Origin of the sequence: Nitrospira sp. ND1, from assembly GCF_900170025.1 — a bacterium.
Lineage (GTDB): Bacteria > Nitrospirota > Nitrospiria > Nitrospirales > Nitrospiraceae > Nitrospira_A.
Map to the genome: position 1 here is coordinate 796160 of NZ_FWEX01000006.1, position 114421 is coordinate 910580.

The following is a 114421-nucleotide window of genomic DNA, read 5'->3' on the forward strand; positions in this document are numbered from 1 at the left end:
GAATAGTCATGATGCGCCTCCTCTCAATGACACGATCCCACCCGGATCAGAAGGAGACCGACGATTGGCGGTCCGACTCGCGCGCATTCTCCGCATCGGTGGCGTCCGGCGTCTTCAGCTTATTCGTGTCCATGCTTCCGGATGCGCCGCTCTCCGGAACCATCATGTGACGATCAAACCCCTTCTCCATGTCGTTTACCGACGGCTCGGAGGATGTCGGACTCTCCCCGGAACCGATCTCCGTTTGCGGCGAGGGAACTCCGATCATCTGGTCGGGATGGATCACTTGCGCCTGTCCCCCGGACGCAATGAACAGCCCCAGGCCCAACCCACCGACAATGACGCACACAGACTTGATACGTGATCCCGTTTCCATGATGTATCCCTCCTCCATGAAGGATGACCGCATTGCACAGGCACTCTGCGGCAGCACTTAGAACAGTACTGGAAGCGGGACACGGGGCCTATTGCCTGGAGGGTGGATTTTCCCTCCACCCTTTGAGTGAGGACTTGGAGGGAATGAACGGGGATCTAGCGGCTCTGCAGATAGGTGAGTACGGCTTCAACCCGGCCGCTCACACGGAGCTTCTGATAAATATGGTGCAGATGGGTCTTGACGGTATCCAGGGACACGCACAATTGATCGGCGATTTCTTTGTTGCTCCGTCCGGCAGCCGCGCAGGCGAGAATTTCATGCTCGCGTTCCGTAAGGAGCGACAACCCGCCGCCCTCCGATTCGCCCTGTTTGTTCACCAGGGCCATCGCCTTCTTGGCGAAGCCGTCGGGCATGAAGGGAGATCGCACCACGTCGCCCTCGAACGTGGCGCGAATGATCCGCAGAAACTCCTGGTGGTCGGCGTCTTTGAGGATGTACCCGCAGGCTCCCGCTTGCACGGCGGCCACGATCCGGGCATCGTCGTCATGTACCGACAGCATCAACACCTTGCTGTCCGGCACGCAGCTGCGGATCAATCGCGTGGCGGTGATGCCGTCCAATCTGGGCATGTCCACATCCATGAGGACGATGCCCGGCTTGTGTGCCACCGCGAGATCAAACGCCTGCCGGCCATCCATCGCTTCCCCGACCACAACGAGATCTCGCTCATGTTCCAGCAGCAGGCGCAAGCTCTGCCGGAACAACCGTTGATCTTCGGCAATCACGATGGTGATGGGCATACCTGCTCCTGCCTGACCGGCAACGCGACCGTAAAGACCGCGCCGCCTTCGGGACGATTCGCCGCCTTGATCTGCCCGCCATGGGCGTCCACCACCAACCGGCAGAAGTGCAGCCCCAGGCCGCGTCCGATCCGGTAATCCTGCCCGTCTTTTTTTCTGAAAAACATCTCGAAGAGATGCGGCAGGTCCTCCGGCGCAATTCCAGGCCCCTCATCTTGGATCTGAATCGTCACGGTCGAACACGCATCCGGCCCGGCGACAGTTTCTCCCTGTGAGACCTGTCCCCCGTTCACCTGCACGCTAATCATGATGGCGCCCCGTGCCGGCGAATACTTCAGCGCGTTGTGGATCAAATTGATCAACACCCGTTGCAAGCGTCGGCCGTCCCCCATGATCCACACCGCCTCCGAGGGAACCTGCACATTGAAACGCACCTCTTGCGCCTCGGCCTCGGAGCGAAACAGTCGTAACACTTCGTGCATCAGCAGACTTGGCGACACCGGCGACGTACTCAACGGCAGTCCCGAATAGTTCTCCTGATAGACATCCAGCATGTCGTTGATCATGCCCAGCAGGAGATCAGTGGTGAAGCGCAGGTCCTCCAGACAGCGACGCGGCGGATCCTGCCCCATCTCCGGACAGCCTCCAAGCCACTCCAGCGTCTTCTTGATCCCGGCCAGCGGATTCCTGATGTCGTGGGCAAACATCGAGGCAAACTGGCTCAACGAGGCCAGCCGCTCGGATCGAACGACTTGCCGCTCAAGCGCCTTCTGCTCGGTGAGGTCGCGGAGTTGGATCATGATCGATTCAATGCGGCCCGCTTTCTTGACCGGCACCCAATCAACCTCCATCGTCAGATCACCGGTGGGTATCGGGACGTGCATCGCCCCACCCGACAGGTCCGCCCCGATCCGAATCACTGACTCCAACTGCTCCAGCAGGCGAGGCCGCTCTGACTCAGCGACAAGGTCCGTGAACGGGCGCCGGGCGAGGGTCGAGACCGGCCGCCCGAGTATGACCTCCCCGCGCCGATTGATGTCCAGGATGGAACCGAACGGATCGATCAGAATTTTGGTATCGACCGAATGGTTCCACAGGAGCCGGTAATGCTCCTCCGACGTGGCGAGATCAAGATTCACCTGCTCCAACCGGCGGACGTACTGTGCCTTCACTCGGGATGCCTGTTCCAATCGTTGTGCGAGATCGTCGAAACTCGCGGCCAGCGCATCGATCTCGACAATCCCGCTGGGCCGTGAGGGGGCCTGAGACGGCAGCGGTTCCGACGGCCATGCGCCGCCGAAGACATTGACCCGCTGAATCAAATCGCCGAGGGGACGCACGATGCGCCGGGCCAGCCGCCAGCGCAGCCACACGATGAACACGACGGCTCCGACCCAGAACGCCCCCAGTTTCCCCATGAGGGCCAACAACGGCTCGAACGTCTCCGACGGATCCTGCTGCATCAGGATGAACCAGCCACGGGCTTGCTCGATCTGCGCCGGCAGGACGACCCGGGCCAGACCGATGATGCTCTGGTTCCCGCCATGCGTATCCTGCTCCAACGGAAGCCATCGAGCGGCGGGAGCGTCCGCTGGTGCCTGCATAGATTGTGTCTGGAGGGTCGCGTGAAGATTGGGGGCAAGCATGGAACAGGCGAGCACTACACCGTCCTCGGCCAACAGCATCATGTGTCCTGTGCGGCCGATGCGGCTTCCCACAATCGAGGACAAGATACGGTCCGTCCCGATCACGGCCTTCAGGGCCCCTCGCACCGGCTGCCCCTGTCCGCCGATCGGCACGGCGACTTCCCAAAAACCCCGGCCGCTGCCGTCAACAGTCAGCGGACCGGCCCAGGCGCGTTGAGCCGAGAACACAACCGGCCACCATGGTTGCTGCGCATAAAAAGTCCGCGCGGATTCGCTCTGCCGGCCTCCGACCAATTGGCCATCCCCTCGGACAATCACCAGCGAGTGAAAATAACGATGCTGCTCCTCTCGCCACTGCTCGAACTGCAGCGTAGGTTGCTTCGCAGAGGACGCCCCTTCCACGGATGCTCGAATCTCAGGAAGGGCACTGAGTCGTTGCATCCATTCAAGTTCCTTGGCAAGCAACAGGGCCGCTTTGTCCGCGCTCTGGCGGGCTATTTCCTGGAAGGTAATGCCGACTGTGGTGTGAAGTGACTGCTTGGCATGCCAGTAGGCATACACGAGGCCGACTGTGCCGGAAAAGATCCCTACCGATAGCACAGAGAGGGTAATCAAACTCTGGAGACTGACCCGCTGACGCATGGCGGCAGGCCATTGGAGGGAGCGACTCGACCGGCTCCTTGGACCAGGCAGGGAGTTCTGCCGGGAGTGAATGCCAGCCGGATCGCGCATCGGTTACGTCATGTCACGCTCCACTGCTTTCGGACGTACACTCGCCACCCCTTCAGCATACAAAATTTCGGTTGCCGAACATAGGCCTCACAATTCACGGTCATCGCAACTCGACAATAGTGACACCATCGCCTCCCTCCGCGCGATCACCCGGTCGAAAGGTCACGACGTAGGGAGACGCCTTCAGGTAGTCACGTAGTACAGCCCTCAGTCGGCCGGTCCCGTGTCCATGAATGATGCGCACAAACGGGCTCCCGCCGAAGATGGCCCGATCGAGCCCGGCCACCACGATATCCAGTGCGTCGTCCGCGGCCTGTCCCCGCACATCCAACGTCTCCTGAATATCCTCGGGGGCCAGGGTCTGACTGGTTCGCCTGGACGTCACCGTCGTCGTCTTACGGGGCTCGCTTCGAGCGGGCTGAGGGGGTCGTGCGAGGCCGACCAGACTTCCCACGTTCGCTAGAATTTCGCCTTCCCCGACTTTCAGGCGCACACGTTTTTTCCCCTGCGGGCTTTCGAGCAAGGTTCCCGTCATGCCTAACCCGACCACCTCCACCGCATCTCCCACCGACAGCTGATCCACGGGAATCGGCTCCTGCGCCGCTCCCACTTCACGGCTGACTGCTTGCTCCAGTTCGATGAGCCGAACTTTGGTTTCCTTGGCCTTGAGTAACTTTTGGTCGCGCTTGAGGTCGTCGAGCGTGGCTTGGACCGCGGCCCGGGCACGTTGAAATTCATGGGACAGCTTTTTCTTCAGTCCCTGTCGCTCGTCCCGCTCCGACTCCTGCAGGAAGGCCAGCAGTTCCTGAGACTCGCGCGCCGCCTGCTCGGCACTCTGCTTGGCAGCCGTTGCGGCAGCGAGGTCCTCGCTCATACGCCGCTGTTTGTCCTGCAAATCATTCAGCAGGGTCTCCAGGAGCCGATTATCGCCCTGCAGCCGGGCGCGGGCGTCCTGCAGCAACGACTCATCCATCCCGAGACGCCCGGCAATTTCGATGGCCGCCGACCCTCCCGGCTGCCCCTGGATCAGCCGATAGGTCGGGGAGAGGGTGTCGATGTTGAACTCCACACTCGCATTGGCGAAGCCCGGGGTCTCTTGCGCCAACCCTTTCAACAAGCTGTAGTGCGTGGTGGCGACCACCTTCACGCCCGCTGCCGCCAACCGGCACAGCAGAGCGCTCGCCAATGCCGCGCCTTCAGCCGGATCCGTGGACGTGACCGGCTCATCGAGCAATACCAATGCCCGTCCTGGGTGTATCGGCGAGGGCGAAGTGCCGACGCCGGTCCCTTCGGACACCTCCTTCAGCAATTGCACCATCTGCGTAATATGGGCCGAAAAACTGGACAGATCCCGCGCCAGATCCTGCGCATCGCCGATATCCGCATAGACCGAAGGGAAAATCGCCATCTCCGACTCGGGCGCACAGGGAAGATGCAGACCGCAGCGCACCATCAATGCGAACAATCCCAGCAGTTTCAGCGTGACGGTTTTTCCGCCCGTGTTGGGTCCGGAAATGATCAGGACTCGCACGGTTTCATCGAACACCAGGTCATTCGGCACCACCTGTTCCTTGGTCAGGACCAGGAACGGGTGCCGTGCGCGGTTGAGCAGGATACGCCCCTGCTCATTGAGACGCGGCGGAACGGCCTGCAGCCGCTGGCTCAGCCCGGCCTTCGCGGAAATGGCATCAAGCTCGCCCAGCAACGCCACACTGCCGGCAAGCGCCGGCTGATGAGGCGCCACCATCGCCGACAGTTCCCGCAGAATTCTCCGCACCTCACGTTCAACATCCAAATCCACGACTTTGATGGAGTTATTGAGATCCACCAGCTCGCGAGGCTCCAGAAACACTGTGGCTCCGCTCGACGAGACGTCATGCACAATGCCGGGGATCCGGCCCTGCATCTCGGCCTTGATCGGAACCACGTAGCGCCCTTCCCGTTGCGCAAAATAGTGCTCCTGCAGCACCTCCTCATACCGGCGTGAGTGCAGAATCTGCTCGAGGCGATGCCGCATCTGCCACTTGAGGTCATTGGCGCGCTGCATCAACCTGTGCAGTTCGGGGCTGGCTGATTCCCTCATTGATCCGTCGGGATCGATGGCGGCATTTAAGGCAATGGTCAGCCGGCGATACTCCTCGACCGGTCCAAGCTGCACCACCATCGCACCCACGGCCGGGGCATCGGCCTGATGACGCAGGAGATACCGCTGCACGTCATCGATCAATCCCAAAACCAACGCAATGTCCCTCAACTCGTGCGCCTCAAGACAGGCACCCTTGGCGACCCGGCCTAACCACTCCGCCAAATTGGGAAATCGGAGGACCGGAAAGGGATCGACCCCGGACCTCAATCGAAGCATGTCCGACGTTTCCTGCTGGCGCATTTGAGCTTGCGACAGGTTGATTTCCAGAACCAGCGATCGACACCGCTCTGCCCCGATTGCAGACTGGGCGTAGGAGGCCAGGTGATCCAGCAGCTTGGCCCATTCCAGCACGTTGCACGATTCGGACTGTAAGGTTTCAGATTGCATCGCACCCCGACTGCCGGTTGATGGTTACGAAAAAACAGACTCTACCCGACCGCCCTGGCACAGGCAAGGCAAGCCAGGACCGTGTGAATGACGACCGGCCACTAGCCAACAACCACACTCAATGTCCTCTTTTTGTATGCTTGACACATAGAAAGTCGGTCAGTACTATCGCCCCAGACTCAATCAATTCCACCCGTTTAATTCTTGAGGATTTAGCCCCATGACCACACGCATCGGCATCAATGGATTCGGACGCATCGGTCGCAACGTTCTTCGTGCATCCCTCGGAGACCCCAGCCTGGAATTTGTCGCCATCAATGACCTCACCGATGCGAAAACATTGGCCTATTTGCTCAAGTATGACTCGGTCCATGGCACGCTCGACGCGTCCGTTGAGGCCAAAGACGACCAGCTCATTATTGACGGGAAGGCCATCAAGGTTTTAGCCGTCAGGGATCCGAAGGAGCTTCCCTGGAAGGCCCTCGGCGTTGAGATCGTCGTGGAATCTACGGGGCACTTTACCGACCGTGAAGGAGCGGGAAAACATCTCTCGGCAGGGGCCAAAACCGTGATCATTTCGGCGCCCGCAAAGGACCCCGATGCCACAGTGGTCCTCGGCGTGAACGAGCAGGTGTTCGATGCCAAGGCACACCATATCGTATCCAACGCATCCTGCACCACCAACTGCCTGGCCCCGGTTGCCAAAGTCTTGCTGGAAAACTTCGGCATCAAACACGGCGTCATGACGACGATTCATTCCTACACGAACGACCAGCAACTGCTCGATCTTCCCCACAAGGACCTCCGCCGTGCGCGGGCGGCCGGCATGTCGATGATTCCGACCAGCACCGGTGCGGCCAAGGCGCTTCACCTGGTCATCCCGCAACTGAAGGGGAAATTGGATGGACTGGCCATCCGGGTTCCCACCCCCAATGTTTCCCTGGTCGACCTCACGGTCGAAACCGAAAAAGATTGCGATGTCGCAGCAGTGAACGCCGCTTTCAAGAAAGCCGCCGAAGGTCCGATGAAAAATGTCCTGGCTTATTCGGATGCGCCGATCGTCTCGATCGATCTCAAGGACGATCCACACTCTGCGATTGTCGATGCTCCGTTGACCGCAGTGATCGACAAACGACTCGTCAAGGTCACCGCCTGGTACGACAACGAGTGGGGCTATTCCTGCCGCGTGCGGGACCTGATCAAATACATCGTCGCCAAGGGGGCCTGAGCCGACTCTTGCACAACGGGCGTTTCTGACGTGCAGCGCAAATCGGCGTGAATATCGCTAGGCTGCACACACCAGACGAGGAGTGAAGGTCTGTCATGAATATTCGCAAACGAATCATCGAGGATGTCCAGCTTCGTGGGAAACGCGTGATCATTCGCGCCGACTACAACGTTCCGCTCGACGATTCATTGCAGATCACCGACGACACCAGAATTCGATCCACGCTTCCCACCATCAATCGTGCCGTTGATGAGGGAGCAAAGGTCATCCTCTGCTCCCACCTCGGCCGGCCAAAGGGCAGATTCGATCCGAAATTCAGTCTGGCCCCCGTCGCAAAACGTCTCCAGCGCCTGCTCGGCAAAGAAGTGATTTTTGCCCCGGATTGCATCGGGGCGGCAGTCGAAGGTCTCGTCGCCAAGATGCAGCCCGGCGACGTCATGCTCCTGGAAAATCTCCGTTTCCATCCGGAAGAAGAGAAGAATGACGACGGATTCTCCAAGGCCCTGGCATCCCTCGCCGATGTGTACATCAATGACGCGTTCGGTGCCGCCCACCGGGCCCATGCCTCCACAGTCGGCATCACGAAATATATTCCTGAAGCCGCCGCCGGTTATCTCCTCAAGAAAGAAATTGAATATCTCGAAGGCGCCGTAGAAAATCCGGTGCGACCGTTCGTCGCGATTCTCGGCGGAGCTAAAGTGTCCGGCAAAATCGGCGTGATCGAGAACCTCGGGAAAAAAGTCGACAAAGTCATCATCGGCGGCGGCATGGCTTTTACCTTCCTCAAAGCCATGGGGCTGGAGATCGGCCAATCGCTGGTTGAAAACGACATGCTCGACTTCGCCAAGGGCGTGCAAGACCATGCCTTTTCAAGCGGCGTCAAATTCTATCTCCCGGTGGACTGTGTTGTCGCGGCCAGCCGTGAACCGGGGGCTGAAACAAAGATCGTTCCGGTTCAGGAAATTCCCAAAGGCTGGTACGGACTGGATATCGGCCCCGCCTCGGTCAAACTATTCTCAGAAGCAGTTCAGGATGCCAAGACCATTCTCTGGAACGGTCCCATGGGCATGTTCGAAGTCGATGCCTTTGCCAGAGGGACCCTCGCGATGGCCCATTCCGTCGCCAATGCCTACGCCTTGACCATCGTCGGGGGAGGCGAAACCGCCCTCGCAATCCATCGGGCCGGTGAATCCGAAAGTATCTCGTTCATTTCAACCGGCGGTGGAGCGGCGCTGGAATTACTCGAGGGGAAAACCCTTCCGGGACTCGCAGCCCTTCCCAACCGTGCAGCATGACGACAACGTCTACCGTTTCCTCCCCGCAATAGAGGCTCCGTGAGAACTCGCTTCATCGTCGGCAACTGGAAAATGAATAAGACCGCCTCGGACGCCGGGGCATTCGTTCATCGTCTATCGCAGGAATTGCCCCACCATGCCGGAATCCAGATCGGCCTGACACCGCCATTTACGGCGCTGCACGCCGTACGCGAGGCGCTGGGCCCGGCCTCGGCCGTTCTCCTCGGCGCGCAAAATCTCTATTGGGAAGATAAAGGAGCATTCACCGGCGAAGTGTCCGGGGCGATGCTGAAGGACATCGGTTGCCAGTTTGTCCTCGTCGGCCATTCGGAGCGGCGACAGTATTTCGGCGACCAGGACAGCTGGACGAATAAAAAAGTTCTAGCCGCCCTTCGGCATGGCCTTCAACCGATTCTGTGCGTGGGAGAAACACTCCAGGATCGTGATTCGGGACAGACCGACCTCGTCATTCAAAGACAGCTTCGCGCCGGACTTGCCGGGACCGAGGCACACACGCTTCCAACCCTGACGATCGCCTATGAGCCAGTGTGGGCCATTGGAACTGGGCGGGCTGCGTCACCGGAGCAGGCGGTCCCGGTCCATCGCCTCATCCGCCGAACCATCGGCGAACTGAGCGGAACGGACATAGGAAACCACGTCCGCATTCTATATGGAGGGAGCGTCACACCGCACAATATCGCCGACTTTCTAGCATCCGAAGAAATCGACGGCGCACTTGTCGGCGGGGCTTGTTTAGACCCGGTCTCTTTTGCTACACTCGTCAAAGTCGCAATCGGGTCCAAACCCATCACGGCATAAACACTCAACATGTATACACTACTCATCATCATTCACGTCATCGTCTGCCTGCTCATGATTGGAGCAATCCTGCTGCAGTCCGGGAAAGGCGCTGAAATCGGTGCGGCATTCGGTGGCTCCAGCCAAACCGTATTCGGCAGCCGAGGGCCCGCTAACTTCCTCAGCAAGTTCACCGTCATCACCGCATTTGTCTTCATGTTCACTTCATTGTCTTTGGCCATCATCGCAAAGGACCGGAATTTCGCCTCCACAGTCATCGACCTGAATAAGAAACCAGCCGCCACAACCCCAAGTTCCGCGCCGGCAGAAACCACAACAACCCCTGCCGCTGAATCTCATTCATCCGGCGAGGGTTCGCACTAGCTTCCTCGCCTCACAGCTCCTACTGCATCGCAGGTATCAGCCGAGCACATGACGACAGCTCGCTCGCCACAGCCACGGGCTGTCGCGAATTCGCATGCTATCGAGATGTTCGCGTGGGGAAGATACTGTGATCGATGAGACTGCTAGACGGGAGTCAGCCACTGCCGGTGAGCGGAATCAGTCCCGCCCACCACATCAAAAAATGCTTTTTGTAAGGTTTGCGTGATCGGCCCTGGCTTTCCGCTGCCGATGCGCCGCTGATCGATTTCCGTCACAGGGGTGAGTTCTGCCGCAGTCCCGGTGACAAAGACTTCTTCTGCCACATACATTTCATCGCGCGTGAACCGCTCCTCGACCACGGGAATATTACGCTCCTTCGCCAATTGGATGATGGAGTTGCGCGTAATTCCCTCAAGAATGGAGGTCAATGGAGTCGTTTTTAAGACACCACGTCGCACGATGAACACATTTTCTCCCGTGCCTTCCGCTACATACCCTTCAGGATCCAGCATGATCGCTTCGTCATAGCCATCGGCCTTCACTTCCCGTTTGGCCAGAATGGAGTTGACGTAATAGCCGGAAATTTTCCCGCGCGTCATGGAAACATTCACATGGTGACGCGTAAAGGACGACACTCTGGCTCGAATCCCCTTGGACAGGGCCTCATCGCCCAGATAGGTCCCCCATTGCCAGGCCGCGATGCTCACCTTGATTGGATTCTCAGCAGGGTAGAGCCCCATGGCACCATACCCGATGTACACCAACGGACGAATGTAACAAGCCTCCAACCGATTGACCCGGACGGTTTCGACAATCGCTTCCGAGATTTGCTTCCTGTCGAAAGGCATTTCGATCAACCCGATGTGGGCGGATTCAAAGAGTCGATCCACGTGCTCAGGCAGCCTGAAAATGGCTGACCCGCTCTTCCCCTTGTAGCAGCGAATACCCTCAAACGCTGCCAACCCGTAGTGAAGCGAGTGCGTGAGCACATGAACCTGCGCATCAGCCCAGGCCGCAAACTTCCCATCCATCCATATTTTTTCGCTGGTTTGTAACATGCGCGGGATAATACCAGCGCCTCGCGACGACCGTCAAGACAACCGCACGTAGACATTTCGATGCAGAGTCTTCAGGAATTCCGCCGCTCCCGCCCTCCTTCACGCAGCGGTTCCTGAAGCCAGCTTCGTTCAATGACGCACTAATTCTTGACACCCTCTCTGCGGCTATGATAAACACCCACGTTCTGCTGACGAGGAGAAAGACGCACATGTACGCTATTATCGAGACAGGCGGAAAACAGTATCGAGTGGAAACCGGAACCGTACTCCAAGTGGAGTCACTCCCGGGTGACGTCGGGCATTCTGTGCAGATCGACAAGGTCAAGCTGCTGCATGGCGAGGGCGGACTGGTAGTCGGCCAGCCGGTGGTGGCGGGGGCGACCGTGACAGCGGAAATCATCCGCCAGGGTCGCACCAGATCGATCACGGTCTTCAAGAAGCACCGTCGCAAGAATTATCGCCGTACCAGAGGCCACCGGCAGGGCTTTACGCAGCTGCGGGTCACTGGGATCGAAACGAAGTAACGACTCGAAGGGGAGTTTGCCATGGCAACAAACAAAGGCGGCGGTTCGACAAGGAACGGCCGTGACAGTAACCCACAATACCTCGGTGTCAAAGCCTACGGCGGAGAGACGATCAAGGCAGGCTCCATCATTGTGCGCCAGCGGGGAACGAAGTTTTTCCCAGGCCTCAACGTCGGTTTGGGACGGGATCACACCCTCTATGCCTATGTGTCCGGTGTCGTGAAGTTCGAAGGTGGCCGCGGCCGTCAGAAGGTCAGCGTCTATCCCGTCACAGCGAAGGCCTGATCCCTCCTCAGTCCATACCTTTATTCCTACGGAACAGGTGCCTTCCGTTACAGCATCCCCCATGAGCCGGCGAATACGCTATACTGCTGTTTCTGAATAAACACGCCGGCTCGGGGATCGCTGCCATGTCTACCTTTGTCGATCAAGTCCAAATCCTGGTGAAGGCCGGTCACGGCGGCAACGGCGCCTGCAGCTTTCGGCGGGAAAAGTTCGTCCCTCGCGGCGGCCCTGACGGCGGTGACGGCGGTGACGGCGGCAGCGTCGTGGTTGAAGCCACCACTCGCCTCAGCACCCTGCTGGATCTTCGTTACCAAAAACATTACGAGGCCGAAAAAGGCGAGACCGGAGGAGGCAGCAACTGCCATGGACGCCGGGGCGCCGACGTGCGCATTCCCGTCCCGGTCGGCACCATGGTGTTCGACGAGAACACCCAGGAACTGCTGGCCGATCTCACGAAAGACGGAGAAACCTGCGTCATTGCCAAAGGCGGTCAGGGAGGCCGAGGCAACACCCAATTCGCCACATCGACCAACCGGGTGCCGACACAATTCGAGCCAGGCACTCCCGGCGAAGAGCGATTGCTTCGACTCGATCTCAAGCTCCTGGCCGATGTCGGATTGGTCGGCTATCCGAACGCCGGAAAATCGACACTCATCGCCGCCGTGTCCGCCGCTCGCCCCAAAATTGCCGATTACCCCTTCACCACCCTGACGCCCAACTTGGGCGTGGTACGGTGGACCGGCGAGCAGACCTTTGTCATCGCCGATATTCCAGGATTGATCGAAGGGGCACATGAAGGCAAGGGGCTGGGATTTCAGTTTCTGCGCCACATCGAGCGAACCAGCCTGCTACTCCATGTGATCGACATTTCAGAATGGGCCACCGAGGACCCGGTCGCGAGCCTGGAGATCATGCGCCACGAACTGACCGCCTACGATGACACATTGGCGGCGCGCCCCTTTGCCGTCGTGGGCACAAAACTCGACGTCAAAGGCGAGGGGGAACGGCTCGAACGGCTCCGGAAGTACTGTCAGCGACGCAAGATTCCATTTTTTGCGATTTCGGCAGCCACGCGAGAAGGACTGGACGAGTGCATACGCTACATAGGCCAGCAAGTGGAACTGCTTCGGAAAACCCCGTGCGAGACGAACTCCTAAGACAAGCCAAACGCGTCGTCATCAAGATCGGGAGCAGCCTGATCGCCTCGCGCGAAACCGGCCTGAGCGCCGAGCGGATCGAGCGCCTTGCCGGCGAAATCGCCGAGGTGCGGGCACAGGGGCGCGAGGTACTGGTCGTCTCATCCGGCGCGGTCGTATCCGGCATCAAAAAACTCGGGTTGCGCGAATACCCGAAAAGCCTGCCGCTCAAACAGGCTGCTGCTGCCGTCGGCCAAAGCCTCCTCATGTGGGCCTACGAAAAGGCCTTTGAGCGCCTCACGCTCCGCGTCGCACAGGTGCTTCTCACGCACGAAGACCTCGCCGATCGGCGACGCTTTCTCAACGCCCGGCACACCCTCACCACCTTGATCAAGTTCGGGGTGATTCCGATCATCAACGAAAACGATACCGTCGCGGTCGAGGAAATCCGCGTGGGGGATAACGATACTCTTGCGGCGCAAGTCGCCCACCTCGTCGATGCGGATTTACTGATCATCCTCTCGGACGTCGACGGGCTCTTTACCGTGGACCCCCGCAAGGACCCGACGGCCGCCTTGATTCCACTGATCCCCGAGATTACGGAAGACATCGAACAGCGGGCCGGCATGTCGTCCACCTTCGAAGGCACAGGCGGCATGGCCACCAAAGTACGCGCTGCCAAGAAGGTGGGGGAATACGGCGTCGCCACCCTGATTCTAAATGGCACCCAGACAAGACTCCTTCCGAACGTGCTTTCCGGGCAACCCGGCGGCAGCCTGTTTCTCGCCCGGGAACGACGCATGAACAGTCGCAAACACTGGATTGCGTTTACCCTGCGCCCCCGCGGCCATGTGCAGCTGGACCAGGGGGCCGTCGAGGCACTGGTACGAAACGGCAAAAGCCTCCTGGCATCGGGCATCCTCGATATTACCGGCCATTTCGACGCCGGCGATCCGGTGACCTGCGCCGGTCCTGACGGGAAAGAATGTGCTAAGGGCCTCGTCAATTTCTCCTCAGAGATCCTGACGCGAATCAAGGGGCTCAAGACGGCTGACATCCAAAAAATCCCCGGTCTTCAGGAGTATGAAGAGGTCATTCACCGCGACAACCTGGTGATCCTTTAGCCAGCCGACGACCACCCATACATGGCTCGGGCGCGATGTCACCAACACCCGATCTGAATACCGGTCCGCCGCACACAGACGTTTGCATGGAGCCCGTACAATATGCGCCTGGGACTCTTGGGGGGCAGTTTTAATCCGATCCACCGGTGCCACCTCTCAATTGCCCGATCTGCCCGACAGCTCCTGCAACTGGATCGCGTCCTGTTCATCCCGACCGGTGATCCCCCGCACAAACAACCAGGCACGCTGGCCGCAGCCTCGCACCGGCACCGCATGGTCCAGCTCGCCATCCAGGACACTCCAGAGTTCGCTCTCACGGACATTGAAATCCAACGTTCCGGCAAATCCTATTCCATCGACACGGTCCGCGCGATCCAGCAGGAATACGGCCCCGACACCGTCCTCTTTTTCATTATCGGACTGGATGCGTTTCTGGATCTGCCCTCCTGGAAAGAAGCGGACACCCTCCTGAAGAGCTGTCACTTCGTCGTCATTTCAAGACCGTCCACGAGCTTTCAGGCGATGGCCGCAATCCCGCTCTTCCGGGACGTGCCGCAAACCACCCTAACCGCGCTGGACGAAGTGCGACAAGAACGCGCGGACGTGGCCATCACAAACGGGCAGGCTCTGACATTCCTGCGGTTGCCCCCCTGCGACGTGTCCGCCTCGGAGATCAGGGCACGGCTGCGCAGCGGCGCCTCTCTGGCAAATCTGTTGCCCACCCCTGTCGAATCCTATATACTTCGCGAGGAGTTATACAGGGAGGACAGTGAGCGTCTCTGAATCAAAGGCTAAAGCTCTCGCGGTGGCAAGCGCCATCCTGGACAAAAAAGCCACCGATGTTCTCATCCTGCATATCGCCACACTGACCTCCGTCGCCGACTATCTGGTCATCGGTTCCGGGGAATCGGAGCGTCAAGCGCGGGCAATGGCGGACCACGTGAGCGACGTGCTCACGGCGCAAGGTCACCGGCCGCTCAGCACTGAAGGTGCATCGTCAGCCAAGTGGGTCGTCATGGACTTTGGTGACGTGATCGTCCACATTTTCCAAAAGGATATTCGCGAACACTACGCCCTCGAACGACTGTGGGGCGACGCGGGACAAGTTCGATTGCCGGAAGAGCGGGCCGTGAAAGCCGCTCCCCCGACACGAACCGCCACACGTCCGGCGCGCACCCGGAAACGGGTCTAGCATGTTTCGGCTCCTCTCCACGATCTTCCTCGTCAGCGTCGGCATTTTTCTCTACAGCTATTTTCGCGAACTCAACCCCGGTACGATTACGGTTCGGACCAGCCCGGACGCGCTGTTCGAACTGAGCCCCGTCTCATTAGTCCTGTTCTCGATGGCCCTGGGCGCTACATTGGTGGCTCTCATCGTCACGATCAAAGAAACCTCCCATGTATTCATGAATTGGCGGACCAATCGACTCGTCCGCCGCAAAGAGAAGGTCGATGCCCTGCATCGGGATGGAACCCACGCCTTCATGTCCAAACGGACGGCCGATGCCGTGAACCTGTTTGAACGTGCGCTGGTGATCGATCCGAATCGAACGGATTCGCTGCTCTGGCTGGGGAACATTTACCGCTCCGAGAGCAACTTCACGGAAGCCATCCGCCTCCACCAGCAGGCCCACCGCATCGAAGAACGCAATGTGGAAGTCCTGCTCGAATTGGCCAAGGACCTGGAAGGCGCCCGACGATACGAGGACGCGCTCCAAACGCTTCAGAACATTCTCCGCATCGAGCCGGATAACCTAATGGCGTTGATCCGCAAACGTGATCTGCAAATCCGGCTGGAGAAATGGAGCGATGCGCTCGAAATTCAACACCGGCTGGTCAAAGCGAACCTCCCGGAAAGCGAACGGCGCGCCGAATCGAATCTGCTCCTCGGCTGTATGTATGAAGTCGGACGGCAACTCCTGGAACGCGGACACCCGGACAAAGCCCGTCGCTACTTCCGCGGCGCGATCAAGAAAGATCGGACGTTCCTACCGGCCTACATCGGTATCGGTGAGATTTTAGTCCGTGAAGGAAAAACCAAAAACGCGGTCGAAATTCTCAAGAAGATCTATGCCAAGACTCGCAGCATCATCATCCTGCACCGGCTGGAAGAACTCTTTTTGGAGCTGGGCGAGCCGGACGAGATCATCCGTGTCTACCAGGAGGCGCTCCAGCAGGACCCTCACAATGCCGTGATCCAGTTTTATCTCGGGAAACTCTACTATCGACTCGAAATGGTCGATGAGGCCTATGACGTGCTCGCAACACTCGATGGGACACAGGAACAACTCGTCGACTACCATAAGATCATGGCCAACCTGTACCTGCGTAAGCAGCATATGGACGAGGCCGTAGGAGAGCTCAAGAAGGCCTTGGGCTTCAAGAAACGGGTCGTGGTACCCTACCAATGCACCCAGTGCCACCATGAACTGGCCGAATGGTCAGGCCGTTGCCGGCGATGCGGACGATGGAACACCTACGTCGCCCTTCCCTGGCGGGACGCGAACCAGCCCGATACCGACCAGGACGGCCAGGCTTCGCGCATCCCGAACGTCCCTTATCAAGGCATTGCATCTCCATTTGAAACCGTGTAGGGTTTCTCCGCCCTTTTTTCTTTTCACAGACACGGCCTCCGCCCACGGGTCTCCCGATCGGGAATCAAGGTTCGATCTGTCTTTTCGAGGAGTAGCGTGCATGACTGACTTCACGATCCTGGCCGACAAGGCCTTGCGGGACGAAATACTCACCCACGAGGAATCCCTCGCCGTATTGCAGACACCGGACTCCCGACTGCTGGAACTCTTGCAGGCGGCGTTCACCGTCCGTGAACGCTACTTCGGCAAGACGGTTCGCCTGCAAATGCTCTTGAACGCCAAGAGCGGCGCTTGCCAGGAAGACTGCGGCTACTGTTCGCAATCGGCCATCTCCAAAGCACCGATCGAACGCTACGGACTGCTCACCCAAGACCAGATGGTCACCGGCGCCCGCCGCGCGGCGGCTGCAAAAGCCCAGCGATATTGTATCGTCATCAGCGGACGCAGCCCGATCGATCGGGACATTGCCGATATCGCCTCCGCCGTTCGCTCCATCAAGCAGGAAGTTCCGATTCAGATTTGTTGCTCGCTGGGGCTCCTCAATGAACGCCAGGCGAAAGACCTGAAAGCCGCCGGGGTGGACCGAATCAATCACAACCTGAACACGAGCGAAGCCTATCACCCCGAGATCTGCACGACACACACCTTTCAGGACCGGCTGGCCACCATCCGGCACGCTCGGACGGCCGGACTCGAAATCTGTTCCGGTGGTATCGTTGGAATGGGAGAGAGCGATGAAGACCTGATCGATCTCGCCCTGGCCCTCCGTGAGGTCAAACCGGACTCGATTCCCATCAACACGCTTCACCCGGCATCCGGTACTCCAATGGAGCATTGCGCCCCCCTGACGCCGCAACGATGCCTGAAGGCCCTGTGCCTCTTCCGGCTCCTGCACCCGCGAACGGAGATCCGTATCGCCGGGGGCCGTGAACACAACCTGCGCAGCTTGCAACCGCTCGCGCTCTATCCGGCGGATTCAGTGTTTGTAAACGGATACCTCACCACGCCGGGTCAACCGGCGGCAGAGGTGTGGCGAATGATCGAAGACCTGGGTTTCGAGATCCAGGTGGACGCAGTGCCGACCAAGCAGGGAATTCCTGCGTCAGAGCCAGTCGCGGGCCTTCATTCGTAACGGAGCCCCTCAACCAGCGGTTGCCGGCCGGCCCAACGGGCCGGCCAGAACCCGGCGAGGAGCGAAGCGACCAGAGCCAGCACCGCCACTTCCGCCATCAACCCCAGGGGCCATGACACCTGGATCGTCCAGCCGAACGACTGCCGGTTGATGACCCGGATTAAAATCCAGGCGAGCGCAAGCCCCCCAACGAGTCCCATCGCCGTTCCCAACAGGCCCAGATAGCCGGCTTCCCAGAGAATCAGAGCCGTAATCTGTCCCCGGCTGCTGCCCAGCGCCTGCAACGTGGCCAACTCCCGACGCCGCTCGACCACCGACGTCACCAAGGTGTTGATGATCCCCAGCATGGCGATAATGATCGCGATGGCCTCCAACACATAGGTCAATGTGAAGGTCCGGTCGAAAATTCGAAGGATCTCCCGGCGCAATTCTCCGTTGCTTAACACCGTCGGCAGCAGGTTCCCGCGGGAGCCATCGGCCAAGGTTGCAAGCAGGGCGGCTCTGGCCTGTTCCAGATCGACTTCCGGATCGATATACACAGGAAACACCGTCACGCCGTCATCGTTCCACCAGTGCTGGTACAGAGACCGGTCGATGACGATCTTCCCGCCATCGGTCGCGTAGTCGTAAAAGACCCCCAGAACCGGCAACGATTTTTCCCCCACCGGCGTCGAAATCGACAACTGACTGCCCCTGATCACATGCAGGTGATTGGCCACCACCTCCGAGAGGATAGCCCCTTCTCCTGCTGCGGCACGAGTCAGGATTGCCGCCGAGTCACCCTCGAGAAACAGATATCGGCTTCGTGCCGCATGGAGCGCCAGATCTCTGGATACCAACGCGATCGGCCGCCCCTCCAGTTCGATGCGTACATCGCGGTACGCATCGACCGCCGACACATGCGTGGCCCCGGCCAGACGGGTTCGCCAGGAACCAGGGAGGGCCTGGCTCGACGACCCACCGCGAACCACATGCGGCCACCCGGCCGGAGCCACGATGAAATCGGCCATGACCGTCTGATCGATCCACATCTCGACCGTGTTGCGAAAACTCCGAATCATCACCATGACCCCGACCATAATCGCGACCCCGACGAGAAAGGCAGAGACGGTCACTGCATTCCGGCCGATTCCCCGCGTCGTCTGCTCCCGCGCAATGTGGCGAATGGCGCCCCCCAACGAAGGCGAAGCCGAAGCGGCGCCCAACTCTCGGGTACGGCAAACCCACTGCATGAGGATCGGAACCAGGCAGGAGAGACCGGCAAGCAGACAGAACGTCGCCAGATACCCGAAGACCGGAACCCCGCCGACTGGTCCGGCTAGCGCGCATCCCAGCGCGAAGAGCAGCAGGCCTCCACCCACCACCCCCAGTGAGGCAGCACGAACTCGCTGGGCAACATCATATTCCCCAGGAGCAAGGGCCGCGACCACCATGGTACGTCCGGCATCCAAGCTGGGCCCCAGCGCTCCCAGGATTGACACCCCGCTACCAATCACAATCGCTTCGGTTAACAGCCGGACAGATCCTGGCGGAAAGCCGAAGGTTCTTGGCGCATCAGCCATCGGGACATAGAGGTCCTGGATGGTCCGACCGACCAACCCGACGAGTACATTCCCCAGAACCAGGCCCAGACTACCCCCCAGGACCCCTCCGGCCACACCGAACACTCCCGCCTCCGCGAGGAACAGACCCACGACCATAGGCTCCGACATCCCGATCGCCCGCAGGATTCCCACCTCCCGCCGGCGTTGCGCCACAGTAAAGGACACGGTGTTGTAAATCAGGAACATCCCGATCAGCAGCCCCACCATACTCAGAACGGAAAGGTTCAATTGAAATGCGCCTACCATAGATTCGACTTGCTGGCTGCGTTGGATCGGACGGCGCACCGTGACAGCCGGAGGCAGAATCCTTGTGATCGCCTCGGCCACCTGTTCGACCGACGAGGAGGGCTGCGTCACCACGTCGATTCGATCCAACCGGCCGCTCAAACCGAAGGTCCGTTGAAAAGCCGCAATATCCATCACGGCCAGACGGTCCCATGCCGACGGCCCCTCGGCCCTACGACCCATCACCCCCGTGACCGCAACGGACACTTCTCGTCCACCGGCTTCAAGGTTCAGCAGCGCCTTTGGGCCGACTCCCAATTCAGAGGCCAGACCCTGCCCGAGCAGGAGTCCGCTTGGAGCCAGGAGGCCGTCCATTTCATCTCCCTCACCTGGTCGCCACAGAGTCTCCAACGTCGCAGGGAGGCGCCCTTGCATGGAATTCAACTCATCCAGCAGATCCAGTCCAAGGATGAGGAACGATTGAGAACGGCCGGCCACTCGAACCCCGAGCTCTCCCACCGGTTTAGCTGAATCCACACCGGCGATACCTCTCACGGAAGCAATCAGGCGCTCGTCCATGCCCGCTTCTCCGGCCGATACCTCCAGTGTGACCGGACCGGCCACGGCTAAGACCGAATCCTCGAACGATCGGAGGACGTCCACGTTGGCAGTCTGGACCGCAATCGTCGCCGCAACCCCCAACCCGACGCCGATGATCGTAAGGAGCGTGCGACCGGGATGAGTGGACAAATGTGTCCATCCAAGACGGGCACAGACCTCGAATAGGGCAGAGGAAATCAGCGGCATCGGCAGACCTACCGGAACAACACTCTAGTAATTGTTTTTACAGATTTACCCAGATATGCTAAGATTACGTTCAGTAGAATTTGGGGTACAATATCTATATGGCACTACGCAAACGACCTCAAGCCAGAAAGCCAGCGAAGACCACCAAGGCCGCTTCACCGACCAAGAAGAGAAAACCTGCAAGGGTCGTAAAGCCGGCGCCCGTGCGCGCGAAACGATCCGAGGGACTGACGCCCAGGCAGAAAGAAATTCTGAAACTGGTGTCCCAAGGAAATACCAACCGCGACATCGCCCGCCGCCTGGATATCAGCGTGCGCACCGTTGAGGTGCATCGCTTCAATTTGATGCGGCGCTTGAAAGTCCGCAACGTCGCGCAGCTGCTTCGTCAGGCGTTACAACAAGGATTCCTTCCGAAGAACTTCGCCTTCCGCTAACACTCCATGCGCCGGTTCCTGTACGGAACCGGCGCACCTTTTTTACAGCTCTTTCAGTTTCCCCCGACATTCCTCAAGCGACTGCTTGCCCCGCATGGCCAACTCAGCCGCCAGCTCGCGCTCCAATCGCTCAAACACCCCCGCACCTTCTTCGACCAGCGCCGTCCCCACCTGGACAGCCGACGCACCGCACAGCACATGCTCAAAGGCATCGACTCCCTGCACGACTCCACCGGTCCCGATGATGGGGATACGTCCCTCCAACAACTTCCAAAACGCTCGCACATTAGCCAGCGCAACCGGCTTGATCAACGATCCCCCCAACCCGCCGAACCCGCCCTTCGGCTTGATGACCGGCATTTCGCGCTTCGCGTCCACAACCAGACCGTTCCCCACAGAGTTGATCAAATTGAGGTAATCGACCCCGCAGCGTCGAATCACGTCCGCCATCACCGCGTGGTGCGCCGGATCGAAATAGGGCGGCAATTTCACGCCCATTGGAACGGTGATGAGCGGTCGCACCCGCTTGAGCAACCGTTCCGAATCGACCGGATCATAGGCGATCTGCGGCTTACCGGGAATGTTCGGGCAGGAGAGATTGACCTCGATGAGATCGGGTCGCGCCTGATTGATCACACGCGCCATGGTGAGAAAGTCGTCCTCGCACAGGCCGGCAATGCTGGCAATCACTGGCTTTCCGAACCGGGTGAGTTCGGGGATCATCTCCGCATAGGCTCGATACCCGAGATTCGGCAGCCCCATGGAATTGATGGACCCCCCCGGAAATCCGTAATACCGCGGTTCAGGATTACCGACCCGTGGCTCCAGGGTCATCGATTTAGTCACGATGGCACCGGCCCGGGAACGCCCCAGCGTAATGAGTTCCTCCCGCGTCACACAGAGCGCTCCGGAGGCATTCATGAAGCAGGTCGGGAATTTTACTCCCGCAATAGTGACGCTCAAATCCATGCTGATCCTTTCTCCCGACAGGACATGGAACAACCCCGCCGTTGTTCCTCCCCCATCCTCTTTGAAATTCGCGACGCATTATTCATGACGCCTCTCTCCGAGCGACGAGCCGCCTTCACGAACATAGTACACAACCGTTCGGCCTAGTGCCGGACACAATTCACCAGCCGGCCATCCCGCATATGCCACACATAGTCGGCTGCGTCGGCCGCACTATCGCTGTGCGTCACCAGCAACACCGAGTGACCAAACCGTTGCGGTAACGTACGGAACAGGCTGACGATGTCCGCCCCTTGCTTGGAATCGAGATTCCCGGTCGGTTCATCCGCCAGTACAAGTCGTGGCCGATGCACGATCGCCCGGGCAATCGCGACACGCTGCTGTTCCCCTCCCGACAACTCGCCGGGCCGGTGCGAACGTCGCCTGTCCATCCGCACCGCTTCCAAGACTTCGTTGACCCGCTCGGCCACCGCAGCCCCCCGCTCCCCCTTCAGCAGCAACGGCAAGGCAACATTCTCCGCAACCGTCAGGCCGGGAATAAGGTGGAAGGCCTGAAAGACAATTCCGATCAACTCGCGTCGCAAGCGGGTCCATTCGGTGGCGCTCGCATGGGTCACAGGCCGGTTCTCAATGGCGATGATTCCCGCAGTGGGCTGATCCAACCCTCCGATCAGATTCAGCAACGTGCTCTTCCCGCACCCGCTCGGCCCGACGAAGGCACAGAACTCTCCCGCCTTCACGTCGAGGGTCACGTCCTGCAACGCCGACACAAGCGTCTGCCCGCGGCGATATTCTTTCGAAAGATTCTGCACCCGTACCAGCATGTTGGTGGGATCTTGCATGATAGGAATCGATAGCCCTAACGGAGTGCGGAAGCATCCGGCAGATGCATGCAACCGGCACATTGCCGAGCCTCTGGAATCGCTCCGATGCAGGCGAGTGGTCCTATACCACACCCGGTTTGTACCCCACAACCTTGACGGCTGAGGGGTCTTCCGTACACAATCCCAACGCGCGTCCGTCACGCCTCTTGGACCTAGACAATGAGCTCACACGCACTGTTCGCAGGCATCCTCAGGCAAGCCACACGACTCGTGCTCCCGTCGGACTGCACGACCTGTGAACAGCCCCTCACGGACGATCCCACGCCGTTCTTCTGCCGCCAATGCTGGGAACTGATTCGACCGCTACAAGGGCCCTCCTGCCCGCGATGCCACCGCCCTTTCGCCTCCCCTTTCGCGACAACCCATAGCCCGACTCACGAATGCCATGACTGCCGTACCCGCACACCGCACTATTCGCAGGTGTGGGCGGCCTATGCCTACTGCGCACCGCTCCAGGAGGCCATTGCCCTCTTCAAATATCGCGGAAAGGTGGTGCTGGCGGATGCGCTGGGCGCGTTGCTCGCCCGGGCTCTTCCCGCAGATCTGAATGCGGATCTCCTCATGCCGATCCCGCTCCACCCCGACCGCCTTCGGCAGCGAGAATTTAATCAATCACTCTTGCTCGCCGACCGCGTCGGACCTGTACTGAGGAGACCCGTATCCTATCGAAACCTGGTTCGCATCGTCGATACCGCCCCCCAGACCACGCTCCCCCGCTCCGCACGCCTGCAGAACCTTCACCAGGCGTTCGCCCTGCGCGCCCCAGGGGAAGTGACCGACAAGCGCGTCCTCCTCATCGACGATGTCTTCACCACGGGCACCACAGCCAACGAATGCGCCAAAGTCCTGCTCAAAGCCGGTGCCGAAGACGTTGCAGTGCTCACGCTCGCGCGTTCCGTGGATGCCGGCATGGTGCCGGAGACCTGGCTCCCGCCATCGGCCTTCGATCAACCGCACGCCTTGAGGGTCTAACTATGCCGATCTACGAATATCGCTGTCGCCAATGTGGGAAACGAACTACCCGCCTGATCCTCAGCATCAGCGCTGCGCCCCAACAGACATGCGGCCACTGTCAGAGCCCGGATCTGGAACGACTGCTCTCCCGGTTTGCCTCTCCCAAATCGGAAGAAGCACGCCTTGAGGCCCTGTCCGATCCAAGCCATCTGAGCGGATTTGACGAAAACGACCCGCAGAGTATGGCCCGGCTCATGAAAAAAATGGGGCAGGAAATGGGAGAAGACCTCGGGGATGACGTCGAAGCGGCGATGGAAGGCGGGGGCGCTGCTCCACCCGGAATGGACCAGACCGACTTCGAGTGACTGCCCCGGTCATGAATATTCACTTGACAGGATTAGCCTTGTCTCCTACCATCAGCGAAGAAATGGTTACTCGGCTGATTCCTATGCGCCTACGTACAGCTCCATCGACTCTTCACTGTCGCCGCCATCACGAGCGAGGCTGCCGATAATGTTTGCCGGCGAATACCTCTGTAAAGTCGACGACAAGGGACGCTTCCTGATCCCCTCCCCCCTTCGAGAACGGCTCGAGGCCGAGGGCAATCAGGTCATGTTCGTGAAGAATACCGAGCAGACACTCTGGATGTACTCAGCCAAGGAATGGGAAAAGGTCCTGGAACGGACCAGGATCACCCTGGATGAGGACCAGAGCCGCCTGTTCATGCACCATGTGATGTCGCAAGCCGGCACCTCGGATATCGATAAGGCCGGCCGCGTGCTGATCCCGAGCCGTCTTCGTAAGCTCGTCCCGATGGATGAAGATCAGGAAATCTTCCTCGTGGGAATGTATCACCGCCTGGAAGTCTGGGGTCCGTCGGAGTGGCGACGGTATCTCACCAGGACGGAAGACCGGTACGAGCAGGATATGGCGAAGATCCAAAATCTTCTCTAGTTGATAGGCAGGCCCTTGCGCCGCGTGTCCCGCCATCGACAGTCCTCCATCCCGATTCGGACGACCTCCTTCAGACCCCCGGTTCAGAAGGCATCGTTTTCTGCGCAGGAGCCAGTTCTGCCGCGCCCAGCCATCCACACGCGTACTCCGGCAATGGCCATCACGTCCGCTCCACCGTCCGTTCGAGTGACGGCAGATTCCATCGCACTCACGTTACCCGTCCCACCCAGCGTCAATCACCAATATGCCACGGTCAACGGGCGCCGCCTGCTCTCCGCCAAAGGCCGTGCGTTCAAGGAATTGGTCGGGCAACAAATTCTGGTTGCGCTTGCCCAATCGCCTCATCGTGGTACTCTAAGACGAACCTTGAGCCAGGCGAGCCTCTCGTTATCCATCCAATTTTTCTTCGCCTCGGCCTTGCGTCGGGATACCGACGGGGGACTCAAGATCGCGCAAGACGCATTATGTGAGGGCCTGGGACTGAACGACAATCGGGTGGTCGAAACTCACCTCTACAAGTATCAGGATCGCGACAATCCTCGCATGGAAATACTGTTGTCGGTGGCGACGCCTGCGGCACCTGTCTCCGCTTGTCCCGCCTCGCGTGAGGCCCCGCTTGTGGTGAACCCGGACCATCGATCCGACAGCCGGCGAGAGCGATAGCACAGAGCAGGGAGACCGCCGGAACGCGACAGGCCTGCGACGCTCATACGTTATGCCATACCGACCCATCACCATCGATGCCCTGCAAATCGGGATGCACGTCGCCAAGCTGGACGTGGCCTGGTTCCGTTCGCCCTTCATGCGGCATTCGTTCCTGATCCGGACCGACGAACAGATCGAGAAGTTGCGACACGCCGGGGTGAAACATCTCTCCATCGACCCCGCCAAGGGGCTGGATCTCCCGGGAACGCCCGCTTCGACTCCAAACAAACCCAACGTCGTGGTGCAGCCCTCGTCCACACCTACATCGAGTACGCCGGAGGTGCGCTCCCTCGCCGCGATGACGCAGGAACTGCTGACGGCGAGAGCGGCTCGCGCCCAGCTCGAAGCGTCGGTGCAGACCACCTTCTCGCGGATTGCCAAAATCGGCATCGTCGATCCGGAGGAAGCCACGCACACCGTGCACGCGATCAGCGCCGTCGCTCAAGCGCTCAACAGCCATGCCCTCTTCATGGCCTTCAGCCAGGGGCGCGAGGGCCATGCGCCGCTCAGCCAGCATGCCCTTGCCACCTGCAGCTTTTCGATGATTCTGGCGCATGCGGCAGACTACAACCTCATGGCCATCCAGGAATTAGCCACCGGCGCACTGCTCCACGACATCGGCCTCATGCAGGTCCCGCCGAACATTCTCCAACGGATTCACGACACCTCGACCACCCTCTCCGAACAGAACCGGCGGACCTATGAAGCCCACGCGCGCGGAGGCGCCATTCTGCTCGAACGCCGGGACGGCTTCTCACCGGCGGTGGGACAGATCGTGGCGGAGCATCATGCCTATCTGAACGGAAGCGGATTTCCCGCAGAAACCGGCGGCGCGTTCACTTCAGACATGACACGGATCGTGATGGTCACGGATCGCTACGACGAGTTGCTGACTGGATTCGGCGGCGCTTCGCCGCTCACCCCGCACCAGTCATTGCAGCGGCTCTATCAGGAAGGGCAGGAAGGCAGATACGAAAACCGGCTGATCTCTCTCTTCGTCAAAGTGATGGGGATTTATCCGGTGTATAGCTATGTCTCGCTGACCACCGGCGAGCGGGCCATCGTGTCCGTCATCAACTCAGGAAAACTGCACCAGCCCATCGTCACCATCACCCACGATCCCTCGGGACAACCCTACATCGTCCCGCTTGTCATCGATCTGGCCAACCAGGACGCAGAAGCTCCTCCCCGTGGGATACGTTCCGTGCTGGGGACCATCCCCACGGAATTCGAACGATCCTTTCACTAATCCTCACCGAGCTCCACTCGCACCCAGCCGGAACTATCTCACGGCCCAGGCCAAACGGTTCGGGCTGAAACGTTATTCGTAGCGCAGTGCTTCGATCGGATTGAGTCGAGCGGCTTTGTTGGCGGGATAGAGTCCAAAAAATAGTCCCACGGCCAGCGAGAACACAAAAGCGGTCATGATCGCATCGAACGAGATGATGGTCGGCCATCCCGCAATCACTGTGGTCAGTCGAGCGCCGACAATGCCGACGATTACGCCGATGACACCGCCGAACAGACTCAGCGTCACCGCCTCGATCAGAAACTGCATCAGAATGTGCAGCCGCTTGGCCCCCACCGCCATGCGGACCCCGATTTCCCTCGTCCGCTCCGTCACGGACACCAACAGGATATTCATGATGCCGATCCCGCCGACGAGCAGCGAGACCGACGCGATGGCAAAGAGCATGACTGTCAGCGTCTGGCTCGTGCTCTCCTGCACCTTTCCGATATCGACTTGCGTCCGGATGGTGAAATCGTCCGCCTGCTCGCCCTGGAGACGATGTCGCGCCCGCAAGACCTCCCGAATCTGATCGACCGCCTCGGGCAAATCCGCGCTCTGTTCCGTGGACGCAAACAAGGCCCCGACCGATCCCAGAAACTGACTGCCGAACACCTTCCGCTCCGCAGTCGTGAAGGGGATAAAAATCACATCGTCCTGATCCGAGCCCTGAGCCGACTGGCCCTTGGGAGCCAGCACACCGACAACCTGAAACGGCACATTCTTGATGCGAATCGTCGCACCGATCGCATCCTCGCCGGAATCAAAGAGATTTTCCAGCGTCGTCTGTCCGATCAGCGCCACGCGAGCCGCGCTCTCCAAGTCGGTGTGCGTAAACGGTCCTCCACTGGTGAACGACCAGTCCCGAATCGTGAGATAACTCGGAGAGATCCCGTTGACGGGCCCGTTCCAGTTGCGGTTGCCGTTGACGATTTGCATGACATCCCGCTTGGCCCAGCCGGTGTCCGACAACAGGGGACTTCGCTTTTTCAAGTCGGCTGCGTCTCCGACTGTTAACGTTACGGCACCGCCCTGTCCGCCCCGCACCCCGCCGACGGTGGTGGATCCCGGCATGATGATGATCACGTTGGTCCCCATGCTAGCCACCTGTGCCTGCACTGCCGCGCGGGCGCCCTGCCCGATACTCACCATCGCAATCACCGCGCCCACACCGATGACGATGCCGAGCATGGTCAGGCCGGCGCGAAGCCGGTTCCGACTGAGAATACGCAGCGCGGTCATCACGGTGAGAAGAATAAAAGCCGGCATGGGCCCCCTACGGCACGACGGTCAGATGCGGGGCTCGCCGTACGTCCTGGGTGATCTGGCCGTCCTTCATGACCAGTTCGCGGGAGGCGTAGGCGGCGATATCCGATTCGTGGGTCACCAGGATGATGGTGATGCCATCTTCACGGTTGAGTTCCTCGAGAATATTCATGATTTCCCGGCTCGATGCGGTATCGAGGTTGCCTGTCGGTTCGTCGGCAAAAAGAATCGAGGGGGCCCCGACCAGCGCCCGCGCAATAGCCACACGCTGTTGCTGGCCTCCGGAGAGCTGGGTTGGATAGTGCTGCTCCCGACCGGCCAATCCGACTCGCTGCAGGGCTGCGGCAGCCTGTTTTCGCTGTTCCTTGATCGAGAGGCCCCGATAAAACAGCGGCAATTGAGCGTTCTCCAACGCGCTGGTCCGGGGAATCAGATTGAAGCTTTGGAATACGAAGCCGATCTGCCGGTTGCGAAGCTCGGCCAGGAGATCCGGTTTTGCCGTCGCCACATCCAAACCATCCAGCTGATACAGACCACGCGTGGGTTGGTCGAGACAGCCGAGAATATTCATCAGGGTCGACTTGCCCGATCCTGACGTGCCCATCACCGCCACAAATTCACCGCGATCGATGGTGAGGTTGATGCCCCGTAGCGCCTGCACCTCAACGTCGCCGACACGGTAAATCTTCCAGAGGTCTTCGCAGACGATCAACGGGGCCATGCTGTCCTTAAACGAAGAAACCTGGTTTGCAACTAGGCTTTACTCAGCCTGATCGAATGCAGACAAAAGCGACTTTGCTAATACTGTCGGTTCACTAGTGGAAAGCCGGATTGCTTTGCTCATAACTGGCTCAAAACCTTTCCCTGGTCCAAGATTTGCCAAAGGCGTGAATGTCCAGGCATCATCAAATTCGATTTCAACAGCCCTAGCAGCTTGTGTAAAAGCTCTGTAACTCTTAAATCCTGCAATTCGAAGCATAGGTTCAAAGATGCCTTGCCACTTCTTCGGATGAGCCACGCCCTCAAAAGATTCAGCCGCCGCATGAAGGATCTGTCTACCTAGATCCTCAGTGACATTTTGATCGCAAACAATGGGACTACCGTTGCTGATCCACACACCCGCAGTTGTTCTTGATGAGGAATCGAGATACACCTTCTGATTTATCTGATACGACATGAGTAGCTGCATAATGCATTGATCTAATCTGAATGAACTAGCTACATCCCCCGATCGCGCCGACCGCCGCGCTGTTGTCCGCCTCCGAAGCCCGGTGGAAGTTCTCCGCTCTTGCGATCCCCACGCGGAGAGTCGATCCCGATGATGACCTGGTCCCCCTCATTGATCGAAGCCGAACTGATTTCAGCGTAGGCCCCGTCTGAAATGCCCATCTCGACAGGGACTCGCTCCAAGGCCTCGTCGACCCCCTGCTTCCAAATGGCCAACTGACGGATCGCCGCGTCGGATGTCCCACCTGCGGACATACGGCCGCCGCCCTCACCCTTGGCTGGTCTTCCCGAAGCCTGTTCATCGCGCACCGTCTTGGGCGGGGTAAAGCGCAGGGCCGAATTCGGCACTTTGAGAATGTTCTCTTTCTTCGCCACGACAATGGAGACGTTCGCCGTCATGCCCGGCTTCAGGCGAAACGCCGGGTTCTCGAATTCGACCACAACATCGTAGGTCACCACATTCTGGATGTTGATCGGCGCATTTCTCACCTGCCGCACCCGACCCTGAAACTGTTCCCCGGGATAGGCATCCACTGTGAACGAGGCCGCTTTTCCCTCGGCGATCCCGCCGATGTCGGCTTCGCTGACGTTGGTATCGACCTGCATCTTCGTGACATCTTCGGCGATCAAAAACAGCATGGGGATGGTAAAGCTGGCTGCGATCCGCTGCCCGACCTCGACGAGGCGCGAAATCACCACGCCGTCGACCGGTGAACGGATCACCGTATACTTCAAATCCAACTCGGCCGCCTGCAGCATCGCTTCCGCCTGCTTGACGGCAGCCTCCGTGACTTTGAGCTGCGCCACCGCGCCTTCTGAGGCGGTCAACGCGACGTCCACTTCGTTCTGCGAGATGAATTGCTGGCCGATCAGCGACTTGGCCCGGTCCAGTTCACGGCGCCGTTGGGCCAGATCGATCCGGGCCTTATCGAACGCCGCCTTGGCGTTCGCCAGGCTCGCAACCGCCTGATCGCGTCTGGCCTGGTAAGGGAACGGATCGATACGGGCCACCACCTGATTCGCCGTGACCTTGGAATTGAAATCGGCATGGAGGCTCTCGATCATGCCCGACACCTGACTGCCGACCTGAATCGTGGTGATGGGATTGATCGTTCCCGTCGCCGTGACCAGCGAGACGATGGTGCCCCGTTCGATAGGAACCGTGCGATAGCGCACAACGGCCTTTCGCTCGCCGTTGAAGAACACATAGCCGGCGATGGCAAGGCCCAGCGCAAGGACTCCGACGATGACTCCGATCCGACGCATGGACAGGCCCCTTCTCCCTCGAACAACGCGGTCATTCTAGCAGGAAACGATTTTGCGATGCAGTACCGCGACACTCGGCCTGGCTTGGCAGAACAGCGCCGGCGCAGAAAACACAAAGGCCGTTTGCCTGTGACGGCAAACGGCCTTCCGAACCGATCTGTCCGCTATGAGCGGACGTTCATGACACGACTAGGGACTGACCGTGATGCGGTCCTTGATATCGTCGAAGACGTCCTTCGGAACCACATTCTTGGCCACCAGCTCACCCTTCACGCGGTACGGGCGATTACTCACGATCCGGTCGGCCACATCCTGGCTGACACCCAGCGTCAGAACCAAATCGGTCGACGGCGCCTTATTGATATTCAGCAAGGACACCGGCGGAGCCGCAGCCTCGACAGGTCCGCCGAAAGGAGTGGGAGATGACGCCGACTTCGCTGCTGACGCACCGCGGGACAACGGCGCAGTCAATTCCGCGGGGACCGACGAGCTCAGGGAACGCGAACGCTCCTTCATTTCTTTTTGATACCGCGCGACCAACGACTTCAGTTGCTCATTGTGTCGGCGAGCTTCGTCATACTCCTGCTTGATGTTTCGATTCTGCGCGCTCAGCTGCTTGACCTTGTCTTCCAATTCCTTGGTCCGGACGTCAATGGTATCGCGCTCCTTGTCCCGACCATGCTGGATCCGCTGCAGTTCATCCCGGGCAATCTGGCTTTCCGACCCGAACTTGGCGTTGAGATCCTTCAGCGTCTTGACCTGTTGCTCCAGCGCATTCTTCTGCGCCCGCGCCCGCTCCAGGTCTCCCCGAACGGTGTCGGCATCGGCAAGCGCCTCATGATATTTCTTGTCACTTACGCACCCGCTGACGGCCATCGCACTCATCAGCGCGAGCCCAGCCATCCACACATGCCTCATGCGACCCTCCCTGTTCGATCTGGACCGATCGGACCTCGTCTCTCTTGTTGTGTGTATGCCATCATCTCAACTTTGTCAACAAGTTTGCCGATTGCGAAGCGCCTGCCGGTGAGTCGCTCGCAGTCCGCGGCGACTCCGCAAATGTCGACGACGCTTGACTGGCAGGGAGCAGTCTGGGAATATGCAATCACCGTTCAGCAAAACCCCGTAACCAACCACCAGCACACTCACAGACCATCCTAATCAGACTATTATGATGAACTGGGGCCCGGAGCTCGCGATCATTCTCGGCATCATCGAAGGACTGACGGAGTTTCTTCCCGTCTCCTCGACAGGCCATCTCATTCTCGTCGGGCACGCGCTTGGATTCACCGGAGACATCGCCTCGAACGTCGAGATCTCGATCCAGCTGGGATCGATTCTCGCCATCATCGCCTACGAACGCACCAAGCTGGCCTCGCTGGCCTCGCACGCATTCCGTGAGCAGCGTGACTTCCGGTCGCTCGTGGCCGCCCGAGGGAATGCCTCGTGGGCAACTCTCATTCAACAGTCCATTCAAGCCCAGCCCAATCTCTGGTTCGTCATCGGCCTGGGACTAGCCTTTTTACCCGCGGCACTCGTGGGATTCCTCGCCCATAAGTCGATCAAGACCTATCTTTTCTCGCCGACGACCGTGGCGATTTCGCTGATCGTCGGCGGCATCATCATCCTGGTGGTCGAACGCATGCGGGACCGCGTGCGCGTGAAGGAACTGCTCCAAGTCACCCCCCGCTTGGCGATCTGGGTCGGCATCGCCCAATGCGCCTCCCTGATTCCCGGCATGTCCCGTTCCGGATCCACGATTGTCGGCGGACTGCTGGCCGGCCTCGACCGTCGCGTCGCCACGGAATATTCCTTCTTCCTGGCACTCCCGACGATGATCATCGCGACCATCTATCAGATGCTGAAATCTCAAGCCGCCTTCAGCCAGGACGACTACGTCGCGCTTGGCATCGGCCTAGTGGTCTCGTTCGCCGTGGCCTGGGCCGTCATCGCCGCCTTTCTCACCTATGTGCAACGCCACAGCCTGAGCGTCTTCGCCTACTACCGTATGGTGTTGGGCGTCATCGTGCTGCTGGTCGTCCGCTAATTACACTCATACCAAGGAGCCGAGTGACCATGGCAAACCAAATGGACAGCGTCCACGTCTACGACACCTGGGTCAAAGGAAAGAACGGCAAACTCCACTTCGACGTGATGACCACAAGTCAGGAGAAGGCCCTCGTCCTCGCCAAGCAATATCTGGTGGGAATCGGTGAACCGAACGCGGTCATCACCCTTAAGGAATGCCAGTTCTGCCACAGTGAACCACTGGTCATGTTTTCGGAAGAGCAGCAGCGCCAGTTCCGGGAACAGGGCGGCTTCATCATTACGATGCCGGTCTGATTGGGAAGAATGAAGCGATTAGTTTGAAGCGCTGACTGTGAAGAGTTTCAGGGCGCTCAAAAAGGCCGACCAGCAAGGCCGCAGCGAGGTCCACGGCGCGAAGCATAATGAGCGCCACGCCTGTGGACGCCGGCGGGATGGTGAGCCGGCCGTGTCCTGGGCGAGGCGTCACGTTCTTACCCGCCCACCCCACGCCTGCCGGGACAGGCTCTTTTCCCATGGGGTACGTTGGGCTACTGGGCGACGCGAGAACGCCGCCGGCGGGCTTTTTCAGCGTCCTGTCAGGAGGGAGGATTTTCAGGAATAACCGGCGCCGCCTCGGGCTCCTTTTCCAGCGCAAAGTGCAGAATCAGAAACGCCACTCCGACCGTGATCGCCGAGTCAGCGACGTTAAACGCAGGAAAATGGTAGGCGTTGAAATAAAAGTCCAGAAAGTCGATCACTTCCCCGTAGCGCAAGCGGTCCAGTAAGTTCCCGATCGCCCCGCCGAGAATCGCCGCCACGCTCAGCCGCCCCATCCAATCATCCTTCGGCATGCGGACCAGAATCGTGCCCAGCAAGCCCACGGCAAAGATCGAGGTCACACCGAAAAAGACGAACCGGAACGAGCTGCTGCTGGAGGAGAGAAACCCGAAGGCCGCGCCGGGATTCCGGATGTACGTGATGCTGAAGAAGTTCGACACGACCGGGATGGATTCATGGAGCCGCATGGACTCCATGACGGAGAGCTTAGTGACCTGATCCAGTACGACAATCGCCAGACTCAGCAGACCGAGCAGCAAATAACGGACGGAGTTGCTCAACGGACCGCCTCAACGCAACGGTCGCAGAGGGTCGGATGGTCGGGGAAGCTTCCCACGGCCGCACGATAATTCCAGCAACGTTCGCACTTGGGATGCTTACTTGGTGTAACGGTCACATCAATATCATTAGGCCAGGCCTCCCCTGCTTGTGCCGGGCGGTGTTGTTCCAACTCTACGTGGGACACGATCACAAGAGATGGCAGAAGCCCCTCATAGGTTTTCAAGAATTCATAGGCTTCTGGCGCAGCATTCACGGTTACCTCAGCCTCCAGAGAGGCTCCGATCGACTTATCGCGTCTCAGTTTTTCCAGAAACAATTGTATCCTCTCACGATAAGCCAACAATCGCTCCCACCGCCCGACTAAGGCCGGGTCGCTCCAGCGCGGATCGACTTCCGGAAACATGGCCAGATGCACGCTGTCGGCCTTCGAATCCGTCCGCACCGACTCCGGCAACATCCGCCAGATTTCTTCCGCCGTAAAACTCAGCACCGGCGCCATCAACTTGGTGAGGGCCACCAGAATGTCGAACAAGACGGTCTGAGAGCCGCGCCGCAACGGCGAGTCTTTGCGGAAGGTATAGAGCCGGTCTTTCAGGATATCGAGATAGACCGCGCTCAAATCCACGGAACAGAAGTTGTTCAACGCATGAAAGATCGTATGAAACTCGAATTCGTCGTAGCCCTTGCGCACGCGCGGAACCAGGTCGCCTAACCGCATCAATGCCCAACGATCCAGTTCAGGCAACTGCTCGAACGGCACACGGTGCTGCGCCGGATCGAAGTCGTACAGATTGCTCAGCAGGAATCGGCAGGTATTGCGGATCTTCCGGTAGGCCTCGATGAGATGGTTCAGAATCTCCTGGGAAATCCGCAGATCCTCACGATAGTCCTGGGCCGACACCCAGAGGCGAAGGATCTCCGCGCCCGATTGCTTGATCACATCCTGTGGCGCCACGACATTGCCCGCCGACTTCGACATCTTCCGCCCGGCCCCGTCCAACACGAATCCGTGCGTGAGCACGGCCTTGTACGGCGCTTGATGATCGGTAATGACTCCCGCCAGCAAGGCGCTGTGGAACCAGCCACGATGCTGGTCGGAGCCTTCGAGATACAAATCCGCCGGATACCACTGCCGGGACTTGAGCACAGCGGCATAACTCACACCGGACTCGAACCACACGTCAAGAATGTCGCGTTCCTTTTCAAATTCCGTTCCGCCGCAGCCTTCGCATTGAGTCCCGGCAGGCAGCAACGCGGCAGCCTGGTTGGCAAACCAATAGTCGGTCCCATGTTGGCCGATCAAATCGGCGACATGATCGATCACCCGCGGATGCGCTAACACCTTGCCGCATTTTACGCAGGTAAAACCCGGGATCGGCGTACCCCAGACGCGTTGACGCGAGAGGCACCAATCAGGCCGGTTTTCGATCATTCCGTTGATCCGGTCGCGCCCATAGGCCGGAATCCAGCGCACCCGTTCAATCTCCGCCAACGCTTCCTTCCGCAGTTCATTCGTCTCCATCGAGACAAACCACTGTTCGGTCGCGCGAAAGATGACCGGCTGCTTGCAACGCCAGCAATGGGGATAGGAGTGATTGAGCGATCCGTGACCGAGCAACCGCCCGTTCTCTTTGAGGCGTTCCACGATTTTGGGATTGGCTTTGAAGACATGCTGCCCGACAAACTCAGGAACCGCGGCCGTGAACTTCCCGCCGTTATCGACCGGCGCCAGGATTTCCAGCCGCTCACCGACGCTGGCCTTGGCATTGTGGGCCAGCACCAGCAGGTAGTCTTCCATGCCGTGGCCCGGCGCGATGTGCACGCAGCCCGTTCCCTGTTCCAACGTGACGAAGTCGCCCAGGAGCAGCGGCGAAAGGCCGGTGGTCAGGGGACGCTGGGCCTCCAAGCCTTCAAATCCCTCTGATCCCTTCTTGACGCCCACGACCTTGTAGGCCGGGAGACTGCAGGCCTTCGCCACCGACTCCACCAACTTTTCAGCGATGACGAGCAGCTCGTCGCCGACCTGCACAAACGCATAGTCGATGTCCGCATGCAGACAGACGGCCTGGTTGGCCGGCAGGGTCCAAGGGGTGGTCGTCCAGATCAAGACGGAGGCACTCTTCACATCGGCAGGGAATGCAAGCCCGCCGAACCTCTTGCTCAAGACAGCCGGGGGACTCACCAGCGGAAACTTCACATAGACCGACGGCGACGTGTGATCGTCGTATTCGACTTCCGCTTCGGCCAACGCCGTCTGGTCCTGTGTGCACCACAAGACAGGCTTCAGTCCCTTGTAGACCCCGCCCCGCTCCACGAAGCGCCCGAACTCGCGGATGATCGTGCCTTCATAGGCGGGATTCAGCGTCAGGTAAGGCTGTTGCCAGTCGCCGAGCACACCCAGCCGTTGAAACTCCTCCCGCTGGATCGCGACATATTTCTCCGCATACTCCTTACAGAGCTTGCGGATCGCGAGGGCGTCCAGGTCACGCTTCTTATCGCCCAGTTCCTTCAACACCTGATGTTCGATCGGCAGGCCGTGACAATCCCATCCCGGCACGTAAGGGACCTGAAACCCCGACATCGTTTTCGATTTGACGATGATGTCTTTCAGAATCTTGTTCAGCGCGTGGCCGATGTGGATGCGGCCGTTCGCATAGGGTGGTCCGTCGTGCAGCACGTAACGCGGAAACCCCTGGCGGGACTCCTGGATACGTTCGTACAGCTTTTCCTGCGTCCATCGGGCGAGCATCTCCGGCTCCCGCTGCGGCAGATTCGCCTTCATCGGGAAATCGGTCTTCGGCAAGTTGAGGGTCGCTTTATAGTCCATAGGATGATCTATCTGAGGAACAAAAGAGCCATGAAGTGCGCGTAAAGAGAGGACTATACCGAAACGAGGCGAGAGGAACCAGTGGTTTGTTGGCAGCCGGAACCATTTAGCAAGGTGACTGGTAGGATCTGGCTGTCCTACAAGCTGTTCAGAAAGGTCGTCCGGCAAGGCCGCAGCGAGGGAGCATGTGAGGCGTACCCTTGCGGTACGTTGAACATGCGAGCGACGCGAGAACGCCGCCGGCGGCCTTTCTCAACAGCCTGCTAGCTGAGCGCCATCATGCGGTCAAGCGCCACCTTCGCCCACTGCTTTTCGTCATCCGGGACCACAATCCGGTTCACGACATGGCCGTCGGCAAGGTTTTCCAGCGCCCAGCAGAGATGCGGGGCATCGATCCGGTACATGGTCGCGCATTGGCAGACGGTCGAGGAGAGGAAAAACACCTTCTTGTCGGTCTGCTCGTGCTTCAGGCGATTGACCAGGTTCAGTTCGGTACCAACCGCCCAGGTGGTGCCCGCCGGCGCCGCCGTAATGGTGCGGATGATGTACTCCGTCGAACCGACCAGGTCGGCCTTGTTCACCACATCCTCATGGCATTCGGGATGGACGATGACCTTCACGTCCGGGTACTGCTTGCGGAAATAGTCCACGTGCGACGGCTGAAACATCTGGTGCACGCTGCAATGGCCCTTCCACAGAATCAGCTTCGCCCGCTTGATCGCCTCCACCGAATTGCCGCCTCGCGGCATGAAGGGATCCCAGACAATCATCTGCTCGCGGGGAATGCCCATCTTGTTGGCCGTATTGCGCCCCAGGTGTTCGTCGGGGAAAAACAGGATCTTCTCGCGCCGCGCCCAGCTCCATTCGATGACCTTCCGCGCGTTCGACGAGGTGCAGGTCAGCCCGCCATGTTCGCCACAGAACGCCTTCAAGATCGCGGCTGAATTCACATAGACCGCCGGCATGACCATCTCTTCCACCGGCACCACCCGCCCGAGCGCATCCCAGCACTGTTCGACCTGCTCAATCGCCGCCATATCAGCCATGGAGCAGCCCGCCGCCATGTCGGGAAGAATGACCGTCTGGTTGGAGCGGGTTTCCGCCATAAAGTGCACGCCGCAAAACACGACATAGGGCCGATCGGACCGCTGCTCGGCCACCTGCGCGAGAATCAGGGAGTCGCCGCGAAAATCGGCATGCTGAATCACTTCATCGCGTTGATAATTATGGCCGAGGATCATCACCCGGTCGCCGAGCGTCCGTTTGGCCGCACGGGTCCGTTCGAAGAGTTCTTCGGCAGACAAGGATTGATAGTCGGTAATGGGACGGGGAAGCGTGGCGACCGTTTTCACCTGCAGCCTTTCGGTTGATTGAAAAAACTATACCACGAGGGAACTTACACTGTCTGATTCTACGACACCCCTTCCCGCACAATCAATGAAACCACCGCTGAGAAGAGGGCCTAGGAAGAGGTTAGGGAGATGAGTCGAAGGGGCCGCGAAAGCAGGCTCTCTTCGTTAGCGAAGTTTCCAATATCCTGGCCGGCGGCGGCCATGAGCAAGGGCCACCAGTCATTCACGACCCGGTAGACCAACTGGAAGGGAAACCGATGAAAGAGATAACGGCGAGTTCCGTGTACAAACAGCGGCCAGCGTTCGGGAGCAAGAGAGACGGCTTCGATGCCGCGGTCAAGTTCGGCCAGAAACGAATCCGCAGCAGACTGGCTTCTGGCCTTATACCATTGCCGAGCAGCCTGGGCTTCCTCAACGGCGGCGGGATGAAAAACATAAGATAATCCCGGCATCAGAGGCCGAGTATCTTTCGGCGGGCATCGCTCCAGGAAACGAGATGGGGGTGAGACGAATTGAGCTCCTTGAGGCGGCGGGCGATTTCCTGCTCCCAGTCCGTTTCGGCATCTGCATCAACAGTCGTATCCAGGCTGTCCAGCAAGGAGCCCGCCATCGCCGCACGGACCTCGGGCGGAAGCTTCAGGGCCGCCTCTAACAATTTGGACGCATCAGAGCCCATACGCGAATTCTAGCAGAAGCAGTGGAGCAGGAAAGGCTGTCTTGCACACCTGTGATTGGGCCCGAGCCACGAACATCATCAGCTCATATGGCACAAGGCCTCCGTGGGGGAAAGGAGACAGCGTCTGGCAGGCGATTGGTCCCCCAGAGACACCTGCCTGAGCACCAGACTAAGCCTTGCCGGCTCGAAGCCTGTCAACTCGCCGGCGACCGGCTCACACAGGACAGACTTCGCCGTTGCCTCCGAAGCGCAACGGCCGCCTGCTGCGGCAAGTCTGGTATCCGCTCATGCAGTCTAAAGGCAGACAATCCCCTGCCAGGCACCAATGCGAAGAAACCGCATCCACTCGAAAATTTCCAGTGGAGGGACGAGAGCGGTGGCCAACGATTCCCAATACTCGCGAAACACACGGTCGCGGAGTCCTCTCGTTGTACGTGCGTACGTTGTGAACTACCAGCGCCAACCTCCATTACGTGAACAAGAAAGACAGCGGGAAGTTCACTAGACCCAGCTCGCGCTGAATAGACCAGGAGAGCACTGAGGAAGTAGAATGACATGTTCCCGTAAGACTGGATTTACATTTTTAGTTTGGCAAGTTGCAGACGATGGGAAATGCCGAGGACAAATACGAGAAGATGCTGCCTTTCATGGATGCAGCCTCAAAAGAACTTGGGAAGCTCCTAACAGAAGCTCTAAGCAACCTTGGTGATCCTCACCTTGTGCGTGCCCGAGTGGATTCACGCAGAATAAAAACGCTCGCTTCCCTTAAAAGAAAGGCTGGGGAACACTCCTGGACTGTCGAGAACGCTCTTGATAAAGCAATAGACTTAGTTGGGTTCCGAGTAGTCTGCAACAACCTTCAAGATGTTGAGCGAGCCGCCAGTGTACTGGCCAGCTCGCTTAAGACGAAAGGCATTCCCGTCACCATCCAAGATTTGATCAAGAATCCTACCAGGACTGGGTACCGCGCAAGTCACCTTCGAATACGGTTTTCTGTAGAGATTGCTGGCGAAAAGAGAACCATAGGGTGCGAAGTGCAAATTAGGTCCCTCCTGCAGCACGCCTGGGCTGAGTTGTCTCGCGCTGATGTTTACACTAAGGAGACCGAGCTAGCACCTTCGTTAGTGCGATCAATGGAGCGGCTTGCACAGCAAATCCATGTCGCCGACCAGATTGCCAACGACATCCGGGAAGAAATCGCACGTCCTCATGAAGGGAAGCCACCAAAAGATGGATCTGATCTCACAGGATCGTCTATCGCATTCTTGTATCAACAAGCATTCGGTGCGCAGCCTCCGGATTACGTCATCCAGTCAGCACTTAACGAATTCAAAGGCACACCCGTTCGGGCTGATGGCTTGGCCTTAATTCTTAAGGATAGCGACTTCCTTAGGAAGCTAGGTTCACACTATGAAGGTTCCTTCGGCTGGGAGCCCACGACGGAGCAAATTTTCCGGTGGGCCGTTTACGCCGCAGCTCACGGCATAAATTCAGCATTGCAACTCGTAGCGGAGGAAGGATTGGCGGACCGAGAGGAGATCGACTCCGCTTTTATTGGCGAAGTCGAGTCAGAGCTTCCCCAGACGTGGCAGGATCTCGTCGAGAGAATCGAGCACACAGAGAAAGACGATGACCCGCAGCATGATATCCTCCGATGGGCAGAAACATATGGCGCTCTCGGTGAATGCGCCATATGCGCTACGAAGATCGTGCACACGGACTCGCTCACGGAAGTGCTCGTAGAGCATTACGGTCTGGAAGGCGACGAAGCCGACGAGGCTGCCGAGGATATCGAACATGCGCTATTTGATAGCGGTGTCGAGACTGGAGACCTCCAAGACAGAAGTCTCTGTTTTTACCACGGAGATGTGATGAGACGAGACGACTAGGCACCTTCCTCACGCGGATGAGGAAAGTCTCTAGAAACATCATGCGACGAGTGGCAGGCATCGAAAAGGGAATCCTAGACTGGCAGCGGCTGACCGTCACCGCTGCCAGAAAATAGAAGAGATTTTGGTCTGCATTGAAAATTACGATTTCAAAACTCGCTGCGGCACAATCGCAACTCTTGGAGGCAATCAACCTTTTCTTCGAAGAGCGAGACCCCGTATCGATCCATACTCTAGCTTGCGCAGCACTACAAATACTGCACGATCACTTCGATGACATTGGTCAAGTTTGGGATCATAACTTAATATTTCACTACGACTCTATTTACGTCCAAGATGAGCACAGAAAAGAATATGCAGACAAAGTTCGGGAAGCCAGAAACTTCTTCAAGCACGCTGAACATGACTTGCGAACTAAGAAAAATAACATTGAGTTTAATACGGAGACAAACGCCTTTTATATCCTGGAAGCCACTCGGTGCCTGAGAATTATCCATGGAGACAGCCGTGTATTTCATCCGGAATTTAGCATCTTCGTATGCTGGTACGGGTTGAAATATCCGGACCATCTCACTGATGAAGGGAAAAAGAGCTACGTCAAACTACAAGGCACGAGTCCAGATGATTACAAGGCATTCCGTGACGCAATCACATTCCTGAAAGCGAATCCGTAGATAGAGAGAGATGAAGTCGGGAATGATTTCGTGGCGCGCGGCGGTCAGGCCTCTTCCTCACCTCCCCCCTTCCCCTTGCACACCTCTCCCTCGCCGTCTCTACACTGATGGATACGCCTCCAACTTTGCAGTAAACTTGGCCACAGCAGACTCTGAGCGCGCCTTCCACATGAAAAGGGAACGCCATGGTGGAACTCAGACCAACCTGCGAGCACTGCAACAAACCTCTGCCGCCCGACTCACGTGAAGCACGCATCTGCTCCTATGAATGTACCTTCTGTGCGGCCTGCGTGGAGTCGGTCTTAGGCAATGTCTACCCGAACTGTGGTGGCGGTTTCGTGCCCAGACCCATCAGGCCCTCGAAGAACTGGAAAGGCGACAACTTTCTTGGCCAGGACCCGGCGAGCACAACAACAAAAAACAGGCCGGTCGATCTCGCGGCTCATGAGTCGTTCTCCGCCGCTATTAAAACCATACCGCCTGAAAAACGATAGTACGTGGATGCGGATGGTCAGAAGTTGCCAGGAACCATTTCGCGGCGTCGCGGGCTTTAGTCCAAGACTTGTTGTAAAATATCTCGGTGACGTGTCGCCCATCTCTGGGAGGCTCGCATGACACGGAGCAACCAGTCTCAGCGCGACCACAATCTTCGAGAACGCGCACTCAAGTTATTTCCTTGGATCTGCGCGCACTGCGGGCGTGAATTTGACGGCAAGAAGCTGAGCCAGCTCACCGTCCACCACAAGGACCACAACCACGACAATAATCCACCCGACGGGAGCAACTGGGAGCTACTCTGTCTCTACTGTCACGACAATGAGCACCAGCGGTATCAAGCCACTGATTCGTCGGATGCAACGTCGCCACGTCGGCAAGAAGAGCAACCTTCAACCTTCACGCCCTTCGCCCATCTCTCAGACTTACTCAAACATAAAACCTAGCGAAATAAACACTCGCTCAGGTCCAGTTCGCGGCGGGGACGTTGTTAGGGTGCGCCCGACGATGAACGCGTCTTTGCTCACACCACACGACAAGCCGATCAAACCACCTCCTACCTTCACGATAATTCGATTGCACGCCCCCTCATAATAAAGTAACATATTCGTTACCATTGTCATGACCGAGATACGCATACTCGAATATTTTGACATCAAGTCGCGTTCGCCTTTTGCCGCATGGTTCGAAGGCCTCCCTGCTGTCGCTTCAGCAAAAGTTGCCGCAGCGCTGTATCAGTTAGCTGCTGGGAACTGGTCGAATGTGAAGGGAGTTGGAGCTGGAGTGTTTGAACGGAAGATCGATGCCGGGCCGGGCTATCGCGTCTATTTCGGGAAGGACGGTGACCGGCTTGTGATCTTGCTAGGTGGCAGCACAAAGCAGCGTCAGCAACAGGCGATCGAGACGGCTAGAGACCGGTGGGCAGACTACCGTCGCCGCAAGGGCACCAGGACGTAACAGTGAGCGGGGGAACCTATGGCACTCACACGACAGTTCAAAGACACGGTAACGGCGCGCGCGGAGCGTGATCCGCGTTTTCGTGAGGCGCTGTTTGCGGAGGCGCTGAATGCTTATTTCTCCGGCGATACGACTGTGGGCAAGGCCATCCTCCGCGATCTGGTTAATGCCACCATCGGGTTTGAGGAGCTCGCCCTGACGCTCAAGAAGCCGAGCAAAAGCTTGCATCGGATGTTGGGTCCAGGGGGGAATCCAAGCACCGACAACTTCTTCAGTATCCTGAACGCGCTCCAGAAGAAGGCTCGCGTCACATTGCGCGTGACGGCCAAAGCCAGCTAAGAACGCACGGGCGTAGTACACTGGTCCGCACCATTCATTTCGGAGTTCACATGCCCCACGTGTTGATTATTCACGAAGTCGAAGCCTACCCCGCCTGGAAAGCTGTGTTCGATGGCGCGGCGGATCTGCGGAAACGTGCCGGAGAAATCAGCTACCAGCTCCTGCGCTACGACCAAGATGCGAATAGCATTGTCCACTTCTCGGCCTGGTCTAGCTTGGAGAACGCCCGGCGCTTCTTCGAGTCCCTGGAATTGGTCGAATTGAGGCGAGCTGCCGGAGTGAAAGCGCCGGATTTTCTGTATCTGGAAGAGATCGAGCGAGGGGTGCTCTAGGCCGAACCATTCATGAAAAATCCGGGCTAGCAGGCTGCTCACAATGCCCGCCGGAGATCTATGACACACACCGTCAGACAAGCCACCGTCGATGATGTCGAACAACTCGTTCCACTCTTCGACGCCTATCGTCAGTTTTACGGTCGGACCAGCGATGTGGCTGCCGCGCGGGCGTTCCTACTCGCCCGTTTTGCGAACAGAGAGTCCACGCTGTTCATTGCGCACGAGGGAGATACGGCGATCGGATTTGCACACCTCTATCCGAGCTTCTCGTCCGTGTCGCTGGCCCGGATTTTTATCCTCAACGATCTTTTCGTGCAGGAGCAGGCCCGGAGAACCCGCGTGGCTTCTTCGCTGTTGTCGGCTGCCGCCACCTTTGCAGTTTCACTCGGTGCGGTGCGCCTCTCGCTCTCAACTGCGCTCACAAACGACGCCGCCCACGCGCTCTATCGATCAGCGGGATGGAAGCGCGACCAACAATTCTCCAACTATCATCTGGTGCTCTCAGTTTAGGCCAAGCAACGTTCTATCCGGGCCGCGCCGACCCCTCGTAGACGCTCACAGTCAGCGGGCCAATGCCTCACGGCATCGGCCCGCTCCTCTACCGCCCTTTCAGGCTTAGCGAGACACCGGCTCTTGATCTTTGAGGCTGGAGAGTGTCTCCTTAATCACTCTCATCGTGTGCTCGATATCACCATTCTTTTCGCGCTTGGCATCTCGTTTGACGTCCCGCGGCTCTTTCTTCAACACCGCCCCATGCTCCATCAATGACTCCCTGAACCGGCCCAGATAATATTCATAGTCGGTCCGTCCCAAGGTCGCGATCGCCTGATCTTTCTTCTCAAGCAGAGCGCTCGTATAGAGCTGCCGTGCCTCCTCAATACGGGGGGCGGCGCGACGGAGACGGCCTCCGGCCTCCTTTGCAGACGCCATCTCCCCCATCCGATCGCCCATGTCGAGCACCTTGTAATCCTTTGCCAATGGCGCCGCCAGGGCCACACGCGCATGGTAGGCCACGGCGCGATCGCCGAACCGGTCACTCACCTCCCTGAGCGTATCGTTCCCTCGACGGAGTATGGCGCTGCCGTCGAAATTGAGGATGCGTCCGACGTCATCAGAGAAGAAGTCCTGCGCAATAAATTCTTCGTCGTAGCCCCGTGGAGGAGCGACACGGATGGTCAGGGCCTCAGAGACGACATCCTCCGTCTCCATATGGAGCGCGATCTGGATCGTGTAATATCCCGGCTCGGCGATATCCCAGCCGTTCCGCCCGACAGAGATAAAGAGCGAATCGGTCACAAATTCCCCGGGCATCACCACCTGAGCCTGCATGTCGTGGCAATAGCGCGCAAAGGGCAGGTACTGCCGGGCCGGCTTGTCCCGCTTCTTGACGATGACGGTCATGTGATCCGTCATGGACAGCAACTCCTTTTCCAGCACCAGTGGACGCGAACCGATGTTGGTCAACTTGAGCTCAAGCACAACCGGCTCAAGGAATTGATAGGTGGCTTGGGCCCGATCGACGCGAAGGTTGAGCTTCAACGCGGGCTCCGGCGAAGCACTTGCCTGCTCGAATCCATGGTGATCGAACCAATCGGCATTCCCCATCTGCACAAACCGCTCCGGCGCATGGCGCATGAATACCAACTCGTTGTCGCTGAACCGATAGGCGAAGTCGGAAAAAAACGCCGTCTGTCCGCCGGACACGTTGTACGGATAATTCATGAAGCTGCGGGCTTCCGGTTCGTTCGCCAAAGGAATCCACGGGGTCCCCCAGTCCGGCGGGTGTTGCTTCTGCCACGAATGCGCCAGATTGAAGGCGTGTCCCATTTCATGGCACGCCGTCCAGAACCGCATCCGCTTGGCCCACGCGACCGGATTAGCATCACCGGTCGGCGCCGTAGAGATGAACGACTCGTTGAAAATCGCTGTCCCCTGGCGATGATTCGGCCCGATATCGTCGAACATGATGCCGCCCAGGCTTGTGCCCTGCTCGTGCAACCGGGCAAAGAACACCCACAGGGACCACTGCGCCTTGCCGGCAAATCGCGACCAATACACTTGCATCGCATCATGCATTTCGTTGTCGCTCCAACGCGCGTTCGTCCCCGCGTCGCCGATAGGGACGATGCTGTCGCTACCGGACTTCCGCACATCGAACCCGACCCTTCGGTAGACCTCCTCGATGGTGAGCGTCTCGCCCGGCAATGTGGCCGGACGATTCGGATGGTCATGGGTGCCGATGTGCGTGGTCGCGGTGACGCCGGTGGCGCAGTCGAACTCGAATTCCACCTGTCTGAAGTACGGAGATTTGAACGCCAGCGTTCTCGTCCGAACCGACGTGCCCCCGCCTGAGAACCGGACAACGGCCTTGCGCTGGCTGGAGAGAAAGGTTGCCGTCGTCGTGATCTCGACCATCGTGTAGGGGAAGCTGGCGACATCGCCATCCTTGAACCAGATTGAGCCGGTCCAGGCATTCGGCCCGGATGCGGTGAGACGGGCAATCCAGTGCACACGTTTGGCCAACACGCCATAGAGCGTTCCGCTGGCCATCATCTGCGGATAGCGCCCGTCGACATCGAGGCGCAGCTCTTCGCGAAGAAAGCCCCAGGGGAGCAGTTCCTCAATTTGCCACGGACCGGCTGCTGTCGGCGCGATGCCCGGCATCGGCTGAGCGAGTGGAACGGGCTGAATCGGCAGGGGGCCGGGCGCCGGGATGGGGGGCGTCACGATCCGGGATGCGGCGTACAACCCGCTCACGCGGACACGTGGCGGCCAGGGCAGGATCGGTATGAGGGGCTCTATGCCCGGACGGGCTATTTCGGCGGCTTCGACACGATACTCCTGATCGATTTGGTCTTGCTCTTTCATACGCTACCTCCTGTTGTGATAGACCGCGACCTTCAGGCGTCACGCTGTTTCGGTACGTCTCGTCACAGGTACCCGAAGGGTTCGTACGAGGTTTTCCAGGCCAGGTTCCCTTCAGTGGTGAGTGACACACCGAGATAGGTCGGACGATCCACCGAAACCGATTTGGTTTGAGCCACCCCCCGCTTGCTCAGCACGACCTCCACGACGACCGGGGTATGTGCGACGTCGACTTCCACAGCAGCCGCATATCCGGTTTGTCGACGCGTCGTGAGATCGGCACTGCCCCACACCTCCCGGGCATCCACCGACACACGCACCTCGTCATGATGAAAGCCCTCTTGTAGAGCGATGTGCAGCAACACGAGCCACCTCGTCCGAGCTATGGAGTGATCAAGATTGACTGGGGGAGAGGTCCCCTTACACTGCTGTTCTCCCTGTCAAAAGCAAACGGTATACCGGGTGAGGCGTCTGGTCACGCAGCGGTCAGGAGATAAAAACAAGTATTTGGAACCTCGCGAAATGTTTGCGGCGACCAGCAGGATGGCGGCGGGCACGGAAGCACGACGCAGACTTCACGGGAATCTTGGGAGGAACCAGCGGGCGTTCTCGTATCCGATACGATACGAGGGCGGTATCTGATGCGATACAAACGGTCATCGCAACGCGGCCCCTCTTCGCTCTGGCTTGCAATTGGTACTCTCCGATGATGCGCAAGCGTGCAGCTTCTCACCCTGAATGCACCCGGCGTTCAACCATCCCTTGAGCATGACCCATTGTGCATTGAACATTCCGCGACGAATCTCCCGCCGCATTATTCAGGCCACTTGCCTAGGCACTCCGCATTACTCGCCCGAACTGGAATTCCCTGCCCGAGAAGCCCCTTGACCACTAGGTCCTCCGGAAGATTGACTTCGCTCCGGCAGGTCGGTACGATCATCTTCGACAGCTAGGGGTGCCATCCGGCTGAGAGTCCGACTTGCTCGGGCGACCCTCACAACCTGACCTGGGTAATACCAGCGTAGGGAAGCGACCGGTTGACTGGCTTCGTGATCGCTTTAAGCCGCACCCTCGCTGGATGCGGCTTTTTTTATTTCGGCTGTCAGACGCTCACCTCCGACGAAAGGATGTCCGCTATGAGCGAGGCCCATACACAGAACGGTTCCAGCAACGGTCATGGCTCCAAGCCCTCGACCGCACGCCTCACTACGACGCCTTTTGCGGCTTCGCGCAAGGTGCATGTTGACGGCGCGCTCCCAGGGGTCCGGGTCCCGATGCGCGAAATCAGCCTGACCCCCACGCAGTCAGCCAACGGCCAGGGCCCTACGCCCAACCAGCCGATCACGATTTACGACACCTCCGGTCCTTATACCGATCCGAACGTGACGATTGATGTGCGCGCCGGCCTGCCGCCCTTGCGCCGGGCCTGGATCGAGAGTCGCCGGGATACGGAAGAACTTTCGCAGGTCACATCCCAGTACGGGCGTCAGCGAGCCGCGGACCCGAAATTGGCCGACCTCCGGTTTACGCATATTCGCAAGCCGCTCCGCGCCAAAGCCGGACACAACGTCAGCCAGATGCACTATGCCAAGAAAGGCATCATCACGCCGGAAATGGAATTCATCGCGATCCGGGAGAATCAGTCCCGCGCAAGGGCCAAAGAACTCCTGGCCTCGACCAACGGCCATGGCGGCGGCGTGTTGCAGCATCCCGGCCAAGCCTGGGGCGCGCGTATTCCAAACATCATCACCCCCGAATTCGTGCGCGACGAAGTGGCCCGCGGACGCGCGATTATCCCGAACAACATCAACCACCCGGAAACCGAGCCGATGATCATCGGCCGGAACTTCCTCGTGAAGATCAATTCCAACATCGGCAATTCCGCGGTCGCCTCCTCGATCGAGGAAGAAGTCGAAAAGATGATCTGGTCGATCCGTTGGGGCGCCGACACGGTGATGGATCTCTCGACCGGCAAGAACATTCACGAGACACGCGAGTGGATCATCCGCAACTCGCCCGTACCGATCGGCACGGTGCCGATCTATCAGGCGCTCGAAAAGGTCAACGGCAAGGCCGAGGACCTGACCTGGGAAATTTTCCGGGATACGCTGATCGAGCAGGCCGAACAGGGTGTGGACTACTTCACAATCCACGCCGGTGTCCTGCTGCGTTACGTGCCGATGACGGCGAAACGCATGACCGGCATCGTCTCGCGCGGCGGCTCGATCCATGCCAAATGGTGCCTCTCGCATCACCAGGAAAACTTCGCTTATACGCACTTCGAAGAGATCTGCGAAATCATGAAGGCCTACGATGTGGCCTTCAGCCTGGGCGATGGCTTACGGCCCGGTTCGATTGCCGATGCCAACGACGAGGCGCAATTTGCCGAATTGGAGACCTTGGGCGAACTCACCAAGATCGCGTGGAACCATGATGTCCAGGTGATGATCGAAGGTCCCGGCCATGTGCCGATGCATATGATTCAAGAGAACATGGAGAAGCAGCTGAAGGAGTGCCAGGAGGCGCCGTTCTACACGCTGGGGCCGCTCACGACGGACATTGCTCCCGGTTATGACCACATCACCTCCGGCATCGGTGCCGCGATGATCGGCTGGTATGGTTGCGCAATGCTCTGTTACGTCACGCCGAAAGAACACCTCGGTCTGCCGACCAAGGAAGACGTGAAGGTCGGTGTCGTGACGTACAAGATCGCCGCCCATGCGGCAGACTTGGCCAAAGGCCATCCGGGTGCGCAGGCCCGTGACAATGCCTTATCAAAAGCGCGCTTTGAGTTCCGCTGGGAAGATCAATTCAACCTGTCGCTGGACCCGGACACCGCCCGCTCGTATCACGATGCGACGCTGCCGGACAATGCCGCGAAGGTCGCGCATTTCTGCAGCATGTGCGGACCGCATTTCTGTTCGATGAAGATCACGCAGGACGTCCGCGACTATGCCGCGCAGAAACAGCTGGAAGAGCAGCAGGCTATCCAGATCGGCATGAAGGAAAAATCAGAAGAATTTAAAAAAGCCGGTTCAGAAATCTATCTATAAGGCTGATCAACATGGCTATCCGGCAAGGCCACAGGCGAACTCAAACCGGAGGCGTACCCTCCGGGGTACGTTGAGGATTTGATGGAGCCGAGAACGAAGCCGGGAGTCATGTTCAGCAGCCGCTGAGAGGGAAGGTAGCATGGGAAAGCCGAAGCCGGCGCCATTACGCGAGCGCGATATCACCCGCCAGATTGCGCGGGAGTACTATAAAGAGTTCGATCAGCTTATCGAGAGCGACGTCATCATCGTCGGCGCCGGGCCCTCCGGCCTCATTTGCGCCCACGATCTTGGCCGAATGGGCATCAAGACTCTCATCGTAGAGCAGAGTTTGGCCCTCGGCGGCGGCTTCTGGTCCGGCGGGTATTTGATGAACAAAGCCACCATCTGCGCCCCCGCGCATAAGATTCTCAAAGAAGTGGGGGTGCCTTGCAAGCAGATCAAGGAATGCCCCGGCATGTACATGGTCGATCCTCCGCATGCCACCGGGGCGCTGATTGCCGCCGCCTACAACGCCGGCGCGAAGATCATGAACCTGACGCGGGTCGTCGATCTGATCCTGCGCCGCGAAGGCGTGCTTGAAGGCGTCGTCGTCAACAGCACCACCGCCGAAATGGCGGGCCACGATATTATCCATGTCGATCCGATCGCCTTGGAGAGTAAAATCGTGGTCGATGCCACCGGACATGATGCCGTGGTGGTCAATCTCCTGCATAAGCGGGGGCTCTACCAGCAGGTGCCGGGCAACGGCGCGATGTGGGTGTCGCGGTCGGAAGAAGAAGTGATGGACCGGACCGGGGAAGTCTCTCCCAATTGCTTTGTGATCGGGTTGGCTGTCGCGGCCGTGTTCGGCACACCACGAATGGGCCCGGCCTTCGGATCGATGCTGCTCTCCGGCCGCTATGGCGCGGAGTTAATTCAAAAGAAACTGAAACAAGGCAAGAGCATATAGCTGATAGCGAACGGCTGGTAGCAGGGAACAGACCATCGAACTGCTATGCTCCATAGGCCATTGGCTCTTGTGATCACACATGGATGTTCAGGACTTTCTTATACAAGGCGACGGCAGCGAAGAAGACAAGCGCGAAGCCTGGCAGCTCTTTCAGCAAGCCTACGAGCAGCAGATGAAGGGGCAGCTGGAAGAAGCGGTCAGTCTCTACAAACTGTCGCTCGCGACGCATCAGACTGCCGAAGCCTATACGTTCCTCGGATGGACCTACAGCTTCATGGGTAAGCTGGACGAGGCGATCGACGAATGCCACAAGGCCATCGCCTGCGATCCGCATTTCGGGAATCCCTACAACGACATCGGAGCCTACCTGATCGAAAAGGGTGATCTGGAGGAGGCGATTCCCTGGTTTCAAAAAGCCATGCAGGCCAGACGGTATGAGAGCCCGGCTTTCCCACACCTGAATCTTGGCCGTGTCTACGAACGCCAGGGCAAGTGGAGCGAGGCGATTGACTGCTACAAACAGGCGCTCGCCCTGAACCCGGACTACGCCTTGGCCAAGAAGGCTCTGGGTCGGCTCATCAGCTCACTGAATTAGGGACCATAGGACAGGAACCGGATGAACACCACGATTTTAGTGGCCGTCACTGACATTTTCTTCTACACCAAGGTACGCGATGCCTTGCGGCCGCAGGGCTACACGCTGGAGCGGATCCGCAGCCAGGATGAGGTGGCTGAAAAAACCGCCTCAGCTTCGCCTGCCGCCCTGATTCTCAACATGAACGACCTGGCCATCGATGCCTTCAAGGCGTTGGAAACCCTCCAGGCCGACCCCGCGTTGCGGTCGCTTCCCATCCTGGCTTTTGCCAATCACGAAGAAACGGACACCTGGCGCCGAGCCAAGGAACTGGGCGTGACGAAAATTGTCTCCAGAAATGAGTTCTCCACACGAACCAGAGAACTGGTTGAAGACATCATAGCCAACAGCAGTCAGCAATCACCGGTCCGCTCAGAGCTGAACGCTGAAGGCTGAGAGCAGAGGGCAAGAATCCAATGAAACAATCCCGACTCCACGATCAGCATCAACAACTAGGCGCCATTTTCGAGGACACCGCAGGATGGTCGATGCCGGCCCATTACGGCGATCCCGCCGCGGAATATGCCGCCGTCCGCGGTGCCGTCGGGCTGTCCGACCTGTCGCACCGCGGAAAAATCCGGGTGACCGGCGACGATCGCATCAAGTGGCTCCAGAGCATCATCAGCAACGACATCCTCCCGCTCCAACCCGGCCAGGGGCGCTACTCCAGCTTCCTGACCCATAAGGGGAAAATGCTCGGCTACTTCCGGGTATATGTGCAAGCCGATGCCGTGTGGGTCGAAGATGTGGGCGAGGTGGGCGAGGCCACATTTCAGGCGTTGCGAAAATTCCTGCTCTACGGCACCAAGGCCAAGATGGAGAATTGCGGAGAAAGCTGGGGTTTGTTGCTGGTGAGCGGACCGAAATCAGCAGAGGCCGTTGCTGCGGCATTCGGTATCGAGGTCCGCGCCCTTCAGCTCTTGCATACCCTGCCCGCCACCATCGGCGGGCAGCAGGCGCTGATCCTGCGTACCGAAGAAACCGGCGAACAGGACTTTGAAGTCTTGCTGCCGGCCGATGCGGTCCCCGCCGCCTGGAACCAGCTCATGACATCAGGCGCACCGTTCGGCATCAAGCCCGTCGGCGCACAGGCGCGCGAACTGTTGCGCATCGAAGCCGGTCTGCCCAAGGCCGGTCCGGATCTCAACGAAGAGATTGTCCCGCCGGAAGCCAACCTGGAAGGCAAGGCGTTCAGCCTCTCAAAGGGTTGTTACCCGGGACAGGAAGTCGTGGCCAGGATGGATACCTATGGGAACGTGCGCCGGCATCTGGTCGGATTGATCATCCAGGACAAAACGGTTCCGCCCGCGGGCTCGAAGTTATTCAGCGGAGATCGGGAGGTGGGATGGGTCAGCAGCGCCGTCTTTTCGCCGCAACGCAATGCCGCACTGGCATTCGGTTTTCCATTGCGCGACTTTTCGGCACCTGACACCACACTGACGGTCGAAGTGGCAGGGACGCGCCATCAGGCTACCGTCCATGCCCTACCGTTTCAGAAGCACTCGTAGCAGGATGCTGAAAACGTTCGCCGGCCTCGTTCTCGCGTCATTCAGCGCCTCAACGTACCACTGAGCGCACGCATCAGTGCTTCACCAGCTGCGGCCCTCCTGAACGGCCGTTTTGAACACCCTGCGGGGCTTCAATCACACGAACCGATGACCACCCTTTTTCGAGTGGCAGAGGTGTTCTACTTTTCAGGATTACGCACGGCCGACACGGCTGACGCGAATCCGAGCAGGCTCTTCCGCTCGTCGTCATCCAATGCCAACAACAGATGCGTCTCTTCGGCGTGCATCAGCCGGAGGCTCAAGAAGGGTTCTTCCCGGCGCTTTTCGCGGTTATCCCACATGGCATCGATGACCTGCACCTTATCCAGCTGACCGACGGACACCACATCGTAGCGGAAATAGGAATCCCCGATGACGATGTCGAAAATGACGTTGCCGGCCGTGAGCAGCACTAGATTGAACCGCCCCTGATCTTCGTACCCTTCGGGCAGGAACTTATTGATATGGCACCGCGCCACTTTGCGATCGCCCAAGGCTGCCTGGAACTTGAGTTGCAATGCTTCGTAATCGATTTGGAGCGCCTTTTCATCGGCATTGGTCGCCCCGACCGCCGCGTCCTTCGCCTTTTCAAAGATCTCGTCTGCTGACAACAACCCTGCCATAGTTCCCTACTCCTTCGTTACAAGACTGCCCGATGTTTATTGTGTATGGGCGATTTAGAGGCTACGCGCAGCCCGCCTGGCGCGGATCGCCCGGGCGACCCCGACCAGCGCAATGCCGGCCCACGCGAATTCCAGCAGAACAAAACCCACCCGTCGGTCTTCGATGGCCACAATTCCCAGCAGCAACGAGCCCAGGATGTTCAGCGCCAGATACCCCGCGTCCAATTCACGCCAGGTGCCGGCCTGAATGAGGCCATAGGCCACGAGCACCATCAGAGCTCCGATCACCGATATGACCTGCATCGCCATGGTATGCTCGGGCACTCCTTCCCGGACGCCGCGTGAGAACGGGGTACGGTACCTGGCTGCTGGATGTGATTGCAAGCGGAAACTCCCCATGAAGAAGCGGGCAAGGAGACGCTGATGGGTTGGTGCCGATGTGGTTGAGCATCACTCCGGCGCGGTGCGTCGGCCTGTCTGGCAGGCTGCGCTCGCCGGGCCACCACATTGCATTTCCAGGTCGATCTCCGGCATACTTTGGGGCAATCAGGGGGGATACCGATGAGCGGACAGAGCTGTTTAATCGACGGATGTCAGGCGAGAGTGTATGCGCCGGCAGGCACCCATGCCATCTGCAAGGATCACTTTCTCGGCTTCCTCACGTGGAGGCGGCGACGGGGCCCACAGATGTTTCGTAAATATGCCGGCATGACGATGGACGAACGCGATCTGATCGCGGGTGAGTGGCTCCAGACCCTCGGCACCAAAGACCTGCCCCACCCCATTCCCGGCTTGTAAGTCTCCCCGCTTCACCTGCACCTTCCTGTCCTGCACCGGACGGAAGGTCGGGCAATTCAAACCGGTCTCCTGGCTGTCGGCCCTCAGCGTTGGCCTCCCCGACCGGGACGCCTCAGGCCCGGGTCGGTCTCTAGCAGATTTCCCTCCAGCGCCGCTTTAAGTAATTGGGCAGTATTACACGCGCGCAACTTTTTCATCATGTTCGAGCGATGGGTATCGGCTGTCTTCATGCTGATGTTCAGCTGCTCTGCGAGACTTCGATTGGTATGACCATCCCAGATCAGGCGAAGAATTTCCAACTCACGTGGCGTGAGATCCTCCGGCCTTCGCTTCACGGCGGCCGGTGCAAGAGCGTCAGACGATGGACGATGTGTTGTGAAGCCCCCGTCCTCCGTCGCCTCTTGATTCCCTACCCGGCTGTCTTTTTTTTCAGCCAACATCAAGTCCCTCCTTCGTCACCCTTTCCGCATGCTTCACTTCGCGGAGGATGCCGCTTTCTTTAGTTCCCCCGCGCCAAGGCAGGCTTGGACGTGTCCCAGAGACGTTGCAGGTACCCCAACACAGCGGTAATGGCTTGTGTCCGCGGCTGCCAGGAACCCTGTGCATTCCCATTGAGCTCGACCCAAGACCCATCGATCTTTTGGCGGACAATCAACCGCTCGAATATGCCGTGGGTGGCCGGTTGAATGGCCAGCAGATACTCCTGCTCTTCCCTGTCTTTGAGTAAGAACCCCTTCACCATCATGATCACTCCTCCCTTTTTTTCTGCACACTCAGGACCCTCGAATGCCCGTCTCCATCAAAGTCCCCAAGGTCTTTGCCCTACGAGACATATCCCCGCTATATCAAGGGCTGTGCCAAGTGACGACGGATAGATATTGTTCAAAATAAAACAATATGTTGAGCAAGAATTCTGGATTTATCCCAAACGCCACAAGTTGTGCCACAAGAAACAAGAGTGCGCCAAAATTCAAGCGTGAGACAGTATCGCGAGACACTTTCAGGCGACAGATTGGCCCCGTGCATCTGCCGTATAGGAACGGATACTGGGGAATCTTGAGGAACTAGACGGCGAGAGGGAATTGTGCGTGACCGATGGGGCGACGGTTTACAGAACCAAAGAGAACGGCAGGGAAACTGGAAGCGCAACCGTCAGGCGACGGTCATTCAGCGCAAGCACAACCGTCAAGGGAACGCGTGGAAATATAGGTCAGGTTATTGGTGTACCGGGTAAACCCCTTCTGGCGGCCGAACAAGCGCAGGAGACACCCCTCACCTTTACGCTGCACGAAGAAACTATAGTCGGTGCCGGAGGGCGAAGAGACACCGAAGGGGCGGGGGCCCAAAGAACCGGTCGCCAACACCACGGTGGTATTCACGGCCAGGCGATTCGCGATATCCCCTTGTTCACCCTCATCCGTGAGGATAGATTGAAGCTGGTCTTTGACCTTCTGCCGGCAGGACTCATCCGACCACGTCGTCACCTGAGCGACGGTCGTACAGCCGGAGAGGAAGAAGAGTCCCAACGCCACCCACCCAACACCGAGAGACCTTCGATCTTCGCCGGACATCCGGACCTCCCCAGCGATGGGGCTAGCCCATCACCGGCGAGCCATGGTGATGGATCATCAACCACTCGTCGCCGATACGCTCAAAGAGATTGGTCGCGAGGACACGCGTTTCGACCGGCTGGTCGTCTTGACGGCTGGTGAGATGTTCGGTGCAGATGACCCACCCCAGGTCCCCTGCGACCTGAACCTGCACGTCCGACAGCTCAAATTTCATGGAGAAGGTATTGTTGAAGATCAGCACCCAGGAATCGCGCACCGCCGGCCAGTCGCTGCGGAGGCTCCACCCCGGATGAATGCAGGTGACGTATTCGAGATGCGCCCACACTTTGTCCATCTGGAGCATGTCCAGGCTTTCAAAGGCGGCATAAAAGGCGAGATTGGCACGGGTGATTTCTTCGATACGCTGTTCGACCACGGCTCGCTCCTGCAACGGTGCGGCATTCTACTGCAAACACCCTCGCCGGCGCGAGCCTCATTTCTGCTGTGAGGGGGCGGATTCGCGGGGAGCCGCTGCGCCGCCGGGAGTGGGACTTCCCCCGAGAACGCAGGCCGCCGCGAACCCCATCAGCCCGCATGGGTGGCGAGCAGCCCCTCTTCCAGCGCGGTCTTCAAGAGTTGCGCAATGTTGGACACGCGCAACTTTTTCATCATATTGGCGCGGTGAGCCTCCGCGGTCTTGATGCTGATATGCAGCCGCTCCGCGATCGTACGATTCGTCAGGCCGGCCCAAACCAACTGCAAGATTTCCTGTTCGCGAGGAGTCAAGTCTTCAGGACGCCGTTTGACCGCCAGGCCTCCGCCCAACGCCTGCGCGATCCCCGGTGTCGAGCCCTGCGCATTCGCCTCACGTTCAACCTGCACAACATTCTGCTGTTCACTCCACATGGTGCTCTCCTTGGTTCTAGTTCTGGCCCTTCATTCCTTCACGAATCGCGAGCGGAAATCCCGATGAGATCGGCGCCAACCCTTGCAGATAGGTCAGCACCGCTCCGACTGCCCTCCTTCGATCCGTCCAGGTTCGGTGCGGCACTTGCGACATATCGATCCAAGATCCGTCAATCTGTTCTTTTACATCAGGCTGATCGAAGGGACCCAGGGACGAGGGTTGAATCGTCACCAACACTTCCTGCTCCGCATCGTATGAGAGTAAAAAACCTGCGACATCCATATGCGTCCCCTCTTTGGCCTCTCCCCGTCGTTCGACCCGTTATGGCCTGTAGCACCTCGCTCGCATGCTTCTTCTCATATCAAGGATCGTGCCATCGGCGATGGTGGGCGAAGCATCAAGCAATACTAGGGACTTGTGCCGATCGATGGAGAATCCATCCATTTCGTGCGTCAAGGACATGGCGCAATGCGTTGTGCCAGACCTGTGCCATGTGCCTCGATGCACAGTCTCAACACATGCACCCGCGCGCGAGGCTGAAGCCGAATCTGATGCGCACGGAATGGCGCGTCAGGCGAAGAAAGTAGGAAATGGTGGATTCAGAGGAAAGATCTATCTGACGCGGAGGTACAGGTCCCCGCATTTAGATCGCAATCGAGGCGGATTCACTGAAGCGGAGCATCCCCTCCGTCACCCAGTGCGGACACATCGTATTCAGCCAGGCGGCGATAGAAGGTTCGCCGGCTCATCCCTAACAACCGTGCGGCTTCCGAGCGATTGCCGCCCGTTTGTTGCAGCGCCCCGACCATGCGAGTCCGTTCATCCTGGCGTTTAAAATGCACATAGGTCGCCGCCGGCTCCGGATTCCGGACCTCCGGCGGAAGATCCTCCACCCGTACCACGGTCCCCTTACAATGAATCAGGGCCGACTCCACTGCACTCTTGAGTTCTCGCACATTGCCGGGCCACGAATGGTTGATGAGGACCTGCAGCGCTTCCGGACTCACCTGTAACACAGGCTTCTCCATCACGGAGCGGAACTGTCCGAGGAAGGCATGGACCAGTAACGGAATGTCGGTGAGCCGTTCCCGGAGCGGGGCGAGTTGGAGTCGAGCCACCTTGATGCGATACAACAGGTCCCGTCTGAACGTGCCTTTTTCCACATCTTCGGCGAGATTGTGGTGTGTCGCCACCACCACCCGCACATCCACCTTGCGCGGCTTGGATTCTCCCAACCGGGTCACTTCACGTTCCTGCAGCACACGCAGGAGGCTGGTCTGCACGGCGGGGGAAATATCGCCGATCTCATCCAGAAATATGGTGCCCCCCTGCGCAGCCTCAAACACGCCTTCCTGATTATCGATCGCCCCCGTGAAGGCCCCCTTCTTATGACCGAAGAGCTGGCTGCCCAGAATCGAGTCGGTAAACCCGGCGCAATTGACGGCCAGAAAAGTGTGGGACGCGCGGCGGCTGGAGAGATGAATTGCGCGGGCCACCAATTCTTTTCCCGTACCGGTTTCGCCTTCGATCAACACGGTCGCATCGACGGCGGCGACCTTCTGGATCTCTTCGTAGAGCACCACCATCGCGGGACTCCGGCCGATCAAGTCATGAAACTTGCCGTGATCGGCCAACTGCGACTGCAAGGCCTGCGCTTGATCTTCCGCCGCGAAGCGCCGTCGCACACTCTCCACCCACTGCTCCGCGATCGTCAACCGCAGCTTCAAGAACTCCACACCGACGGGCTTCACCAGATAGTCGTTGACCCCTGCCTGGAGCGCCGTACGCAAGGATTCCGGGGAGTCATGCCCGGTGATCATGACAATGACACAGCGGTCCCCGCCGGGACTCGATCGGATGGTCCGGCACACCTGCAGGCCGTCCATTCCGCCCCCCCGCAACTCCCAATCGAGCAGCACGAGTTCATAGGGTCGCCGACTGTAGGCCTCCCAGGCCGACTCGCCGTCCGCGCAGGCCGTGACGTCATGTCCACGCGCCTCAATGACCTGTTCGAACAGGCGCCGGATATCGATATGATCTTCCACCAGCAAGACACGCATGGCTTGCTTACTCCTTACACATAGACCAGTTGCAGCCGCTCCAGAAAACGGGTGAGCCTGTGGAGCGCCTCGCGAACGCACACGCCGTCCTTCTGACCCGCCGCCGTCTCCAAGGCTCGTCCATAGGCGCTGATTGCTTCGAGGCCATAGGTCCCCCCGGCCCCCTTAAGGCCATGCCCGATCTCGCGAATCGTCTCAAAATCTCCTCGATCCAATGCGTCCGCAATCTGGATGAGTTCCTGCCGTCGATGCTCCAGGAACCCCGGCATCAGGGATTCAAACTCTGCGCTCACCTGCAACACGACGGTGTCGGCTGACGCATCCGCCGACGACGGCACGACCGGAACGGAAGTTTGGAAATACAGTTGTATGGCTTCCAGCAGGCGGGCCTTTCGGATAGGTTTCGTCAAATGCGTCGTACACCCCGCCTCCAGACTCCGCTGGACTTCACTCTGCAACGCATTGGCCGTCAGCGCCAGAATCGGTACCGGACTCCGGCCCTGCGCCTGCTCCCACGACCGAATCGCCCTCGTCGCGGCATACCCATCCAGCACGGGCATCTGAATATCCATCAGAACCAGGTCGTACGAGCCCCGCTGGAACATCTCGACGGCAAGTTGGCCGTTGGCCGCGGTCTCAACCCGATGAGGCGTCGATTTAAAATAGAACTCCATCATGCGGCGGTTGTCGACAAAGTCTTCGGCCAACAAGACCTTCAGCCCCGGCATGTCCCCGGTCGAATCCGGCGGCTGAGACAGCAGCGCATTGCCCTCAGCCAACGCCACCTTGCCGATCACCGCCATCATACCGTTGAACAAATCCGATCGTCGAAACGGTTTCGTGAGATAGCGCACCACCCCGCACTCACGGGCTCGCGCCTGGTCACCGGCGCGCCGCTCCGAGGTCAACATGATAATGGATACTCCTGCCAGGCCCGGAGTACGTGCAACCGTCTCCGCGACCTGCCACCCGCTGAGTTTCGGCATGCGCACATCCAAGATCACCAACCGATACGGCACTCCGGCCTTCGACGCGCGACGCAGCTCAAACAGGGCCTCCTCGCCACCAGGGACCTCGGCCGCGGGAATGCCCCATCCCGCCAGCGTTTCCCGCACAATCAGGCGGTTGGTCGCATTGTCGTCCACGATCAAGGTCCGCAAGCTCGCCAATTGCTCCCACTGCGCCGGCGGGACCGCCGGCGCCGGCTGAACATGCACAGCAAACTTGGCCGTGAAGCTGAACGTACTCCCTCTGCCCAGTTCGCTGTCCACCCACATCTTGCCGCCCATCCGCTCAACCAGTCGTCGGGAAATCGTCAACCCGAGCCCGGTGCCGCTGTACGGCCGGGTCGTTGAGGAATCCACCTGGGTAAATCGTTCGAAGATGGCAGTCAACTTGTCTGTGGGAATTCCGATGCCGGTATCCCGCACCGTAAACAGGATGGTCCCGGGGCCGTCCGCCTGCGGGTCCCGTTCCACACGCAACACCACTTCGCCTTCATCGGTGAACTTGATGGCATTGCCCAACAGGTTGAGCAACACCTGCCGGAGACGATTCGGATCGCCCACCAGCGACGTCGGCACATCCGGCTGAATCTGGTAGGCTAACTCCAGGTTTTTCTCGCTGGCGCGCACGGCAACCAGTTCAGCCGCCCGTTGCACCAGGTCGTTGAGATCAAAGTCCACCAAATCCAGATCCAAGTGGCCGGCTTCGATTTTTGACAGATCCAGCACATCGTTGATCAGGCTGAGCAGGTTGCTCCCGGCATCGCGAAAAATCTGCACATACTCCCGCTGATCCTCGTTCAAGGGTGTTTCCGACAACAGATCCGCCATGCCGACGATCGCATTCATCGGCGTCCTGATCTCGTGGCTCATGGTCGCCAGGAAGTCGCTCTTGGCCCGGTTCGCGAACTCGGCCGCCTCCTTCGCCGTCATGAGCGCATTTTCAGCCTCCAACCGTTGTTTCGCTTCGTAGGCCAGGGTCACCAGATTCCCGACGGACGTGGCGAACTGCACTTCTTCTCGCGTCCACTCGCGCGGCACACCGACCCGCTCATGGCAGACCACGCCGGCCAATCGACCGCCGAAGAAAATGGGCACGTCCAACAACGAAGCGATTCCGAGAGCCCCGAGATAGGGCTGCACCAATTCGCTCGTGCGCGGATCAGCGGCAACATCATGTGCATCGACCACTTGCTCCTGGAGCAATTCGGCGAAGTAGCGAGGGTACTCGACCACATTCAATCGTTGCCCCCGTGAATGCCGCGCCTGACCTTGCTCATACAGTTCCACACAGTCCATTATGGTTCCGGTTCGATCCAGCAACCAGACACTCGCCCGATCCACGGCCAGCACCAGTGCCGACGTCTGCATCAGTTCTTCCAGCGCCGACTGCCAGTCTCCCGACCCGATATGCTGGCTTTTTGTCAGCCGCATCAACGCATGTTGGTGAGCCTGCAGCACTGCTTGACTGCGACGCAACGCCGCCTCCGCTTCCGTACGTCTCGTGATGTCCAGCACGAGGGTGAGCACGCAGGTCTCTCGGCCGATGCAGACCGGCTCGACATTGAACAGCCCGTGCCGCACCTCGCCGGATTTCGTGCGGAACTCTTTTTCCAGATGTCGCAAAAACCCGTCTCGCCTCAATATCTCGGCCAAGTGCCGGCGATCCTCCGGATTCACCCAGATTCCGATGTCGAGCGAGGACATGCCGATCAGCTCTTCACGGGAAAATCCGGACACCCGCACGAACGCCTCATTCACGTCGAGCACCCGGCCGTCCTCAAGTCGGCTGATCGCCATCCCGGCCGGACTGCTGTGAAACGCCTTGGAAAACCGCTCCTCGCTTTCGCGCAACGCCTGCTCGACACCTTTCCGCTCGGTGATATCCCGGGCCACCACTTGAAAGCCGCTGACGACGCCCCCCTCCAGTAACAGCTGCGTATGTTGCCCCAACCACACTTCTCGACCGTCCTTGGTAGCCACCGGCACCTCATAGACGGTACGGGGCGTTTTACGGATAAACTGGCGGCCATAGAACCGCTCGGCTTGCGGACGGCACTGCGGCAGCACGATCTCTAAGTAATGCCGACCGAGCAACTCCTCCGGAAGATAGCCCAGGACACGAAGCGAGGTCGGGTTACAGTAGGTGAACCTCCCGGCGGCATCGGTCCGATAGATGATATCGCCGGCCTGCTCCACCAACGCGCGGTATCGGTCTTCGCTTTCTCGTCTCGCCTCCTCAGCCTGTGTCCTCGCCGTGACATCCAGGTGAATGCCGGTCATCCGGATCATCCGCCCCTGCTCATCAAATACTCCCGCGCCCAGCGAAGAGATCCAGCGATAGGACCCGTCGTGATGCCGGAGGCGATGGTCCAGACGATACTGTTTGGTATATCCTTCCTGAAACAACGTGACCGTCGCCAGCGCCCGCGTGCGATCGTCAGGGTGAAGACGCGCCTCCCAGTCGGCGACCGTCGCCCCGATTTCCGATTCGGCGCACCCAAGCTGGCTTTTCCAGCGCGGGGAATAGTAGGCGGTGTGTTCCTGCAGATCCCACTCCCACACCCCAACATCCGCACCTTCCGCGGCCAGTTCGAACCGCTCCCGACTCTCGCGCAGCTCGGCCTCTATCTGCCGCTGCTCAGCCAATTGAGCCGTCAGCCGGCCGTTGGCGGAAACCAGATTCTTCGTCTGCTCCGCCACTCGCAGCTCCAGACGACTATTGGCGGAACGAAGTGCGTCCTCGGCTTCACGCCGCTGCGACAGCAGGTAGGCTGCCCCCCAAATCACGACGGTACCCAGGGCACGACTGAACATCACCGTCGTCACATCGACACCGGGAGGCGCCAGCCACAATCCTCCGGCAAGTAAGACCGTGCATACCGAGGCATATCGCAGGGGAGCCGCAGGCGGGGCCAGTCGCGAACTCAGCCAGAGCGGGAACAGGTACAAAAGCCACATCCCATGCCCCAGCGGAATCGCCGCATCCAACACGAAGACTCCCGCAGTGACCAGGGAAATCGCAGCCAGCATCCTTAGAATCGTCTCCTCCGAACTCCGCACGAATAACGGATTCGCAAGTCGGTCTCGCCCAAATCCATCGGTAAGATACGCCCATGACTCACTGAGGTAAACCCCGGCAATCGGCCCTAGTACGGCCCTACTCCCTGGAGCAGTAATCAGAAGAGGTTGAAAGCGAAACCGTCACGTTCACGGCAGACAAGCACGCGATCACATCATGTGAGACCAGGAGAAGGGAAGGGGGTTATGAGTCGGTCGACTCCTGCATGCGGCTCCGGATCACGGAGGGGGCTTGCCTGACGGACCGATGTAACGGGACGGAACTACGATTTGAGGAGGTAGGGCTCCCAGAAGGCGCGATCATACCGCGGCCAGGCATGGCAACCGAAAGGTAGTCGGCGATTGTTGAGCTCAAAGCAATGCCTGGGAACAACCTCGAAAGCGAACCGAAGCCCCATGTCGAACGAGGCGACCTTAAACTGATCGTCATATCGCACCGCCTCGTCGGACCAGAAATGATCTTCATTTTTGGTTCCATCGGGACGTAGATGCCATTGCGCGACCTGTCGCTTCACCCCATTGAACCGTTTGATATATTTGAACCACTTCCTTGGCAGATACACCCCTCGGATGTACCAGGGCGTCCCCGAAACGACTCGCTGCCAATACACATCAGGATGAATCCAATATTGTTCCGACGAGAGCACGCGCAGAAAACTCGAGACTTTTCGGAGAGACAACCCGCCGTTTCCGACACGCGGCGTCCCCACCCAGGGGCTGTCGGCACATTGCACCCACGGTGCGCCGATATAATCGACATCAGTGGCGCACCATTCCAACAACTGATCCGAAAACACCAGGGCATCGAGCTGATAAATGAGAATATAACGATACTTCCGGAACGACTCGTAAAAGGCAGGCGACAGCATCAGTTTCCCATTTGCAATCGCACTCCCGAAATAGCCGTCGTCGAACCGTTGAATCTGGTAGCCCGGCCGCTCAATCTCCAGACTCCGCGGCACCGCCAGAAATTTGTCGTACCGGCCGAGAACATGCTCCAGATGGCGAAACGAGATTTCTTCGTCCGGGGTAAATTGCGCCCTGTTATAGGCGGGCACCACCACCGCGACGCTTCCTCTGTCGAGCACACCGTCCTGCGATATCATCATCCGCCCTCACCTCGCCTACGTGGCAATATCAGCATCAGCCGCTTCGATCATACCGTGCAGTTCCATCGTGGTCGTGGTCTTGCCCCTCTCAGGACCGACGGGCGACTGATGCATGCGCAGTGACAGGCCGCACCCTGTCCGAGCCAGGCCGCGCAACGGCCCGCACCACATGAACAATCGGCCAGGTTATGCCACTCCGTCGAAGGCCCCAGTCCGGACTATTCATGAATGCCGTCGCGAGACGTTCGAGACGGAAGCCCGCCGAGGCTGCTCGCACGTAAGGCCGACGCAGGCGTACTGGCAGTCCGTCGAGGAGGCCGAACGAGAACAGCCTCGCCGAGCGGGAGGATCGGACGCCGGAGCAGGTATTCATGAATAGTCCGGGCTAGGATCGAAAGCGGCCTTCAGGGAGATTGCAGCGGGTTCGGCTGAGGATTGTCGCACCGCATCCATGGCGCGCTGCACGGCGAGTCCGTCATGAAAGGACGCATCGATCTCCCCATTCAAACTTCCGCGAAGACAGGCCTCGACAAAACTGTGCATCATGCGGGAAAGACAATGAGGTTGGCCATCCGAGGCCTGGACCGGCAACGGTACGACTTCCCAGCCGGGTTGCGACGGGCGTGAGATTGTCAAGACATCCACCGACCCACGGCTCAATGAAGCCTTCAGGGCTCCCTGTCGCCCGACCAACTCGATGTACGCTTTGTCGCCGGAATTCGGGGTCGCGCGACTCGCAAACAACTGTCCCTGAATCCCACCTCGACAGGTAAACGCCGCCGATGCGATGTCGTCGGTTTCCACATGAGCGAGCGCGCCGGTTCTCGCATCGATCCGTTTCCGTGGAACCAGAATGGTATTTCCTGAAACGGCCTCGATCGGCCCGAGCACAAATCCGACAAGGTCAAAGAGGTGGGACCCAACGTCGTACAATACCCCGGCTCCGGCGGAATCGAGGTGTTCGCGAAAACCAATCTTCGAACCAGGTCTCAAGCCGTCCCAGGAATCATAGTGCACCGCCACATAATACGGCTCGCCGATCTCCCCGTTCAAAAGCCGGCGCTTCAGCTCCTGCACACCGTACAAGTAGCGATACGTGAACGCGGTCTGGTGAACCTTGCCGCTCGGCTCCGCGGCCCGAAGCATGTCAGCTGCTTCCTCCGTGTTCATCCCGAGGGGTTTTTCACAGAACACGTGCTTGCCGGCAGCAAATGCGGCCTGGGCCTGACGGGCGTGCACTACATTCGGGGTTGCAATCGTGACTGCATCGATGTCAGGCCGTGCGCAAACCTCCTCATAGTCGAGCGATACTTCCGGCACACCCAACCGCTGCGCCGCCGCGCGGGTCCGTGCCGAATCTCGCCCACAGAGGACCACAACCTCCGCTTCCGGATGCGACTGCACGCCGGGCACATGACAGCTTTCGGCAAACGCTCCGGCCCCGATAACGCCCACTCTTAATTTGGTCATTCCGCCACCTTGCAAAAAATGTCACATCTGACGCGACGGAATCAGATCCCCTCGCGACAGGTCGGCGACAACCGTGTACGGTATGCTCACACAGGATGAGAGCCATGGCAGGCATCTGGGCTCACTGGTTCACTCTAGCGGATTACCGGAGGCGTGTCGAGACTGCTGCTTTATGGGAGTGAGAACTGCGTAGATGAACCGATGACACCGCAAACGCATGCTGTACCTGTTTATGCGGCGGGAAGAAGCTATCCGCCGGCGTGTTTGAGTCGGGCCGATTGCCAACCGACCAACCAGACACCGGCCAGGATGAGCGCAATGCCCACGATCTCGCGGACGCCGATCGCCTCACCCAACACCAGCGCAGACAGAAGCAGAGCCGATACCGGGATGAGATTCACGAACACGCCGGCCCGCGAAGGACCCACCCCTTGCACCCCGTACAACCAGGCCTGCTGCCCCAATGCCGTAGCGAACACGATCAGATACCCTAAAGCCACCCACCCGGAGACCGGGACCACACTCGCTCCGGTCAACAGCAACTTCTGATCGGTCCACAGCAGAGGAATCTGCAACAAGAGGGACAGCAGCAGCGTTGTCCAGTTGACGGTGAGCGGAGAGAGCCGCTCCATCACCTGGCGACCACCGATGGAATACAACGCCCAACTCACCAATCCCAACAACACCAGTGTGCCGCCCAGCCAGGGATTGTCCCCGCTCGGCGCCTCCCCTCCGACACCGGACACGAGTGCGACTCCGGCAAAGGAGACCGCACAACCGGCCGCCACCGTGTTGAATGGAATGTCTCGCACGAGAAGAGACGACAGCAACGCCGTAATGGCCGGGCTGGCGCCGATAATGACGCCGGCGGTCGCTGCGCCGATATACCGTAGGCCGAAGAGGGTCAGAAGATGATTGCCCAACACCCCGAGCCCCAGCAGCATCAACAGCCTGAGATCGCGAGCAGTCCATGTCGTACGACCGCCCTCGCTCCACCACCACAGAGGAATCAGGATCACCAGCGCGCCGAAGCCGCGCAGCAAGGACGTTTCTACTGCCGAAAACGCGCCAAGCGCCAGCTTCTGTCCCACAATGGACCCGCCCCAAACCAGCGCCGAGGTGGTCAACGCGGCATAGGCGGCGAATACCGATGGTTTCTGCATGGACGCAATTCCTCAATCGACGACACACGTGGGTTGCCACGGGCCGCGAGCACCGGATGCTAGGCGAATGGTGTCGGGGTGATGATCCAAATACCGTCCCGGATGGTCGCCAACACAGCAGACACCCGCTGGTCTGTCCTGACGACCCGGTTGAGTTCCTGAATTGCAGCAGTACGGTCGTCAGGCGGCGGTTCGAGCAACACGTCGCCGTCCCACAACACATTGTCGATGAGAATGACCCCGCGCGGGGACAACAACTCCATCGCGCGGCGATAGTAATTCACGTAGTTGAGTTTGTCGGCGTCGATAAAAATGAGATCAAAAGGGCCCGTGAGTCCCGCCATCGTCTCCAAAGCCGGCCCCATACGGATCTCGACCTTTCGACCATGGGGGGATTGCGCAAAAAACCGTCGAGCAACCGCCGCGGACGCGTCATCGACTTCGCACGTCGTGACCTGCCCCTGCTCGGGCAGCGCTTCCGCGAAACACAGTGCGCTATAGCCCGTGAACATGCCGATTTCCAGCACTCGCGTGGCCTGCACCAGGCGGGTCATCATATGCAAGAACGCCCCTTCGAGGGGCCCCACCAGCATACGCGCAAACTCCATCGTCCGTTCGGTCTCCTCGCGAAGCGCGCGGCGGACGGGAGTTTCGGGCAATGAATAGGCCGCCGCGTAGGCATCAATTTTCGGCAACACGAGATCGGTCATTGGTTTCACTCCGGCAGAGAGTTGTGCGACAATTCGCACCGGCCGCGGGATCATACCATGGACGTGCCCGGAGAAGGAGCCTGAAGGTGAAGACACTGGCGACATTGGAACCCTTGACGACACGTTTGTTGGAAATCCGTCGCATCCAGAGCGCGGCCGCAGTTCTCTCGTGGGACCAGGAGACGTATATGCCCGCCGGCGGCGGGGCGGCGCGCGCGGAGCAGATCGCGACGCTCGAAGGTCTTGCCCATCAAAGACTCGTGTCCGCTGAGCTCGAAACGCTGCTCACCGAATGGATCGACCCCGCGACCGGACAGGCCGCCGACAGTTGGGATGAACCCTCCCGGTCGCTGTTGCGGGAAACCTGGCGCGACTTCAGCCGGGCCAAGAAACTTCCATCCGACTTTGTGATCCGCCTCAGCCGCGAGTGTTCCTTGGCCCAGCAGGCCTGGGTGACGGCACGGGAAGAAAGTCGGTTTTCAAAATTTCTGCCCTCACTGAAGATTATCCTGGACCTCAAACGTGATGAGGCTCGGTATTTAGGGTATCGAAACTCGCCCTACGATGCGCTCTTGGATACGTATGAGCCGGGTGCCACCATCGCTCAACTCGCGCCGCTGTTCACACAATTACGGGAACGCCTTGTCCCGCTCTTACGGCGCGTTCAGGCCAGTCACGTCACCATCGACGACCGTTGCCTGCACCAGAGTTTCGACCAATCCAAGCAGGTGGAATTCGGTCGGCTTGTGCTGACCGCCATGGGCTATGACTTCGAGCGTGGGCGCCTCGATCTCTCGGCCCATCCCTTCACGACCTCTTTTCATCCGACCGATGTCCGGGTCACGACACGGGTCTTCGAGAAAGATCTGCCGTCGTGCCTGTTTAGTTGCATCCATGAAGGGGGCCATGGCCTGTACGATCAAGGCTTGGATCCTCGCTATTATGGCTCGCCCCTCGGCGAATCCGTGTCACTCGGCTTTCACGAAAGCCAGTCCCGCCTGTGGGAAAATTGTGTCGGCCGGTCCCGTGCGTTCTGGCACTGCTTCTACCCGATGTTGCAGCACACGTTCCCGCAACAGTTGGCGGACGTGCCTCTCGACCGGTTCTATGCGGCCATCAACCGGGCCACCCCCTCGCTGATCCGCGTCGAAGCCGACGAATTGACCTATAACTTGCACATCATGTTACGCGTCGAAATCGAGCAGGCCCTTATTGAGGGACGAGCAGAACCGGATGATCTGCCCGGCCTTTGGAACGAGAAAATGCAGTCGTATTTGGGTATTGTGCCGGAACGGGATGCCGAGGGGGTCTTGCAGGATGTGCATTGGTCGATGGGCGCCTTCGGATATTTCCCGACCTACACCTTGGGCAACCTGTATTCCGTGCAATTCTTCGAACAGGCCACACTCGAACTTCCGCAGCTGGAGGAGGAGATGAGAGCAGGACACCTCTTGCCTCTGCGGCGATGGCTCGAGCAGAAAATCCACCGCTGGGGACGGATGTTCACACCCGACCATCTGGCACGACGGGTGACGGGTAGCGGGGTGAACCCCGAGCCGTTTCTCCGTTATCTCGAAACGAAATACGCGGAGCTATACCGACTCTGATCTGTGAGCCGCTTTTCACTACCCTCCCATAGCCCACTACCCCCTGCGTCTCCCCACGACGCCCTTTCTTTTACTCAAGGATTACGACAGGTCAGGCACACCTCTAGGGCCACAACAGGGCCCTTTAGCTCTATTCGACCAATCGGTCTTCGTGGTACTACTCCGCCCCACATGAAATAGGAAATTTCTCTTAGTTTCTTACCCTGCTCCAGGGGATGAATCGGCTGAGCACGTGGGATTAGGAATCGAAAGACAAGTCCTTGGACTTTCCCGTTGGCCCGAATGGGTTCCGGCAGAACAAGGTCTTCAGCATCGATGTCCGAGTCAGTGGCTGCCACGACTAGACGACATGCAGGAGCCTATCGAGTGTTCTCTCCGCGTACGACCCAGACATTGACCGCCCCCCACGACGACACCGACTTGAGGGCGGATCGGACCATTCTCTGTGCTCGGCCGGAAACGGGCAGAGTGGAATTCCGGGGTGCTCCATGAGCGGAACGCTGGCCGTGGATGCATGCCAAGAGTCGCACCCGGCGAAAGCCGAAGTCCGAATTCTGCTCGCGGATGACCACGCCTTACTCCGTCGCGGCCTGCGAGAGTTCCTACGGGACTTCCTCGTTGAGGACGGACTGACGCCCGACATTGTCGAAACAGCCTCTGCCCGCCATGCAATCGATCACATTCGCACAGGCACCTGGGATCTCGTCATCCTGGACTTGAATCTGCCGGACATGCCGGGACTCGAAATCCTGCGCATTCTCAAATCGTTGCGGCCGGCCCTGCCTGTCCTGGTTGTCAGCATTTATGCCGAAGAACATTACTCGGCTCGTGCCATTCGAGCCGGTGCACTCGGATACCTGACAAAAGAGCGAGGGCCGCAGGAACTTCGGATGGCGGTCTCACGCATCCTTCAGGGTGGACATTACCTGCCGCCTCCCGAAACCGAACACAACCAGGACGAGGGACCGCACCGAAACCTCTCCTCCACCGACACCCTCCCGGCAACACTCTCGGATCGCGAAATTGAAGTACTGCAGTGGATCGCACAGGGACGACGCCTGACGGAGATCGCGGAACATCTCAATTTGAGCATCAAGACGGTGAGCACCTACCGTTCGCGGCTCCTCATCAAATTAGGAATGAGAACCACGGCAGAATTGATTCGCTACGCCCTGGACCAGCAGTTGGTCTGACACTGAAAGATGATCGCGTTGACCGACCCGGCACAACAATTCTCTGCAAGCGGACGGGCACCTGGGATCGGTCGGCATAGACTCCCGCAGCCGCCGGTCAGTACACCCTGCACCCTCTCATCGGAGGACTATGGCCAATATTCTGATCATCAATGCCGACGCGAATCTGAAGCGGCTTATCAAGCTGGCCTTACCGGGCATGGAACATTTTGTTCAACACAGTGCGACCTTGCAGACCGCCGGCGCTCAGTCCACGTCGTCCAAGCTCGACCTGGTGATCAGTCGCTTCGTCGCGGACGACGATCAAGGGCCGGAAGACCTAATGGAACTTCGCAAAACCTTTCCGAGCGCTCGCCTGATCGTCACAGCAGCGCTACACGATCCCGCACTCGAAGGCGAGAAACTTCAGCGCGTCGTCCGCGAACTCCACATCGAGTATTGTTTGCTGGAACCGATTGAGACCGGTGCCATGCTCCATACGATCCAGGCGGCGCTCGCCCTTCCGAAACGACCCTAGATCGACCCATTTTCACCGGTCGCCCGCCACCCAACCGCTGCCACAACACGTCAGCGCCAACGACCTACCGGACCGGGAGCCTCCGGTTCAGTATCCCATGGCCGTGTTGAGCTTCGCCAACTGGCTTGGAGGCAGGAGAAACTCCGCCGACGCTTCGATGCGGGCAGGAACCAGCAGCGTGGTGTGGAACACAATATCGCGGATGGGAATCTTGAAATCGGGTTGCTGCGGGGTACTGAGTTCGACGGATTCGACGGACTGCGTAATGGCAGTGACATCCTGCGGCCCGTAGGTGGTGATCACCGCCTGCATGAGGTCACGAATTTTCTCATTGGTTTCATTTCCGTCGATGCCTTTCATCAGCAGAGGAAGGACCTCGTCGCGAACCTGGTCGGACGGGCTGAAGTTTTCGACCCGTTCCTTGCGTCGAAGGGACGTCAAGTCATTGTCCAGATCGCGGCTGAAGGCGCCATAGGCAAACCGGACGAACTCGAAATGAAACCCCTTCATCCCCTTTCCAAACATCTGCAGTTCGCACAGGAAACAGAGCTGCTGCAGCTTGACGTCACTCAACAAGCCATAGGGCTCGGCCAGCGATAAGGCATACAGCAGTAGCACTCGATCGATCGTCATTTCGTGAGATTTGCGCACCTATTGAATCTCCTCTGAATCGTCCACAACCGGCAGGACTATAAACAGGCAGGTTTCGGTTCGTCAATTGATGATCGTACCGGCCGGATCCCCTCTTGACCCGCCGAGGCACTTTCGTCTTTAATGGGCGTCTTTCATGCCGGTTCACGCGCCATGAGCAAGACTCTCAAAGAAATGGACGTGCTTCGCCAGCACCTGGCCAAGCATCAGTTGAAGCTGACTCGTCAACGCGAACTCATCCTGACGGCGTTCCTGCGACAAGAACACGTCACGGCCGAGACGATGTATCATCAGCTGGCGAAGAAAGATCCCCACCTCGGACTCGCCACGATTTACCGCACGCTGAATCTCTTCTGCGAAGCAGGCATCGCCCAAGCCCGCCACTTCGGCACCCAGACGCAATACGACAATATCTCGCATAAGGGCCATCACGACCATCTCATCTGCACCGGCTGTGGGACTATTGTAGAGTTCGAGAATTGCGAGATTGAACGGCTACAGGAAGAGGTCGCGACCAAGAACGGCTTTGTGATCCAAACCCACCGGCTGGAGCTGTACGGCCTCTGTGCGCGCTGCCGCCATTGACGAATCGCTTCCGCATCCAGTACTATCTTGAGACGGCTTATCAATTTCAACTAGGATGGCCATTACAGGCTGTCCCCACTCTGGAGGCACGCCGCATGGCTTCATCCTGTCGCACATTTTTGGCGCTGACGCTACTCCTCGGGGCGCTGACGTTTTTGCAGTGGGCCACCGGAACCGCGGAGGCCGCCGAGAAACTTGTCGTCTATTCGGGTCGCGCAGAACGGCTCATTAAGCCGGTGCTGGATGAATTTCAGGCCAAGAGTGGCATCCAAATCGAATTGCTGTCGTCGGGCACCACCGAGTTGGTCAACCGCTTACAAGCCGAAGGCGACCATACCCCGGCCGACGTCTTCCTGACGAACGATGCCGGGAGCCTCGAGCATGCCCGGGAACTCAAACTCCTCCGGCCCATGAATATGCGCGAAGTTGAACGAGCCATCCCGTCGCAATTCCGCGCGGCCGACAACAGCTGGATCGGACTCTCAGGCCGCTTCTGGATCGTCGTCTACAACACCAATCTCGTCAAACCCGATCAGATCAAATCACTGTTCGACCTCGCCCAGCCGCAATGGAAAGACAAAATCGCCGTTCCCAATTCCGGTAGCGAATATCTTCAGGCCGGCGTTTCAGTAATCAAAGCCACCTTCGGAGACGAACGGACGAAGCAGTTTCTGCAAGGACTCAAGGCCAATGCGGACACGCAGGTATACCAAAAGAGTTCGCAGATTGTGGACGCCGTCGCGAAGGGGCAGGTCGCGGCAGGCATTGTGAACCACTACTATATCTATCGGCACCTTGCCACGCAGCCCACCGCTCCGATCGCCGCGGTCATGACCGATCAGCAGGAAGGCGGTATGGGCGCCATCATGAACGTGACCGGAATCGGGGTCACCCGCGCGTCCAAACACGTTGAAAGTGCCAAACTCCTGATCGAATTCCTGGTTGCCCAGGCCGGGCAAAAAATGTTCGCGGATCTGGACAAGGAATACCCTCTCCATCCGGACGTGAAAGCCGATCCGACACTCATCGACCGGCGCACGTTCCGTGCGGCGCAAGTCCCCCTGGCTCGACTGGCCGAATTACGCGAGGCCACCCTCACGCTGATCGAACAGGTCGGCCTTCGCTAAGCCCTTGTGTAGCCGCGCATGCTTACCGCCACAAGAGCTCACGCCCCCTCTTCGCTGCAATGGATCAGCCTGATCACTGCCGCATTTCTGGTTCTCCCCACCTGCTACATCATCTATGTGGCGCTCACCGCCGCACCGACCGTGTGGAGCCGTCTCTGGTCGACGCGCATTCCCGAACTTCTCTGGAACACCCTCTCGCTGGCCACCGGCGTCGCTTTGACCACACTGCTGCTGGGCGTCTCCCTCGCCTGGATCACCGTTCGGTACGAATTTCCTGGTCGCCGGGTCTGGGAATGGGCACTCGCCTTACCCCTCGCCATGCCGACCTATGTGCTGGCCTATGTGTATGCCCATCTTCTGGGAATGGGCGGCCCGGTGGAACAAGGGTGGCAGACGCTCATGGGGTCCGACGCGCGACTGCTCTCCCCTCAAAGCTTTGTCGGCGTCACACTGATCATGGCCCTCGACACGTTTCCGTTTGTGTACCTGCTGGTCCGAGGAGCACTGCTGAATCTGAATATCTCCTTCGAGGAAGTGGCACGCGTCTGCGGCGTTTCTCCTTGGAGCACACTCTGGCGCGTCACGCTCCCGCTCATCCGCCCCGCCATTGCCGCAGGACTAGCGCTCGTGATTTTGTATGTGATCTCGGACTTCGGGGCGGTCTCTCTGCTCCGCTACCAGACACTCACGTATGCGGTCTATCAACAGATGACCAGCCGCTACGACCATACGTCCGCCAGCATTCTCAGCCTGCTCCTCGTCGTGATGGCAATCATCTTCCTGGTCACGGAACGATGGTTTCGCCAGCGGAGTCGCTTCTACCAAACATCCGGCCGCTATCGACAAGCGACCCGGCACCACGCCGGCCCCGCTGGAACGGCACTCATCACCGGGTACGTCGTACTCGTGTTCGGAGCCGCATTCGGGATTCCGGCTGTCATGTTGATCCAGTGGAGTATCGAAGCGATTGCACAGGGCGCCCTGGATGCGCGTTTTTTCGGCTTCATCTGGAACAGCAGCTTCCTGTCGGCACTGGCAGCCTGTGGGGCCGTGATCATCGGACTTCCGCTGGCCTACCTCGCCAGCCGCCGTCCTTCGCGACTCAATCTCGCCTGCCTCCAAGCCGCCTATGCCGGCTATGCCTTGCCCGGTCCTGTCGCCGCCCTCGCGGTCCTTGTGCTCTTTACGCACTTCGTGCCGGTCTTGTACGGTACCGTCGCGGTGTTGCTCGTTGCCTACATCCTGCATTTTCTCCCGGTCGGCCTGCAGTCGATGGAGCCGGCTCTCCAACAAGTCACCCCCAATGTGGAAGAGGTGGCACGCACCCTGGGCTGCACGACTCGCCGGACCCTCCGGCGCGTGACCCTTCCGCTCATTCGTAACGGTTTTATTGCGGCCTGGGTCCTGATGTTCCTCCAGACCATGAAGGAACTTCCAGCCACATTGCTGCTGCGGCCGGTAGGATTTGATACACTGGCGATTCGTGTATGGCTCGAAGCCAGCGAGGAGTATTATCAGCTGGCGGCGCCCGCCGCATTGCTGATCGTGCTCCTGAGCCTGCCGGCCTTGCTGCTACTGGTATCCAAGGATTGGCGCGGACGTGACCAAGAGGTCGTTAGTTGAATCCCGTGAACAACTCAGACATCCGCGAGCACCGGGCACAGGGTGCATCTACGATGCCTGACGCCATGGATCTCGCCGCCGAACAGTCTCCCGTCCTTGAACTACGCGGGATCTCCTGCGCCTACGAGCCCAATCGTCCTGCTGTCGAACAGATCACGCTCACGGTCCACCAGGGCGAAATTCTCTGTCTCCTGGGGCCATCCGGGTGCGGAAAAACCACCATTCTCCGCGCGATTGCAGGATTCGAGCGGGTAACCGACGGGAGCATTTCTCTGTCCGGCCGGCTCGTGTCATCGCGCGACGTGATGGTGCCGACTGAACAGCGGCACATCGGCATGGTCTTTCAAGAATACGCGCTGTTTCCACATCTGCGCGTGGAGAAAAATATCGCCTTCGGTCTCAGCCACCTCTCCCGCCCACAGCAGAAGGCCATCGTCGATGACCTCCTCACCCTCACCGGCTTGCGCGGACTGGAACAGCGGTATCCGCATGAGCTCTCAGGGGGACAACAGCAACGCGTCGCGCTCGCCCGCGCCCTCGCCCTGCGCCCGGTGTTGTTGCTGCTCGACGAACCGTTCAGCAATCTCGACCCCGACATGGCGAGCCGTATGCGACAAGATCTCCACGCCCTGCTTCGACAGACCAAGACCACGGCCATCCTTGTCACTCATGACCACGACGAAGCGTTTTCCATGGCCGACCGTGTCGCAGTCCTGAACCGGGGTCGACTGGAGCAATTCGATACCCCTGAAGCGATTTACCACGTCCCCACCACTCCCTTTGTAGCCGACTTCGTCGGACAGGCAGATTTTATCTCCGGGGTCGTGGCCAATGATCTGGTGACCACCGAGATCGGGGAATTCCCCAACACGCAGCATCTCGCGACTGGAACCAGCGTGGTCGTGATGATTCGCCCCGACGACATTCATATCGTCCCGACCAAAGGCGCAGATGCCCATATTCTGGCAAGGCAATTCAAAGGCTCCGAAAATGTGTACACGATTCAGCTCCCCTCCGGACAGATCGTCCACAGCAGCGAATCGTCTCTGAGTATTTATCAGGTTGGCACGGCGATTGCGCTTCGAGTGGTAGCAACCCATACCGTCCTCTTCCCACAACCACCCGAATCGTCAGGAAAAAATGAACCAGGACACGGCAACGCCCCACCCCCGTAAAACCGGACTCAATCCAGGCCTCCATGCCGAGAGCAGGGCGGGGGTGCCCCCTTAGACAACCAACACGAGAGGCGGAGGATCGACGAATGGATCTGCTGAAGAATGCGGTAGAATATGGAATTATTGGCATGCTGATAGCGCTCAGCATCTGGTCGGTGGCAGTGGCGGTCGAGCGGTGGCTCTACTATCGACGCGTGGACCTGTCCCAATTCACGGACATTCAAACATTTGAAATGGCGCTGACCAAACGCCTGGTCATTATAGGCACGGTGGCCGCCAATGCCCCTTACATCGGATTGCTGGGGACCGTCCTCGGTATTATGATGACCTTCCATACGATGGGAACCTCAGGCACGATGGCCGTGAATACCATTATGATCGGCTTAAGCCTGGCCCTGAAGGCAACGGCTGTCGGCCTGCTCGTCGCCATCCCCTGCGTCGTGATGAACAATATTCTCCGGCGGCGGGTCACCGAACTGCTGACGATCTATAAGGTGCAACATGGAACGCGAGGTTAATCAAATCAACGTCATTCCGCTGGTCGACGTGATGCTCGTGCTGCTCGTCATCGTCCTCACCACCGCCACCTTCATCAGCACCGGCCAGATCCCTGTGAATCTCGCCAAGGCCAAAGAGGCCGGAGATCATAAAGATGTCCCCGTCGTGGTGACCTTAACCGCGAACGGCGACCTGTTCCTCAACGACCGCCCCGTCCCACCGGACGGCCTCAAGACTGTCATGCTCGCGCACCCACGCGAATCGCTGGTGGTCGTACGAGCCGACAAAGTCACATTACTGGAACGGTTTGTCTCAGTGGTGGACGAAATACGAGGTCTTGGATTTCAGTCCGTCAGTCTGGAGGTGGTACGGCTGTGACGTCCCGCCAGCCCGGCATATCGGACCCCTTCATCCGCTTCCATGCAAGCGGATGGATCATCTCGCTCTGCCTGCACGGCAGCGCCATTCTCCTGGCCGGACTCCTCGTCGCCAAAATCGGCCTGGCTCCTCCATCTTCATCCTTTCAATGGGATGTCACGGTCGTCGGCTCTCAACCTCCGGCGACGCCTGCCCAGGTCGCACCCGGTACGCAACCACCTGCTACAGCGGTTATCCGACCGGCTCAACGTAACGCTCCAGCGGCGGCCCTGCGTCCCACACCTTCTCAGGCAGCGCTCCCGACCATACCGGCAACTACCTCAAGCTCTTCGGCAACGGTCGAGCGCAACACCATCGAAGCAGCCCTCACCCCGGCTCACCAGGCTCCCGCACAACTGCTTGAACGCGCTCCTGTGGTGTCTCCTCCCGAACCTCACGAAACGAAGGATGAACTTCAAACTTCCCTGCACACGACATCGGCACCGGTCGAGGCCCCCCCTGATCCCCGCTCACTGCCCCAGATGGCGAATCCGCCGCATGCAGACGCTCCTCTCGCCCCAGAAATGTCAGGACCGACATCACAACCGCCCTCTGAGCTCGCCACCTCTCCGGCTCAAACGGCATCGCTCGTTCCCTCGAGCAGTACGACTCAGGCTTTACGAAAACCGGATTATGGCTGGCTCGCAGGGCCTTTGCTCCAGCGGATTGAAGCACTCAAACAATATCCCGCCACGGCGAGGCTGCATCGCCTGGAAGGTCGGGTGATTGTACGGATCGTGATTCAGCAAGACGGACACATTACATCGGCCACCGTCGCAAGAAGCTCAGGGCACGATGTGCTCGATCAAGCCGCACTGGAAACCATTCGGCAGGCCTCACCGCTCACCTTGTCCCAGCCGCTCGAAAAATCCTCGGTCACGATGCAAATACCGCTCGGCTACTACCTGGATCGATAAGCTGCAGAGTTATCCCTGGCAGGGTTGCTGTTCCCAGCCTCGCAAGACCGCCTGCTTGTCGAACGTCAAGACATAGGCCCGGCAGCCGCCTCCCCGCACTTGACCACCGAAGCCTGCCGTTCCGCTGCCGCGTTCGAAATAGGTCCAGATTTCTCCCCCGCCGGTAGCCGCTTGTGTCTTATGCGGTGATCCATATCGCTTCCCGACCATCTCTTGCGTCGCCTCGTTGACCGCATCGTGAAAATATTTGGAACTACCGCTGCATGCGCTCAATACGAGCAGGCCGACTACTATCCCTGCGCGCATACCTTCCCAGCGCCGACCAGGGGCCAAGCCCCATCCGGAACGTCCGCCTTGGATGGAATTACTCGATGCCATCATTCATCCTCACCCTCCCCTTGAGATACGAAGAAACCCAGACTTTGCCGTCGCGATCTACGATCATCGCACCGACCCCCGGCAACCGCTCAACCAAGGCCAGTCCTCGCTCACGTCCCATCACAAAGATGCCGGTATCCAGGCCATCTGCGGTCAGTCCGTCGCGGGCGACCACGGTCACGCTTTGGCAGTCACGAGCCGGTTGCAAAGTGATCGGATCGAGAATGTGGTGATAGCGCACTCCATCCCGCTCGAAGTACCGCTCATAGTCACCGGCCGTCGAAATCGCCTCATCCTGAAGCTCAATAAAAGCCAGCACAGCCTCTTCATGCCTCGGATGCCGGACGCCGAAGGGAAATTTCATGCCGCCCGGCAGTCTGCCGAAGGTCCTGATATCCCCCGAGAGGGCCACGACCCCTGCAGTGGCTCCGGCCGCCTGCATGGCTGCGACAGCCATATCCGCGGCAAAGCCTTTGCCGATCCCGCCCACATCTACCCGCATTCCCGGCTTGGCCAAATAGACCGTCCTCTCTGCGACATTCAGATGTAGCGAACGCAACTCCGTCAGCGGGCGAACCGCCTGCAAGACCGCATCGGATGGAATGTGCTGCCGATCGAGAACACTCCAGGCCTCAACCGCCGGGCCGACGAGAATATTAAACCCTCCTTCCGTCAGCCGAGCCATTTCGAGCGAGGCCTCCAGCACCTTCATCGTGTCGCGGCTGAGCATGACGGCGTCCCTGCCAGCGGCAGCATTCACCTGCGAGAGTTCGCTGGTCGCAATCCAGGTACTGAGCAACTCTTCCAAGCGATGAATCTCCTGAAATCCAGCCGATGCCGCATCCTGCGCCCGCCGACGATCAGACGCCACCGACGTAATGGTCACGAGCGTACCCATCTGCATCTGCGTTCGCTTCACGACGGCAGGAGCGGATTCAGACCTTGTAGTCGCACATCCGGACGAGAACAAGAGCAGGAAGATCCCGCTCATGACTGCAAAACGATATCCCATCTCCACCTCACCACCTCCGACGAATATGACAAACAGGCTGCGCTTAACACTCAATAGATCACACAACTTCATTGGCGCAGCCCGGCGCTGATTTACGCGCACACGCGTCCATCTTCTGCGGGACGCCTGCAAAATGCAAATGTCGCCCGTCGCGCCGACCGGCAGGCAAACACTCCTTTCCCGTACCCCACTCTATCCGACACAATCACCTGTGGCAGGCGCGCAGCGCACACAAAAAAGCGGCCAACTTTTAATTGGTCGCCAGACTTGACATTCCTCCGCTGATCGGGATATTAATAATCGTTCTCAATTTCACAAACGAGACCGACCACCCGCTATGACCACAGGAAAAAGTTTGGCATCCCCTACCTGCCAAGACAGTGAGACGCGCTGCGAGTGCGGACAACTCATTGCCAAAGTCCGTGGGCAAGGCCTTGAGCTCAAATGCAAACGCTGTAAGCGCATCGTCGTCATCCCATTCACCTCAATCGAAGGCTGGGGCACCGTCACAGCATGATTCGATATATGAAAGGAGGCCTCACCACCAGGTACACCCCAGGGCATCGATCATGTACACCTGTTTTCCCTGTAGACCAGAGACCTTTGAGTCCCGAGTCCAACCAAACCCTTACTCGCGGATGGAGGATACCCATGAAAATCAGGGCAATCCTCGGGGCTCTCGTCTTAGCCAGTCTACCGGCAATGCCGGCACTGGCGGAAAACATGACCCCGGAGGACATTAAAAAACTGGTTGATGAAGCAGTCGAGAAGCGGCTTCAGGAACACGAACGACGTGAAGGCGGCATGCAACCAGGCCAGAGCGAAGCGGCCGCGTCCCCGCAATATCCTGTCGCGACCGGTCCCATCACCGATATTCGCGTAGGACGACCGGGTGAGGAAAAGGTTCCATTGGGGTTTGGATCCACCGGATCCGGCAAACTCATTTACGCCAAGCCCTTCTTAAGTGCTCCGAAAGCAACAGTCGGTGGATATGCCGATGTCATGTACAACTCGCTGTCCCGTCAAAACCTGGACAACCCTAGCCGCAATTCATTCGGCCAACAGCGGATGGTGCCTTTTATTTATGCGGATATTACCGACCATATCAAGTTTGCCACCGAAATCGAGATCGAACGGGGCGGCCAGAATGCTCCGCAGAGCGGCGATGGGTCCATGCAGATCGAGTTCGCTCAGCTGGACTATTTGATCGACGAAGCCATCAATCTCCGCGCCGGTATTCTGCTGATGCCGGTCGGCAAGTTTAACTTGCTGCACGACTCACCCTTGAACGATCTCGTCGATCGGCCGATGGTCTCTCGCATCGTCATCCCCAGCACCTGGTTCGAAGCCGGTGCCGGTATTTACGGAACCCTGTATCCCTCGTCACGCTCGAAACTGGACTACGAAGTCTATGCCGTCAATGGAATGAGCCAGACGGCCGGCGGCATTACCGACCTTGGGGTGCGAAGCGCGCGGGGCAGCGTCTCTCGTGATCGCGACGACAACAAAGCCGTCGTCGGCCGCATCGCCTTCAGCCCGATGCTGGGCATTGAAATCGCCGGCTCCGGCTACCATGGAGCGTACAAGCCGGCCGCCGGAGCCGTGGGGGCGGGCTACATCGATATGTTCGCATTGGACTGGACGCTCCAAAGAGGCCCATTCGAAATAATCGGAGAGTCCGCGTGGACGAGAATCAGCAACAACAATGCGACCGGCGTCGCCAACCGGGTCATTGGACCGGCCGGCATGCAGGGCTACTACGTTCAGGGGAATTATCACTTCATGCCGGAATTCCTCAAGAAATGGGCGCCCAGCCATTTCACCGACGCCTCTACGTTTACGGCAGTCGTGCGATGGGAACAGGTCAACACGGATACCGACGATCGCACCAAGCAGAACGCGCTGGGAGGCCAACGGAAGCTTGAGCGCTTGACCCTCGGTCTCAATTTCAGGCCGATTGAAGACACGGTGATCAAATTCGACTGGCAATTCAATACCCAGAGGGACGCAAAGGGCCTTGTAGCCGCCGGGGATCTCGGCACTGCAGGCAGCCCGATGAATGGAAACGGATTCTTAATCCAAGCAGCCACGTACTTCTAACCGGTTCCTCGTCCAGGCCGTCCCGATCGGGACGGCCTGGACGATACCGACAGAATTGATATGACACAGCACTACCGCCGACTCAGCATCCTCCTAATTCCCGCTCTTCTGACCGCCTGTGCATCCCTGGGCGGTATGCAGGAACGATTCGCCGTCTGCAGCTACGACCATGCCTGGGAAGCTGCACTTGACGCAGTCAAAGATCGTGCGATAGCGCAGCAGGATAAGGCCGCAGGCCTGATCGACACCGCGTGGCTTGAAATACCCATGCCGGGACGGACCTTTGGTGCCCTTCAGCGAGACTTGGGGGATAGCAAAGATCGGTCCCGGATTTCCCTGGCAGTCAAACGACTCGACGATGTCACAAAAATCGGCTTCATCGAAGAGCGACAACGGTGGGCATTCCGTGGCGGCTCTCGCCTGTTCGGCTGGACCGACACCGAGTCCTCGGCCCAAGTCATGACCGACGTACAGAACCGCTTAGACACCAAATTGAAGGAGCATGGATGTTCAGTACATTGAGTGCGTACCGCACCTTGACCGCAGTCGTATTGCTTCTGACCTCGTCGCTCCCGGCGCTGGCGACGGAGAAAGTCTGGGACAACGAATTGCGCCGCTTCCTGAAAGACGACGACTTCAAGTACGAAGAGTTCATGACCGAAGAGGAGGCCGTGAAGACCATCCTCCCAAAATCTCAACGTGTGCGCAAGGAACTGATCCGACTCACGCAGGACAGGAAGGAACTCATCGAACAGCGCATCGGTTGGAAGTTTCCGGAAGACTCGTTCGATCTGTATATCGGGGAGACTGGAGACAAAGTCGACGGGTATGCGATGATCCACAACACCATCGGCAAATATAAACCCATGACCTATATGGTAGGAGTGGATCCCAAAGGGAATTGCACCGACGTCGAATTGCTGGTGTTTCGGGATGCAAAGGGCAGCGAGGTCGGGAAGAAGCGATTCAACTCTCAGTATGATGGCAAGACCGTCACGGACCCCATTCGAATCAACAAAGACATTATCAACATCAGTGGAGCCACGATGTCCGTCCGGTCGATGAACGCCGGCGTCAAACGAGTGTTAGTACTGGTAGACGAATTTTACTTGAAGCCGGCCGGCTTAGGCAGCGACACGGTCGCAGTGCAGAAGGCCGAGAGAGGACTGTTGGGGACCCTATTCGGCAACTAAGGCCGTCGGGACACTGCACTGGCATGCGAAATTTTAATGCTCGATTCCGCCTGCGTGATTCGGATCGTCATATCAGGTTGTTGTATACGCAATTCCTCTTTTTGATGCTGGTGGGGTTTCTTTTTTCTTTCTTCTGGGCGCACAGCATGACCAGCTTGAGCCCACAAGGTATCGCCGACCACTACCGTGGCTCTGATGCGACCTTCGGCGAACCGATGTCGTTTCGGGAGCTGGCCGAGGTCACGCACTTTCACCTGTTCACCATGCCGGTCGTGTTTATGATTCTCGTCCATGTCCTCTATCTCACGCAGGCCAGTCATGCCACGCAAGTCTGGTTGACATGGCTTTCGTTCGGAGGCGTGGCGCTGGACCTGCTCTCCCCCTGGCTGATCAGCTACATCTCACCTATTTTTGTGCTCACAATGCTGGCCGGGGACACTCTGATGATGGGCAGCTTTCTCGCGATGATGGCTATCCCTCTCTACGAAATGTGGATTTTGAAGCAACCGCTGATGGCCGGGAAGCGAGGGGAAGAGTCATGAACGCCTAGAAGAAGTCCGTTGACTCCGTTGCGGCCAGAGGTATTCAGCCCAGAGCCCAAGATCGTGTGCAACGATCTTGGGCTCTTTTTTTTCGGAGGATTCCCATGCATCCATCGATATCGCCGATCAATGCCACAACACAGCTCATCCAGAAAATAACCCGACAGCTTGATGCCTTGGATTCACTTCAGCTTTCCAAAGAATCATTGCACGCTGTTCGCCTGTTACAACTTCGACGCCTGACGCGGAGGATCGAAACCCTCATTCCTGGACACTTCGGACATGGCGAGCGCACCGCACACTATGCCCGCTTGCTGGGCAAGGCCATCAGCCTTACGGATGACCAGCACATCGAGCTGCACTATGCAGCCCTGCTGCACGATATCGGACTCCTCACGTTACCCGGCAGACTGCTCGACGAGACAGCAACGCACAGCTTGGATGACTATGCCCTGATCCAAAGCCATCCCCGGGAAGGCGCTGCACTCCTGAGCCCCTATCGATTCCTCTCTGAGGCCGCACGCCTGATCGCTCATCATCACGAACGATGGGACGGCGCCGGATATCCTTATGGACTTCGCGGAGGCTATATCCCCTCGGCCGCCAGAATTTTGGCCATTGCGGACGTCTTCGACAGCATTGCCAATCGATCGACTTCGTTACACATGGCCCTACGAACCCTACAAGCGTCGGCAGGCTCACAATTTGATCCGATACTGACCGCCACATTTTGTGCACGGGTTCGCGATCAAGACCAGCTCCCGCCGCTACCATTCGGTGACGCGAGTGTCACCGCTCTCGCCGTTGAACCGACCCTCGACCAACCGAGTCACCAGCATATGCCCTTTTCAATGTTCTGAGGAGTCGAACGAAAACAGTCCATACCCGGCGTACGGGCTATTGGCCTCACTGATGGAGCTGAATGATGATGAACAACGCGCCTGACATCGAAATTCCAACTGATCGCCTCCGCACCCTCTCGTCCGAGCTTCGCGCACAGTCACCACACTGGGCTGATCGTCTTGAGCAGGCCACGACGGAACAGGAGCTACGCAATCTCGTGTGCGATCTCTTTAACCTGTCCCATGCCCTACCGTCCCACAGAGAGTCCGCTAATGAGACAACCACGCTGGCCGGACGCATCACCCGCTTCATCAACGAAAATCTCCATCGTGGACTGACACTCAAAGTCCTGGCAAATTTCCTTGGCTATTCGGAGAAATATTGCTCTGATCTGTTTTACCGCATCATGGGTGAATCGTTTTCCGGGTACATGAGACGACATCGGGTCGAACGGGCTCAATCACTCCTCACCACAACCGCGCAGACGTTGGCAGAAGTTGCTACAGCGGTGGGGTTCAGCGATCAGTTTGCCTTCAGCCATTTCTTCAAACGCGCGACCGGACATTCTCCCAGGGAGATTCGATCCCGGCAGGCACACTCACGGCATCGGCTGACGGTCCACGCCATGCAGAAAGCACTGTAGCCAGCGGCCAGACCAACCACACGGCTTCACTGCTTGGAGAACGGGAATGCCCCCTGCCCTGAATGGCCATGGAATACAGAACGATCGAGTCGCTTCGCAGCAGTGAGGGGAGAATGAATGCGCGGGTGATTCAAATTACCGGACGGCGGGGTTCAGCGAAGCATGTGCGTGGGGAGAGACGACAACAGAGGAAAGAGCCGGCCAGCGGGACGTTAGGGGATCCCACCGGCCGACCACCCGCGCACGCAAGGGCTACAACTTCTCAGAATGAATCTGCTCGGCCAAGTATCGATCGAGCCCCACTTGCTTGATGGTGCAGAGCTGAGTCTCAAACCAATCGATATGCTCTTCCGTATCGACGATCATCTCTTCGAGCCGACGACGGGTCGTGAAGTCAGCGACCTTTGTGCAATGGGCAATCCCGTCGCGGAGGACGTCCGCGTCGTCACGCTCGAAGGCCAGATCGGCCTCCAGCAGATCCGACACTTTCTTGCCGGCCGCAACCGCATCCAAATGATCCATCTCCGGCGCGCCACCCAGGTACAGAATATGATCGATCAAACCCGAGGAATGACTCACTTCCTCCTGAGCCAGGTGATTGAAATGTTCGTGCAGCCGGCCGTAGCCCCAATGTTTGCACAAGGCCGCATGCAGAAGATATTGGTGCACCGCCGTGAGCTCACTCACCAGCACTTTGTTCAAAATATCGAGAACGCCCTCTTTCGCTTTCATGCATACTCCCATTCCCACGCCGGGCCGGCGCTCACTTAACTCTCTTTGTGAATCTGCTCAGCCAGGTAATTCTCAAGCCCCACTTGCTTGATCGTCTCAATTTGGGTCTCGATCCAGTCGATGTGCTCATCCACATCCTTCGCCATGTCTTCAAACATGTGGCGCGTGGTGAAATCTCCCACCTTCGTACAATGCACCACCCCGTCGCTCAGAAGGGTGAGCATTTCCTGTTCGGCCTTGAGATCAAGCTTCAACTGCTCGGGAACAGTTTCCCCGACATGCACCGTGTTCATACGCTGAACATTCGGCACCCCTTCCAAGTACAGAATGTGACTGATCAGTTCGTCCGCATCTTTCATTTCATCGATGCTACGTTCTCGAACCTTGTGATGCAGCCGCTCATAACCCCAGTTCGAGCACATTTTCGCATGGACGAAATATTGATTGATCGCGGTGAGATCCGCGGTGAGGACTTTATTTAGAATCTCAATGACCCCTTGTTTGGCTTTCATAGGTCCCTCCCTCCAGCCTTGGAGCGCAATGCTTTCCGTCGGCATGTTGGTCCACGCCGACGCTGACGTGCGATCGACCGACTCTTTACTCTACACCTTAATTAGAGATTCTCGAAGCGCTTGTCAACTAGAGAAGTACGTAGAAATGAGGCGAGTTATCAACATCGCCGAGAACGCTTCTCATTCTTCTCATCAGGACAAGATCGGGAACGGCTTGTCCCGCAAGAGCTCGGCGGGGACACGAACTGGAGTCGAGGGGGGAGATGCGGAACAACTGATCGAAACGAGCGAACCGCGACAGAGGAACGGATGCGCCTTGACTATCCTGCTTCCCGATAGCCGCACTCTTCTTCATTGCGGCATTGCACTGAACGGCCGGCCTGCTTGCTGACCTTCTCAATAAGAAACGGCGCCTGACATTTGGGACAGGGCTTATTGATGGGGCGGTCCCAGAGCGCATACTCACATTGCGGGTAACGACTGCACGAATAAAAATTTCGCCCCTTTTTCGTGCGCTTCTGAACCAGATCCCCCCCGCACCCGGGCTGAGGACATTTCACACCCAGAGCAATGGCTTTGGTCGTCTTACATTCCGGATACGCGGAACAGGCCAGGAACTTACCGAAGCGGCCCGATTTCACCACCATCGGGCTGGAGCACTTTTCGCACTTCTCGTCCGTCGTCTCTTCCAGCTTGGGAACAATCTTAATCGTCCCATCCGGCAACTTTTCAAAATTTTGCGTATTTTTGCAGGGAGGATCGTCCTTATAGGCGGGGCACGCTAGGAACTTCCCATTCCGTCCCCATTTGATCTCCAACATGCGGCCGCATTTTTCACAGGGAAGGTTCGTGGGCGGCTCGACTATATCCTTCGGTCCAGGGATACCTTGAGCGAGTTCCATTTCCCTCACAAAGGGTGTGTAAAAATCGCGCACCGCTGAAACCCAGGGCTTTGTGCCCTCTTCGACTTCATCGAGCTGCTCTTCCATGTGGGACGTAAATTCCGTATCCAGCAGATCCGGAAATCCCTTCAACAGAAAGTCATTCACCGTTCTCCCGGTTTCGGTCGGGAGAAACCGCCCTTCGACCTTCTCGACATACTTCCGGTCTTGGATCGTCGAAATGATCGAAGCGTAGGTGGAGGGCCGGCCGATCCCCTTTTCTTCCAGCTCTCGAATCAGCAATGCTTCATTGTACCGGGGAGGCGGCTGGGTGAAATGCTGTTTAGAAACGAGCCCGGGCAAGGTCTGGGCTTCCTGAGCGACCAGATGCAAGGATTCACCTTCGCGCAATGCGGGCAGCTGGCGATCTGATTCGTCCTCCGCCTCCTGCTCATTCTTGGGCTTGCGCGACGGCAATTCCTTGTCGGTTCCCTCTAAGTACACCGCCGTATGGCCGGCGAACTTGACCACGGTGCCGGTCGTGCGAAACACATATCGATCCAGAGTTCCCACCGGAGACGAATCCACACGCGTCACATCCATGATCGCAGGGACCATCTGTGAGGCAATGAAGCGATTCCAAATCAGCTTATACAGGTTGTACTGGTCCTGCTCTAGGTATTGCCTGATGGATTCGGGATCGCGCGCCGCGGACGTCGGTCGAATGGCTTCATGCGCCTCTTGCGCGGCTTTCTGGGTTTTATACACGTTGGGCGTAGCAGGCAGATACTCCACTCCGAACCGCTCCCGAATCACAACTCTGGCGTCTTCGGTCGCTTCTTGCGAAATCCTCGGCGAGTCCGTTCTCATGTAGGTAATGAGACCGGTGGGCCCTTCTGCCCCGATTTCAATGCCTTCATACAACTGCTGCGCCAGCGTCATCGTCTTCTTCGGGCTGAAATGCAGCTTTCTGGCGGCTTCCTGCTGAAGCCGGCTCGTGATGAAGGGTGCGACCGGATTGCGTTTCTTTTCCTTGCGCTCGATCGATTGCACGACGAACGGCTTCCCCTGCACGGCATCCAGGATCTGCTGGGCCCGCTCGCCCGTGCCGATATCGGCATCCTGACCGTTCACGGAATGCAATTTGGCTTCGAACGCTGGTGGATTGTCCCCAGCCAACAACGCAACGATAGACCAGTATTCTTCCGCCCGGAAGGCTTCGCGCTCCTTCTCCCGGTCGCAAATCAACCGCACGGCCACGGATTGCACCCGGCCCATGCTGAGACCCCGGCGCACCTTTTTCCACAGCAACTGACTGCCCTGGTACCCCACGATGCGATCGAGGACTCGTCTCGCCTGCTGAGCCTGGACCAGCTTCATATCGATTTCACCCGGCGACTTCAGTGCCCGCTTGATCGCCGATTCCGTGATCTCATTGAACAGCACACGATAGACTTTGCCGTCTTTCTTCTTTCCCTTGCCGTGCAGTTCCTGCGCAATATGCCAGGCAATCGCCTCGCCCTCGCGATCAGGGTCCGGCGCGAGAAACACGGTGTCGACTTCCTGGGCTTTCTTTTTAATGTCGGCAAGGACTTTCGACTTGCCCTTGATCGTGACGTACTGGGGTTCAAAATCGTTTTCGAGATCAACGCCCAGCTTGCTGGTGGGGAGGTCTTTGACATGGCCGACAGAGGCCATGACGGAGTAGCCACGACCGAGATATTTCGTGATGGTCCGCGCCTTGGTCGGCGACTCAACGATGATCAGCGATTTGGCCATGCGGCTCCACGTTCCTCAGTACCTACGCCCAGACTACCACACCCACTATAACAAATATCGAGCCCTTGTCAGCTCTAATCTCTCAATGCATGCCCGATGTGACACGCACGTACTCGTTGCCGGGTAGCTGACGAATACTATTGTTCAATTCGAGCGATAACAGGATCGCCGCCACTTGAGCGGCAGGCAATCCACTGCGCCGAATCACATCGTCGACCGATTGCGGCAAGACGGACAAGACATCGTATACCAACGTTTCATCCGGGCTGAATTGCACCTTCGGCTGGGCGACGGTCCCTGCTCCCCCGGCCAGCCGCTCACGGAAGGCCGGATCAAGCTGCGGCAACAATTCCTCCAGAATATCCTGCGCCGACTCAACCAAGCGGGCACCATCCTTGATCAAACTGTTCGGGCCACGACTCTGTTCAGCTTTGACAAAACCCGGCACCGCAAACACTTCCCGCCCCTGCTCACCGGCCAATCTCGCCGTAATAAGAGACCCGCTCTCAATGGCCGCTTCCGTCACTACTACGCCCAACGACAATCCGCTGATGATGCGATTGCGCCGCGGGAAGTGATAGCTGTGCGGTGCCGCCCCCAACGGGAGTTCAGACAACACGGCTCCCTCCTGTTCAATCGTCTCCCGCAACTGCCGATGGTCAGCCGGATAGGTCCGATCCAGTCCGCAGCCCATGACGGCAAGCGTTCGCCCCTTACCGGCAAGGGCCCCGCGATGCGCGGCCGCATCGACTCCACGCGCCAAACCACTGACGATCGTAAAACCCATCTTCACCAAGTCGCGCGCCAACTCCTCAGCCACGATGCGCCCGGCGGCACTGACTTTTCTCGTGCCGACAATCGCCACGGCATGCCGATCGGTTTCCAGCAGCGAGCCCTGAACGTACAACAACGGGGGCGGGTCCGGAATCGTCCTGAGCGGCGCGGGGTACTGTGCATCAAGATACGTCAGCACCGTAACCTTCCGGCGCTGCAGCTGCTCTAATTCCTTGTCGAGTTCCCGGATCGCATCCGGAGCCGGCCCTCGACGAATCGCCTCGACTAGAGGCGGCCGGCAGCCAATCTCCTCTAACGCCGACTGCGGCGCCGAGAGCACAGCATCCGGCGCCCCGAATGCATGCACAAGCTTGAGAAGGATGGCGTCGCCCACACCGGGAATCGCGCGCAACACCAACCAGGGACGGAGAGATCGATGACTCACTATCGTCTCAACTCATCACACGTCGTCAGTGCGATGTCATGCCCGTTGTACTGGAGAAAGACCGCGTTCAGCGGCAGGATGCCCACCCGGAACAGGTACACGCCCGGTCGCTCGGCGGATTAGATCACGACCAGATCGAATTGCTCCAGATGCAACCGATCGTCGGGCGTGACCAGAATTTTTGCGCTATATCGCCGTTCGAGTTCCTCGACGCCCGGTTGCTCCTGTTCCTGCAAGAGCAGAGCAACGGCAGGATGCGCGCCGACAACCACGCGCTGCTGCTCGATCTCATGGCCGAGCCGCCGCACTTCACGGAAAATCTCGTAGGCCACCGACATCGGCGACTTGGTGTAGCCGCGACCGTCGCAATAGTGGCAGGGCTCCGACAACGAACGCAGCAAGTCCTCTCGCACACGCTCACGGGAAATTTCGATCAACCCGAGATCGGACACCCTGGAAATTCTGGTGCGGGCTTTATCAGACGACATGGCATCCACCAGCGCATGGTAAACCTTGTCGCGATTTTTCTCCCGCTCCATGTCGATGAAGTCCACGATGATGATGCCGCCGATTCCCCGTAACTTCACCTGATAGGCGATTTCGCGCGCCGCTTCCAGGTTGTTTCTGAGGATCGTTTCTTCCTGATCGCGCTTCCCGACAAACCGGCCGGTATTCACGTCGATCACCGTCATAGCCTCGGTATGGTCGATGACCAAATACCCTCCGGACTTGAGCCACACCTTGCGGCTCATCGCACGGGCAATTTCCTGCTCCACGCCCAGGTAATCGAACAGGCTTTCTTCTTTGTCGTAGAAATGAATCCGCGAGGTTTGCTCCGGCGAAAACCGTTGCACGAACCCCTTGATCGCGTTGTACTCCTCGCGGGAATCGATCAATAACCGGTCCACCCGACGACCGAAGAGATCCCGCACGACGCGGAAGCTCAGACTTAAATCGCTGTGCAACAGACTGGGAGCCGGCTGCTGATCACGCTTCGTCAATACGTCCTGCCATAAGACATGCAGGAACTCGACGTCCGAGCGCAGCTCCTCTTCCTTGACCCCTTCACTGACTGTCCGCACGATGTAGCCGAACCCCGGGCGGCGCGCCCGCTTCATGATTTCTTTCAATCGCGCCCGCTCCTCATCACGAGGGATACGACGGGAGACGCCGATATGCTCGACCGTCGGCATAAACACCAGGTACCGGCCCGGCAAGGACACATAGGTCGTCACGCGCGATCCCTTGGTGCCGATCGGACCTTTGGAGATCTGCACCATGACTTCCTGTCCCTCGGACAGCAACTCTTCAATGGGTTTTGAACTTTGCCGTTTTGGCTTGGGGACCTCCGAGTCCTTGTTATCGTCGTCGTCGCCCTCTACGAGGGTATCCCCGGGTTCGACATCCATCGAGAGGTCGGAGACGTGCATGAATGCCGCTTTTTCCAACCCGATATCGATGAACGCCGCCTGCATGCCGGGCAGCACTTTCGCCACACGGCCCTTATAAATATTCCCGACGAAATCCTGGTCTTTGGCGCGGTCGCCATAGAGGTCGGTGACAACCCCGTTGTCGAGTACCGCCACGCGGGTTTCTTCTCGCGCTATACTGATTGCTATCTCCACACCCATAGAAACTCCTTTACCCTCAGATCGGGCGGATCGGCAGACGAACGCGGACGCACAGCCCGGGTTCTTCCTCGTCTCGCCGTCAGTCCGGCACCAATCTGGTTCACATGGTTATTTCATACCCAGTCGGCCCCTGTCCAGGCATGGCCTAATAGAACAAGGTCAACCGACGTCGTTTGACGTTCAACAATAATCCCAATGAGGCCATGGTCATGATCGTGGCGCTCCCTCCGTAACTGACCAACGGAAGCGGAATGCCGACAATGGGAAACATCCCTGCGGTCATCCCGATGTTCACGACCACACAAAAACAGAGCATCGCCACAATCCCTGCCGCGAGTAACGCCCCCAAGGTGTCCTTCGCACGCGCGGCAATTTCCAATGAGACCCATATCAGCGCAATAAACAGCGCCAAGAGCACCAGCACTCCGACAAAGCCCCATTCTTCCGCGTACACCGCAAAGACGAAGTCGGTATGCCCTTCGGGAAGGAACTTCAGCTGGCTTTGTGTGCCGCCGTACAGCCCTTTTCCCGACAACTCCCCGGAGCCGATGGCAATTCTGGACTGGAGCGCATGATAGCCTTTTCCTCCTGGATCGTACTCTGGATCGACAAAGGCCATGACACGCTCCCGCTGATAGTCGTGCAGGGAAGCCCAGACCATTTCCCATACAAACGGGAAGAGCATGACGGAGAGCAGCAAAATCACCCCCAACGTCTTCGAGCGCACACCGACCATCAACAACATGGCCGCGTAGACGGCCAGAAAACTCAACCCGCTCCCCAGATCAGGCTGCTTGAGGATCAACAGCAGGCCGGGCAACACAATCAACCCCGGCAAAACCACCCGGTGCAGCCACCCCGCGCGAGACACCCGGGAGTAATAGTTCGCCAGCACCAACACCAGGACCAGTTTGGCAAATTCAGACGGTTGGAACGCGAAGGGCCCGATCGGAATCCACCGTTGGGCACCACGGCTGGACTTACCCATGACCAACACGACCGCCAACATAATCAGAATCACCGCATAAGTCGGATAGGCCAGGCGCGCAATCTTGTGATAGTCGGACAGGTACATCACCAGGAACGCGATCGTGCCCAGCAGAATCCACACGAGCTGTTTGAGATAAAAAGGAAAGGCGGTGTCCTGAGAATGCGTGACGCTGTAGATCGACAGCACCCCGACCGACAGGATGACCGCGATCAACCCCATGAAACGGAGGTCGAAACTATCTAACCCTCGACTGTCGATTACCCGATCAATCATCACGTCTTTGGTCGCGCGTCAGCGGATTTCGTCCGCCCACCAGCAGGAACTCCATTGAGGACCTCGGGATAGGCCTTCACGTAGGCTTCAATCACATCCTTCGCCAACGGGGCCGCGGCGGATCCGCCATGCCCCATGTGCTCAGCCAGGACCGCCACGGCAATGCGCGGAGCCTCCACGGGAGCAAAGGCGACGAACCAGGCATGGTCCCGAAGCCTTTTGGGAATATCTTTCTCCGGACCGGTACGGAGGGCCGCCGTTTGAGCCGTCCCGGTTTTCCCTCCGATTGTCACGAGGGACGACTTCGCTCGCGTCGCGGTTCCTTTGGTCACCACATCCGCCAGCGCCGCCTTGATCAACGCGATGGTGGCCGGCTTCACCGCCACCTTGCCCCGGACCGTCGGAGGGAATTCGGCCCGTTCTCCCGTCGCACGATTCATCACCGCCTGCACCAGACGCGGTTTGATCGACAGGCCGTCGTTGGCCACCGTACCGATGACGCTGGCCATCTGCAAGGGTGTCACAGTGACATACCCCTGCCCAATCGCGGCAGAAATCGTTTCACCGGGATACCAGGGCTGGTTGCGGGCTTTCTGCTTCCAGGCTGTGGAAGGCACGATTCCAACACGTTCGGACGGGAGTTCGACTCCGGTCTCCTGCCCGAGCCCGAACTGCTTCGCATACTCGGCGATCGTATCGATCCCCATTCGCTGCCCGACGGTATAGAAATAGACGTCGCACGAGTGGATCAAAGCCTCGTTCATATCGACTGACCCATGACCGCCTTGCTTCCAGTCGTGAAACAGCCGATTCCCGAATTGATATCCGCCGTTACACCGAACCATGGTCGAGGGAGTCACGGTGTTGGATTCAAGCGCCGCCGCCGCCATGACGACCTTGAACGTCGAGCCTGGAGGGTATTGACCTTGCGTGGCCCGATTATTCAGCGGGCGCCGCTCGTTCTGGACGATTTCAACCCACTGTTTGTTCGTGAGTTCTTTCGACAACATGTTCGGATCGAATCCCGGACGGCTGGCCATCGCCAGAATATCCCCGTTGGTCGGATCCAGCGCGACGATGGCACCCGACTCCTCCCCAAGAAGATCTTCGGCGGTTTTCTGAAGCCGGGCATCGATGGTGAGATACAGATCGTCTCCGGCGACCGGCTTGTCCGACACCACGGCGCGTTTTTCGTGGCCGAGTGCATCGACTTCCACGCTCTTCTGCCCCGCGCGCCCGCGCACCTGCCGGTCGAACCACTTCTCTACTCCATACTGCCCGACCACGCTGCCTTGATGGAGATCGGCAAAGTCCGCCTTTTCAAGTTGATCCGCCGACACTTCTCCCACATATCCCAGTAGATGCGCCGCAACCGGCCCGCCGGGGTAGTTCCGTTGCGACTCCACTTGAATCATCACACCGGGCAAATCCAACCGATGAGACTCGATCAATGTCGCCTCGCGCAACGTCAGCCGGTCTTTCACCTTGCGAGGCTGCAGCTTGCTGCCCTTGCCGGTCGACAGCTTCTTTTGAATCACCTCCGGCTCAAGGTTGAGCAACGAGGCCAATTGCGCAACCAAGGCCGGCCGATCCTTCACGTCTTCCAGCGTGACATAGAGGGCAAAGCTCGGCACATTGTTCGCCAGCAACACACCGTTCCGATCGAAGATAAGACCGCGGGCCGGCTCCAACACCACCGAGCGCGTCCGGTTGTTTTCAGACAGGTCCCGGTAATAGGGGCCTTCCCGAATCTGGAGATGCCACAGACGCAAGGCGAGCAACGCGACGACCAGCAGGAGGCCCACACGCAGAATGACCAGCCTCCGCTGGAGATCGAGGAGATCCGAATCGTTAAACCCTATCGAGGCCATGGTCGCCAGACTTTTTCCGATTGTTGCCGGGACACCCGCACGCGATTACAACGCCCCCTCCGTCACCATGCGATCGTCGGACCAACGCTGACGAAACAACAGATACAAGCCAGTCCCGACAAGTGCGTCGAACCCGGCCTGCACGAGCACCGTCGAACGCACGCCCATCCAGACCTCATCGATACCCGCCGGATTCATCGAGTAGAGAAACACGGCACTGGACAGGCAGGAAATGATCGCCAACCCGGCGGTCAACACCGCCGGAGTGATATGGGCCATATGGCGGCCCGCCAACCCGGCCAGAAACCCGCCTCCGCCCTTGGTGACCACATTGATCCAAAGATCTCCCGCAGACAACATATCCTGAAAACACCCCAGCAGGAGCCCGAGAATCAATCCGTCCAACTCGCCGCCGAGAAACCCGACGAGACAGGCGGCCACCAGACCGAGGTCAGGACGCACACCAAAGATGCTGAAGTAGTGCAACAACGTGGTTTGAAAGGGAACGACCACCAGCGCCAGGAGCAGGTACAGCAGAAACTTCATGGCTTTTTTCGATCCCCGCGAATCTCCTGCAGCAGTTTTTGCGCTGAGTCGGCATCCTCATACGGAGCCGTGATAATGAGGACTTCATCCAGCTTTGAAAGGTCCACTTCCGGCTCGATTTCGGCCGACTGAAACAGATCACCCTCCGACTTCTCAACCTGGGTCAGTCCCCCGATCGCCAGACCGCGCGGAAAGGTCCCGGTCAATCCTGAGGTGACGACCCGGTCGCCCGCCTGAACCCGCGACAACAGAGGGATATATTTGAGTCGCGCCCGCCCATGGCTTGTGCCCTCCACGATACCTTCATCGCGAGTCCGTTGCACCACTCCCGCAATCGCGTTGTTGGGATCGGTCACCAGGAGCACCACCGAGGATGTGGAATTGGTCTTCACGATTCGTCCCACCACACCTGCGGGGGTCACCACCCCCATCTCCACACGAACCCCGTCGCTTTCGCCCTTATTGAGAATCATCCCGCCATACCAATTCGTGGCATCTCTGCCGATCACCTGAGCCGCCAGAGTCTGGGACGGCGATTGCTGCTTAAAGTTCAGCAGCGTCTCGTATCGTCGCGTGGCCGCGACGGATTCGCGCAGCTGATTGTTCTGTCCCTTGAGCAACTCGAGGTCGCGATGAAGCTGGCGGTTCTCTTCCTGGACACTCTGCAGGGCAAGATACGCATTCCAGGTTTCTGAAATGCCGTGATCGACAGAAGAAAACGCGGCGAGAGGAACACTGAGGATCTGACCGAGCGGTCCGCCGACGTACTGAAGCAACCTCTGGCTTTGACTAGGAAGAAGAAAAAGGGCGACGAGCAAGCAGGCGAACAGCACTATAGCAAGACGCCTGGTGCCGTATGTTGAGCGCGATATAGCCATCCACACTCGGGATGGAGATCATCGAGAGGTACTGCACTGCGACATAACCGATACCTTACGAAGGAGGTCCAGCTCGTCAAGAATCTTCCCGACCCCCAGAACCACAGAGGTCAACGGGTCATCGACCGTAATGATCGGAAGATTTGTTTCTTCACGGAACCGAGTATCCATTCCCTTCAGCAAGGATCCGCCGCCAGTCAGTACGATACCGCGATCGATGATGTCTCCGGCCAATTCAGGCGGTGTGTTTTCAAGCGCCACCTTGATGGCATTGACGATGGTTCCAATGGGTTCCTGCAACGCTTCTCTGACTTCGGCATCATCCACCACCAGCGTGCGGGGAATACCGGAAATCAGATCGCGTCCTTTGATCATCATAGTCTTGCGCTCCTCGAAGGGGTACGCCGAACCGATCTCGAACTTGATACGCTCGGCCATGTGCTCCCCGATGAGGAGATTATACTTCTTCTTGATGTAGTTCATGATGGCATCGTCCATCCGGTCTCCGGCCACCTTGACCGACTCGCTATACACGATGCCGCCCAGGGAGATGACCGCGATGTCCGTCGTACCACCGCCGATATCCACCACCATGTTCCCGGACGGTTCGGTAATCGGCAACCCTGCACCGATCGCCGCCGCGACCGGCTCCTCGATCAAATACACTTCGCGGGCTCCCGCCAGTTCGGCCGAATCACGGACGGCCCGTTGTTCTACCTGCGTAATCCGCGACGGTACACCGATGATGATGCGGGGCCGCACAAACGCCGTTCGGTTATGCGCCTTCTGAATGAAGTGGCTGAGCATCGCCTCGGCTTTTTCGAAATCGGCGATGACGCCTTCCTTCATCGGACGTACCGCAAGGATATTCCCCGGGGTGCGTCCCAACATGCGCTTCGCATCGGCGCCGACCGCCATCACACGCTCCGTCTTTTTCTCCACGGCGACCACGGAAGGCTCGTTTAAGACGATGCCTTTTCCCTGGACATACACGAGAGTTGTCGCCGTCCCCAAATCGATCGCCAGATCGTTGGAGAACCACCCGAACATGTCACTCATGAAGCCCACTAGGACTCTCCCTTCAAACGATTCCTGCGATCAACCACACCGTCCCGCTTAATCCGACACATCCAGTTGTCCGCTCTCCAGCACCTGGGTTTTGGCGATCTCATCGCCCAATCGCCGGCCCTGCTCATTCCCGATGACCAGCAACCCTTCCAGCGAGAGTACGGCGCCCCATCCGATCCATCCGACATACGGTATTTCAAATGCCAACTGGGCAAGACCGCAAGGCAGATTACGGATGATCGATTCTCGGAACCCTGCCGGGTCCCGGGTACGGGGCACGATGGTCTGGAGCCCGATGAGCCGCTTCCCGACACTGCGACCGCCGCCGAATCCGTCGGCCAGCAAGAGATAGGCAAGTCCGGCCAGGACACCGATCGGAGGAACCAACTTACTCACCGCCGCGACGATCAGGAGATCGATCATTTTGGCAATGAAGCGATTCAGCACCTGGGCCTTGGGATAGACGCCCAGTTCGAGCGGGCTGTGCCCGATTGCCTCCTCCACCACCGGAGATCTCTCCAATTCTTCGACACTATAGCAAATCTCTTTCACCTGCACAAACAAAGTCGCAATCTTGCCGCGCGCGCCGTTCATGCGTCTTCCTCTTGCCTTTGTGATCGTCGCCTGAGTAGAATCCGCGAAACCTTGCCGACAAGAGGCGCGCTCGATGATCAAACTGTTACGCGAAGCTGCTCACGACTATCCATGGTTCCTCAAATCCATCATGGGCCTGCTCGCCCTCGCGTTCGTCATTACGATGGGCTGGTGGGGCTTCGGCCAGGAAGGCGGCAACGTCGTCGCCTCCGTCGGAGACCAGGTCGTCCCCTTGGATGAATATCGCCGGGCCTATGAAAATACGTATCGCTTCTACAAAGACAAGGGACAGAACGACATCAAGGATGAGTTTCTGAAGCAGTTTGTGCTGGAGCAACTCATCGACAATCGCATGTGGCTGCACGTGGCGAAAGAGATGGGCCTGACGGTCTCCGACGAAGACTTGCGCAAAGCGATCATGCAACGCACAGAGTTTCAGAAGAACGGGAACTTCGATCCCGAGGCGTACCGACGATTGCTGTCCGCAAATCGTTTGACCCCCGCTTCATTCGAGGCCATGGAAGCCAAGGATATTCTCACCAACAAAGCGCGGCTGGTCATCATGGATGCTGTGGCGCTCACGCCGGCTGAATATACGGAAGCACAGACACTCGCGGCTCGCGAAGGGGACGCCGATCCGGCCAAGGCTGCTGCGGCCAAGGAGCGGGTTTTCCAAAGCCTCCTGTTTCAGAAGCAGCAACGGGCGTTGATGGCCTACGCGGAGTCGATGAAGAGCAAAGTTCCCGTGAAAATTCACAAAGAGCTTATGTAACGGTCGCCCAGCCACTCCCGATCAGCATCGCATCCCCATAACTATAGAATCGATACCGTTGCGCCACTGCCTCTTCATAGGCGGCGCGGAGCGGTTGCACACCCACGAAGGCGGACACCAGCATCAGCAGGGTCGTCCGCGGCAAATGAAAGTTTGTCACCATCGCGTCGATCACCTGAAATTCAAATCCCGGGGTAATAAACAGTTCGGCCGGTCCCTGAAAGGGCTCAATCCCGCGCCCGCCTCGCGCCGCTGTCTCCAGGGCGCGCACGACCGTAGTGCCCACTGCCACCACACGATTCCCCCGCTCCCGCGTCAGGCGAATCTGCGCCACCGTCTGCGCCGACACCTCGATTCGTTCGGCCAGCATGCGATGGTCTTCGATTCGCTCGGTCTTCACACTGCGAAACGTGCCGGGGCCGACGTGTAACGTCACCTGTGCCAGCTCGATTCCCTTTCGCGCCAGGGCCTGCACCAACTCGCGCGTAAAATGTAGCCCGGCGGTGGGCGCCGCAATAGCCCCTTCATGTTGAGCAAACATGGTCTGGTACCATTCCTGATCGTCCGCTGACGGTTCCCGTTTGATATACGGAGGAAGCGGCATCGTGCCCGTGGCCTGCATGAGTTCGTAGACGCTTGCGACACCCGACACCTGTACGGTCGTTCGAAGCCGGCTGCGCTCGACAATCTCTCCGGTACCGCCGCCCGGAAACTCGATCACCGCGCCTGGCCGAAAGCGTCCCTTGATCAGCACCTCCCAGATCCCCTGCCCGAGATCTTCCACAAACAGCAGGTCGAGGAGTTTTCCGTTCGACCGGACCTGCGCGGGCACACGGGCCGGCATCACCTTGGTGTTATTCACCACCACGAGATCCCCCGGCTTCAGCAATGATGGAAGGTCAGCCACCTGCCGGTGCACGCGTTCGCCTCCCTGCCGATCCAGCACAAGCAAACGCGCGCGATCACGCGGGATCACCGGGTGATCGGCTACAAGTACTGGATCAAAGGGGAAATCGAACTCGCTGAGTAACATCAGGGGGTCGGTATCACCGGCATCATCAACTGCGAGAGCGCCGCGTTGTGCAACTCGGTTCCAGGATAGTAATACTGCAGAATACTGCTGTACGAATAGCCCAGCTCGGCCAACTCTTTCGCGCCCCATTGGCAGAGCCCCACGGCATGGCCTGCTCCATAGCCGGCAAACACCACCTCGGCACCGATCGATTCCACCTCGAACTGGGTGCTGGGAATGACGGTGTACCCCACGGCCTTCCGAAGATCCTCGCCACGCAATACCGTCTCTCCGCCGGAGTGCAAAATCCGCAGGCGCGAGACCCGTCCGGCCCGGCTGTAGGCAATCGGAGTGATCGTGGCAATCGTTCCCACAGAGAAACCCTGATGCCGCAGATTGTGCTCAAGTTGATCGATCTTCACACTGGCCCGCCATTGATAGTAGGGCGATTCGAGATCGAATGGGCATTCGACCCCCTTGAGGTAGGGCAGGTCTTTGTTCGCCCAGACATTCACGGCATCTTCCGTCGGACCGGCCGCGGTGGATGAGAACGCGGCATAGATCGGCGCCTGTTGATGGGTGACGACAATGCCTCGCGTCGATTCAACCGCATCCTCCACTCGGCGGTCTACTCCTGTGCGACCTCGATACACCTGATCCTGAATGGTCGCCACCACATCATAGTCCCGTGCCGCACTGAGCATTTTGTTATACAGCGCATAGGTCCGTGCCGCCACGGCCTGCACCTTCAACATTTCCTGGTGCCAGGCCGAACTGACCTCCGACGGCACGACCCCCTTCACATACTCCTCCAAATCGACCTGGTTGACAACCGAGAGCCCGTGCCCTTTGCGCGACAGACGCACAACCCCGCTGAGCGCCAATGGAGCTCCCGCGGTTGCGCCTCCCTCTTTGCCGATCACCAGCGAGAGGTTGTTCCGCAGCGGACGGATGAGGACCTGCCCGCCCATGCTGCGCCGGCCATCGACATGCACGCCGTCTCCTCGGGCCGTGAGATGGATCGGCGCTTGCAGGATTTTCGTGTCGCCCGTCTCCGTCACAAGAGCGAGAGCGCCCTCTGATCGCACTTCCACCAACGGCGCCTCTTGGGCCAAGAGGACGCGAATGGATTCGGCAAAGACGGCCGGTACGCAGAACAGCGCGAGCAGCAACATGCCCCCCGCTGCGGCCAGGCTGGATGACTGATGTCGAGTCAGCGGCGAAAGAGCCATGAAAGGAAGTAGAACACCAGGCTCAGCAGGATGCTGAACACGAGACTGGTCGCGATCGGGACATACAGACTGAATCGCTCTCGCGTGACCGAGAAGTCGCCCGGCAATTTACCGATCCACGCGAACGCAGAGCCAAGGCCTGGCCATTTTTCCGCCAGCGTGAGCAGCAGCCCGACGGCGACCAACACCAGGCCCGCCACAATCAACGATCGACCGATACCAGTCCACGCTGCCATCGTTCATTGTATCAGACATTCGGCGATCTGCACGGCATTGAGGGCGGCGCCCTTCCGAAGGTTGTCGCTCACGACCCAGAGGTTCAACCCATTGGTGATCGACTCGTCCACACGAACCCGCCCGACATACACGTCGTCCTTACCGGACACGTCGAACGGCATCGGATACAGTTTCTTGACGGGATCGTCGTACACAATCACACCAGGCATCTCCGCCAGCGCAGCCCGCGCATCGTTCGCCTTCAACGGACGTTCCAGCTCAACGTTGATCGCTTCGGAGTGACAGCGCAACACCGGCACCCGCACCGTAGTCGCCGTGACCCGCAACGACGGCATCTCCAGAATCTTCCTGGTCTCTTGAACGATCTTGACCTCTTCCGAACAGTCACCGCCGTCACCGAATGAGCCGACCTGCGGCAAAAGGTTGAACGCGATCTGATAGGGATAGACCTGCACCTTCACATCTTGGAAAGCCATCAAGGCCTTAGTCTGATCGACGAGTTCATCCATGGCCGCCGACCCGGTGCCCGATACCGACTGAAAGGTGGTCACCACCACCCGCTTGATGCCTGCAATATCGCGAAGCGGCTTCAGTGCCATGACCAAGGGGGTTGTGGTGCAGTTCGGAATGGCCACAATCCCGCGCTTCATCGAGCGCAACGCTGCCCCATTGACCTCCGGGACGACCAGCGGGACATCGGGATCCATCCGGAAAACCGCGCTGTCATCGATGACGACGACCCCGGCCGCGCCCAACCGCGCCCCGTAGTCCCGACTGATGGTATCGGTCGCGGACACGAACGCGATGTCGACTCCGGCAAAGGAAGAGGCCTCCGTCAGTTCCTCCACCTTATACTCCTTGCCCTGGCACGACAACACGTCGCCGGCCGACCGCTTGGAGGAGAACAGGCGCAACGTCTCGATCGGAAAGTTGCGTTCTTCCAGAATCTCTAGACTTTCTTTTCCCACGGCCCCGGTCGCACCGAGAATCGCCACCGTATAAGCCTGTTTCTTCTTCAACATGATGCTGTCCTTACGCAGTCGCGGTCAGAACCCTGATGCGGTGATTGAATGTATCCGCAACATAGACGGTCCCGGACGCGTCCACCGCTACACCGAATGGATAACTGAGACTTCCTGCCAAGGCATCGCCGCCATCGCCGCCGAACTGCGCGACACCGGTACCGGACAAGCGAGAGATCGTCTTGCTACGCCCGTTCCACACCCGAATCAAGTGACTGTCTGAATCCGTCATATACACGTTTCCATCAGAACCGACGGCAATCCCAGCAGGCCTGGAGAGGCTCGGCGAACTGGGCTCAGCCGGTCCCTGGTATCGATAGGTCCCGCCGTCTCCCGCTACCGTCGCAATCTGCCCCGTCGCCGGATCGACAGATCGTATCCGGCTGTTAAACGTATCAGCCACATAGACGACGCCGTCTCCGCCTAACGCCACGCCGCTGGGTCCGGCCAGACTCGCTTGAACGGCCGAAACCTGGTCTCCGCTATAGGCCGCCGTTCCATCTCCGGCCACCGTGGTGATGACCCCGGTCGCCAGGTCGACCCGACGCACACGGTTATTGCTTTGATCCGCGATGTACAACGCCTCGTCGCTGACCGCCAACCCGGTCGGTTCATTGATCGCGGCCGACACCGCCGGTCCATCATCGCCGGAATACCGCGCCTGACCTGTGCCGGCCACGTTGGTGATGATCCCGGTCGCCGCATCGACCTTTCTCACCCGGTGGTTCATTGTGTCGGCGATGTAGAGGTTGCCTGCGCGATCGACGGCTACTGCGCTGGGGAAATTGAGTCGCGCTCGCCTGGCAGGGCCGCCGTCGCCTGAATCGTGCTCGACCGTCAAACGCCCTCCGGTCACATACCGAACGGTGCCACTCAGATCGGTCACCTGCGTGTAGGCCTTGGTACTATCACCGGAATGGTCGGCAAAGGGATCCTCGTCTTCCTCAGCCTGCGCCGCCACAGGCGGTTCAGGCACTGCCGGTCCGGTCGCTCCTGACGGACAAACTCCGGCCACGGTCGTAATGATGCCTGTGACCCGATCAACTCGACGCACAACATGGTTTTCGGAATCGGCAATATAGAGGTTACCCTCCCGATCAACGCACAAGCCTTTCGGCTCGTTGAGTGAGGCGGCACCCGCAGGCCCACCGTCACCGGCGTACCCCGGCTCGCCGTTGCCTGCCAGAGTCTCAATGATTCCGGATTGTGTCGTGCGTGTCGTCATAACTTACGAGGGAAGGTTGCGCACAATCGCATCACCCATCTCAACGGTGCCGACCAGCTGCATGCCTTCGGCATGAATATCCTTGGTGCGGAACCCGAGTTCCAGCGTCTTGACGATGGCCTGCTCGATCGCCGCTGCTTCCTTGTCGAGCTGAAACGCATAGGACAACATCATTGCGGCAGAAGCGATCGTTGCAATCGGATTGGCGATGTTTTTGCCGGCAATATCAGGCGCACTGCCATGGATCGGCTCGAACAACCCCACCTTGGCGCCGACACTGGCGGACGGCAACATGCCGATCGACCCGGTGAGCATCGCGGCTTCGTCGCTGAGAATATCCCCGAAGATGTTGTTGCACAGCAACACATCGAACTGCCGCGGATTACGCACCAGCTGCATCGCGCAATTGTCGACATAGATGTGACTCAAGGCCACGTCGGGATACCCTTTGTGAACGTCCGTGACCACCCGCCGCCACAACTCCGAGGACTCCAGCACATTGGCCTTATCCACCGAGGTGACCTTTTTACGGCGCTTGCGAGCCGCGTCGAACGCCACCACGGCAATGCGACGGATTTCCTCGGTCGTGTAGACCTCCGTATTGAAGCCACGCTCTCCGCCGCCCGGCAGCTTTTCAATCCCCTTCGGCTTGCCGAAATAAATCCCCCCGGTCAGCTCCCGGATCACGAGCATATCGATGCCCTCAATCACGTCACGCCGTAACGTGGAGGCGTCGGCAAGCATGGGATAGAGCTTGGCCGGTCGGAGGTTGGCATAGAGTCCGAGTTGCTCCCGCAGCCCCAGCAAGGCCCGCTCAGGACGAAGGCTATATTCCAGACCTTCCCATTTTGGCCCGCCGACGGCGCCGAGCAACACGGCATCGCTGTGCTTTGCGATGGCGAGCGTCTCAGCCGGAAGCGGCACGCCGACTTTATCGATCGCATGGCCGCCGACATCGCCGGATATAAATTCAAACGTATGCCCGTAGCGTTCCGCAACGACCTTCAACACCTTGACCGCTTCCGGAACAATTTCACGGCCGACTCCATCTCCGGCCAGGACTGCGATTTTCGCGTTCACGTGCAGATCTCCTCTCGACTATCCACCAACGGCCTCATCCTCCGCGGTCCAGGCTGGATCGACCAGGCAGAGAAACTCAATCGGGGCTGTTCCATTGTTCACTAACGATTGCTTGGCCCCCGGGGGCACGTAGATCACGGAGCCCGCCTCAACCGCAACCGATTCGTCCTCCACCTTCATCACCCCCCGGCCGGCAATGAAGTAATACACTTCGGAAGATTTTAAGCGATGCCAGAGGCTCTGCTGACCCGGGGCGAGCAGTCCGTGCGCCAGGCTATATCCGAGCGCGAGCGATGCCTTTGCCGGGTGCAGCAATTCCCGCAGCCTGGTGTGATCGCCCGCCAAGAATTCCGGGCATCGTTGAAGATGCGTGTTTAGCATCGTGCACCGAGATCCATAGTAGGAATGACAGACGATGTCGCTCCGTCCAGTCCGATACGAACGCATCGGCCCGGACGGAGGAATCTACCCTGCAGGTTGGGCTCAAATCAAGCTGACCTTCTGAATCCCTTCAGCCTGTTTCGCAGCAAAATAGGCCAATTTATTGAGCGCATTCAGATAGGCCCGCGCAGCCGCCGTAATGATATCGGTATCGGCGCCATGGCCGGAGACCGTTCGACCGTCCTCTTCGACCCGCACCGACACCTCCCCTTGCGCATCCGTCCCGCCGGTAATGGCATTGACCCCGAACATCAGTAACTTGCTCTTCGTCTGGGTCATCGCGGCGATCGTCCGGTAGACCGCATCCACCGGGCCGTCGCCGGTTCCGCTGTGAGAGACCAGTTTCCCATCGATTTCCAATTCCACAGTCGCCGTAGGAGTCTTATTGGTTCCACTTTCGACTTGAAACGATTTCAATACCACCCGTTCCGACATTTTCGCGACTTCTTCGGACACAATGACTTCGAGATCTTCCTCATAAATCTCTTTCTTTTGATCGGCCAGCCGCTTGAATCGTTCAAACGCGTGGTTGACCTCTTCTTCCGTCAACTTATAGCCCAAATCCTCGAGCCGCTGACGAAACGCATGGCGCCCGGACAACTTGCCCATCACCAGCTTGACCTGCTCAAGACCGACAGATTCAGGCCGCATGATCTCGTAGGTCGTCTTATCTTTCAGCAACCCATCCTGGTGAATCCCCGACGTGTGGGCGAAGGCATTGGCACCGACAATGGCCTTGTTCGGTTGGATAACCATACCGGTAATCTTGCTCACCAGGCGGCTGGTTTTGGAAATCTCCTCCGCCACGACCTTGGTGTCAGCCCCGTACCAGTCTCTACGCGTCCGGAGACCCATCACAATCTCCTCCAGCGAGGTGTTGCCGGCCCGCTCGCCAATGCCGTTGATCGTGCACTCGACCTGCCCGGCCCCTGCCACCACCGCCGCCAAGCTGTTAGCGACGGCCAGCCCCAAATCGTTGTGGCAATGGACGGAGATGACGGCTTGCCCGCTATTCGGAACACTGTCTTTGATCCGCTTGATCAGGCCGCCGAACTCTTGAGGCACGGCATACCCCACCGTGTCGGGAATATTGATCGTTCCCGCCCCGGCCGCAATGACCGCCTCGATCACTTCGCACAGATACGCCGGATCGGACCGGCTCGCGTCCATCGGTGAAAATTCGACGTCATCCACATAGGTGCGAGCCAACTGCACCATCTCCACCGCGCGCTTCTTCGCTTCCTCGCGGGTCATCCGGAACTGGTGCTTGAGGTGGATGTCCGACGTCGAGAGAAACGTATGGATCCGCACACGGGGCGCGCCCTTCAACGCTTCCGATGCCTTCGTGATGTCTTCCGGCCTGGCCCGCGCCAGGCTGCACACCACTGGGCCTTCAACCTCCAAGGCGATCCGACGAACCGCTTCGAAATCTCCCGGCGAACTATAGGCGAAACCGGCTTCGATGATATCCACGCCGAGGCGCGCCAGCTGCTTGGCGATCATAAGTTTCTCTTCGACGTTCATGCTCGCCCCCGGTGACTGCTCACCGTCCCGCAACGTCGTATCGAATATTCTGATCATCCTGGTCATGGCTTACCCTCCTCCTGTCCCGCAGCTTGCTCAAACGGATCTTCCAACGCGGCCGCAGGCGAGAAAACACCGGAGGCGTACCCTCTGGGGTACGTTGAGGATGTTTTCGAGCCGAGAACAAAATTGGAAGGCCGTTTCAGCATGCTGCCAATAAAAAAAGCCTCCGCCCCGGGACAGGGACGAAGGCCTTGCGAGCTTCGTGGTACCACCCTGATTCAGCGAGGGATGAAGTATGTCCTTCATCCGAACGCCCTTCATTCAATCCGTGACGCGGATCATTCGGAACCCATTACAACCCCGGGGGGCTTCACAAGTCCAGCTCAGAGGCGAGTTCGGCAGATCACCGGCTGGTTCGCACCATCCACCAGCTCTCTCAGTTCGGTCAGCGCTGCCTACTACTCCTCGTCGTCGCTGTTGTTACTCTCTCGAATCGAGTACCGGCGTGTCCGTTTTCGCCACCGGCTTCCCTGCACTCTTGCTCACCATCGTCCACAGACGCGCCAATGGACCCGACACGGCGTACCCGGTAAACGTCACGAACAACATCGCCTGCGGCCAGGCGACAATCAGCATCAGCGCAAGAATCCCCCACACCAGATAGGTGAAATGATCCCCACGCCGGAACTTCATGTCCTTGAAGCTGCGATACTTGATCGTGCTGACCATCAAGAACGCCAGCGCGAACGTGATCACGAGGATCAACAGCGGCTTCACTTCCGAGCCCATCTGGGTGATGTGCAGATCGAAGATCACCAACGACGCAATGACACCGGCTGCGGCAGGAATAGCCAAGCCCGTGAAGTATTTGCTGTCGGAGGTGCTCACCGTCGCATTGAACCGGGCCAGGCGAACCGCCCCCATGGCCACATAGGCAAACATCACTGCGACCCCGAACATGCCCTGGCCGCTCAGCGCATAGGAATAAATCAGCACGCCAGGTGCGACCCCGAACGACACCACGTCGGAAAGAGAATCATACTCGATGCCGAACTGGCCGGTACTGTTCGTCAGTCGGGCCAACTTCCCGTCCAACATGTCGAAAATCATGCCGACCAGAATGGCGATGGCTGCCACCAGATGCTGCCCGTTAAACACCGACAGGATCGCGAACACGCCGCAGAACAGATTTCCCGTCGTGCAGAGGTTCGGGATCAGATACATGGCCTGTCGCTTTCGATTGCCCTTCGCAAACGGAGCTCGCATGGCCGGTGATTTCATCGGAGTTCCCCCACGATGGTTTCGCCCCCTTTGACGCGGTCACCCAAGGAGACACAAATCTTCGAGCCGAGCGGAAGGAAGGTATCCATCCGCGACCCAAACCGTATCAGCCCAAACCGCTCTCCCCGCTCCACACGATCACCCTGCCCGACCCAGCACACGATCCGCCGGGCAATCAGCCCGGCAACCTGCACACATAGCACTTTCGCCCCTGACTCCGTCTTCAGCATCACGGCGTTCTGTTCGTTTCTGAGCGTCGCCTCCGGCTTGCTCGCCACGAGAAACTGGCCGGGCTGGTAACTCACACCCTCCACCGTCCCAGCGCAGGGCATCCGGTTCACATGCACATCGAAGACGTTCAAGAACACCGTCACACGAAGGCTCTTTTCCTTCAGGTAGCGCGGCTCGAACTCTTCCTCAATCGCAATGACTTTGCCATCCCCCGACGACACCACCACATTCGGCTGCTGCGGAATGGTCCGACTCGGGTTCCGAAAGAACCACGCCGTAAACAGCGTGAACCCGCCAGCAATCACGGCCGGAATGATCCAACCGGCCGCTCCGAACAGCAGCGTCGCGCCCACAAGACCACCGACAAACGGCAAGCCTTCTTTTACGATCGGTATCCCGACGGCTCGATCAGCCATAGACCTCCAGGCCTTCTTAATGATGCTATCACGAAGAGCCCGGTCGCAGGGTTAGTTTTTGTTCTTGTCGACGAGCTGATCTTTTTTCAACCAGGGCATCATCGAGCGAAGTCGGGCGCCGACTTCTTCAATCGGATGGCCCTCGCCCTTTTTTAGCAGGGCGTTGTAGACCGGCCGGTTCGCCTGGTTCTCCAACACCCATTCTTTCGCGAACTGACCGCTCTGGATCTCGCCGAGAATCTTCTTCATTTCCTGCTTGGTCTGATCCGTCACCACGCGCGGTCCGCGGGTGATGTCGCCATACTTTGCCGTGGTGCTGATCGAATAGCGCATGTTGGCGATGCCGCCCTGATAGATCAGGTCCACGATCAATTTCACTTCATGCAGACACTCGAAATAGGCCATCTCAGGCGAATACCCGGCCTCGACGAGCGTCTCGAACCCGGCCTGGATCAGGGAGGTCAACCCTCCGCACAACACCGCCTGCTCGCCGAACAAATCCGTTTCGGTTTCTTCACGGAAGTTCGTTTCAATGATGCCGGCCCGTCCGCCGCCGATGGCGCTGGCGTAGGCCAAACCCACCTGGCGCGTGTTGCCGCTGGGATCCTGATGCAATGCCAGCAAACAAGGAACGCCGCTGCCTTTTGTATATTCCGACCGCACCAGGTGCCCCGGTCCCTTGGGCGCCACCATGAAGACGTTGATGTCCGCGGGCGGCACAATCTGCCCGAAGTGAATATTGAACCCGTGACCGAAGGCCAAATAGGACCCGGGCTTCAGATTCGGAGCGATCTCCTGGCGGTAAATGGCCGCCTGTGCCTCATCCGGAGCCAGAATCATGATGACATCGGAGGCTTTGACGGCATCGGCCACCGGCATGACCTTCAGTCCGCTCGCTTCCGCCTTCTTCCAGGAACTGCCTTCACGCAAACCCACGACGACATTGGCGCCGCTTTCCTTGAGATTGAGCGAATGGGCATGGCCCTGGCTGCCATAGCCGATCACGGCCACTTTCTTTCCGCGAATGAGCTGTAAATCGGCATCTTTGTCGTAATAGATCTTCATACATCACTCCTGAAGGTTCATAGGGCACATGGGTGGAAACGACAGTTGCACACAGGGGATGAGCGAATTATTCCCGGGCGATCTTTTTGGGTTGGCTGAGGGCCGGCCGGATCGCTTCACGCGCAATCGCCACTCGCCCCGTTCGAATCAGTTCCTTGATGCCGAGCGGCTGGAGCAGATTAATGATGGCCTCGAGCTTCTTTGGATCACCCGTCACCTCGATGGTGTAGGTCGAGGGCGTCGAGTCAATCACGTTGGCCCGGAAAATATCTGCGATCCGGAGCGCTTCGGCTCGGTCTTCTGCCTTGGTATGAACCTTGATGAGCGCCGTCTCCCGCGAAACGAATTCACTCTCATTGAGATCCACGACCTTGATGACATCGATCAGCTTATTCAGCTGCTTGACGATTTGTTCCACGATCCGTTCGTCCCCCGACGTGACGATGGTCATCTGCGACATCGAGGGATCCAGCGTGGGGGCGACCGACAAACTTTCGATATTGAAGCCGCGGCCGCTGAACAACCCGGCCACGCGGGATAACACGCCGAACTTATTTTCTACCGTGACCGAAATGATATGTTCCATCGGAAAACTCTATCCTGATAGCTGTCGGCTGACAGCGTGATTTAAGCGGTTAAGATCGTGTCCTTATCTTCGTCGGACCCGGTGCTGGGCGCGCCGGCCATTCTTCGCTTCAGTTCAGGCGGATCTTCGAGAATCATCTCGTGATTGCACCCGCCCGCCGGAATCATCGGATAACAATTCTCATAGGGATAGGTCGGCACATCGACGACGACGGGCTTGTCGGTCGCGATGGCTTCCTTCAACACGGTATCCAGATCCCCGACCTTGCTTGCGCGCAAACCGACCGCCCCATAGGCTTCGGCCAGCTTCACGAAATCCGGCGTGGTGTCGAGGTAGCTCGACGCATACCGTCCTTCGTAAAACAGGTCCTGCCACTGCCGAACCATGCCGTGGAAACGATTGTTCAGAATAATCACCTTGACCGGCAGCTTCGACACCACCGCGGCGGCCATTTCCTGCATATTCATTTGTATGCTGCCGTCGCCGGCCACACAGAGCACCAATCGATCTCTGAACGCGGCCTGCGCCCCCATAGCAGCCGGAAACCCGAACCCCATGGTACCCAAACCGCCCGAGGTCAACCAGCGATTCGGTCGGGCAAGCTTGAAGTACTGCGCCGTCCACATCTGGTGCTGGCCCACATCGGTCGCCACGATCGGATCACGATCCTTCGTCAGTTCATACAACCGCTTGACGACATGTTGCGGTTTAATCGCCCCATCAGGCTCCTGCTGGTAGGCCAACGGATGCGCCTGCTGCCATTCGCGGATTTGATCCCACCAGGGCTTGCGCAGATCCTTTTGGTTCCCGTTCACGGTGGCACGGAGAATTTGATTCAGCTCCCGTAAGACGGCCTTGCAATCGCCCACGATGGGAATATCGACATGGATATTCTTCCGGATAGAGGTCGGATCGATATCGATGTGAATGACCTTCGCGAACGGGCAGAACTCCGACACCTTCCCCGTCACGCGATCATCGAAACGTGCCCCCACGGCAATAACGAGATCGGAGTAATGGACAGCCATGTTGGCACAATAGGTGCCGTGCATGCCCATCATGCCCATGGACTGCGGATGTTCGCCCGGGAACGCCCCCAGGCCCATCAATGTCATATCCACGGGGATCTGAGTCATCTCCGCCAATTCGAGCAACTCTTTGGATGCCTGCGAAAAGACGACGCCCCCACCGACATACAGAATGGGCTTCTTCGCCTTCATGATGGCTTCGGCAGCCTGCTTAATCTGCCACTTATTTCCCTCGTAGGTCGGATTGTAGCCGCGGATTGAGACCGAGCTGGGATAGGTGAACTCTGTTTTGGCCATGGACACGTCTTTAGGAATATCCACCAAGACCGGTCCTGGACGGCCGGTCGTGGCGATATAGAACGCTTCCTTGATGGTCGTCGCCAGGTCGTTCACGTCCTTCACGAGGAAATTGTATTTTGTGCAAGGCCGGCTAAGGCCGATGTTGTCGGCTTCCTGAAAGGCGTCGTTGCCGATCAAACTCGTTGAGACCTGCCCGCTGATACACACCAACGGCACGGAATCCATATAGGCATCGGCCAGAGCCGTAATCACGTTGGTCATACCAGGCCCGGACGTCACCAAACACACACCGGCCTTGCCGGTAGCCTTGGCATAGCCTTCGGCCATATGCCCCGCGCCCTGTTCGTGCCGGGTCAAGACGACTTCGATATCTTTTTGCTGGTGCAGCATGTCGAAAATCTTCAACACCACACCGCCCGGCAAGGCGAAAATTGTTTTCACGCCTTCGGCTTTTAAGCATTCGATCAGGATTTCCGACCCTGTAAGCTTCATATCACCCTCCCCTTCGCACATCGTGACGAAGGACGCGATGCCTTAACTGAGAACACTCGACTGTCTGCGTCACACACGCGACACAGACTGCTACAATCTTTCTGGAAAATCAACGGGTAAGATGGCGGATCGTATCACCAGCTCTCAAGTGAGGTCAAGAGAGCCGATGCACGAATTCTTCGCCGGGGAGACTGGTGCCGGCTCATGCCCCGTGATATAGGGGAGTCAGCCAACCCATTGATCGTGCTGCCTATGAATCCTCTACGCGTCACCATCATGTCCCGCCACGAGTGCCATCTTTGTCGAGTGGTCACACGGGTGGTCGGACAAGTGCAACAAGACCTTCCCTTTGAGCTCATCACAGTCGATATCGACAGTGACGAGCGCCTCCGCAAACAGTACAGCGACCGCGTGCCGGTGCTGTTGATCAATGACCGGGAAACGTTCTCCGGCAAGGTGACCGCCGGAGAGCTGCGTGAAGCGATTAAAAAAGCGCGTTGGAGAAACCCTATAAGCCGGATTCTGTCCCGCGTGAAGCTTGCGCTCACACGGGGGTGATCATTTCTCTGGGACTCGAGTTACCTCGAGCCTCAAGCAACCTACCCGGGAACTTCGGCCGGGCCGGCCTTTCTGCCGAGCTCTCGCGAGCCCACAGGCGTCCCCCTATTTGGTCTTGCTCCGGACGACGCTTACCGTGCCGTTGATGTCGCCATCACCGCGGTGGGCTCTTACCCCACCGTTTCACCCTTACCTGAGCCGGCGCACTCGACCGAAGTCTCCCGCGCCGGCCATCGGCGGTTTGTTCTCTGTGGTGCTGGTGTCGGATCGCTCCGCCTGGACGTTATCCAGCGTCCTTGCCCTTGGAGTCCGGACTTTCCTCCCGTCGAGCAAGCTCGACGAGCGAGCACCCGTGCCCCCCCAACGCGCAACGAAAGTATACGAGCCGCCCGATAGGGATTCAAGCGGCGAGCCCTCCGGCGCTAACGCAACGCTGGAAGCTCGTGGTTGGGCGCCGGTGGCTTCGACTGATAGATCGGCATGGCCTCCGACATCCATTCCTCCAGCTGCTCGATTCTAGTCTCGTGGCTGGGGTGGGTCGACATGAATTCCGACGCCGATTTGCCGCCGGACAGTTCGCCCATTCGCATCCAAAGCTGAATCGATTCCCGTGGATCGTACCCGGCATCCGCTGCGAGTAACACCCCGACATAGTCGGCCTCGGACTCATGTTTCCGGCTGAACGGGAGCAACACCCCGACTTGTGCACCGACACCCAATGCTGCCATCGCTCCTTGCGAAACCACCGGATTGGCGCCACTCACACCGAGCGCAATTCCGATCGCCTGCAAGGTCGTCTGCGCCAAGGTATTCTGACTCATCCGTTCCCCGCCGTGCCGTGCCAACGCGTGCACAACCTCATGGCCCATCACGGCCGCAAGTCCGGCCTCGGTCTTGGCCACCGGAAAAATACCGGTGTAGACGGCGATCTTTCCGCCCGGCAGCGCGAACGCGTTCATCGTCTTGTCGTCCTTGATGACCGTCACTTCCCACTCGAATTGATTCGCCATCTCGCTGTACTTAGAACGCTTGGCTGCTTCGATCACCCGCGCCGCCACCCGTTTCACCGGTTCAATCTCCCGCGGGTCGGTCGACTGTTTCATCTTCGGATCATTCTTCACTTCGGCATAAGCCTGGGCGCCCATCTGCGTTTCCTGAGACATCGGCATCATCATGAGCTGCCAGCGTCCGGTGTAGGGGTTGGTTTGGCAGCCTGTGGTCACCAGCATGGCCACGACAACACCCGCGAGGCACAGCATGTTCGACCGCATCATGGACGTCCGTCTTCTGACCATCTTCTGTTGAGCCTCCATCACACGCCTCCGCAAATTGACCAGTCCGGTGAGCTCTGCTAGATTACCGCGCCGCCCGGCCAGTTGCTACATGGGAGTTTCACCGAGTGCCTGCCGCCACCAGCCTCTCCTCGCTCAATCGCATCGGCATCGATGAGTCCGGCAAGGGGGACTATTTCGGTCCGTTAGTTATCGCCGCTGTGTTCGTCACACCGGCATTGGAGCAGGACTTAGCCCTGATGCAGGTCCGGGACAGCAAGAAAATCTCCGATGGGCGGATCCTCGAACTGGCGCCCGACATCCGCCTGCTCTGCCCCCATAGTCTCGTGGCCATCGGGCCGCAGCGATACAACGAGCTGTATGCCAAGATCAAGAATTTGAATCGCCTCCTGGCTTGGGGACATGCCCGTGCCCTGGAAAATCTGCTCCAGCAAGTCGAGTGCGACCTCGCGATCGCAGACCAGTTCGGGGACGAGCGATTGATCTTGAATGCACTGCAAGTAAAGGGAAAACAGATCCGGCTGGTTCAACGTACGAAAGCGGAATCCGACCTGGCTGTGGCAGCGGCCTCAATCCTGGCTCGGGCGGAGTTTCTTCAGCGCCTCGATCGACTCTCTCAAGAGCTGAACACGACGCTACCCAAGGGCGCATCACCCGCCGTGGAACTGGCCGGGCGAATGGTGGTCAAAAAATACGGACGTGACCGGTTAGGGACCGTCGCCAAGTTGCACTTCAAGACAACGAAGCAGGTCCTGGGAGAAACCTAGAAGGATTCACCGACTTCCAAGTTCTTCGCTTGATCGTGATCCACAGTCCCCTTCGCCTCGGTAGCCGGGTCCCCTTCCCAATACAGCATCCGATAGCAATAGGGGCAGGTATGGACATCTTCCCCGCGTTTGACCTGCGAGACCAGCTGCGGCGGCAATTGAAGACGGCACCCTACGCAAATGCCGTCCTTGATGAGTGCCAGCGCCTGCTCTTTCCTTGTAGTTTTCAGTTTGTTGTATCGGGCCAGGAGTGATTTTTCGACTTGTCCCGACAGGTGCTTTTGCTTGACCTCTAGTTCGGCCAGCTCGGTTGCAAGCAGCCGGTCCTTCTCGTCCAGCTTTGCCTTCTCTTTGATGAAGAGGGCTTCGGATTCCTTCAGCTTTGCCTGCACATCGACGATGGTTCGCTGCGTCTGCTCGATCTGCTCCATCGCCAGCAGAATTTTTTCTTCAATCTCGCCCCTCTTCTTATTGGCAAGTTCCACTTCGAAGAGATGCGCCTGATATTCCTGATTCGTTTTTAACTGGGCGGCGCGGTCCTTCATCTTACCGATACGGTCTTCGTGCGCCTCAAGATCCTTCTCGTGACCCCGGCGATCCTTAACGAGCGATTCGACGGAAGCGGACGCCTCCCGAAACAACCGCTTCGCCTCGCGAAGCGGCGCCTCATTTTCTTCCAGCCGCTCGGGGATTTTTCGCCGCTGCTCCTTGAGATCGGCGATCCGAAGGTCGAGTTTTTGCAATTCAATGAGGGGGGAAAGCTGTAGGTTCAACGGGCTCCTTGTGGGTTATGCGATACCGATGTCGACCGGACACCGTTCGCACGGAATTCATCGTGAGGCACTCAGGTTGGTGGGCCCACTAGGACTTGAACCTAGGACCAGCTGATTATGAGTCAGCCGCTCTAACCACCTGAGCTATGGGCCCAGCCCTGCGAGCCAGTACACTGAACATAGTCCGCCTGATGCGATGGCCTATGCCAACCGGCCCTGGGAGATGCACACGCCACCCACACCTGGTTCGAGCGGGCTCGATTCTAGGCTGCCGCTTAAGCAGAGTCAAACCACCCGTGGCTGGGCGCCTAGAGGCTCTCCACAAAACTGCGCAACTTCTTGCTGCGACTCGGATGTCGGAGCTTGCGCAAGGCTTTCGCTTCGATCTGCCGGATGCGCTCACGTGTCACTTCAAAGTCCTGCCCCACTTCCTCAAGAGTATGATCGGTGGCCTCGCCGATCCCGAACCGCTTGCGCAAGACCTTTTCCTCTCGAGGCGTGAGGGTTTCCAGCGCGCCGTTGATCTGGCGTTGCAAGTCATACCGAATGGCCGCTTCCAACGGCGAGACCGCCTTCTTGTCCTCGATAAAGTCGCCCAAGTGACTGTCTTCTTCCTCGCCGATCGGGGTTTCGAGGGAAATCGGTT

The 114421-nt window shown here is 58.7% G+C and carries 117 protein-coding genes, 1 tRNA gene, 1 other RNA gene, 1 pseudogene and 1 riboswitch (2 of these 121 cut by a window edge); of the genes and pseudogenes, 53 read left to right on the plus strand and 67 right to left on the minus strand.

All coding sequences use genetic code 11. The features are described 5' to 3' along the window. The 5 genes from NSND_RS08460 to NSND_RS08480 form a co-directional block, all read right to left on the minus strand. Window positions 1-10: the 5' end (the start) of a hypothetical protein gene (locus tag NSND_RS08460; RefSeq protein ID WP_080878603.1), read on the minus strand. Its footprint begins 386 nt before the window's first position; 10 of the gene's 396 nt are visible here — the first part of the coding sequence; the start codon lies at window positions 8-10; its stop codon lies off the left edge, out of view. A 36-nt stretch (window positions 11-46) separates the two neighbouring features. Next, window positions 47-376, minus strand: a complete 330-nt coding sequence (locus NSND_RS08465; RefSeq protein ID WP_080878604.1) for a hypothetical protein — start codon at window positions 374-376, stop codon at window positions 47-49. Window positions 377-531: 155 nt separating this feature from the next. After that, the gene (locus NSND_RS08470) at window positions 532-1176 is read right to left on the minus strand and encodes a response regulator (RefSeq protein WP_080878605.1); all 645 of its coding nucleotides are present in this window, start codon (window positions 1174-1176) and stop codon (window positions 532-534) included. Beyond that, window positions 1158-3464: an ATP-binding protein gene (locus NSND_RS08475; protein WP_235000206.1), complete on the minus strand. Its 2307-nt coding sequence runs from the start codon at window positions 3462-3464 to the stop codon at window positions 1158-1160. The genes NSND_RS08470 and NSND_RS08475 overlap by 19 nt, the downstream gene beginning before the upstream one ends. 190 nt (window positions 3465-3654) lie before the next feature. After that, entirely contained in the window at window positions 3655-6087 is a 2433-nt protein-coding gene (locus NSND_RS08480; protein WP_080878607.1) for an endonuclease MutS2, read from the minus strand. Between the two features lie 220 nt (window positions 6088-6307). Between NSND_RS08480 and gap the strand changes: the two genes are divergently transcribed. The 4 genes from gap to secG all read left to right on the plus strand — a co-directional run bounded on the left by gap (window position 6308) and on the right by secG (window position 9792). Beyond that, window positions 6308-7315: a type I glyceraldehyde-3-phosphate dehydrogenase gene (gene gap / locus NSND_RS08485; protein WP_080878608.1), complete on the plus strand. Its 1008-nt coding sequence runs from the start codon at window positions 6308-6310 to the stop codon at window positions 7313-7315. A gap of 95 nt (window positions 7316-7410) precedes the next feature. After that, on the plus strand, window positions 7411-8610 hold the full coding sequence (pgk, locus tag NSND_RS08490; RefSeq protein ID WP_080878609.1) for a phosphoglycerate kinase: 1200 nt from the start codon (window positions 7411-7413) through the stop codon (window positions 8608-8610). Between the two features lie 39 nt (window positions 8611-8649). Further along, window positions 8650-9429, plus strand: coding sequence for a triose-phosphate isomerase (gene tpiA, locus NSND_RS08495; protein WP_080878610.1), 780 nt, complete (start codon window positions 8650-8652; stop codon window positions 9427-9429). 9 nt (window positions 9430-9438) lie between these two features. After that, on the plus strand, window positions 9439-9792 hold the full coding sequence (gene secG, locus NSND_RS08500) for a preprotein translocase subunit SecG (RefSeq protein WP_080878611.1): 354 nt from the start codon (window positions 9439-9441) through the stop codon (window positions 9790-9792). A gap of 143 nt (window positions 9793-9935) precedes the next feature. Here secG and NSND_RS08505 read toward each other — a convergent pair whose 3' ends face one another. Beyond that, window positions 9936-10850: a branched-chain amino acid transaminase gene (locus tag NSND_RS08505; protein WP_080878612.1), complete on the minus strand. Its 915-nt coding sequence runs from the start codon at window positions 10848-10850 to the stop codon at window positions 9936-9938. A 209-nt stretch (window positions 10851-11059) separates the two neighbouring features. Between NSND_RS08505 and rplU the strand changes: the two genes are divergently transcribed. From rplU to bioB, 8 genes are all read left to right on the plus strand, one after another. Further along, complete coding sequence (gene rplU, locus NSND_RS08510) at window positions 11060-11374, plus strand: 50S ribosomal protein L21 (RefSeq protein ID WP_013247687.1); 315 nt, start codon at window positions 11060-11062, stop codon at window positions 11372-11374. Between the two features lie 21 nt (window positions 11375-11395). Further along, window positions 11396-11659, plus strand: coding sequence for a 50S ribosomal protein L27 (rpmA, locus tag NSND_RS08515; RefSeq protein ID WP_013247686.1), 264 nt, complete (start codon window positions 11396-11398; stop codon window positions 11657-11659). 125 nt (window positions 11660-11784) lie between these two features. Next, complete coding sequence (gene obgE / locus NSND_RS08520) at window positions 11785-12816, plus strand: GTPase ObgE (RefSeq protein WP_080878613.1); 1032 nt, start codon at window positions 11785-11787, stop codon at window positions 12814-12816. Further along, on the plus strand, window positions 12798-13919 hold the full coding sequence (proB, locus tag NSND_RS08525; RefSeq protein WP_080878614.1) for a glutamate 5-kinase: 1122 nt from the start codon (window positions 12798-12800) through the stop codon (window positions 13917-13919). Before obgE ends, proB begins: the two co-directional genes overlap by 19 nt. Window positions 13920-14021: 102 nt before the next feature. Next, the gene (gene nadD, locus NSND_RS08530) at window positions 14022-14702 is read left to right on the plus strand and encodes a nicotinate-nucleotide adenylyltransferase (protein ID WP_080878615.1); all 681 of its coding nucleotides are present in this window, start codon (window positions 14022-14024) and stop codon (window positions 14700-14702) included. 22 nt (window positions 14703-14724) lie between these two features. Beyond that, window positions 14725-15111: a ribosome silencing factor gene (rsfS, locus tag NSND_RS08535; protein ID WP_235000207.1), complete on the plus strand. Its 387-nt coding sequence runs from the start codon at window positions 14725-14727 to the stop codon at window positions 15109-15111. A 1-nt stretch (window position 15112) separates the two neighbouring features. Further along, window positions 15113-16513, plus strand: coding sequence for a tetratricopeptide repeat protein (locus tag NSND_RS08540; RefSeq protein ID WP_080878617.1), 1401 nt, complete (start codon window positions 15113-15115; stop codon window positions 16511-16513). A gap of 100 nt (window positions 16514-16613) precedes the next feature. Continuing rightward, window positions 16614-17645, plus strand: coding sequence for a biotin synthase BioB (gene bioB, locus NSND_RS08545; RefSeq protein WP_080878618.1), 1032 nt, complete (start codon window positions 16614-16616; stop codon window positions 17643-17645). On the opposite strand, the gene NSND_RS08550 is transcribed toward bioB, so the two are convergent. Continuing rightward, entirely contained in the window at window positions 17636-20281 is a 2646-nt protein-coding gene (locus NSND_RS08550) for an ABC transporter permease (protein WP_080878619.1), read from the minus strand. The two genes, bioB and NSND_RS08550, sit on opposite strands and share 10 nt — an antisense overlap. Before the next feature lie 203 nt (window positions 20282-20484). On the opposite strand from NSND_RS08550, the gene NSND_RS08555 reads away from it, so the two are divergent. Beyond that, a complete protein-coding gene (locus NSND_RS08555) occupies window positions 20485-20715 on the plus strand; it encodes a response regulator transcription factor (RefSeq protein ID WP_200810514.1) in 231 nt (76 codons plus the stop codon). A 42-nt stretch (window positions 20716-20757) separates the two neighbouring features. Here the strand turns inward: NSND_RS08555 and NSND_RS08560 are convergent, their stop codons facing one another. Both NSND_RS08560 and NSND_RS08565 read right to left on the minus strand, forming a co-directional pair. Continuing rightward, window positions 20758-21684 (minus strand): dihydroorotate oxidase, encoded by a 927-nt coding sequence (locus NSND_RS08560; protein ID WP_080878621.1) that lies wholly within the window; start codon window positions 21682-21684, stop codon window positions 20758-20760. Between the two features lie 143 nt (window positions 21685-21827). Then, window positions 21828-22526 carry an ABC transporter ATP-binding protein gene (locus NSND_RS08565; protein ID WP_080878622.1) on the minus strand — a complete coding sequence of 233 codons (699 nt, stop codon included), beginning with the start codon at window positions 22524-22526 and terminating at the stop codon, window positions 21828-21830. Between the two features lie 201 nt (window positions 22527-22727). On the opposite strand from NSND_RS08565, the gene NSND_RS08570 reads away from it, so the two are divergent. The 5 genes from NSND_RS08570 to NSND_RS08590 all read left to right on the plus strand — a co-directional run bounded on the left by NSND_RS08570 (window position 22728) and on the right by NSND_RS08590 (window position 26430). Next, window positions 22728-23540 carry a ComF family protein gene (locus NSND_RS08570; RefSeq protein ID WP_080878623.1) on the plus strand — a complete coding sequence of 271 codons (813 nt, stop codon included), beginning with the start codon at window positions 22728-22730 and terminating at the stop codon, window positions 23538-23540. Between the two features lie 2 nt (window positions 23541-23542). Continuing rightward, window positions 23543-23887, plus strand: a complete 345-nt coding sequence (locus NSND_RS08575; RefSeq protein ID WP_080878624.1) for an FmdB family zinc ribbon protein — start codon at window positions 23543-23545, stop codon at window positions 23885-23887. A 148-nt stretch (window positions 23888-24035) separates the two neighbouring features. Beyond that, window positions 24036-24476, plus strand: coding sequence for a division/cell wall cluster transcriptional repressor MraZ (locus NSND_RS08580; RefSeq protein WP_013247673.1), 441 nt, complete (start codon window positions 24036-24038; stop codon window positions 24474-24476). 153 nt (window positions 24477-24629) lie between these two features. Beyond that, window positions 24630-25139 carry a RusA family crossover junction endodeoxyribonuclease gene (locus NSND_RS08585; RefSeq protein ID WP_080878626.1) on the plus strand — a complete coding sequence of 170 codons (510 nt, stop codon included), beginning with the start codon at window positions 24630-24632 and terminating at the stop codon, window positions 25137-25139. Between the two features lie 52 nt (window positions 25140-25191). Beyond that, window positions 25192-26430 carry an HD-GYP domain-containing protein gene (locus NSND_RS08590; RefSeq protein WP_080878627.1) on the plus strand — a complete coding sequence of 413 codons (1239 nt, stop codon included), beginning with the start codon at window positions 25192-25194 and terminating at the stop codon, window positions 26428-26430. 72 nt (window positions 26431-26502) lie between these two features. Here NSND_RS08590 and NSND_RS08595 read toward each other — a convergent pair whose 3' ends face one another. From NSND_RS08595 to NSND_RS08615, 5 genes are all read right to left on the minus strand, one after another. Further along, window positions 26503-27738, minus strand: a complete 1236-nt coding sequence (locus NSND_RS08595) for an ABC transporter permease (RefSeq protein WP_080878628.1) — start codon at window positions 27736-27738, stop codon at window positions 26503-26505. Window positions 27739-27745: 7 nt separating this feature from the next. Further along, the gene (locus NSND_RS08600; protein WP_080878629.1) at window positions 27746-28456 is read right to left on the minus strand and encodes an ABC transporter ATP-binding protein; all 711 of its coding nucleotides are present in this window, start codon (window positions 28454-28456) and stop codon (window positions 27746-27748) included. Window positions 28457-28495: 39 nt separating this feature from the next. Then, window positions 28496-28912: a hypothetical protein gene (locus tag NSND_RS08605; protein ID WP_143833474.1), complete on the minus strand. Its 417-nt coding sequence runs from the start codon at window positions 28910-28912 to the stop codon at window positions 28496-28498. A 41-nt stretch (window positions 28913-28953) separates the two neighbouring features. Next, a complete protein-coding gene (locus NSND_RS08610) occupies window positions 28954-30228 on the minus strand; it encodes an efflux RND transporter periplasmic adaptor subunit (protein ID WP_080878631.1) in 1275 nt (424 codons plus the stop codon). Between the two features lie 189 nt (window positions 30229-30417). After that, a complete protein-coding gene (locus NSND_RS08615; protein WP_080878632.1) occupies window positions 30418-31146 on the minus strand; it encodes a hypothetical protein in 729 nt (242 codons plus the stop codon). A 253-nt stretch (window positions 31147-31399) separates the two neighbouring features. Between NSND_RS08615 and NSND_RS08620 the strand changes: the two genes are divergently transcribed. Together NSND_RS08620 and NSND_RS08625 are read left to right on the plus strand one after the other, a co-directional pair. Next, window positions 31400-32275, plus strand: a complete 876-nt coding sequence (locus NSND_RS08620; RefSeq protein ID WP_200810515.1) for an undecaprenyl-diphosphate phosphatase — start codon at window positions 31400-31402, stop codon at window positions 32273-32275. Between the two features lie 29 nt (window positions 32276-32304). Then, window positions 32305-32571: a DUF2024 family protein gene (locus tag NSND_RS08625; protein WP_143833475.1), complete on the plus strand. Its 267-nt coding sequence runs from the start codon at window positions 32305-32307 to the stop codon at window positions 32569-32571. A 281-nt stretch (window positions 32572-32852) separates the two neighbouring features. Here NSND_RS08625 and lspA read toward each other — a convergent pair whose 3' ends face one another. From lspA to NSND_RS08650, 5 genes are all read right to left on the minus strand, one after another. Continuing rightward, entirely contained in the window at window positions 32853-33374 is a 522-nt protein-coding gene (gene lspA / locus NSND_RS08630) for a signal peptidase II (RefSeq protein WP_080878633.1), read from the minus strand. Continuing rightward, window positions 33371-36202 (minus strand): isoleucine--tRNA ligase, encoded by a 2832-nt coding sequence (gene ileS / locus NSND_RS08635; RefSeq protein ID WP_080878634.1) that lies wholly within the window; start codon window positions 36200-36202, stop codon window positions 33371-33373. The genes lspA and ileS overlap by 4 nt, the downstream gene beginning before the upstream one ends. 263 nt (window positions 36203-36465) lie before the next feature. Beyond that, entirely contained in the window at window positions 36466-37554 is a 1089-nt protein-coding gene (gene nadA / locus NSND_RS08640) for a quinolinate synthase NadA (protein ID WP_080878635.1), read from the minus strand. A gap of 110 nt (window positions 37555-37664) precedes the next feature. Next, on the minus strand, window positions 37665-38006 hold the full coding sequence (locus NSND_RS08645; protein WP_080878636.1) for a type II toxin-antitoxin system RelE/ParE family toxin: 342 nt from the start codon (window positions 38004-38006) through the stop codon (window positions 37665-37667). Further along, the gene (locus tag NSND_RS08650; RefSeq protein WP_080878637.1) at window positions 38006-38230 is read right to left on the minus strand and encodes an addiction module protein; all 225 of its coding nucleotides are present in this window, start codon (window positions 38228-38230) and stop codon (window positions 38006-38008) included. Before NSND_RS08650 ends, NSND_RS08645 begins: the two co-directional genes overlap by 1 nt. A 605-nt stretch (window positions 38231-38835) precedes the next feature. Between NSND_RS08650 and NSND_RS08655 the strand changes: the two genes are divergently transcribed. From NSND_RS08655 to NSND_RS08690, 8 genes are all read left to right on the plus strand, one after another. Further along, window positions 38836-40119, plus strand: a complete 1284-nt coding sequence (locus NSND_RS08655; RefSeq protein WP_080878638.1) for a GTP pyrophosphokinase — start codon at window positions 38836-38838, stop codon at window positions 40117-40119. Window positions 40120-40253: 134 nt separating this feature from the next. After that, window positions 40254-40793, plus strand: coding sequence for a hypothetical protein (locus NSND_RS08660; RefSeq protein WP_080878639.1), 540 nt, complete (start codon window positions 40254-40256; stop codon window positions 40791-40793). A gap of 185 nt (window positions 40794-40978) precedes the next feature. Continuing rightward, on the plus strand, window positions 40979-41287 hold the full coding sequence (locus tag NSND_RS08665) for a DUF1272 domain-containing protein (protein ID WP_080878640.1): 309 nt from the start codon (window positions 40979-40981) through the stop codon (window positions 41285-41287). A gap of 117 nt (window positions 41288-41404) precedes the next feature. After that, the gene (locus NSND_RS08670; RefSeq protein WP_080878641.1) at window positions 41405-41734 is read left to right on the plus strand and encodes a YajD family HNH nuclease; all 330 of its coding nucleotides are present in this window, start codon (window positions 41405-41407) and stop codon (window positions 41732-41734) included. 184 nt (window positions 41735-41918) lie between these two features. Further along, window positions 41919-42245, plus strand: coding sequence for a type II toxin-antitoxin system RelE/ParE family toxin (locus NSND_RS08675; protein ID WP_080880845.1), 327 nt, complete (start codon window positions 41919-41921; stop codon window positions 42243-42245). 18 nt (window positions 42246-42263) lie between these two features. Further along, window positions 42264-42584 (plus strand): helix-turn-helix domain-containing transcriptional regulator, encoded by a 321-nt coding sequence (locus NSND_RS08680; RefSeq protein ID WP_080878642.1) that lies wholly within the window; start codon window positions 42264-42266, stop codon window positions 42582-42584. A 50-nt stretch (window positions 42585-42634) separates the two neighbouring features. After that, the gene (locus tag NSND_RS08685) at window positions 42635-42916 is read left to right on the plus strand and encodes an antibiotic biosynthesis monooxygenase (protein ID WP_080878643.1); all 282 of its coding nucleotides are present in this window, start codon (window positions 42635-42637) and stop codon (window positions 42914-42916) included. A 60-nt stretch (window positions 42917-42976) separates the two neighbouring features. Further along, window positions 42977-43429: a GNAT family N-acetyltransferase gene (locus NSND_RS08690; protein WP_080878644.1), complete on the plus strand. Its 453-nt coding sequence runs from the start codon at window positions 42977-42979 to the stop codon at window positions 43427-43429. A gap of 105 nt (window positions 43430-43534) precedes the next feature. Here NSND_RS08690 and NSND_RS08695 read toward each other — a convergent pair whose 3' ends face one another. Both NSND_RS08695 and NSND_RS08700 read right to left on the minus strand, forming a co-directional pair. After that, the gene (locus NSND_RS08695; protein ID WP_080878645.1) at window positions 43535-45787 is read right to left on the minus strand and encodes a zinc metalloprotease; all 2253 of its coding nucleotides are present in this window, start codon (window positions 45785-45787) and stop codon (window positions 43535-43537) included. Window positions 45788-45849: 62 nt separating this feature from the next. Continuing rightward, on the minus strand, window positions 45850-46149 hold the full coding sequence (locus NSND_RS08700) for a hypothetical protein (RefSeq protein ID WP_080878646.1): 300 nt from the start codon (window positions 46147-46149) through the stop codon (window positions 45850-45852). A 576-nt stretch (window positions 46150-46725) separates the two neighbouring features. Continuing rightward, a riboswitch (TPP riboswitch) is annotated at window positions 46726-46829 on the plus strand. Window positions 46830-46920: 91 nt separating this feature from the next. On the opposite strand from NSND_RS08700, the gene thiC reads away from it, so the two are divergent. From thiC to NSND_RS08725, 5 genes are all read left to right on the plus strand, one after another. Further along, complete coding sequence (thiC, locus tag NSND_RS08705) at window positions 46921-48837, plus strand: phosphomethylpyrimidine synthase ThiC (protein WP_080878647.1); 1917 nt, start codon at window positions 46921-46923, stop codon at window positions 48835-48837. Between the two features lie 139 nt (window positions 48838-48976). Next, window positions 48977-49786, plus strand: coding sequence for a sulfide-dependent adenosine diphosphate thiazole synthase (locus tag NSND_RS08710; protein WP_080878648.1), 810 nt, complete (start codon window positions 48977-48979; stop codon window positions 49784-49786). Between the two features lie 79 nt (window positions 49787-49865). Beyond that, window positions 49866-50381, plus strand: a complete 516-nt coding sequence (locus NSND_RS08715; protein ID WP_080878649.1) for a tetratricopeptide repeat protein — start codon at window positions 49866-49868, stop codon at window positions 50379-50381. Between the two features lie 21 nt (window positions 50382-50402). After that, window positions 50403-50816: a response regulator gene (locus tag NSND_RS08720; RefSeq protein WP_080878650.1), complete on the plus strand. Its 414-nt coding sequence runs from the start codon at window positions 50403-50405 to the stop codon at window positions 50814-50816. A gap of 20 nt (window positions 50817-50836) precedes the next feature. Then, the gene (locus NSND_RS08725) at window positions 50837-51928 is read left to right on the plus strand and encodes a CAF17-like 4Fe-4S cluster assembly/insertion protein YgfZ (protein WP_080878651.1); all 1092 of its coding nucleotides are present in this window, start codon (window positions 50837-50839) and stop codon (window positions 51926-51928) included. A gap of 179 nt (window positions 51929-52107) precedes the next feature. Here the strand turns inward: NSND_RS08725 and NSND_RS08730 are convergent, their stop codons facing one another. Continuing rightward, window positions 52108-52590, minus strand: coding sequence for a hypothetical protein (locus NSND_RS08730; protein WP_080878652.1), 483 nt, complete (start codon window positions 52588-52590; stop codon window positions 52108-52110). A 54-nt stretch (window positions 52591-52644) separates the two neighbouring features. Then, window positions 52645-52899, minus strand: a complete 255-nt coding sequence (locus NSND_RS08735) for a CBU_0592 family membrane protein (RefSeq protein ID WP_080878653.1) — start codon at window positions 52897-52899, stop codon at window positions 52645-52647. Between the two features lie 252 nt (window positions 52900-53151). On the opposite strand from NSND_RS08735, the gene NSND_RS08740 reads away from it, so the two are divergent. After that, entirely contained in the window at window positions 53152-53388 is a 237-nt protein-coding gene (locus tag NSND_RS08740; protein WP_143833477.1) for a hypothetical protein, read from the plus strand. Between the two features lie 83 nt (window positions 53389-53471). Here NSND_RS08740 and NSND_RS08745 read toward each other — a convergent pair whose 3' ends face one another. The 12 genes from NSND_RS08745 to NSND_RS08800 form a co-directional block, all read right to left on the minus strand. Then, window positions 53472-53828, minus strand: coding sequence for a response regulator transcription factor (locus NSND_RS08745; RefSeq protein WP_080878655.1), 357 nt, complete (start codon window positions 53826-53828; stop codon window positions 53472-53474). Window positions 53829-53887: 59 nt separating this feature from the next. Continuing rightward, window positions 53888-54133 carry a hypothetical protein gene (locus tag NSND_RS08750; RefSeq protein WP_080878656.1) on the minus strand — a complete coding sequence of 82 codons (246 nt, stop codon included), beginning with the start codon at window positions 54131-54133 and terminating at the stop codon, window positions 53888-53890. 418 nt (window positions 54134-54551) lie between these two features. Then, entirely contained in the window at window positions 54552-54959 is a 408-nt protein-coding gene (locus NSND_RS08755) for a hypothetical protein (protein WP_080878657.1), read from the minus strand. 22 nt (window positions 54960-54981) lie between these two features. Then, a complete protein-coding gene (locus NSND_RS08760) occupies window positions 54982-55374 on the minus strand; it encodes a nuclear transport factor 2 family protein (protein ID WP_080878658.1) in 393 nt (130 codons plus the stop codon). A gap of 149 nt (window positions 55375-55523) precedes the next feature. Continuing rightward, the gene (locus NSND_RS08765; RefSeq protein ID WP_080878659.1) at window positions 55524-55844 is read right to left on the minus strand and encodes a response regulator transcription factor; all 321 of its coding nucleotides are present in this window, start codon (window positions 55842-55844) and stop codon (window positions 55524-55526) included. Between the two features lie 16 nt (window positions 55845-55860). Next, complete coding sequence (locus tag NSND_RS08770; RefSeq protein ID WP_080878660.1) at window positions 55861-56127, minus strand: hypothetical protein; 267 nt, start codon at window positions 56125-56127, stop codon at window positions 55861-55863. Window positions 56128-56510: 383 nt separating this feature from the next. Continuing rightward, window positions 56511-57905 (minus strand): sigma-54-dependent transcriptional regulator, encoded by a 1395-nt coding sequence (locus tag NSND_RS08775; protein WP_080878661.1) that lies wholly within the window; start codon window positions 57903-57905, stop codon window positions 56511-56513. 14 nt (window positions 57906-57919) lie between these two features. Next, window positions 57920-61942 (minus strand): PAS domain S-box protein, encoded by a 4023-nt coding sequence (locus NSND_RS08780; RefSeq protein WP_080878662.1) that lies wholly within the window; start codon window positions 61940-61942, stop codon window positions 57920-57922. Window positions 61943-62253: 311 nt separating this feature from the next. Next, complete coding sequence (locus NSND_RS08785; RefSeq protein WP_235000208.1) at window positions 62254-63099, minus strand: DUF5672 family protein; 846 nt, start codon at window positions 63097-63099, stop codon at window positions 62254-62256. A 369-nt stretch (window positions 63100-63468) separates the two neighbouring features. Next, complete coding sequence (locus tag NSND_RS08790; RefSeq protein WP_080878663.1) at window positions 63469-64569, minus strand: Gfo/Idh/MocA family protein; 1101 nt, start codon at window positions 64567-64569, stop codon at window positions 63469-63471. Window positions 64570-64817: 248 nt separating this feature from the next. Then, window positions 64818-65732: a DMT family transporter gene (locus NSND_RS08795; RefSeq protein ID WP_080878664.1), complete on the minus strand. Its 915-nt coding sequence runs from the start codon at window positions 65730-65732 to the stop codon at window positions 64818-64820. Window positions 65733-65791: 59 nt separating this feature from the next. Beyond that, window positions 65792-66442: an O-methyltransferase gene (locus tag NSND_RS08800; protein WP_235000209.1), complete on the minus strand. Its 651-nt coding sequence runs from the start codon at window positions 66440-66442 to the stop codon at window positions 65792-65794. A gap of 86 nt (window positions 66443-66528) precedes the next feature. Here NSND_RS08800 and NSND_RS08805 point away from each other — a divergent pair, with 86 nt between their 5' ends. The 3 genes from NSND_RS08805 to NSND_RS08815 all read left to right on the plus strand — a co-directional run bounded on the left by NSND_RS08805 (window position 66529) and on the right by NSND_RS08815 (window position 69759). After that, window positions 66529-68049, plus strand: coding sequence for a carboxypeptidase M32 (locus NSND_RS08805; RefSeq protein WP_080878666.1), 1521 nt, complete (start codon window positions 66529-66531; stop codon window positions 68047-68049). A 488-nt stretch (window positions 68050-68537) separates the two neighbouring features. Next, window positions 68538-69242 carry a response regulator gene (locus tag NSND_RS08810; RefSeq protein WP_080878667.1) on the plus strand — a complete coding sequence of 235 codons (705 nt, stop codon included), beginning with the start codon at window positions 68538-68540 and terminating at the stop codon, window positions 69240-69242. 130 nt (window positions 69243-69372) lie between these two features. Continuing rightward, window positions 69373-69759, plus strand: a complete 387-nt coding sequence (locus NSND_RS08815) for a DNA-binding transcriptional response regulator (protein ID WP_080878668.1) — start codon at window positions 69373-69375, stop codon at window positions 69757-69759. Between the two features lie 87 nt (window positions 69760-69846). Here the strand turns inward: NSND_RS08815 and NSND_RS08820 are convergent, their stop codons facing one another. Continuing rightward, complete coding sequence (locus NSND_RS08820; RefSeq protein ID WP_080878669.1) at window positions 69847-70410, minus strand: hypothetical protein; 564 nt, start codon at window positions 70408-70410, stop codon at window positions 69847-69849. A gap of 153 nt (window positions 70411-70563) precedes the next feature. Here NSND_RS08820 and NSND_RS08825 point away from each other — a divergent pair, with 153 nt between their 5' ends. The 7 genes from NSND_RS08825 (at window position 70564) to NSND_RS20925 (ending at window position 76752) form a co-directional block, all read left to right on the plus strand. Continuing rightward, the gene (locus tag NSND_RS08825; RefSeq protein WP_041187027.1) at window positions 70564-70995 is read left to right on the plus strand and encodes a Fur family transcriptional regulator; all 432 of its coding nucleotides are present in this window, start codon (window positions 70564-70566) and stop codon (window positions 70993-70995) included. A 95-nt stretch (window positions 70996-71090) separates the two neighbouring features. Continuing rightward, window positions 71091-72122 (plus strand): extracellular solute-binding protein, encoded by a 1032-nt coding sequence (locus tag NSND_RS08830; protein ID WP_080878670.1) that lies wholly within the window; start codon window positions 71091-71093, stop codon window positions 72120-72122. A gap of 18 nt (window positions 72123-72140) precedes the next feature. Beyond that, window positions 72141-73745 (plus strand): ABC transporter permease, encoded by a 1605-nt coding sequence (locus NSND_RS08835; protein WP_080878671.1) that lies wholly within the window; start codon window positions 72141-72143, stop codon window positions 73743-73745. A gap of 53 nt (window positions 73746-73798) precedes the next feature. Next, complete coding sequence (locus NSND_RS08840) at window positions 73799-74920, plus strand: ABC transporter ATP-binding protein (RefSeq protein ID WP_235000210.1); 1122 nt, start codon at window positions 73799-73801, stop codon at window positions 74918-74920. An 86-nt stretch (window positions 74921-75006) separates the two neighbouring features. Next, window positions 75007-75438, plus strand: a complete 432-nt coding sequence (exbB, locus tag NSND_RS08845; protein ID WP_080878673.1) for a TonB-system energizer ExbB — start codon at window positions 75007-75009, stop codon at window positions 75436-75438. After that, entirely contained in the window at window positions 75422-75796 is a 375-nt protein-coding gene (locus NSND_RS08850) for an ExbD/TolR family protein (protein WP_013247619.1), read from the plus strand. The genes exbB and NSND_RS08850 overlap by 17 nt, the downstream gene beginning before the upstream one ends. Continuing rightward, the gene (locus tag NSND_RS20925) at window positions 75793-76752 is read left to right on the plus strand and encodes an energy transducer TonB (RefSeq protein ID WP_143833478.1); all 960 of its coding nucleotides are present in this window, start codon (window positions 75793-75795) and stop codon (window positions 76750-76752) included. Before NSND_RS08850 ends, NSND_RS20925 begins: the two co-directional genes overlap by 4 nt. 9 nt (window positions 76753-76761) lie before the next feature. On the opposite strand, the gene NSND_RS20930 is transcribed toward NSND_RS20925, so the two are convergent. Further along, on the minus strand, window positions 76762-77133 hold the full coding sequence (locus tag NSND_RS20930) for a hypothetical protein (RefSeq protein WP_143833479.1): 372 nt from the start codon (window positions 77131-77133) through the stop codon (window positions 76762-76764). Continuing rightward, window positions 77117-78142, minus strand: a complete 1026-nt coding sequence (locus NSND_RS08865) for an FAD:protein FMN transferase (protein WP_235000211.1) — start codon at window positions 78140-78142, stop codon at window positions 77117-77119. Before NSND_RS08865 ends, NSND_RS20930 begins: the two co-directional genes overlap by 17 nt. Before the next feature lie 651 nt (window positions 78143-78793). Between NSND_RS08865 and NSND_RS08870 the strand changes: the two genes are divergently transcribed. The 6 genes from NSND_RS08870 to NSND_RS08895 all read left to right on the plus strand — a co-directional run bounded on the left by NSND_RS08870 (window position 78794) and on the right by NSND_RS08895 (window position 83463). Then, window positions 78794-80242, plus strand: a complete 1449-nt coding sequence (locus NSND_RS08870; RefSeq protein WP_080878677.1) for a porin — start codon at window positions 78794-78796, stop codon at window positions 80240-80242. Between the two features lie 60 nt (window positions 80243-80302). Next, a complete protein-coding gene (locus NSND_RS08875; RefSeq protein ID WP_080878678.1) occupies window positions 80303-80764 on the plus strand; it encodes a hypothetical protein in 462 nt (153 codons plus the stop codon). Next, complete coding sequence (locus NSND_RS08880; RefSeq protein ID WP_080878679.1) at window positions 80749-81435, plus strand: FMN-binding protein; 687 nt, start codon at window positions 80749-80751, stop codon at window positions 81433-81435. The genes NSND_RS08875 and NSND_RS08880 overlap by 16 nt, the downstream gene beginning before the upstream one ends. A 23-nt stretch (window positions 81436-81458) precedes the next feature. Beyond that, window positions 81459-81977, plus strand: a complete 519-nt coding sequence (locus NSND_RS08885; RefSeq protein ID WP_080878680.1) for a hypothetical protein — start codon at window positions 81459-81461, stop codon at window positions 81975-81977. A gap of 104 nt (window positions 81978-82081) precedes the next feature. Beyond that, window positions 82082-82837 carry an HD-GYP domain-containing protein gene (locus tag NSND_RS08890; protein ID WP_080878681.1) on the plus strand — a complete coding sequence of 252 codons (756 nt, stop codon included), beginning with the start codon at window positions 82082-82084 and terminating at the stop codon, window positions 82835-82837. Window positions 82838-82899: 62 nt separating this feature from the next. Continuing rightward, window positions 82900-83463, plus strand: coding sequence for a helix-turn-helix transcriptional regulator (locus tag NSND_RS08895; RefSeq protein ID WP_080878682.1), 564 nt, complete (start codon window positions 82900-82902; stop codon window positions 83461-83463). 252 nt (window positions 83464-83715) lie between these two features. On the opposite strand, the gene bfr (NSND_RS08900) is transcribed toward NSND_RS08895, so the two are convergent. The 11 genes from bfr (NSND_RS08900) to NSND_RS08950 form a co-directional block, all read right to left on the minus strand. Then, window positions 83716-84195 (minus strand): bacterioferritin, encoded by a 480-nt coding sequence (gene bfr / locus NSND_RS08900; RefSeq protein ID WP_080878683.1) that lies wholly within the window; start codon window positions 84193-84195, stop codon window positions 83716-83718. A gap of 35 nt (window positions 84196-84230) precedes the next feature. Next, entirely contained in the window at window positions 84231-84707 is a 477-nt protein-coding gene (gene bfr / locus NSND_RS08905; RefSeq protein WP_080878684.1) for a bacterioferritin, read from the minus strand. A gap of 320 nt (window positions 84708-85027) precedes the next feature. Next, the gene (gene topA / locus NSND_RS08910; protein ID WP_080878685.1) at window positions 85028-87367 is read right to left on the minus strand and encodes a type I DNA topoisomerase; all 2340 of its coding nucleotides are present in this window, start codon (window positions 87365-87367) and stop codon (window positions 85028-85030) included. Window positions 87368-87449: 82 nt separating this feature from the next. Then, the gene (gene dprA, locus NSND_RS08915) at window positions 87450-88586 is read right to left on the minus strand and encodes a DNA-processing protein DprA (protein WP_080878686.1); all 1137 of its coding nucleotides are present in this window, start codon (window positions 88584-88586) and stop codon (window positions 87450-87452) included. A gap of 119 nt (window positions 88587-88705) precedes the next feature. Next, window positions 88706-90217 carry an Rne/Rng family ribonuclease gene (locus tag NSND_RS08920; protein ID WP_080878687.1) on the minus strand — a complete coding sequence of 504 codons (1512 nt, stop codon included), beginning with the start codon at window positions 90215-90217 and terminating at the stop codon, window positions 88706-88708. A 145-nt stretch (window positions 90218-90362) separates the two neighbouring features. After that, window positions 90363-91481, minus strand: coding sequence for a rod shape-determining protein RodA (gene rodA / locus NSND_RS08925; RefSeq protein ID WP_080878688.1), 1119 nt, complete (start codon window positions 91479-91481; stop codon window positions 90363-90365). Then, entirely contained in the window at window positions 91481-93352 is a 1872-nt protein-coding gene (mrdA, locus tag NSND_RS08930) for a penicillin-binding protein 2 (RefSeq protein ID WP_080878689.1), read from the minus strand. The genes rodA and mrdA overlap by 1 nt, the downstream gene beginning before the upstream one ends. A gap of 45 nt (window positions 93353-93397) precedes the next feature. Further along, window positions 93398-93898, minus strand: a complete 501-nt coding sequence (locus tag NSND_RS08935) for a hypothetical protein (RefSeq protein ID WP_080878690.1) — start codon at window positions 93896-93898, stop codon at window positions 93398-93400. Continuing rightward, a complete protein-coding gene (gene mreC, locus NSND_RS08940; protein ID WP_080878691.1) occupies window positions 93895-94776 on the minus strand; it encodes a rod shape-determining protein MreC in 882 nt (293 codons plus the stop codon). Before mreC ends, NSND_RS08935 begins: the two co-directional genes overlap by 4 nt. 18 nt (window positions 94777-94794) lie before the next feature. Then, window positions 94795-95826: a rod shape-determining protein gene (locus tag NSND_RS08945; RefSeq protein ID WP_041187019.1), complete on the minus strand. Its 1032-nt coding sequence runs from the start codon at window positions 95824-95826 to the stop codon at window positions 94795-94797. Between the two features lie 66 nt (window positions 95827-95892). Continuing rightward, entirely contained in the window at window positions 95893-96438 is a 546-nt protein-coding gene (locus tag NSND_RS08950) for an RDD family protein (RefSeq protein ID WP_080878692.1), read from the minus strand. A 73-nt stretch (window positions 96439-96511) separates the two neighbouring features. Here NSND_RS08950 and NSND_RS08955 point away from each other — a divergent pair, with 73 nt between their 5' ends. Then, window positions 96512-97210, plus strand: coding sequence for a SurA N-terminal domain-containing protein (locus NSND_RS08955; protein ID WP_080878693.1), 699 nt, complete (start codon window positions 96512-96514; stop codon window positions 97208-97210). Here the strand turns inward: NSND_RS08955 and queA are convergent. The 13 genes from queA to ilvB all read right to left on the minus strand — a co-directional run bounded on the left by queA (window position 97203) and on the right by ilvB (window position 110385). After that, window positions 97203-98243: a tRNA preQ1(34) S-adenosylmethionine ribosyltransferase-isomerase QueA gene (gene queA, locus NSND_RS08960; RefSeq protein ID WP_080878694.1), complete on the minus strand. Its 1041-nt coding sequence runs from the start codon at window positions 98241-98243 to the stop codon at window positions 97203-97205. The genes NSND_RS08955 and queA overlap by 8 nt on opposite strands. Next, window positions 98243-99454, minus strand: a complete 1212-nt coding sequence (locus NSND_RS08965; RefSeq protein ID WP_080878695.1) for a SpoIID/LytB domain-containing protein — start codon at window positions 99452-99454, stop codon at window positions 98243-98245. Before NSND_RS08965 ends, queA begins: the two co-directional genes overlap by 1 nt. After that, window positions 99436-99690, minus strand: a complete 255-nt coding sequence (locus NSND_RS08970) for a DUF2905 domain-containing protein (RefSeq protein WP_080878696.1) — start codon at window positions 99688-99690, stop codon at window positions 99436-99438. The genes NSND_RS08965 and NSND_RS08970 overlap by 19 nt, the downstream gene beginning before the upstream one ends. A gap of 3 nt (window positions 99691-99693) precedes the next feature. After that, window positions 99694-100713, minus strand: a complete 1020-nt coding sequence (locus tag NSND_RS08975) for an aspartate-semialdehyde dehydrogenase (RefSeq protein WP_080878697.1) — start codon at window positions 100711-100713, stop codon at window positions 99694-99696. Window positions 100714-100723: 10 nt separating this feature from the next. Further along, window positions 100724-101938, minus strand: a complete 1215-nt coding sequence (locus NSND_RS08980; RefSeq protein ID WP_080878698.1) for an NHL domain-containing protein — start codon at window positions 101936-101938, stop codon at window positions 100724-100726. Between the two features lie 3 nt (window positions 101939-101941). Beyond that, window positions 101942-103018, minus strand: coding sequence for a 3-isopropylmalate dehydrogenase (leuB, locus tag NSND_RS08985; protein ID WP_080878699.1), 1077 nt, complete (start codon window positions 103016-103018; stop codon window positions 101942-101944). Window positions 103019-103036: 18 nt separating this feature from the next. After that, window positions 103037-103399, minus strand: a complete 363-nt coding sequence (locus tag NSND_RS08990; protein ID WP_080878700.1) for a cupin domain-containing protein — start codon at window positions 103397-103399, stop codon at window positions 103037-103039. Window positions 103400-103501: 102 nt separating this feature from the next. Further along, window positions 103502-105049, minus strand: coding sequence for a 2-isopropylmalate synthase (locus NSND_RS08995; RefSeq protein WP_080878701.1), 1548 nt, complete (start codon window positions 105047-105049; stop codon window positions 103502-103504). A 417-nt stretch (window positions 105050-105466) separates the two neighbouring features. Then, entirely contained in the window at window positions 105467-106267 is an 801-nt protein-coding gene (pssA, locus tag NSND_RS09000; protein ID WP_080878702.1) for a CDP-diacylglycerol--serine O-phosphatidyltransferase, read from the minus strand. Further along, window positions 106264-106914, minus strand: coding sequence for a phosphatidylserine decarboxylase family protein (locus NSND_RS09005; RefSeq protein WP_080878703.1), 651 nt, complete (start codon window positions 106912-106914; stop codon window positions 106264-106266). Before NSND_RS09005 ends, pssA begins: the two co-directional genes overlap by 4 nt. A gap of 51 nt (window positions 106915-106965) precedes the next feature. Further along, the gene (gene ilvC / locus NSND_RS09010) at window positions 106966-107979 is read right to left on the minus strand and encodes a ketol-acid reductoisomerase (protein ID WP_013247587.1); all 1014 of its coding nucleotides are present in this window, start codon (window positions 107977-107979) and stop codon (window positions 106966-106968) included. Window positions 107980-108046: 67 nt separating this feature from the next. Continuing rightward, window positions 108047-108565, minus strand: a complete 519-nt coding sequence (gene ilvN, locus NSND_RS09015) for an acetolactate synthase small subunit (protein ID WP_013247586.1) — start codon at window positions 108563-108565, stop codon at window positions 108047-108049. A gap of 41 nt (window positions 108566-108606) precedes the next feature. Further along, window positions 108607-110385, minus strand: a complete 1779-nt coding sequence (gene ilvB, locus NSND_RS09020) for a biosynthetic-type acetolactate synthase large subunit (RefSeq protein ID WP_080878704.1) — start codon at window positions 110383-110385, stop codon at window positions 108607-108609. A gap of 276 nt (window positions 110386-110661) precedes the next feature. Here ilvB and NSND_RS22100 point away from each other — a divergent pair. Beyond that, window positions 110662-110859: pseudogene (locus NSND_RS22100) on the plus strand (glutaredoxin family protein); the annotation flags it as partial. 21 nt (window positions 110860-110880) lie between these two features. On the opposite strand, the gene rnpB reads toward NSND_RS22100, so the two are convergent. Next, an RNA gene (gene rnpB / locus NSND_RS09030) (RNase P RNA component class A) lies at window positions 110881-111305 on the minus strand. A 60-nt stretch (window positions 111306-111365) separates the two neighbouring features. Continuing rightward, entirely contained in the window at window positions 111366-112256 is an 891-nt protein-coding gene (locus tag NSND_RS09035) for a M48 family metallopeptidase (protein ID WP_080878705.1), read from the minus strand. 86 nt (window positions 112257-112342) lie between these two features. Between NSND_RS09035 and rnhC the strand changes: the two genes are divergently transcribed. Next, window positions 112343-113002 (plus strand): ribonuclease HIII, encoded by a 660-nt coding sequence (gene rnhC / locus NSND_RS09040; protein WP_080878706.1) that lies wholly within the window; start codon window positions 112343-112345, stop codon window positions 113000-113002. Here the strand turns inward: rnhC and NSND_RS09045 are convergent. The 3 genes from NSND_RS09045 to rpoD form a co-directional block, all read right to left on the minus strand. Beyond that, window positions 112999-113775 carry a zinc ribbon domain-containing protein gene (locus NSND_RS09045; protein WP_080878707.1) on the minus strand — a complete coding sequence of 259 codons (777 nt, stop codon included), beginning with the start codon at window positions 113773-113775 and terminating at the stop codon, window positions 112999-113001. The two genes, rnhC and NSND_RS09045, sit on opposite strands and share 4 nt — an antisense overlap. A gap of 77 nt (window positions 113776-113852) precedes the next feature. Continuing rightward, window positions 113853-113929, minus strand: a tRNA-Ile gene (locus NSND_RS09050). A 154-nt stretch (window positions 113930-114083) separates the two neighbouring features. After that, window positions 114084-114421, minus strand: partial view of an RNA polymerase sigma factor RpoD gene (gene rpoD / locus NSND_RS09055; protein ID WP_080878708.1) — the end only. 1468 nt of this gene lie beyond the right edge of the window; 338 of the gene's 1806 nt are visible here — the last part of the coding sequence; its start codon lies off the right edge, out of view; it ends in the stop codon at window positions 114084-114086.

Excerpts from the sequence above, each read along its gene's own strand:
- NSND_RS08465 (WP_080878604.1), bottom strand. The coding sequence starts at position 376 with ATGGAAACGGGATCACGTATCAAGTCTGTGTGCGTCATTGTCGGTGGG.
- NSND_RS08470 (WP_080878605.1), bottom strand. The coding sequence starts at position 1,176 with ATGCCCATCACCATCGTGATTGCCGAAGATCAACGGTTGTTCCGGCAG.
- NSND_RS08475 (WP_235000206.1), bottom strand. The coding sequence starts at position 3,464 with ATGCGTCAGCGGGTCAGTCTCCAGAGTTTGATTACCCTCTCTGTGCTA.
- NSND_RS08480 (WP_080878607.1), bottom strand. The coding sequence starts at position 6,087 with ATGCAATCTGAAACCTTACAGTCCGAATCGTGCAACGTGCTGGAATGG.
- gap (WP_080878608.1), top strand. The coding sequence starts at position 6,308 with ATGACCACACGCATCGGCATCAATGGATTCGGACGCATCGGTCGCAAC.
- pgk (WP_080878609.1), top strand. The coding sequence starts at position 7,411 with ATGAATATTCGCAAACGAATCATCGAGGATGTCCAGCTTCGTGGGAAA.
- secG (WP_080878611.1), top strand. The coding sequence starts at position 9,439 with ATGTATACACTACTCATCATCATTCACGTCATCGTCTGCCTGCTCATG.
- NSND_RS08505 (WP_080878612.1), bottom strand. The coding sequence starts at position 10,850 with ATGTTACAAACCAGCGAAAAAATATGGATGGATGGGAAGTTTGCGGCC.
- rplU (WP_013247687.1), top strand. The coding sequence starts at position 11,060 with ATGTACGCTATTATCGAGACAGGCGGAAAACAGTATCGAGTGGAAACC.
- rpmA (WP_013247686.1), top strand. The coding sequence starts at position 11,396 with ATGGCAACAAACAAAGGCGGCGGTTCGACAAGGAACGGCCGTGACAGT.
- obgE (WP_080878613.1), top strand. The coding sequence starts at position 11,785 with ATGTCTACCTTTGTCGATCAAGTCCAAATCCTGGTGAAGGCCGGTCAC.
- nadD (WP_080878615.1), top strand. The coding sequence starts at position 14,022 with ATGCGCCTGGGACTCTTGGGGGGCAGTTTTAATCCGATCCACCGGTGC.
- NSND_RS08540 (WP_080878617.1), top strand. The coding sequence starts at position 15,113 with ATGTTTCGGCTCCTCTCCACGATCTTCCTCGTCAGCGTCGGCATTTTT.
- bioB (WP_080878618.1), top strand. The coding sequence starts at position 16,614 with ATGACTGACTTCACGATCCTGGCCGACAAGGCCTTGCGGGACGAAATA.
- NSND_RS08550 (WP_080878619.1), bottom strand. The coding sequence starts at position 20,281 with ATGCCGCTGATTTCCTCTGCCCTATTCGAGGTCTGTGCCCGTCTTGGA.
- NSND_RS08560 (WP_080878621.1), bottom strand. The coding sequence starts at position 21,684 with ATGGATTTGAGCGTCACTATTGCGGGAGTAAAATTCCCGACCTGCTTC.
- NSND_RS08565 (WP_080878622.1), bottom strand. The coding sequence starts at position 22,526 with ATGCAAGATCCCACCAACATGCTGGTACGGGTGCAGAATCTTTCGAAA.
- NSND_RS08570 (WP_080878623.1), top strand. The coding sequence starts at position 22,728 with ATGAGCTCACACGCACTGTTCGCAGGCATCCTCAGGCAAGCCACACGA.
- NSND_RS08575 (WP_080878624.1), top strand. The coding sequence starts at position 23,543 with ATGCCGATCTACGAATATCGCTGTCGCCAATGTGGGAAACGAACTACC.
- NSND_RS08580 (WP_013247673.1), top strand. The coding sequence starts at position 24,036 with ATGTTTGCCGGCGAATACCTCTGTAAAGTCGACGACAAGGGACGCTTC.
- NSND_RS08585 (WP_080878626.1), top strand. The coding sequence starts at position 24,630 with ATGGCCATCACGTCCGCTCCACCGTCCGTTCGAGTGACGGCAGATTCC.
- NSND_RS08590 (WP_080878627.1), top strand. The coding sequence starts at position 25,192 with ATGCCATACCGACCCATCACCATCGATGCCCTGCAAATCGGGATGCAC.
- NSND_RS08595 (WP_080878628.1), bottom strand. The coding sequence starts at position 27,738 with ATGCCGGCTTTTATTCTTCTCACCGTGATGACCGCGCTGCGTATTCTC.
- NSND_RS08600 (WP_080878629.1), bottom strand. The coding sequence starts at position 28,456 with ATGGCCCCGTTGATCGTCTGCGAAGACCTCTGGAAGATTTACCGTGTC.
- NSND_RS08605 (WP_143833474.1), bottom strand. The coding sequence starts at position 28,912 with ATGTCGTATCAGATAAATCAGAAGGTGTATCTCGATTCCTCATCAAGA.
- NSND_RS08610 (WP_080878631.1), bottom strand. The coding sequence starts at position 30,228 with ATGCGTCGGATCGGAGTCATCGTCGGAGTCCTTGCGCTGGGCCTTGCC.
- NSND_RS08615 (WP_080878632.1), bottom strand. The coding sequence starts at position 31,146 with ATGAGGCATGTGTGGATGGCTGGGCTCGCGCTGATGAGTGCGATGGCC.
- NSND_RS08620 (WP_200810515.1), top strand. The coding sequence starts at position 31,400 with ATGATGAACTGGGGCCCGGAGCTCGCGATCATTCTCGGCATCATCGAA.
- NSND_RS08625 (WP_143833475.1), top strand. The coding sequence starts at position 32,305 with ATGGCAAACCAAATGGACAGCGTCCACGTCTACGACACCTGGGTCAAA.
- ileS (WP_080878634.1), bottom strand. The coding sequence starts at position 36,202 with ATGGACTATAAAGCGACCCTCAACTTGCCGAAGACCGATTTCCCGATG.
- NSND_RS08645 (WP_080878636.1), bottom strand. The coding sequence starts at position 38,006 with ATGCCGGGATTATCTTATGTTTTTCATCCCGCCGCCGTTGAGGAAGCC.
- NSND_RS08650 (WP_080878637.1), bottom strand. The coding sequence starts at position 38,230 with ATGGGCTCTGATGCGTCCAAATTGTTAGAGGCGGCCCTGAAGCTTCCG.
- NSND_RS08655 (WP_080878638.1), top strand. The coding sequence starts at position 38,836 with ATGGGAAATGCCGAGGACAAATACGAGAAGATGCTGCCTTTCATGGAT.
- NSND_RS08665 (WP_080878640.1), top strand. The coding sequence starts at position 40,979 with ATGGTGGAACTCAGACCAACCTGCGAGCACTGCAACAAACCTCTGCCG.
- NSND_RS08670 (WP_080878641.1), top strand. The coding sequence starts at position 41,405 with ATGACACGGAGCAACCAGTCTCAGCGCGACCACAATCTTCGAGAACGC.
- NSND_RS08680 (WP_080878642.1), top strand. The coding sequence starts at position 42,264 with ATGGCACTCACACGACAGTTCAAAGACACGGTAACGGCGCGCGCGGAG.
- NSND_RS08685 (WP_080878643.1), top strand. The coding sequence starts at position 42,635 with ATGCCCCACGTGTTGATTATTCACGAAGTCGAAGCCTACCCCGCCTGG.
- NSND_RS08690 (WP_080878644.1), top strand. The coding sequence starts at position 42,977 with ATGACACACACCGTCAGACAAGCCACCGTCGATGATGTCGAACAACTC.
- NSND_RS08695 (WP_080878645.1), bottom strand. The coding sequence starts at position 45,787 with ATGAAAGAGCAAGACCAAATCGATCAGGAGTATCGTGTCGAAGCCGCC.
- thiC (WP_080878647.1), top strand. The coding sequence starts at position 46,921 with ATGAGCGAGGCCCATACACAGAACGGTTCCAGCAACGGTCATGGCTCC.
- NSND_RS08710 (WP_080878648.1), top strand. The coding sequence starts at position 48,977 with ATGGGAAAGCCGAAGCCGGCGCCATTACGCGAGCGCGATATCACCCGC.
- NSND_RS08715 (WP_080878649.1), top strand. The coding sequence starts at position 49,866 with ATGGATGTTCAGGACTTTCTTATACAAGGCGACGGCAGCGAAGAAGAC.
- NSND_RS08720 (WP_080878650.1), top strand. The coding sequence starts at position 50,403 with ATGAACACCACGATTTTAGTGGCCGTCACTGACATTTTCTTCTACACC.
- NSND_RS08725 (WP_080878651.1), top strand. The coding sequence starts at position 50,837 with ATGAAACAATCCCGACTCCACGATCAGCATCAACAACTAGGCGCCATT.
- NSND_RS08730 (WP_080878652.1), bottom strand. The coding sequence starts at position 52,590 with ATGGCAGGGTTGTTGTCAGCAGACGAGATCTTTGAAAAGGCGAAGGAC.
- NSND_RS08735 (WP_080878653.1), bottom strand. The coding sequence starts at position 52,899 with ATGGCGATGCAGGTCATATCGGTGATCGGAGCTCTGATGGTGCTCGTG.
- NSND_RS08740 (WP_143833477.1), top strand. The coding sequence starts at position 53,152 with ATGAGCGGACAGAGCTGTTTAATCGACGGATGTCAGGCGAGAGTGTAT.
- NSND_RS08745 (WP_080878655.1), bottom strand. The coding sequence starts at position 53,828 with ATGTTGGCTGAAAAAAAAGACAGCCGGGTAGGGAATCAAGAGGCGACG.
- NSND_RS08750 (WP_080878656.1), bottom strand. The coding sequence starts at position 54,133 with ATGATGGTGAAGGGGTTCTTACTCAAAGACAGGGAAGAGCAGGAGTAT.
- NSND_RS08755 (WP_080878657.1), bottom strand. The coding sequence starts at position 54,959 with ATGTCCGGCGAAGATCGAAGGTCTCTCGGTGTTGGGTGGGTGGCGTTG.
- NSND_RS08765 (WP_080878659.1), bottom strand. The coding sequence starts at position 55,844 with ATGTGGAGTGAACAGCAGAATGTTGTGCAGGTTGAACGTGAGGCGAAT.
- NSND_RS08770 (WP_080878660.1), bottom strand. The coding sequence starts at position 56,127 with ATGGATGTCGCAGGTTTTTTACTCTCATACGATGCGGAGCAGGAAGTG.
- NSND_RS08775 (WP_080878661.1), bottom strand. The coding sequence starts at position 57,905 with ATGCGTGTCTTGCTGGTGGAAGATCATATCGATATCCGGCGCCTGTTC.
- NSND_RS08780 (WP_080878662.1), bottom strand. The coding sequence starts at position 61,942 with ATGCTGGCTGCGATTTCCCTGGTCACTGCGGGAGTCTTCGTGTTGGAT.
- NSND_RS08785 (WP_235000208.1), bottom strand. The coding sequence starts at position 63,099 with ATGATGATATCGCAGGACGGTGTGCTCGACAGAGGAAGCGTCGCGGTG.
- NSND_RS08790 (WP_080878663.1), bottom strand. The coding sequence starts at position 64,569 with ATGACCAAATTAAGAGTGGGCGTTATCGGGGCCGGAGCGTTTGCCGAA.
- NSND_RS08795 (WP_080878664.1), bottom strand. The coding sequence starts at position 65,732 with ATGCAGAAACCATCGGTATTCGCCGCCTATGCCGCGTTGACCACCTCG.
- NSND_RS08800 (WP_235000209.1), bottom strand. The coding sequence starts at position 66,442 with ATGACCGATCTCGTGTTGCCGAAAATTGATGCCTACGCGGCGGCCTAT.
- NSND_RS08810 (WP_080878667.1), top strand. The coding sequence starts at position 68,538 with ATGAGCGGAACGCTGGCCGTGGATGCATGCCAAGAGTCGCACCCGGCG.
- NSND_RS08815 (WP_080878668.1), top strand. The coding sequence starts at position 69,373 with ATGGCCAATATTCTGATCATCAATGCCGACGCGAATCTGAAGCGGCTT.
- NSND_RS08825 (WP_041187027.1), top strand. The coding sequence starts at position 70,564 with ATGAGCAAGACTCTCAAAGAAATGGACGTGCTTCGCCAGCACCTGGCC.
- NSND_RS08830 (WP_080878670.1), top strand. The coding sequence starts at position 71,091 with ATGGCTTCATCCTGTCGCACATTTTTGGCGCTGACGCTACTCCTCGGG.
- NSND_RS08835 (WP_080878671.1), top strand. The coding sequence starts at position 72,141 with ATGCTTACCGCCACAAGAGCTCACGCCCCCTCTTCGCTGCAATGGATC.
- NSND_RS08840 (WP_235000210.1), top strand. The coding sequence starts at position 73,799 with ATGCCTGACGCCATGGATCTCGCCGCCGAACAGTCTCCCGTCCTTGAA.
- exbB (WP_080878673.1), top strand. The coding sequence starts at position 75,007 with ATGGATCTGCTGAAGAATGCGGTAGAATATGGAATTATTGGCATGCTG.
- NSND_RS08850 (WP_013247619.1), top strand. The coding sequence starts at position 75,422 with ATGGAACGCGAGGTTAATCAAATCAACGTCATTCCGCTGGTCGACGTG.
- NSND_RS20930 (WP_143833479.1), bottom strand. The coding sequence starts at position 77,133 with ATGATGGCATCGAGTAATTCCATCCAAGGCGGACGTTCCGGATGGGGC.
- NSND_RS08865 (WP_235000211.1), bottom strand. The coding sequence starts at position 78,142 with ATGGGATATCGTTTTGCAGTCATGAGCGGGATCTTCCTGCTCTTGTTC.
- NSND_RS08870 (WP_080878677.1), top strand. The coding sequence starts at position 78,794 with ATGAAAATCAGGGCAATCCTCGGGGCTCTCGTCTTAGCCAGTCTACCG.
- NSND_RS08875 (WP_080878678.1), top strand. The coding sequence starts at position 80,303 with ATGACACAGCACTACCGCCGACTCAGCATCCTCCTAATTCCCGCTCTT.
- NSND_RS08880 (WP_080878679.1), top strand. The coding sequence starts at position 80,749 with ATGTTCAGTACATTGAGTGCGTACCGCACCTTGACCGCAGTCGTATTG.
- NSND_RS08885 (WP_080878680.1), top strand. The coding sequence starts at position 81,459 with ATGCGAAATTTTAATGCTCGATTCCGCCTGCGTGATTCGGATCGTCAT.
- NSND_RS08890 (WP_080878681.1), top strand. The coding sequence starts at position 82,082 with ATGCATCCATCGATATCGCCGATCAATGCCACAACACAGCTCATCCAG.
- NSND_RS08895 (WP_080878682.1), top strand. The coding sequence starts at position 82,900 with ATGATGATGAACAACGCGCCTGACATCGAAATTCCAACTGATCGCCTC.
- bfr (WP_080878683.1), bottom strand. The coding sequence starts at position 84,195 with ATGAAAGCGAAAGAGGGCGTTCTCGATATTTTGAACAAAGTGCTGGTG.
- bfr (WP_080878684.1), bottom strand. The coding sequence starts at position 84,707 with ATGAAAGCCAAACAAGGGGTCATTGAGATTCTAAATAAAGTCCTCACC.
- topA (WP_080878685.1), bottom strand. The coding sequence starts at position 87,367 with ATGGCCAAATCGCTGATCATCGTTGAGTCGCCGACCAAGGCGCGGACC.
- NSND_RS08920 (WP_080878687.1), bottom strand. The coding sequence starts at position 90,217 with ATGGGTGTGGAGATAGCAATCAGTATAGCGCGAGAAGAAACCCGCGTG.
- rodA (WP_080878688.1), bottom strand. The coding sequence starts at position 91,481 with ATGATTGATCGGGTAATCGACAGTCGAGGGTTAGATAGTTTCGACCTC.
- mrdA (WP_080878689.1), bottom strand. The coding sequence starts at position 93,352 with ATGGCCTCGATAGGGTTTAACGATTCGGATCTCCTCGATCTCCAGCGG.
- NSND_RS08935 (WP_080878690.1), bottom strand. The coding sequence starts at position 93,898 with ATGAAGTTTCTGCTGTACCTGCTCCTGGCGCTGGTGGTCGTTCCCTTT.
- mreC (WP_080878691.1), bottom strand. The coding sequence starts at position 94,776 with ATGGCTATATCGCGCTCAACATACGGCACCAGGCGTCTTGCTATAGTG.
- NSND_RS08945 (WP_041187019.1), bottom strand. The coding sequence starts at position 95,826 with ATGTTCGGGTGGTTCTCCAACGATCTGGCGATCGATTTGGGGACGGCG.
- NSND_RS08950 (WP_080878692.1), bottom strand. The coding sequence starts at position 96,438 with ATGAACGGCGCGCGCGGCAAGATTGCGACTTTGTTTGTGCAGGTGAAA.
- NSND_RS08955 (WP_080878693.1), top strand. The coding sequence starts at position 96,512 with ATGATCAAACTGTTACGCGAAGCTGCTCACGACTATCCATGGTTCCTC.
- queA (WP_080878694.1), bottom strand. The coding sequence starts at position 98,243 with ATGTTACTCAGCGAGTTCGATTTCCCCTTTGATCCAGTACTTGTAGCC.
- NSND_RS08965 (WP_080878695.1), bottom strand. The coding sequence starts at position 99,454 with ATGGCTCTTTCGCCGCTGACTCGACATCAGTCATCCAGCCTGGCCGCA.
- NSND_RS08970 (WP_080878696.1), bottom strand. The coding sequence starts at position 99,690 with ATGGCAGCGTGGACTGGTATCGGTCGATCGTTGATTGTGGCGGGCCTG.
- NSND_RS08975 (WP_080878697.1), bottom strand. The coding sequence starts at position 100,713 with ATGTTGAAGAAGAAACAGGCTTATACGGTGGCGATTCTCGGTGCGACC.
- NSND_RS08980 (WP_080878698.1), bottom strand. The coding sequence starts at position 101,938 with ATGACGACACGCACGACACAATCCGGAATCATTGAGACTCTGGCAGGC.
- NSND_RS08990 (WP_080878700.1), bottom strand. The coding sequence starts at position 103,399 with ATGCTAAACACGCATCTTCAACGATGCCCGGAATTCTTGGCGGGCGAT.
- NSND_RS08995 (WP_080878701.1), bottom strand. The coding sequence starts at position 105,049 with ATGACCAGGATGATCAGAATATTCGATACGACGTTGCGGGACGGTGAG.
- pssA (WP_080878702.1), bottom strand. The coding sequence starts at position 106,267 with ATGAAATCACCGGCCATGCGAGCTCCGTTTGCGAAGGGCAATCGAAAG.
- NSND_RS09005 (WP_080878703.1), bottom strand. The coding sequence starts at position 106,914 with ATGGCTGATCGAGCCGTCGGGATACCGATCGTAAAAGAAGGCTTGCCG.
- ilvC (WP_013247587.1), bottom strand. The coding sequence starts at position 107,979 with ATGAAGATCTATTACGACAAAGATGCCGATTTACAGCTCATTCGCGGA.
- ilvN (WP_013247586.1), bottom strand. The coding sequence starts at position 108,565 with ATGGAACATATCATTTCGGTCACGGTAGAAAATAAGTTCGGCGTGTTA.
- ilvB (WP_080878704.1), bottom strand. The coding sequence starts at position 110,385 with ATGAAGCTTACAGGGTCGGAAATCCTGATCGAATGCTTAAAAGCCGAA.
- NSND_RS09035 (WP_080878705.1), bottom strand. The coding sequence starts at position 112,256 with ATGGAGGCTCAACAGAAGATGGTCAGAAGACGGACGTCCATGATGCGG.